This window comes from Acidovorax sp. FW305-C-20-28, assembly GCF_058783375.1.
In genome coordinates this window covers 108448-221493 of the sequence record NZ_JBYSYM010000003.1, presented here as the reverse complement: position 1 = coordinate 221493, position 113046 = coordinate 108448, and the positions used below count along the sequence as shown (strand labels likewise).

Sequence of the window (113046 nt, the reverse complement as noted above, 5' to 3'; positions counted from 1 at the left end):
CACACGGCCTCGCAACCCGCATCCAGCAAGGCCTGGGCCTGTTCTTTCACCTGGGCCAGGTCCACCGGCGTGTGCAGCGTGCCGTCGGCCAGCACGCGCTCGTCCACCTCCAGGCGCAGGTGGCGCGGCACGATGGGCTCGAAGCTGCCGCGCAGGCCCCAGGTCTGGGGCCGGTCGCGGCGGCGCATCTCCAGCACATCGCGGAAACCGCGCGTGGTGATGATGCCGGTGCGCGCCACCTTGCGCTCCAGCAGCGCATTGGTGCCCACCGTGGTGCCATGCATGATGGTGGCGATGGCCGCGGCCGAGTCCGCCACGCGCGCCACGCCGTTCATGAAGCCGCGCGCCTCTTCACCCCGTGTGGAAGGCACCTTGACGATGCGCGCACTGCCATCGGCCTCGTCCAGCACGAACAGATCGGTGAAGGTGCCGCCCACGTCCACCCCCACCACAAAGGAAGCCTTGCCGCTCATGCTGCGCCTTTCACTGCTGCTGCGCTGTTGCCTACCACCACATAACCCATCGCCTCGTCGCGCTCACGCGCTGCGGCTGACCGTGCTGCAGGCACACCGTAGCCCCCGCCACCGGGCGTCTCCAGCCGCACGCGCTCGCCCTTTTTCAGCTGGATGCCGATCATCTTGGAGCGCATGGGCGGGGTCTTCCACTCGCCCGCGTTCTGGTAGCTGAAGACGTTCAGGGCGCCCTCCCCGCCCCCGGCGATGCCCTGGGGCGCGGCCTTGCCGCGTTCGCCGAAGATGAAGACCTCAGCGTCCTGCTCCAACAGCTCGATCTCGTAGATGGCCCCGAGGCCGCCGCGGTGCTGGCCGTCGCCGCCCGAACCCGGGCGCAGCGCCCACTGTGTGAAGCGCACGGGGTAGGCCGCCTCCAGGATCTCCAGCGGCGGAATCGTCGCAGTGGAGATGGGCGCATTGCCGTGGCTCATGCCGTCGCCGTCCGAATGGCCGCCGTGGCCGCCGCCGAAGAAGCTGAACATCACCCAGCGCTGGCCCTTGCGTGCCGCATCGGTGCGGTGCCCGGCGATGGACAGCGCATTGATGGTGCCGTAGGCCTGGGCCATGGCGCGCTCGGGCGCGGCCAGGGCCGTGGCGCTGAAGATCACATCGATCATGCGCAGGATGGTCTCGGTGTAGCCGCCCACCGGCCGTGGCCGCGCGGCGCTGATCACCAGGCCGTCGGGCAGCACGAAGTCCACTGCGTCGAGCACGCCGGCATTGGCCGGCACATCCGGAAACAGGTGCTTAAGCGCCACATAGCAGGCCGCAATGGCCGTGGCGCGCGAGATGTTCACCGGCCCGGCGCACTGCGGGGAGCTGCGCGAGAAGTCGAGCGTGAGCCGGTCGCCCTGCACCGCCATGTCCAGGGCAATGGTCAGCGCCTCGTCCTTCACGCCGTCGTTGTCCAGCGTGTCGCTGAAGCTGTAGCGCCCATCGGGCAGCGCCGCGATGTGAGAGCGCATGAGCTTGACGGCCCGCGCGCGCAGCTCGCCCATGGCCTGCAGCACCACGGCGTCGCCGTACTGGTCGAGCAGGTCGTGCAGGCGCCGCTCGCCCAGGTCCAGGGCCGAGAGCTGGCCGTTGAGGTCGCCCCACAGGCTGTCGGGCAGGCGCGTATTGGCCTTGAGGATGGCCAGCACGTCCTCGTCCAGCGCGCCGCCGCGCACGATGCGCACCGGCGGTATCTGCACCGCCTCCTGCCAGCACTCGGTGGCGGCGGGGTTGTAGTTGCCGGGTACGTTGCCGCCCACGTCGTGCCAGTGCGCGGCCGAGGCGAGGAAGCAGTACAGCCGGCCACCGCGAAAGAACGGCCGCACCAGCTTGAAGTCGTTGGCGTGCGTGCCGCCCTCGTACGGGTCGTTGAACAGCCAGGTATCGCCCTCGGCCATGCCACCTCGCCCGCTGGCGGCCTGCATGGCCGCCCGCACCGCGAAGGCCATGGCCCCCACGAAGACCGGCAGGCCCGACTTGCCCTGCACCAGGGTGTCGCCGCTCTGCGCGTCGTACAGGCCGTGGCAGGCATCGTGCGCCTCGGCGATGATGGGGTTGAACGCACTGCGGTACAGCGTGGCGTCCATCTCATCGGCGATCTGCTCGAGCCGCCCGCGCAGCACCGCGAGGGTGACGGGGTCCATGCCGCTGGTGGTGCTTGCTGTCTTTTCAGCCATTCAAGGCCTCCTTGCCAAATCGGGTACGCAACTGGTTCATCAAGCCGCCTGCACGCACCATGTCCATGAGAAATGCGGGAATCGGATCGCACGCCAGGCGCGTGCTATCCGCAGTGACCACCGCCGGGGCTTGCCAGTCCAGGGCGATCTGCTCGCCCTCGCCCACCTGGCCCGCCCCGGGGCAGGTCAGCAGCAGCAGGCCCAGGTTGAAGGCGTTGCGAAAGTACAGGCCGCTGAACGAAGGTGCGACGACCGCGACGATGCCCAGGCGCACCAGCACCGCGGCGGCCTGCTCGCGCGAGGAGCCGATGCCGAAGTTGGGCCCGGCCACGATCACGTCGCCCTGGCGCACGCCGCCCACGAAGTCCGGGCGCACCGACTCCAGGCAGTGGCGTGCCAGCACCTTGATGCCGTGCTTCATCGCATGGCCGGGGGCTAGCACGTCGGTGTCGATGTCGGCGCCGAGCTTCCAGACCCTGTGCAAGGGCACGGCGCTCATGCCAGCACCTCGCGCGGGTCGGCAATCCGGCCCCTGAGGGCCGACGCGGCCACGGTGTAGGGCGAGGCCAGGTACACCTGGGCCGTGGCCGAGCCCATGCGCCCCTTGAAGTTGCGCGCCGTGCTGGAGATCACGGTGGTGCCGTCGCCCACCGTGTCGCCATAGCCGGCGCAGGCGCCGCAGGTGGTGGGGAACAGCTCGGCGCCCGCCTCCTGCAGCACCTGCAGCACGCCTTCATCGCGGGCGGCGGCCTGGTCCTGCTGGCTGGCGGGTGCCACCATCAGGCGCACGCCGCTGGCCACGCGCTGGCCGCGCAGCACGCTGGCGGCGGCGCGCAGGTCATCGAGCTTGGCGCCCGTGCAGGCGCCGATGTAGGCCACGTCGATGCGCGTGCCCGCATGCTGGTCCACAGCCCCGGTATTGGCCGGGCTGTGGGGCGCGGCCACCTGGGGCGCCAGGGTGTCGGCGTCGAATGCGTGGCGCGTGAGCGGCGCACCGGGGTCGGTCCTCCAGGCGTCCAGCCCCTGCAGGTCCGCCTCGGGCACGCCGTGGGCCGCCAGCCAGTCGCGCGTGGTCGCGTCGGGGGCGATCAGGCCGGCCTGCGCGCCCAGCTCGGCGCTCATGTTGGAGAGCGTCATGCGCTCCTGCATCGACAGGGCCTGCACGGCGGGGCCGGCGAACTCCACGGCCTGGTACTGGCCGCCGTTCATGCCGAAGCGGCCGATCATGTGCAGCATCATGTCCTTGGCGGTCACGCCGGCAGCCAATTGCCCGCCCCAGTGCATCTGCAGGGTCTGCGGCACGCGCAGCCAGATCTCGCCGGTGACCACCACGCCCAGCATCTCGGTGCTGCCGATGCCGAACATGTAGGCCCCGAAGGCCCCGCCCGTGGGCGAATGCGAATCGCCGCCCACGCAGAACATGCCGGGGCGGATGTGGCCGTGCTGCGGCACCACCACATGGCAGATGCCCTGGCCGTCGTAGACGTGGGGCAGCGCCTGCTCCTGTGCCCAGTCGCGCGCGATGCGCACGATGCGGCGCGACTCCTCGTCACGCTCGGGCAGGTAATGGTCCATGACCAGCACCACGCGCGACTTGTCCCACAGCTCGGCACCCAGCTCTTCGAGCATGGGCTTGAGCCGGCGCGGACCGGACGAGTCGTGGAACATGGCCAGGTCCACCTTGCAGTTGACGATGTCCCCCGGTGCCAGGCCGGTGCGCTCGCTTGCGCGGGCCACCAGCTTCTGGGCCAGGGTGCTGGGCTGGGGGGTCATTCGGGCTTGGCTCCGGCAAAGCGCACGACCTTGGCCCAGCGCGGGATCTCGGCCTGCACGAAACGCGCGAACTCCTCGGGGCTGTTGCCCACGGGCACGGCGCCCTCGGTCTCCAGGCGCTTTTTCACCTCGGGCGTGGCGATGGCGTGGCGCGCGGCGTCGCTGAGCTTCTTCGCCAGCTCGGGGTTCATCTGCCCGGGGCCGAACAGGCCGAACCAGGCGCTCGACTCGTAGCCGGGCAGCACCTCGGCAATGGCCGGCACATCGGGGAAGGCCGGCAGCCGCTTGGCACTGGTCACGCCCAGCGCCTTGAGCTTGCCCGCGCGGATCTGCGCCTGGGCATTGCCCACGGCCGCGAACATCAGCTCCACCTGCCCGGCCAGCACGTCCTGCAGGGCCGGGGCCGTGCCGCGGTAGGGGATGTTGACGATGTAGGCGCCCGACTGCATCTTGAAGGCATCGCCTGCCAGGTGCAGCGAAGAGCCCACGGCCCCGATGGCGAAGTTGAGCGTGCCCGGCTTCGCCTTGGCCAGCGCGATCAGCTCGCGCACGTCCTTGGCGGGCACCGCTGGGTTGGCCACCAGGATCGAGGGCGAGGTCGCCACACAGGTGAGCGGCGTGAAGTCCTTGATGGGATCGAACGGCAGCGAGGGATAAAGGCTGGCATTGATGGCGTGGCTCGTGAAGCTCATGAGCAGCGTGTTGCCGTCGGGCGCGGCCTTGGCCACCGCGTCGGCGGCGATGTTGCCGCCCGCGCCCGGGCGGTTTTCCACCACCACGGTGCGGCCGAGCTGGCGGCCCATCTCGTTCGCCAGGTTGCGTGCCAGCGTGTCGGTGGAGCCGCCTGCGGGCGCTCCCACGAGGATGCGGATGGGGGCATTCTGGGCCAGCGCATGGCCCATGGGCAGGGCCGCCGGCAAGGCCAGCAGCAGTTTTCGGCGTGCAATCGTCATGGTTCTTGTCTCCTTGTCAAAGGCCCAGGTAGGCCCGGCGCAGTTCGTCGCTGCGCAGCAGTTCGTCGGGCGCGCCGGCAAAGCGGATGCTCCCGTTTTCCATCACATAGGCGCGGTCGGCGATCTCCAGCGACTGGCCCACGTTCTGCTCCACCAGCAGCACCGCCAGGCCGGTTTCGCGCAGCTTGCGGATCAGGCCGAACATCTCCTCGACCAGCAGCGGCGACAGGCCCAGCGAGGGCTCGTCCAGGATCAAGAGGCGCGGCTCGGCCATCAGGCCGCGGCCGATGGCCAGCATCTGCTGCTCGCCGCCGCTCATGGTGCCGGCCAGCTGGCCGGTGCGCTCCTTGAGGCGCGGAAAGGTGGCGAACACCTTGTCGATGTTCTCGGCGCGGCGCTCCCGGGCCCGGGTGAAGCTGCCCAGGGAGAGGTTTTCGAGCACGCTGAGGTTGGGAAAGATCTTGCGACCCTCGGGCACCTGGATCAACCCGGCCTTGACGACCTCGGTGTAGTGCGCGTCGCTCAGGTCGGCGCCGCCGAAGGCGACCGTGCCGGCCCAGGCCTTGTAGATGCCGCAGACCACGTTGTTCAAGGTGGATTTGCCGGCGCCATTGCTTCCGAGAAGGGCCACGGTTTCGCCGGGGTGGACCGAGAGGTCGACACCGCGCAGCACCTCGACACGGCCGTAACCGCCACGCAGCCCGGTGATGCCGAGCAAGGGAGCCGTGTTCATGCTGCCTCCTTGGCGGCCGCGGCGCGCAGGCGTGCGGCCGTGCCATGGCCCAGGTAGGCCTCGATCACGCGTTCGTCGGAGGTCACGGCCGCGGGGCTGCCCTCGGCGATCAATTGACCCTGGGCCAGCACCCATACGTGCTCGGCCAGGTTCATCACGGCCTGCATCACGTGCTCGATCATCAGCACCGTCACGCCGCCCTGCGCAATGCCGCGCACCACGGGAATCATCTCGGCAATCTCCTGGGGGTTGAGGCCGGCCAGCACCTCGTCGAGCAGTAGCAGGCGCGGCCGGGTAGCCAATGCGCGCGCCAGCTCCAGCCGCTTGCGCCCGGCCACGGTGAGGTCCGACGCCGGCTTGTCCAGCTGCGCAGCCAGGCCCACGCGCCCCGCCACCTCGGTGGCCAGGGCCAGGGCGGCGGCGCGGCGCGGTTCGTGCAGGTGCGCCCCCACGGCAATGTTCTCGCGCACGGTCTGCGCCGCGAAGGGCTGCACGATCTGGAAGGTGCGCGCCATGCCCAGCCGGGCGTTGAGGTACGGGGCCTGGCCGGTGATGTCCTGCCCGGCCAGGCGCACGCTGCCCGTGTCGGGCCGCACGAAGCCGCTCATCAGCGCGAACAGCGTGGTCTTGCCGGCGCCGTTGGGGCCGATCAGCGCCGTCAGCGAGCCTTCGGGCACCGTGAGGCTGACGTTCTGCACGGCCTTGAGGCCGCCGAAGGACTTGCCCACGCCGGTGAGGGTCAAGAGTTCATTCGCCATGGCGGCCTCCCGATCGTTTCCACAGGTCCACCACGGACTGGCCCAGGCCCGCGATGCCGCGCGGCAGGAACATCACGATGAGCACCAGCACCGTGCCGTAGATCACCATGTTGATCCCGGGCAGCTGGCCGAACAGGTTGCGCGTGAGGTCGGCCAGCACATGCAGCACCAGCGCGCCGAGCACCGGACCCCAGACGGTGCCGATGCCGCCCACGATGGCTGCCACCAGGGCCTCCACCGAGGTCGCCGAACCATAGGCGATGCCCGGGTCGATGTACTGGAAGACCTGCACATAGAACGCCCCGGCCGCGCCCATGAAGCCACCCGAGAGCGCGATGGCGCCCAGCTTGACGCGAAACGGGTTGACGCCGACCGCGCGGGCCGCATCCTCGTTGTCGCGCACGGCCTGCAGCCAGGCGCCGAAGCGCGAATTGCGCAGCCACCAGCTGGCCAGCAGCGCCAGGGTGACCAGCGCCAGGACCAGGAAGACATAGCCCTTGCGCGAGCCGAACTGCATGTTGGCCAGCGATTCCTTGAGCGGCAGCATCAGCCCCACGCCCGCGCCGGTGAAGGGCACCGACAGCGCCAGGATGCGGAACACCTCGGCAAAGGCCAGCGTGACCAGCGCGAAGTACGAGCCCTTGAGCCCGTAGCGGAACGACAGCCCGCCCACGAACAGCCCCACGAGCGCGCTGCCCGCCACGGCCAGGGGCAGCGCCAGCCAGGGGTTGATACCGCCCTGCATCTGCGCGATGGCCTGGATGTAGGCCCCCGTGCCGAAGAACAGCGCATGGCCGAACGAGAACTGCCCGCCGAAGCCGCCCAGGATGTTCCAGGCCTGCGCCAGCAGCGCCGCGTACAGGGACATCATGACGAAGTTGAGCAGCACGCCCGAATCGGACGCCAGGGTGATGGCAGACACGGCCAGCACGAAGACTGCGATGGATGCGAGCTGCTTCATTGCCGGGCTCCGAACAGGCCCTGCGGGCGGAACAGCAGCACGGCGATGAAGATGGCGAAGATGCCGATCTGCCCCAGCGATTCGCCCAGGTACAGGCCGCCGAGCGATTCGACCACCCCGATCAGCAGCCCGCCCACGAGCGCGCCGGCAAAGCTGCCCATGCCGCCGAGCACGACGATGGTGAAGGCCACCAGCACGAAGCCGCTGCCCACCTGTGGGTTGACGTAGTAGGCCGGCAGCAGAAAGCACGCGGCCGCACCCAGGCAGGCCAGGCCAATGCCGAAGCTCATGGCGTACACATGGTCCACATGGATGCCCATGAGCTTGGCGCCGTGCTTTTCGCGCGCCACGGCGCGGATGGCGCGGCCCAGGTCGGTGCGCCCCACGATCCACAGCAGCAGGCCCGAGACCACCAGCGCCCCGGCAAAGGACACCAGCTTGGGCAGCGCGATCATGGCCGGGCCGATGGCCACGGTGGTGAGGGTGTAGGCCGTCTCGATGGTGCGCGTGTCGGACTTGAAGAACAGCAGCGCCAGGTTCTCCATCACGATGGAGATGCCCAGCGTGACGAGCAGGATGTTCTCGTCCTTGCCGTGGCTGGCGCGGTTGATGACCACGCGCTGCAGCCCATAGCCCAGGGCGAACATGCCGGGCACGAGGATGGGCAGCGCCAGGTAGGGATCGATCCCCCAGTGCTGCTTGAGCAGGTAGACGGCGTACAGCGCCAGCATCAGCGACGCGCCGTGCGCGAAGTTGATGATGTGCAGCACACCGTAGATCAGGGTGAGGCCCAGGGCGATCAGCGCGTAGACCGCGCCGGTCGTCAGGCCGTTGAGGACCGAGGGGAAGAGGATGCTGAGATCGAACATGGAAGTGGTGTGCCGGGCATGTCAGGCAAAGGCGCGGCCTGGCGCCAGGGCCTCTGGCGCCAAGTCAGCCGGTGCGCGCATGGCCGGAAGCTCGGTTGTCAGGCCTTCAGCGGGAAGAGTGGATCCGCCTCGCGGTAGTCGCGCGGGATGATGACCTTGATGTCGTTCTTGAGCACCTGGGTCATGAGCGGCTGGGCGCCCTGGTTCTGCCCGGCCACGAACTTCGTGGGGCCGTAGGGCATGATGTGGTCGGCAAAGCTGCTCTTCTCCAGCGCGTCGATCAGGGCGGCGCGGTCCACGGACTTGGCACGCTCCAGCGCATCGGCCAGCAGCCACATGCTGGTGTAGGTCATGAACAGCTCGTAGCTGAAGAACAGGCCCTTGGCTTCCACGCGCTTCTTGAGGTCCTGGGCGCGTTTGTCCTTGGGGTTGAACCAGTGGTTGCAGTCGATGATGCCGTTGGCCGCGTCCGGGAACTCCTTGACGAACTTGTAGCTCGACGCGGCACCGCCCAGCACCGAGTAGATGGCCTTGGGCGTGACTTTCTGCTGCTGCATGGTGCGCACCAGCAGCGCGTACTCGTTGTAGTAGTTGGCGGGGATCACGATGTCGGGGTTCACCGCCCTCATGCGCAGCACGATGTTGTTGAAATCGCGCGTGGGGTTGGCGTGCTTGACGACTTCCTTGACCTCGTAGCCGTAGCCCGGCAGCTCGCGCGACAGCAGTTGGGCCGTGCCCGAGCCGAACAGCGACTCCTCGTGGATCACCATCACCGTCTTGGCGGGCTTGCCGGCCGCGGTGTTGAGCACGTGCAGGTTGGCCATGGCGGTCTCGGTGCACTTCTTGTAGCCGGGGCCGAAGCGGAAGGTGTTCTTCAGGCCGCGTTCCACGATCTGGTCGGCCACGCCCACGTCCACGATGTGCGGCAGGTTGTACTTGGCGGCGGCCTGCGTGGTGGCCAGGCAGATGGCGGAGGCGAAGGCACCGACCACGGCGGACACGCCAGCCTCGTTCATCTTCTCGACCTCGGCCGCACCGGCCTGGGGCTGCGACTGCGCATCGCCCAGAAGGGCCTCGAGCTTGGCGCCGCCCAGGGACTTGATGCCGCCGGCCTTGTTGATGTCCTCGATGGCCAGCATCGCCCCCTCGCGGCACTGCTGGCCCGAATAGGCCAGCGCCCCCGTCACCGGGTGCAGCACCCCTACCTTGACCGCCTTGGCCTGCGCGCCACCCACCAGGGGGAAGGCCAGGGCCGACGCGGCGGCGGCCGACTGGGAGAGGAAATGGCGGCGATTGCTCATGGGCGTACTCCTTGGAGGGTGGGTCGGGGTGGTTGTTGTGTTCTTCAATGGAACTGGGCCGACAGCTCTTTGCTGACCCAGACCTTGGCATCGATGCTGCCCACGCGGGACAGCTGCATCTCGTATTCGTAGCGGTCTGGCCGGTACAGGCCGTGCAGCCATTGCACGGGACGTTCCTGGTCGTCGTAGATCAGGCGGCGCACGGCCAGCAGGGCCGAGCCCACCGCCACATCGAGGTGGCGCGCCACCACGGCATCGGCCAGCCTGGCGGAGATGGTCTGGTGGGCACGGCCCACCTTCACACCCGATTCCTCCAGCAGCACCAAGATGGGCTTGCGCGCCAGCTCGCGCCGGCCGAACTGGCGGGCGATGTCGGCCGGCACATAGGTGGTGATGTGCGAGAGCGGGCCTTCGCGCGTGCTGCGCACCCGCACCGCCTTCTGCACCGCGTCGCCCACGGCGATCTGCAGGGCACCGGCCACGGCCCGCGAGGCGGTCACCGTCTCCACGTCAAGCACCTTGACCGAGGTGCGCAGGCCCATGCTGACCAGGTTCTCGAGCAGGCCGGTGAGCTGGGCGCGGTTGCTGTGCGCGCTGCCTTCCTGGCCACCCTGCCCCGTGTCGGGCGCGATCAGGGGCCGGGTACCCCGGCCGGGCTCGCGCGAGATCAGGCCTTCGCCCTGCAGCAGCTCCAGCGCACGGCGCACCGTGACGCGGGCCACCGAGAACTGCCGCATCAGCGCCAGCTCGCCCGGCAGGCCGGCAGCGAAGTGGCCTTCCTGCAACTGCTCGCGCAGCACCAGGTAGATCTGGTGGTACTTGGGCAGCGGCAGCTTGGACGACATGGGTTCATCGTGGGCTATCCATAATGTCCTGTCAATGAGACATTTAAGCCTGTTTGGTCCTGTTTTAAGGACATTTGCGCCGGAGCGCAGCCAGGCCCATGGCGCTCCCATTTTTGGAGCACTGGCACGCACGTTCGTGGGGCCGCCACGGGACGCATGCACCGCCGTGGAGCAGCACGCGCGCGGACCCGGGGTTTACCCGCAGCCCCAGAAGGCATCGCGCTGGTGTCGCCCCAGGGCATCGATCAATTGACGCCGGCAGACACGCTTGCTATATTACTAACCAGTCAGTCATTAACTACAACGCCCCTTGACCACCGCCCCCGCCACCCCTTCTGCCGGAACCAAACGCGAACGCCGCAAGGAAGCGCGTCCCGGCGAGTTGCTGGAGGCGGCGCTCGACCTGTTCGTGGAAAAAGGCTTTGCCGCCACCCGGGTGGACGACGTAGCCGCGCGCGCCGGGGTGTCCAAGGGCACGCTGTTCCTCTACTTCCCGAGCAAGGAAGAGCTGTTCAAGGCCGTGGTGCGCCAGAACATCGCAGGCCGCTTCGAAGAGTGGAGCCATGAGCTCGCGGCCTTCGAGGGCACGACCAGCGAGCTGCTGCGCCACTGCTACCAGGTCTGGTGGGAGCGCATTGGCGCCACCAAGGCCTCGGGCATCACCAAGCTGATGTTCAGCGAATCCCAGAACTTCCCCGAGATCACCCTCTTCTACCAGCAAGAGGTGATACAGCCGGGCCAGGACCTGGTGCGCCGCATCCTGCGCCGCGGGGTGGAGCGCGGCGAGTTCCGCCCCGTGAACCTCGACTACGCCGTGCACATCGTGCTCGCACCCATGATCTTTCTCATGCTGTGGAAACACTCCATGGGCGCCTGCATGCCCGACGCGCTGGAGCTGGGCCCCGAGAAGTTCATCGATGCCCAGGTGGACAACGTGCTGTTCGGCCTGTGCGCCCGACCGGAATCAGGGCCCTTCGCTCCTGCCCCGGTCTCCCCTTCCCCCTCCTCTCCTGTCTGACCCATGAAACGCTGGATTCCCTGGCTGGCTGCGGCCGCCGTCGTCGTGCTGGTGGGCGGTGGCGCATGGCGCGCCATGGCCGCGCGCCAACAGCAGCAAAAGGCCCTGGCACAGGCCGCCAGCCAGCGCGCCGAGGCGCCCATGCAACTGGCGGCCGGCGAACTGGTGGGCGTGGTGCGCAAAAGCCTGGTGCTGGGCGTGCCGGTCTCGGGCTCGCTGCGCGCCACCGAATCGGCCATGGTCAAGGCGCGCGTGGCCGGTGAACTGCAAGGCCTGACGGTGCGCGAGGGCGACAGCGTGCGCGCCGGCCAGGTGCTGGCCCGCATCGACGCCACAGAATCCCAGGCCCGCCTGCGCCAGGCGCAGCAGCAGGCCGACGCCGCCCGTGCCCAGGTCGACATCAACCAGCGCACGGTGACCAACAACCAGGCGCTGGTGAACCAGGGCTTCATCTCGGCCACGGCGCTGGTCACCTCACAGGCCAGCCTGGAATCGGCCCAATCGACCTACCGCGCCGCGCTGGCGGCGGCCGATCTGGCCAAAAAGTCGCTCGAAGACACCGTGCTGCGCAGCCCCATCACCGGCCAGGTCTCGCAGCGCCTGGCCCAGCCCGGCGAGCGCATGCCCGTCGACGGCCGCGTGCTGGAGGTGGTCGACCTCTCGCGCCTGGAGCTCGAGGCCCTGCTGAGCCCGGCCGATTCGCTGGCCGTGCGCGTGGGCCAGAAGGCCCAGTTGCAGATCGAAGGCAGCGCCGAGCCCGTGGTGGCCACGGTGGCGCGCATCAACCCCAGTGCCCAGGCCGGCAGCCGCACGGTGCCGGTCTACCTGGCCATTGCCCAGAACCGCGGTGCCCCCGCGCTGCGCCAGGGCCTGTTCGTGCAGGGCCTGCTCGACACCGGCCGTGCCGAAGTGCTGACCGTGCCGCTCGATGCGGTGCGCACCGACAAGCCCGCGCCCTACATCCAGGCCGTGCGGGATGGCAAGGTGGCCTACCTGCCGGTCAAGACCGGCGCGCGCGCCGTGGTCGGTGGCCAGGCCCTGGTCGCCATCGAAGGTGCCGCCGAAGGCACGGTGGTCGTCTCCGGCCGCATGGGCCAGTTGCGCGAAGGCACGGCCGTCACCACGGCGGCAGCCGCCGCCCCCGCTTCGGCCCCTGCATCGCGCCCCGCGCCCTGACCCGCCATGTGGTTCACCAAGGTCAGTCTCAAGAACCCGGTGTTCGCCACCATGGTGATGCTCGCCATCGTGGTGCTGGGCCTCTTTTCGTACCAGCGTCTCAAGGTCGACCAGTTCCCCAACATCGATTTCCCGGTGGTGGTGGTCACGGTGGACTACCCCGGCGCCTCACCCGAGATCGTCGAGAGCGAGGTCACCAAGAAAATCGAGGAAGGCGTCAATTCGATTGCCGGCATCAACGCCCTGACCTCGCGCAGCTACGAGGGCATGGCCGTCGTCATCATCGAGTTCCAGCTGCACATCGATGGCCGCAAGGCCGCCGAGGACGTGCGCGAGAAGGTGGCCACCGTGCGCCCCTTGCTGCGCACCGAGGTCAAGGAGCCGCGCGTGCTGCGCTTCGACCCGGCCAGCCGCGCCGTGTGGTCGCTGGCCGTGCTGCCCGATGAGAAAGCCGCCAAGGACGGCGCTGCGGCGCGCAGCGCGGTCGAGCTGACCACCTGGGCCGAGCAGATCCTGAAGAAGCGCCTGGAGAACGTGCGCGGCGTGGGTGCCGTGAACCTGGTGGGCGCGACCAAGCGCGAGATCAACATCTACCTGAACCCGCAGGCGCTCGAAGCCTTCGGCGTCACGCCCGACCAGGTGGCCAGCGCCGTGCGCAACGAGAACCAGGACCTGCCCGTGGGCGCCATCCGCTCACTGGCGCAGGAGCGCGTGGTGCAGATCGATGCGCGCATGCAGCGGCCCGAGGATTTCGGCCGCATCATCGTGGCGCGCAAGAACGGCGCCCCGGTGCGCCTGGACCAGGTGGCCCGCGTCAACGACGGCGCCCAGGAGGTGGAAAGCCTAGCCCTGTACAACGGCCAGCGCACGCTGCTGCTGTCGGTGCAGAAGTCGCAGGGCGAAAACACCATCGAGGTGGTGGACGGCCTGAACGCCGCCGTGGTCGAGCTGCGCAACCAGCTGCCGCCCGGCGTGCGGCTGGAGACCATCGGCGACAGCGCCCGCCCGATCCGCGTGGCGGTGAACAACGTGCGCCAGACGCTGATCGAGGGCGCCATCCTCACGGTGCTCATCGTCTTCCTGTTCCTGAACTCCTGGCGCTCCACCGTGATCACGGGGCTGACCCTGCCGATCGCGCTGATCGGCACCTTCCTGTTCATGAACATGTTCGGCTTCACCATCAACATGATCACGCTGATGGCGCTGAGCCTGTGCGTGGGCCTGTTGATTGACGATGCCATCGTGGTGCGCGAGAACATCGTGCGCCACGTGCAGATGGGCAAGTCCGCCTACAACGCCGCCATGGACGGCACGCAGGAGATCGGCCTGGCCGTGCTGGCCACCACCCTGTCCATCGTGGCGGTGTTCATGCCCATCGGCTTCATGGGCGGCATCATCGGCAAGTTCTTCCACGAGTTCGGCATCACCATCGTCGCGGCGGTGATGATCTCGATGTTCGTGAGCTTCACCCTCGACCCCATGCTGTCGAGCATCTGGCACGACCCGAGCATCCACGGCCATGGCCAGAAGACCGAGCCCGTCACCTTCTACGACAAGACCATTGGCCGCGTCACGGGCTGGTTCGACCGCGCCACCGACGCCCTGGCCGAGGGCTACCAGCACATCCTGCGCTGGTCGCTGGTGCACAAGCTAACCACCATGGCGATCGCCGTGGGCATCTTCGTGCTGAGCATCGTCATGGTGCCGCTCCTGGGCACCGAGTTCGTGCCCAAGGCGGACTTTTCCGAGACCTCGATCAACTTCTACACGCCCGTGGGCTCCTCGCTCGAAGCCACCGAGGCCAAGGCGGCCCAGGTCGAGGCCATCCTGCACGAGATGCCCGAGGTGCGTTACACGCTGTCCACCATCAACACCGGCAATGCCCAGGGCAAGATCTACGCCAACATCTACGTGCGCCTGGTGGACCGCAAGGACCGCAGCCGCAGCGTGGACGCCATGTCCGACGTGCTGCGCGAGCGCCTGAAGACCGTGCCCGGCATCACCGTCACGCACGTGGGCCTGCTCGATGCCGTGGGCGGCCAGAAGCAGGTGGAGTTCTCGCTGCAGGGCCCGGACCTGCTGGAGCTGGAGCGCCTGACGCGCACCGTGACCGAGAAGATCCGCGGCATTCCCGGCCTGGTGGACCTGGATACCAGCGCCAAGCCCAACAAGCCGGTGATCGCCCTCGACATCAAGCGCGACGCGGCCTCAGACCTGGGCCTGTCGGTGGCGCAGATGGCCGCCTCGCTGCGCACCCTGGTGGCCGGCACCACGGTGGGCAACTGGCGCGCCCCCGATGACCAGACCTACGACGTGAACGTGCGCCTGGCGCCCGAGGCCCGCACCGCCCCGCAGGACCTGGAGCGCCTGCCCTTTGCCATGGCCTCGGCGGCCGATGGCAGCTCGCGCATCGTGCGCCTGAACCAGGTGGCCTCCGTGAAGGAGTCCACCGGCGCCAACCAGATCAACCGCCGCGACCTGACGCGCGAGGTGGCGGTCAACGCCAACGTGTCGCAGCGCTCGGCCGGCGAGGTGTCGGCAGACATCAAGAAGGCCCTGGACGAGGTGCATTTCCCGCCAGGCTACCGCTACCAGTTCGGCGGCTCCACCAAGAACATGGCCGAATCCTTCGGCTACGCCATCTCGGCGCTGGTGCTGGCCATCGTCTTCATCTACATGATCCTGGCCAGCCAGTTCAGGAGCTTTCTGCAGCCCCTGGCGCTCATGACCTCGCTGCCGCTCACGCTGATCGGCGTGGTGCTGGCGCTCATGATGTTCCGCTCCACCCTGTCGATGTTCTCCATCATCGGCGTGGTGATGCTGATGGGCCTGGTGACCAAGAACGCCATCTTGCTGGTGGACTTCGCCATCCGAGCCCGCGAGGAGCACACCGACGACGCCGGCAACACGGTGCCCGGCCTGCCGCGTGCCGATGCCCTGCTGCTGGCGGCCCGCGTGCGCCTGCGCCCCATCCTCATGACCACGCTGGCCATGATCTTCGGCATGGTGCCGCTGGCCTTCGCGCTGTCGGAGGGTTCCGAGCAGCGCGCCCCCATGGGCCAGGCCGTGATCGGGGGGGTCATCACCTCCTCGCTGCTCACCCTGGTGGTGGTGCCGGTGGTGTATTGCTACATGGACGATCTGGCGCGTTGGGCCCTGGCGCGCATGGGTCGCGGCCAGGTGGCGCCCAAGGCCTCTAAAATCGAGGGTTTGTCCTGACACCCGCCCCACGGAGAACTCCATGACCCTGCCCCTGAACACCTCGGCCAACCCCAACGATCCCATCGTCCAGGCCCGTTACAACATGATCGAGCAGCAGATCCGCCCCTGGAACGTGCTCGACGCCGACGTGCTCGACCTGCTGGCCGTGGCGCGCCGCGAGGAATTCGTGCCGCCCGCTTACAGCAGCCTGGCCTTCATGGACATCGAAGTGCCGTTGCTCGGCAATGCCGAAGAAGCCGTGCAGGCCGGCCACAGCATGCTGCAGCCCCGCGTGGAAGCCCGCGTGCTGCAGGACCTGGCCATCAAGCCGACCGACCGCGTGCTGGAGATCGGCGCCGGCTCCGGCTACATGGCCGCCCTGCTGGCCGCCCGTGCGCAGAGCGTGGTCTCGCTGGAAATCGTGCCCGAGCTGGCCGAGATGGCGCGCGAAAACCTGCTCAGCGCCGGCGTGCAGAACGCCGAAGTGCGCCTGGCCGATGGCTCGCAGGGTGCCAGCGACGGCCCCTTCGACGTGATCGTGCTCAGCGGCTCCGTGGCCGAAGTACCCACCGCCCTGCTCTCGCAGCTGCGCGATGGCGGCCGTCTGGGCGCCATCGTGGGCAGCGAGCCCGTGATGCGCTTCACCCTGGTGCGTCGCAGCGGCGACCGTTTCGAAACCACTTCGCCCTGGGACACCACCGCGCCACGCCTGGTGAACTTCCCCGAACCTTCCCGCTTCACGTTCTGACCCGCCTTTTTCTGGAGTTTTTTGCATGATCGAGCACATCCGCCCCGCCCAACTCGCCGCCTGGTTCGCCACCGCCCCCGATGGCAGCCGGCCCGTGGTGCTGGATGTGCGCGAGCCCTGGGAACTGCAGACGGCCAGCGTGCGCGCTGACGGGTTCGAGCTGGTGGCCATCCCCATGGGGCAGCTCACCGGCCGCCTGGCCGAACTCGATGCCGCCCGCGACGCGGGCACGCCCATCGCCTGCCTGTGCCACCACGGCGCCCGCAGCCTGCGCGTGGCGGCGTTCCTGGAGCAGCAAGGGTTCGAGCGCCTGGCCAACATCAGCGGTGGCATCGACGCCTGGTCGCACGAGAACGACCCGGCCGTCCCCCGCTATTGAAGCCCGCACCGCCTCCTTCGTCCCCTCCGACATGCAGATCTTCCTGAAAGGCATCCATGACCTCGTTCCGGCTACTTCCCCTGTCATTGGCGCTGGGCGCTGCCTTGTGCGCCCCCGCACAGGCCCAGAGCCTGATGGAGCTGTTGGAGTCCGCGCGCACCTATGACACGGCCTGGCAGTCGGCCCGGCTGCAGCTCGATGCATCCGCCCGCCGTGCCGACCAGGCCCGCGCCGGCCTGTTGCCCAGCGCCGGTCTGTCGGCCGGCGTCTCGCGCGCCAACACCGATGTGAGCCGCCCGCCCATCGAGCGCACCGCCACCACCCAGACCCTGGGCGTGAACGCCTCGCAGCCCCTGTACCGCCCGGCCAACCGCATCAACCTGGAACAGGCCCAGCGCGGCGTGGACGTGGCCCAGGCCCAGCTCGACGCAGCCAGCCAGGACCTGCTGGTGCGTGTGAGCCAGGCCTACTTCGACGTGCTGGCCGCCCAGGACACGCTGACCTTCGTGCAGGCGCAGAAGGCCGCCGTGTCGGAACAGCTGGCTTCGGCCAAGCGCAATTTCGAGGTCGGCACCTCCACCGTGACCGATTCGCGCGAAGCCCAGGCACGCTACGACCTGGTGATCGCCCAGGAGATCGCGGCCGAGAACGACCTGCGCGTGAAAAAGCTCGCGCTCGACCAGCTCGTGGGCGTGACGGGCTCCCAGCCCAAGCCCCTGGCCCTGCCGCTGCAGCTGCCACCGGTGCAACCCGACAATGTGATCACCTGGGTGGACACGGCCCGTGAGCAGCAGCCCGGCGTGCGCCAGGCACAGATCGCCCTGGACATCGCGCGCCTGGAGACGAAAAAGGCCGAAACCGGCCACCTGCCCACATTGGACCTGCAGGCCGGCTACAACATCCAGCGCAACCCCACGGGCACCATCACCGCGCCGGGCATCAACAGCCGCACCAACAATGCCAGCCTGGGCTTGGCGCTGAACCTGCCGCTGTTCGCCGGCTTCTCGGTGCAGAACCGCGTCAAGGAGACCCTGGTCCTGGAAGAAAAGGCCAGCGCCGACCTGGAGACCACGCGCCGCAACGTGGCGCAGGCCACGCGCACGGCCTTCTTCGGCGTGCAGTCGGGCCAGGGCCAGGTGCAGGCCCTGCAGGCCGCCGAGGCATCGAGCCAGAGCGCCCTGGATGCCAACAAGCTGGGCTACCAGGTGGGCGTGCGCATCAACATCGACGTGCTCAATGCCCAGAGCCAGCTGTTCCAGACCAAGCGCGACCTGGCCCAGGCACGCTACAACGTGCTCCTGGGCACACTCAAGCTGCGCCAGGCCGCCGGCACGCTGACCCTCGAAGACGTGCGCGCCATCAACGCACTGCTCACCCCCTGAGCAAGCGGGGGGCTTCCCCCAGCCGGGCCAGGGCCTTTCGGGTGGCCTTGACCGAGGCCCCGCGCCGGGCCGCCAGCCAGCCCACGCCGAACCAGGCCCTGGGGTCCCTGGCGGCCAGGTCGCGGTACAGCGCGCTGGCCACCTGCTCGTCGTGGAGCCGGCCCAGGGCCGACAAGGCCGGCTGCAGGCTCTGCAGGAATGCGCTGCCCTCCCCTTCGAGGGCCGGCGCCACGAACTCCGCCAGAAAGCGCAGCCGCTTCAGGCGCTTGCGCACCCGGTGCTGCGCCTCGCCCGGCAAGGACTCGAAACGGCGCGCATCCCGATGGATCTTCTTGCGCAGCGCGCCCAGCCGCTGCTGCAGGTAGCGGCGCGTGCCGGCCGCGCCCAGCGCGTCGTCCTCCGCCAACGGCCCTCTGGCCTGGGCAGTGAAGCCCATCAGGGCGATGAGGACCGACTGGAAATCGGGGCCACTGACGATGTGCAGCGGCGATGGCCCCATGGCGGCGGCAGGCTGCGTCTCGGCCGGGGGCGCGCCAGCGTCCCGCAGTTCCGCGCCTATCGCTTGCAGCGCCTGCTCCTGGTCGCGCAGCCGGCCCAGGCTGCGGAAAGCCGCGACCAGTGGCGCTTCCCAGGCCGGGTCGAAGCGCCCCGGCGCCAGCGCGTCGAGTTCGCGCAAGGCCGTGCGCAAGCGGCGGATGCCGATGCGCAGCTGGTGCACATGCTCCGGGCCTGCCGAGCCCTCGACGATCTCGCTGGCATTGGCCAGCACCTGCGCCAGGCAATTGGACAGCACCGCGCGCTGCAGCTGCGGTCCCTTGAGAAACTGCTTGCGCGTGCCACTGGCCACCATGGGCCGCGCCTTGGCCGCCGGCCGGGCCCATTGGGCGGCCATGAGCCGCTCGCCGCGCTCGGCCTTGGACACCGTGTTCAGCACCAGGCCATGCTGCGCCGCCCACTGGGTAGCGACCTCGACGAGGCCGGCCACCGGCCCCTCCTTGAGCTCCAGTTCCAGCTCGCACACGGGCGTCTGCTTTTCCTGCGGCGTGCCGCCATGGGCGACGATGCGTCCGAAGTCGAAGGCCAGCTCGACAACGCCGCCACGGAAGGCCAGGTCGCGCAGGGTGCGGTCGATCTCGGTGCGGTAGGTCTCCAGCAGCGGGCCTTGCGCGCTGTCCAGCGCCGCACGCAGGCGCTCGCCGGCCTTGCTGCCCGCATGCAGGGCCGGGCGTGCCAGCGCCGACGGGGTGTCGATGGTGACGTTGTGCTCCTCGCGGTCCAGCGGGCCGTCGCCCAGGGCCTTGACGGTCTGCACCCACTGCCCGCCCTCGTTGCGCAGGCGCAGCGCGATGCCGCGCGATGACAGGGCCTTGTCGGCGGTATCGAAGTAGCGCGCCTCCAGGCGGATCGCGCTGGACGCGCCGCGGCGGGCCGCTGCCTTCACGGCGGCCAGGCGCTTGGGCGGGATGGTGAACTTGAACTCGACTTCCATGGTGTCTTCTCGGGGGACGGGGCGTGCCAGGGAACTGCCTGTCATCAAACCGCCATTTTTGAAACCTAAGCTGCTGGCCCCAGGCGTGGCCACGCCGCATGGGCTCCATGCCACAAGGCGCAGGAGCCGCGTTGGCAGCATTGTCTCCCGGCCGCCCCAGAAGAAATCCAGTTTCCCACCCCACCGAAAGAGTTTCATGGCCAAAGACTTCGCCACGATGGAAGACAGCAACCGCTCGGGCAACCCGAGCATCCACGAGGTGTCGGCATTGCGCCGCCGCACCCTGCTCGGCGGTGGGCTGGCCTCGGCCGTCGGCGGCCTGCTGGCGCCATTGGCCGCCGTGTCCCTGCCCGGCTGCGCCAGCGGCACCGGTATCGCCAGCGGCCCGCTGCTGGGCTTCAAGAGCGTGCCCATCGGCACGGCCGACCGCATCGTCGTGCCCGAGGGCTATGTGGCCCAGGTCATCGCGCCCTGGGGCGACCCCGTGGGCCTCTCGGGCGAGAACCCGGCCTTCAAGGAAGACGGCAGCAACACCGCCGCCGAGCAGGAGGCGCAGTTCGGCATGCACCACGACGGCATCCACTTCTATGCCCAGGAAGGCAGCCGCCAGGGCCTGCTGGTCATGAACCACGAGTACACCGACGACGGCCTGCTGCATGCCGACGGCATGAAGACCTGGACGGCCGAGAAGGTGTGCAAGTCCCAGGCTGCGCACGGGGTCTCGGTGGTCGAGGTGGCGCAAAAGGCCGATGGCCAGTGGGAGGTGGTGCGCCCCTCTCCCTGGGCCCGGCGCATCACCGCCCGTACGCCCATGGCCTTCGGCGGCCCGGCCGCAGGGCATGCCCTGCTGCGCACCACCGCCGACCCGGCCGGCATGCGCCCGCTGGGCACCCTGAACAACTGCGGCAGCGGCATCACGCCCTGGGGCACCTACCTGACCTGCGAAGAGAACTTCATCAACTACTTCAAGGGCCCGGACATGCCCAACGCCCACGAAACCCGCTGGGGCCTGCGCAAGGGCGAACCGGCCGGCTACCGCTGGAGCGAGCACGACGAGCGCTTCGACGCCAGCAAACACCCCAACGAGCCCAACCGCTTCGGCTGGATCGTGGAGATCGACCCCTTCAACTTCAGCTCCACCCCCGTCAAGCGCACGGCCCTGGGCCGCGCCGCGCACGAAGGGGCCACTGTGGCCGTCACCAAGGACGGCCGCGCCGTGGTCTATTCGGGCGAAGATTCGCGCTTCGAGTACATCTACAAGTTCGTGAGCCGCGACAAGATCCGCCCGGGTGGTGCGCGCGAGAACGCCGAGCTGCTGGACCACGGCACGCTGTACGTCGCCCGGTTCAACGCCGACGGCAGCGGCCAATGGCTGCCCCTCACGCATGGCCAGGGCCCGCTCACGCCGGCCAACGGTTTCGCCGACGCCGGCGAGGTGATGGTCAAGACGCGCCAGGCCAGCGACCTGCTGGGCGCCACCAAGATGGACCGCCCCGAATGGATTGCCGTGGGCAAGGACGGCGCCGTCTACTGCACGCTGACCAACAACAGCAACCGCGGCAGCAGCGGCCAGCCCGGCGTGGATGCCGCCAACCCGCGCGCCAACAACAGCATGGGCAACATCATCCGCTGGAAGGAAACCGGCGACTTCGATGGCGCGCGCTTCCAGTGGGACCATTTCATCCTCGCGGGCGACCCGGCCAACGAACGTGCGGACGCCAAGGGCAGCGTCAAGGGCGACATGTTCGCCTGCCCCGACGGCCTGTGGGTTGACGGCCGCGGCGTGCTCTGGGTGCAGACCGACATGTCGACCTCGGCCATGGGCAAGGGCGATCTGGCGCGCATGGGCAACAACGCCATGCTCGCAGCCGACCCGCGCACCGGGGAAATCCGCCGCTTCCTGGTCGGTCCTTCGGGCTGCGAGATCACCGGTGCCACCATGGCGCCCGATGGCAAAACCCTGTTCATCAACATCCAGCACCCCGGCGAGAGCCCGAGCGAACGCAGCGACCCTGCCGAGCCGCGCAAGTTCTCCAACTGGCCCGACCACCGCGCCGCCGGCCGCCCCCGCTCGGCCACGGTGGTGATCCGCAAGGCAGACGGGGGTGTGGTGGGGACCTGAGGCCCGGGGGCGGTGGGTCGCCCCCCGTTCGGCCCTGCCGTCAGAAGCTGGCGCGCAGCCCGACCGTCACCAATCCGCCCTTGGCGGCCCGCGAGAGCTTGCCGAAATGGTCGTAGTCGGCGGTGATGGCCAGGTTGCGCGAAAGCCCGTACTCCACGCCGCCGCCCAGCATCAGCCCGCGCTCGCGCCCGATGGGGTTGGCACTGGCCGACAGGACGTTGTGGCCAGACACCCGCCCCTGGGCGATGCCGGCCCGGGCATTGATCGCAATGGCATCGGTGATCGGAATGCGCCCGGTGGCTGCGGCATAGAACACGCGGCCCTTGCCCTGCTGCTCGACCTCGGCCCCGCCCTGGCGCACCCGCTCGCTGAACTGGCCCAGCTGCGCATAGCCGGCTTCGATCCCGAAGTGCTCGGAGAAGCGCAGGCCGCCGTAGAGCTTGAGGCCGGTGCCGGAAGTGTCCTTGCTGGCCACCGGGGCGCCGGGATCGGCGAGCCGGTAGCGCGAGACGCCTGCCGCGCCGCCGACGTACAGGCCCGTATGGGGCGCCGGTTCGGCCGCCTGGGCGCTGCCGGTCATGGCTGTGCACAGTGCCAGGGGCACGAGCAGCGACGCGATCGATGATTTCTGCATGTCAGGTTTCCTGTGGTGGTTCCGTTGAAAAAAGTGGCTGGCAACCCCCTGCCGCGCAGGGCAGGCTGCGGCTCCAGCACCCCTGCAGTGTTCTTCGCGCACCTGAACGCGGGCTTGGCTTGGCTGAAGACAAGCTGAAGGGCCGGGCTGTCTGCTCGCAGATACTTGCCTTTTTTGGAAGGCGACACGCCACGAGGGAAGGCCGATGAGACTGCTGCTGGTGGAAGACGATCTGGACCTGGGCAACGGCATACGCATCGCCCTGGCCGACCAGGGCCTGGACGTGGTGTGGGTGCGGCGCCTGGACGATGCCCGGCGCGAACTGGCCAGTGGCCTGTTCGACATGGCCATCCTGGACCTGGGCCTGCCCGATGGCGACGGGCTGGAGCTGCTGCAGGCCCAGCGCCGCAACCGCCAGCGCCTGCCCGTGCTGATCCTGAGCGCGCGCGACAGCCTGAACGACCGGCTGCAGGGCCTGGACCATGGGGCGGACGACTACCTCGTCAAGCCGTTTGCGCTGGCCGAGCTGCTGTCGCGCGTGCGCGCCCTGGCGCGGCGCAGCTACGGGCTGGACGACGAGACCCTGCGCCTGCGTGGCCTGGCCCTGCACGAGCCGACCCGCCGCGCCAGTGTGGAAGGCCGGCCGGTAGAACTGTCGCGCTGCGAGTTCGACCTGCTGGCCTTGCTGCTCAAGCGCGCGGACCGCGTGGTGACGCGCCGCCTGCTGGAAGAGCAGGTGCTGCCGGGCGGGCCGGACAATGGCAGCAACGCGCTGGAGGTGCATGTCTCCAACCTGCGCCGCAAGATCGGGCCGGGCTTCATCCGCACGGTGCGCGGCATTGGCTACGTGGTGGATGCCCGGCCGCTGCCCGATGCCGCGGGGGGTGCCTGATGCGCCGCGCGCTGGCACGGCTGCGGCGCTGGCTGCAGCCTTCACTCGGCCGCCGGCTGCTGCTGGCGCAGATGGCGGTGATGCTCGTGCTGTGGACGACGCTCGTCGGCGCCCTGCTGCTGGCCGCTCATGGCGACAACGACCTGCTGAACAGCGACCCGGTCTTCGACCTGGCCTTGTCGATCACCGACAAGCTGGCCGATGACCCTGCCCGCCAGGCCGAGGCGCTTCGGGACTTCGACAAGGCCCTGCGCACCGAGTACGGCGACGGCGAAGAAGACGGCAGTTTCGCACCGGTGCTGTTTGTCTGGCACAAGGGTGAGCCCCTCTACCGCTCCCCGCCCAACGTGCAACTGGTGCGCAACCGGCAGATCAACACGGTGGAGGACGTGCAGGTCGATGGCAAGACCTGGCGCATGCGCACCCGCCGCTCGGCGACAGCGGACACCGAGGTGGCGATCGCCATACCGGACCTGCCGCGCCTGCTCATCACCTTCAACTCGCGCGGCTACTACATCCTGCCGCTGCTGGTGAGCCTGCCCTTCCTGGCGTTTCCGGCCTGGTGGTCGGTGCGGCTGGCCCTGCGGCCCTGGCGGCGCGTGAGCGAGGAGATCGCCACGCGCGGACCCGGCGATCTGGCCCCCCTGCAGTTCCAGCCGCGCCATGCCGAGCTCAGGCCCTTTGTGCGCAGCATCAACACACTGCTCTCCCGGGTGCGCAACAGCGCCGAACGCGAACGCGTGCTGATCGCCGACGCGGCCCACGAACTGCGCACGCCGTTGGCCGCCATGCGCGTCAACGTGGAGGCGCTGCACCAGCAGTCCACCGACCCGCGCCAGCGCGAACTCATGGACAGCCTGTTGCGCAGCAATGAACGCGCGACACGCATGGTGGCGCAGCTGCTGCAGCTCATGCGCAGCGACGCCACGGCCGACGCCGGCATGCCCTCTTCCGTGCGCCTGGACACGCTGGTGCAGGACCGCCTGGCGGAGTTCGACGGTCTGGCGGCCGCCGCCGGGGTGGAGTTGGAGCTTGTGGCCACGGGGCCGGTCACGGTGTCCGGCGACCGCGAAGGCCTGGTGTCCCTGGTCGACAACCTGGTGGACAACGCCATCAAGTACAGCCCGCGGGGCGGTACCGTGCATGCAGCGCTCGAGCGCACTGGTACCGAGGTGCTGCTCAGCGTCTCCGACCAGGGCCCCGGCATTGCGGTGCAGTGGCGCGAGCGCGTGTTCGACCGGTTCTTCCGCGTGCCCGACCAGGTGCAAAGCGGCAGCGGCCTGGGCCTGGCCATCGTGCAGAACGTGGCGGCCCGCCATGGCGGCCGTGCCAGCCTGCACGAGGGCACCGGCGGCGGGCTCCTGGTGCGGGTGGCCCTGCCCCTGGCACAAGGCCAGGGTGGCGACTGATTCACCCGGCGCCGGCGCTGCCCCCCTCACTCCGCAATCACGCTGCGCGAGACACCGGGCTGGGCATCGATCTGCACGCGGGTGAAGGGCAGATCGACCCATTCGCGCCGGGCAAAGCGCTCGTTCTGGTCGGCGGACCAGGCGGAAGCCGGGTTGGAGGATTGCGAGTAGGCCAGGATCGCCCGGGCGCGCGGCCCTTCGGCCGTGAACCCCACCGCCTGCAGGTAGCTCGTGCCCAGCAAGGCTTCGCGCTGGCCATTGCCCGTGGTATCGAGGCTCCCCACCACGTTGTAGATACCCAGCTCCTCCACCCCTCCCGGCACGGGGATGCGGCACCCGCCCCGCGTCACGCCCTGGATGTCGCCCCAGCGCTGGCCCGGCGCCCAGCCGCGCGCGGCCACGTTGCGCACGGCCGCCTCCATCGCCGCGCGGACCTGCTCGGCCACCGCGGGCTGCTCCACGCGCAGGCCGCGTGGGGTGTTCACCGGATCGGTGGTATCGAAGGGCACACGCCAGACGTCGGGCGCCTGCCCCAGGAACGACAGCGCGAAGTCTTCCAGATAGCCATAGCCGATGCCGGCATCGAGGCCGGCGGTCCGGTTCCAGGCGGCAAGCGCCGAGCAGGCCTGGCGCAGCTCGGCCGAGGGGGCGCCCATGCGGCTGCCCCCGGGGCACAGCGAGAGCATGTCGTCCAGCACCAGCTCGGCCAGGTAGGAGCGGTTGTCGAGCACCATGGCCTGCACCTGGTCCTGGGACACGCGCCGGGTAGGCAGGCCGTTGCGCGGCTGCAGCGCGGCCTGCAGCCAGGCCAGGCCCTGGCGGGTGCGCAGGCCTTGCGGTGCATCCGCCACGCTGAGCAGCGGTGAAAAGCCCGTGAGTGGCACGGCGGGGTTGGTCAGCCAGGCACTGTCGTTGGCGTTGTGCACATAGTCGCGCCGCTCCAGCACGGGCAGGCTGCGGCCGGCGAAGATGCCGGACTGCGGCGCCGCGGGGTCGCTCGCCCAATGGCAGCGGGCCGTGTCGCCACGCAGCAGCGCAGCCGGCAGCGCGGCCAGGGCGTCCTCGGCGAAGGCCGCTCGGCAGTCCTGCAGCAATTGCACAGAGACATTCGGCGTCGGCGTGGCGCTCATGAACAGGGCGCGCCCCGCGGCATCCACCGCCAGCGTGTTGTTCCATGGATTGCCCACGATGCGCAGCACCGCCTCCTTCATCTCGGCAAGCGATCCGGCCTGGTTCATGGCCAGCCACTGTTCTGCCAGGCGGTGGTTGTCGGTGTTGGCATCGCGCACCACATAGGCGTGGCGGCTGTCCCAGGGCAGTTGCGGGTGGGCCAGGACCGTGCCGAAGTCGGTGGCGTAGTAGGTGTGCTCATGCACCGCGATGCGCCCGTCGGGCTGCAGCACCTCCACCCGCAGGGCCTTGCGCTCCATGGGCTTGCTGCGGCCATCCACCACGTAGCGGGTGGGGTCGGCCGGGTCCAGCTGCAGTTGGTGGAAAGTGATGCGCGCTGCCGTGTTGGTGGTGTGCGTCCAGGCGAAATCGCGGGTGAAGCCGATTCCCACCATCGGCAGGCCGGGCAGGCTTGCGCCCATCACGTCCATGCGGCCGGGAATGCTCAGGTGCAGCTGGTACATGCGCAGCACGCCATTCCAGGGCAGATGGGGGTTGCCCAGCAGCAGGCCGCGCCCGTTGTCGGTGGCATCGCTGCCCAGCGCCATGGCATTGCTGCCCGTGACGGGCTTGCGCAGCAGGGACTGCAGGGATGAAACCTGCCCGGAGGCCTGCGCGGCCTGGCTGCCGCGTCCGGGCGGCGCGGCCTGGGCGAGGAAGGGCGCCATGTCGGCGATGCCGTTCATGGCCCCATAGTCGCGCATCAGGCGCACCAGGTCGGTGTCGTCCACGGCGCGCACCCAGGCCTGACCCTTGCAGTCCGCCGGCAGGCCTGCGGCCCCGGTTTCGCGCAGGTAGCGGTTGTAGCCCGCGGCAAAGCCCTTGAACAGCGCCTTCACCGGTGCGCTGTAGGCGCCCCAGGCTGCCCGCAACTGGGCCTCGTCGTTGTGGTAGCGGTAGAACAGGTCGGAGGTGAGGTTGGTGGCCAGCGTGCCCTGCCCCGCCTCGGGGGCGTCCCCGGCGCCAAAGTAGCGCGAACGCTCGCCCCGCACGGTGACGAAGTGCTCCGCCAGCAGGCAGAAATTGTCCTGGGCGTAGGCATAGCCCACACCGTAGCCGATGCCTTTCTCGTCCTCGGCCTCGATGTGGGGAATGCCATGGGCGGTGCGGCGGATCTCGGCCTTGTAGCCGCCGCCGGCACTGCCGCCCTCCGGCCCACCGCCGCCGCACGCAGCCAGTGCCGCAGCGGTGCCGATGCCAAGGCCCAGCCACCAGACCCGGCGGCGCCCAGGGGTGCCGGCCTGCGCCGAGGGCCGGGAATGCAAATTCTGAAGATTCATGTCGTACCTGGTTGGAGTCGACCGCAGCCCTTTGCTGCGATCTCCCGGCACGATAGGAAGCCAGGCTTCGCGCAAGGTGAAGCCAGGCTGAAGAAATGCTGAAGGCCCCCGTCCGACGCCGGATCAGCCCGGTGGCGGGTAGCGCTTGAGAAAGCGCCGCTCATCCGGCCCATAGCCCTGCGCCGCGTAGAAGGCATGGGCCGCAGGCCGGTGGTCACCGCTCGTGACCTCAGCGCGCACGCAGCCCTGCCCGATGAAAAAGCGGTCCGCCGCGGCCACCAGCGCTTCGCCCACCCCGTTACCGCGGTGGGCCGCATCCACCACCAGCGAGGTGATTCGGCCGATCCGGCCTTCGGCGTGGAAAAGCTCGAACACATGCAGGCTGATCACCCCGGCGACAACACCGTGCACCTCGGCCAGCAGCACCCGGTCGAAGGCGTGGGTGGCCAGGATGCCCAGCTTGCGGGCGATCAGCGCCTCACCGGCCTCGTAGCCCAATTGCCCCATCAAGCCGGCAATGGCGGGGGCGTCGGCCAGCACCGCCGTACGGGTGGACGGCGGCGCCCGCTCAGACATCGGAATCTTCGAAGCGTCCCACCGTGCGCCGGCGCACCAACTGCAGCAGTTCACGCACGGTGGCACGGGCGGCGCCCCGGTGCTGGCGCGCAAAGCGGGTCGCGCGCTCGCTGGCGGCCGCCTGCTGCGTCGGGTCGCGCACCAGCTGCACGGCCTGCGCGACTCCGGCCGTGAGGTCGGGCACGCGCTGCGCCGCACCGGCGGCGCAGGCCAGTTCGGCGGCCTCGGCAAAATTGAAGGTGTGCGGGCCCAGCACCACGGGGCAGCCGCAGGCCGCCGCCTCGATGAGGTTCTGCCCGCCCAGCGGCGCGAAGCTGCCACCCAGCAGCGCCACATCGGCCATGCCGTAGTACAGGGCCATCTCGCCCAGCGAGTCGCCCAGCCACACATCGGCCGGCTCGGGCAGCAGGCTCCAGGTGCTGCGGCGCGACACCGTGAGGCCGGCAGCCTCGAGCATCTGCTGCACCGCGTCGAAGCGCTGCGGATGCCGCGGCACGACCAGCCACTGCACGGGCTGCGCCGCGTCGGCGCGCGAGGTGCTCCAGGCGCGGATCGCGTCCAGCCACAGCGCCTCTTCGCCTTCGCGGCTGCTGGCCAGCATGGCCACGGGGCGCAGGGCCTGCACGCGCCAGGCACGCCCGAGCTCGAGCTGGGCCACGTCGGGCACCACGTCGAACTTGAGGTTGCCGAACACGCCGTGCACCTGCGCGCCGATGGCGTGCAGGCGATCGGCATCGTCCTCGGTCTGGGCGTACACAGCCGTCAGTGCCGCATAGGCCGGGCGCGCCAGCGGCGACACCCGCCGCGCCTTGCGCAGCGAGTGTTCGTTGAAACGGGCATTGGCCAGCACCAGCGGCACACCACGCCGGCGGCAGGCGGCCACCAGGTTGGGCCAGACTTCGGTCTCCATCAGGATGCCGATGGCCGGGCGGAACTGGCGCAGAAAGCGCAGCACGGCGCCCTGCGTGTCCCAGGGCAGCCAGACCTGCACATCGCCCGCCTGCAGCAGCTTTTCCCCTTCGGCCCGGCCCGTGGCCGTGCCATGCGTGAGCAGCAGGCGCATGCCGGGCAGTTGCGCGCGCAGCTCGGCCAGCAGGATGGCGGCAGCGCGGGTCTCGCCCAGCGACACCGCATGGATCCAGACGAACTGGCCCAGCGGATCGGTGCTGCTGTGCAGTACCAGGCTGTCGATGGGCTGGGGGTAGCGGCCAAATCGCTCGCCCACCGCCACGGCATAGCCGGGCTCGGCGGCGGCGCGGCGGCGCAGCTTGCGGCGCAGCAACGGCTGGGCCGCCCAGGTCACCATGGAATACAGCGCGCGCGCGGTGGTCATGCGGGCTGCCTCATGGCGTGGCGATCTCGATCACACGGCCTTGCCATGCGCCGCCCTCGCGGGACGCCACGACCAGGCAGGCCCCCACGCCGGGGGCTGCAACCACCCGCTCGCCGCCAGGCGCCCAGAAGGCGCTGCGGCCCGCACAGGCATACCCGCCCGTGGGGGCGCCATGGTTGGCCATCAGCACGGCCAACCCGAGGTCTGCGGCATAGCCCTGCAGCTGGCTGGAGTCCTTGGCGTAGCCGCCTTCGGAAATCACCGAGCCGCAGGCATACAGCAAGGCACCGCCGTCGAGGGCCGCCCGGGCGTGCTCCGGGTGCGTGGTGTCGGCGCACACGGCCAGCGCCGTCGGCTGGCCCGCGAGCGGGCGCACGTGGAAGTCTTCGCTGCCGGCACTGGCGAACTGCTCCTCGCCGGGGTGCAGGTAGCGCTTGCGGTACAGGGCTGCGCTGCCATCGGCCTCGAACACCCAGGCGCCAATGGCGGGCTTGCCACCCGGTGTGACCGGGGCCGCGGGGGCGCCCACCACCAGCGCCATGCCGGTGCTGCGTGCGGCTTCGCGCAGGGGCGCGAGCAAGGGATCGTCGGCACCAAGCACCAGGTCCGCGACCAGCGCGGGCTCATAACCCGTGAGCGAGAGCTCGGGAAACACCAGCAACTGCACACCGTGCCGGGCAGCTTCGTGCACCATGGACAGGTGCGACTGCACATTGGCCTGCACCTGGCCAGGCACGGAAATCGATTGCGCCGCGGCGATGCGCAGCAAGGGAGACAGGGGAGTAGTCAAGGAAAGCGCGTTCGAAAAAGGAGGGGGACAGGCCCCGGACTCAGTGGGCGGCCGCGCCCAACTGCGCATCGGGCTTGACCTTGTGCAGCAGCGCCAGCATGGCGGCCTCGATGCGCGCAAGTGCCTCCTCGGTATGCCCCTCGAAGCGCAGCACCAGCACGGGGGTGGTGTTGCTCGCGCGGATCAGGCCGAAACCGTCTGGCCAGTCCACGCGCAGCCCGTCGATGGTGTTGACCTGGGCCGGCGCGCTGAAACTGCCGGCCGCCAGGCCTTGCAGCTCGGCCGTGAGGCGGTGCGGCTCGCCCTCGGCACAGGCCACATTGAGCTCGGGCGTCGAAAAGCTGGTGGGCAGCGCGTTGAGCACGGCGCTCGGGTCGGCGTGGCGGCTCAGGATTTCGAGCAGGCGGCAGCCGGCGTAAGTGCCGTCGTCGAAGCCGTACCAGCGCTCCTTGAAGAAGATGTGGCCGCTCATCTCGCCGCCCAGGGGCGAATCGAGCTCCTTCATGCGCGCCTTGATGAGCGAGTGGCCGGTCTTGAACATCACCGGCACACCGCCTGCAGCGGCAATGGCCGGTGCCAGGCGCTGGGTGCACTTCACGTCGAACAGAATGTTGCCGCCAGGCACGCGCGTGAGCACGTCCTGGGCGAACAGCATCATTTGCCGGTCGGGGAAGATGTTGGTGCCATCGCGCGTGACGATGCCCAGGCGGTCACCATCGCCGTCGAAGGCCAGGCCCAGCTCGGCATCGCTGCCCTGCAACGCGGCGATCAGGTCACGCAGGTTCTCGGGCTTGCTCGGGTCGGGATGGTGGTTGGGGAAATTGCCGTCCACCTCGGAAAACAGCTCGATCACCTCGCAGCCCAGGGCGCGGAAGATGGCGGGCGCTGTGGCACCGGCAATGCCGTTGCCGCAGTCGACCACGATCTTGAGCGGGCGCGTCAGCTTCACGTCACCCACGATCCGGTCGCGGTAGGCGGGCAGCACATCCACATGGCGCACGCTGCCACCGGCGGCGAGCTGCCAGCTTTCCTGCTCCATGGTGCGGCGCAGGGACTGGATCTCCTCGCCATAGATGGCACGGCCATTCAGGACCATCTTGAAGCCGTTGTAGTCGCGCGGGTTGTGGCTGCCGGTGACCTGGATGCCGCTGGTGCACAGGGTGCTGGCCGCAAAATACAGCAGGGGCGTGGTGACCATGCCCACGTCGATCACCTCGATGCCGGCTTCCACCAGCCCCTGGATCAGCGCGGCCGACATCGCCGGGCCGGACAGGCGGCCATCGCGGCCCACGGCGACCGTGGTCTGGCCTTCGGCACGGGCGGCAGAACCAAAGGCGCGGCCCAGGCCCAGGGCGACCTCTTCGTTCAGGGTGGTCGGCACGATGCCGCGGATGTCATAGGCTTTGAAAATGGCGGGCGTGGGTTGCACGTGGGGGGCCTTTGCAGTGAGCGTTGGAACAGAGCGCTGGATTGTAGGGGGCGCCCCCTGCAGCTCCAGGCAAGGATCGTAACCACGTTGGCAGGGGCATATGTCCGAAAACGGCCAGCCTGGATACAGGCGCGACCTATCATTCCCCCCATGTCCAGCCCCCTGCCCTCCCCCGGCCAGCCCACCATCACCACCGATACGGTGGCGGATGACGAAGGCCGCTACCTGGCCCTGCAGACCCGCGATGCCCGCTTCGATGGGCGCTTTTTCACGGGGGTGACCTCCACCGGCATCTACTGCAGGCCCGTGTGCTCGGTGCGCACGCCGCGGCGCGAGAACTGCCGCTTCTTCGCCATGGCGGCCCAGGCCGAGAGTGCGGGTTTTCGCCCCTGCCTGCGCTGCCGGCCCGAGATGGCCCCCCAGTCCCTGGCCTGGTCGACGCAGGACGCCTCGGACATCCTGGTGCGCGAGGCGGTGCGCCTGCTCGATGCGCCCGAGGGCTGGGCCCGCAACCCCGGCAACGATGGCCAGGGCGCCACCGTGGCCCGCCTGGCCGAGCGCCTGGGCGTGAGCGACCGGCACCTGCGCCGCATCTTCGAGGCGGCCCTGGGCGTCTCGCCACTGCAGTACCTGCAGACCCGACGCCTGCTCACGGCCAAGCAGTTGCTGACCGATACACCGCTGCCCATCACCCAGGTGGCGCTGTCCAGCGGCTTCGGCAGCGTACGCCGCTTCAATGCGGCCTTTGCCGAGCACTACGGTCTGAACCCCAGCCAGCTGCGCAAAAGCGGCAGTGCCCAAGGCGCCCCCCGCACGGGCACGCTGCGCCTGGCCTACCGCCCGCCGCTGGATGTACCGGCGCTGCTGGCCTTCTTCGAACGGCGCCGTTTTCTGGGGGTGGAATGGGTGCAGCAGGAAGGCGACGGCGCCCCCGCCCTGCGGCGCACGGTGCGCCTGTCCCCCGCCGTGACAGGGGCAACGGAGGTGACCGGCTGGCTCAGCGCGCGCTTCGACACCACCCGCCACCAGGTGCTGCTGCAGACCAGCGACAGCCTGTACCCGGTGCTGCCCGTGGTGATCGCCCGGGTGCGCGCCATGCTCGACCTGGACGCAGACCCCGGCGCCATCAATGCCGTGCTGCACCAGCGCTTTCCCGAAGGCGATGGCCTGCGCGTGCCTGGCGCCTTCGACGGCTTCGAGCTGGCCGTGCGTGCCGTGCTGGGCCAGCAGATCACCGTGGCCGCCGCCCGCACCCTGGGCCAGCGCCTGGTGGAGCGCCTGGGCGAGCCCATCGAGACGCCCTGGCCCGAACTGACCCGCCTTTTCCCCCCGCCCGCCGTGCTGGCCCGGGCCGAGGGCGACACCCTGGGCCAGATGGGCATCGTGCGCCAGCGGCAAGCCGCTATCGTGGCCCTGGCACAGGCGGTGGACAGCGGTGCCCTGGCCCTGCATGCGGGTGCCGACGTGGCCAGCACCACAGAGGCCCTGTGCGCCCTGCCCGGCATCGGCGACTGGACGGCGCAGTACATCGCCATGCGCGTGCTGCGCTGGCCCGACGCCTTCCCGGCTGGCGACGTGGCGCTGCACAAGGCCCTGGGCGTGCAGGGCCAGAAGCACCCGGCCCGCGCCGCCACCGAGGCCTCCGCCGCCTGGCGTCCCTGGCGCAGCTATGCCGTCTTGCGCGCCTGGGCGGAACTGCCCTTACCCGCAACGGCAGCCCGGCAGGCATCCCCCGCCTGACATGGCCACGGCCTATCTGCGCCTACAGCACCTGCATATATAGAGAGACCCCCGCTTCCATGCAATTCCATCCCGCCACGGTGCAAGCGCGCGCCGACTCCCCGCTGGGCGCCGTGCGCCTGGCGGCTTCTCCCCAGGGCTTGGTCGGCCTGTGGTTCGATGGCCAGCGGCACCAGCCCACGCCCCTGCTCGACGGCCCCGGTGCCTGGCCCGAGGTGAGCGGCCATGCCCTGATGCAGGAGGCCGCGGGCCAGTTGCAGCAGTTCCTGCGCAGCGAACGCCGCGCGTTCGAGCTGCCGCTGGACCTGTCGGGCGGCACCAGCTTCCAGCAGGAGGTCTGGCGCGCACTGCTGGCCATTGGCTGCGGCGCCACCTCCACCTATGGCGACCTGAGCCGGGCGCTGGGCCGCCCGCGCGCGGTGCGCGCCGTGGGCGCGGCCGTGGGACGCAACCCGATCAGCGTGGTCGTGCCCTGCCACCGTGTGCTGGGCGCCGACGGCAGCCTCACCGGCTATGCCGGCGGCCTGGAGCGCAAGGGCGCCTTGCTGGCCATCGAGGGCGCGCGCCCGCGCACGCTGGACCTGCTGGCAGCATGAGCGATTCCGCCACCCGCCCTGTCTCCGCCTGGATCGGCGAATTCGTCCTGCTGGCCTCGCTCTGGGGCGCCTCTTTCCTGTTCATGCGCATGGGCGCCTCGGAATTCGGGCCGCTGCCCACGGCCGGGCTGCGGGTGGCCGTGGCAACCGTGTTCCTCTGGCCCATCCTGCTGCGCCAGGGCCACTGGCCGGCGCTGCGCCAGCACTGGCGCCCCATCATGCTGGCCGGCATCATCAATTCGGCGATTCCGTTCGCGCTGTTTTCCTGGGCCGTGCTGCACATCGCCACAGGCCTGAGCTCCATCCTCAACGCCACCGTGCCCCTGTTTGGCGCGCTGATCGCCTGGGTGTGGCTGGGCGACCGCATCGGACGCCTGCGCTGGCTGGGCTTGGCGCTGGGATTCCTGGGGGTGGCCTTGCTGGCCTGGCGGGCCCCGGCCGGCACGGGCTTCAAGACCGACCAGGCCCACTGGGCCATCGGCGCCTGTCTGCTGGCATCGGCGTTCTATGGCCTGGCGGCCAGCTTCGCGCGCACCCATCTGGCGGGCATCCCGCCGCTGGCCACCGCCACGGGCAGCCAGTTGGGCGCCGCCCTCGGGCTGGCGCTGCCCACCCTCTGGCTGTGGCCGGCGCTGATGCCCGGCCTGCGCGCCTGGGCTGCCATCGTGGCCATGGCCGTGCTGTGCACGGGCATCGCCTACATCCTGTACTTTCGCCTCATCGCCCACGCGGGCCCGAGCCGGGCACTGGCCGTGACCTTTCTCACCCCGGTGTTCGCGGTGCTCTACGGCGCTTTGTTCCTGCAGGAGCGCATCACCCTGTGGATGCTGGGCTGCGCCGCGGTCATCGTCACCGGCACGCTGTTGTCAACCGGGCTTGTCAGGACGCGTGCACCGGCCTGGGGGGCTGCAGAACGGCCCTAAACTCGGCGCATGGTTCCCGCGCCGGTTTTTCATCTGCTTACATGCTTTACCGCAGGGCCCTGGCTGAACGCCTCGGCGCAGGGGGCCGACCACGGGCACCATGGCGCATAACACCCTGCTCGCCGGCAGCCTGTTGCTGCTGCTGACCGTCCTGGGCCTGGCCCTGCTGCCGCCCCGGGAGGTGCTGGCACCCTCCCGGCGCACCGAGTGGCTGGCCGGCCTGGCGGGGGGCCTGGTGTCGGCCGCCATGCTGGCCGTGCTCAACCTCCAGCCCAGCGGCACCGGCCTGGTGGCCTACCCCACGGCCACCGCCTTCGTGGCCCTGTGCTTCGGTGTGCGCGCCACCGCCCTGTGCGCCGGCCTGGCCTTTCTGGTGGCCACCTGGATCCAGGGCTCGCCCTCGCCCGCCGGGGCACTGGTACTGGTCGGTGCCTGGGCCTGCGGGGCCCTGTGGCGGCAGGTGGCACTCTACCGGGGCCAACGCAGCTGGCCGGAAATGCTGGGCCTGGCGCTGAGCCTGCCGGTGGTCAGCGGCCTGCTGCTCACGGCAGCGGGCGCGCAGGCGGAGACCCCCCTCGTCGCCAGTTGGTGGGAAAACCTGCCCTGGCAGCATGGCACCGGCATCCTGGTGCTGGGAAGCTGCCGCCTGCTGCTGATCAGCAAGGCCCGGTCGATGGATGCCGAGGAGTCGACCCACCGGGCCCTGGGTCAGCGCGAGCAGCAACTGCGCATGGCGCTCGACTCCCTGAACGGCGGGCGCTGGGAATGGGATGTGGACACGCGCCAGTTCCGCTGCGAAGGCAGCTTCTATGCGCAGTTCGGCCTGGGCGACGAGGCGCTCCAGTCACCGGACCTGTGGCAGCGCTGGTACGACCTGCGCCACCCGGTGGACCGGGAGCGCAATGCCGCCAAGCTCGCCCGCGCCATGGATGGGCTCGAAGACACCTACGAGGCCGAGTTCCGCGTGCGCGATACCACCGGCCGCTGGCGCTGGTTGATGTCGCGCGGCATGGTGTCCTTGCGCGACGCCGCGGGCAAGCCCCTGCGCCTGATCGGCATGGACGTGGACATCTCCGCCCACCGCGAGGCCCAGCAGGCGCTGCGCGACTCCGAGGCCAAGTACACCTCGTTCTACCAGACACTGCCCGACCCGGCGGGCATCAGCCGCGTCTCGGACGGCCGCTACGTCGATGTGAACCCGGCGTTCTGCGAGATGTTCGGTCTGCCCCACGACCAGGTCGTGGGCCGCACCTCGACCGAGCTCAGGATCTGGGCCAGCGACGGGGAGCGCAGGCGCCTGCTGGACGCCTACCAGCGCCACGGCAAGGTGGACCGCCTACCCCTGGTGGCCCAGCGGCGTGGCGTGCGCATCCCGGGACTGATGTCGGCACGGTCCGTGCTTGTGGATGGCGAAAACTGTTTTGTCTTCGTTTTCCACGACATGTCCGAGGCCCAACGCACCAGCGACGAGTTGCGCGCCCTCAACAGCCTGCTGCAGCAGGCGGGCCGGCTGGCGCGCCTGGGCGCCTGGGAAGACGTGCGCGGCAAGGGCCTGGTCTACTGGTCGGACGTGTGCTTCGACATCCACGGCATGCCGCCCGGCTCGCCCCTGCCGACCGATTACATCGACCGCATGGTGGCGCCCGCCTACCGCGAGACGCTGCGCAACCATTTCCGCTCCAGCATCCTCGATCGGGCCGAATGGAGCCTGGAGCTGGAGGTGATCCACGCCGATGGCCACCTGCTGTGGGTGCGCGCCCGGGGCGAGCCCGTCATCGAGAACGGCCGTGTGACGCGCGTGCGCGGGGTCATGCAGGACATCGACGCGGCCAGGCGCGCCACCGAGCGCCTGCGCCAGTCCGAAGAGCGCTTCTCGCGCATCTTCCAGCTCATGCCGTTCCCCATGGGGCTGTCGCGCCGCAGCGATGGCCAGTACCTGGACGTGAACCCGGCCTGGGAAACCCTGCTGGGCATACCACGCAGCGAGGCCGTGGGCCGCACCGCCGTGCAACTGGGCATCTTCACCCCCGAGGAGCGCCAGCAGCTGATACAGGCCTTCGAGCGCGGGGACCCCCAGACCAGCCACGAGGTGACGCTCAAGGCCCGCTCGGGCAGCCGGCTGACCGTGCTGCAGTCCATGCGCCCCATCGATTTCGATGGCGAGCCCTGCTGGCTGTTCTCGGTGCACGACATCACCGACCGCAAGCGCCAGGAAGAGCAGGTCCGAGAGCGCGAGGAGTTGCTGTCGCTGACCATCTCCGCTGCCTCGCTGGGCCTGTGGGACTGGGACCTGGAGCGCGGCACCATCACCGGCGACAGCCGCTGGGCAGCCATGCAGGGCAAGAACCCCGGCCCGATCGCCCAGACCTCGATGCAGTGGACCAGCGCGGTGGCGGCGGACGATATCGACCGCATCACGGCCGAAGTGGCGCGCCATGCGGCACGGCCGGCCACGCCGTTCGACGCGACCTGGAAGGTGCCCGCCCCGCACGAGGGCACGCGCTGGGTGCGCAACCTGGGCAAGATCGTGAGCTTTGGTGCAGGCGGCCAGCCCCAGCGCATGCTGGGCGTGGCGCTCGATGTGACGCCCCAGCGCGAGCAGGAGGTGCTGCTGCAGAAGCTGGCCCACTTCGACGCCCTGACCGGCCTGCCCAACCGCGTGCTGCTGGCGCGCCGGCTGCAGGAGTGCCTGGACCAGGCGCGCGAGCGCGGCACCCAGCTAGGCGTCGGCTACCTAGACCTCGATGGCTTCAAGCCCGTGAACGACCGCCTGGGCCATGGCGCCGGTGACCGCCTGCTGGTGATGGTGGCGGGCCGCCTGACACGCGCCCTGCGCCCCGGCGACAGCGTGGCCCGCCTGGGCGGCGACGAGTTCGTGATGCTGCTGCCCGACCTGGCCGACACCGCCGAATGCGAACGCATGCTCTCGCGGGTGATGGAGAACATCTCCGCCCCCTACGCGCTCGATACCGAGCGCGTGGTCGTCACCGCCAGCATCGGCTACACGGTGTTCCCGCTGGACGAGGCCGATGCCGACACCCTGCTGCGCCATGCCGACCAGGCCATGTACGCAGCCAAGCAGGCCGGGCGCAACCGCTTCCACCAGTTCGATGCCGCGCAGGAGCGGGCCCTGGTGGCCCAGCGCGAGCAGGGCAAGCACCTGCAGGAGGCCATCGCGGGCGCCCAGTTCATCCTGCACCTGCAGCCCAAAGTGGACATGCGCAGCGGCGCGGTCGTGGGCGCCGAGGCCCTGTCCCGCTGGCAGCACCCCGAGCGTGGCCTGCTGCCGCCCGGCGCCTTCCTGCCACTGCTGGAGGGCACCGAACTCGAGATCGGTTTTGGCCAGTGGGTGGTCGGGGCGGCGCTGGACCTGCTCAGGCAGCTCAACGGCCATGGCCTGGCCCTGCCCCTGAGCATCAACATCTCAGCCCTGCACCTGCAGCACCCCGGCTTTGCCGACTGGATGGCCCGGATGCTGGCCGAGCGCCCCGACATCGATGCGCGCCAGGTCGAGATCGAGATCACCGAAAGCGCCGCGCTCTACGACATCAGTGCGGTGGCGGCCACGCTGACCCGGCTGCGCGAACTCGGCGTGAGCGTGTCGCTCGACGACTTCGGCACCGGCTATTCGTCGCTGACCTACCTGCGCCGCCTGCCCATGGACACGCTCAAGATCGATCAGAGCTTCGTGCACGGCATGATGGGCGACCCGGGTGACCTGGCCATCGTGCAGGGCGTGATCGGCCTGGCACGCTCCTTCGGCTACCGCGTGATCGCCGAGGGCGTGGAAACCATCGAGCAGGGCCAGATGCTGCAACAGCTGGGCTGCGCCCAGGCCCAGGGCTACTGCATTGCCCGGCCCATGGCGCTCGCGCAGTTCGTGGAGTGGGCTGCCCAGTGGCAGACGCCAGCGGGCTGGCAGCGTTCGCGGCCACACTGAGCACCGCCGCCGCACGCGGTGGCACACTGCAGCCCTTTGCGCTGCGATCCCATGCCCCTGGAAACCACCCTGCACTACACGCCCGATCTGGTGCGCCATGCCGTCCTCTGCTTCTGGCGCCGTTCGGTGGGGCTGCGCACGGTGCTCGTGACCGGGGCCATGCTGCTGTGGCTGGGCGTGCTGCTCGCGCAGGGCGACCGCTCCTGGCAGGTCGGCGTGGTCGGCACGGCCGTGGCCATCAGCGTGCTGGTGGGCATGATGGTCTATGCCGTGCACTACCGCAACGCCATGGCCAAGCTGCGCGACATGGGCGGCACGGCCCGGGCCGCGCTGCGCACGAAGGAGGAACACTTCACGCTCACTTCGCAGGCAGGCCAGGCCACCCTGCCCTGGCGCAGCGTGAAGGAGGTCTGGCAGTTCGAGCGCGTCTGGCTGCTGCTGTTCTCTCCCGCGCAGTTCAGCACCCTGCCCGTGGCCGACCTTCCGCCCGAGATGCAGGACTTCATCGAGACCCACGTGCGCGCTGCCAGCGGCAAGGTCCGCCGGCTCTGAAGCGGGCGACCCGCGCTATCCCACCAGTTCCCGCACCTGCTGCAGCGCAGCCGGGTCTTCCATGGTGGTCAGGTCGCCCGGGTCGCGCCGCTCGGCCACGGCCTGCAGGGCGCGGCGCAGCAGCTTGCCGCTGCGCGTCTTGGGCAGCACGGTGACGAAGTGCACGCGCGAGGGCCGGGCCACGGCGCCCAGCTGCTGGTCCACCCGCTGCATGACCTCGCCCTCGAGCTTGAGGCGTGCAGCCGGCTCGCCCAGCCCGCTGGCATCGCGCGCCACGGCGAAGGCCATGGCCACCTGGCCCTTGAGCGCATCGGCCACGCCCACCACGGCCACCTCGGCGATGTTGGGGTGCGAGGCGATGCTCTCCTCGATCTCGCGCGTGCCCAGGCGGTGGCCGGCCACGTTGATCACGTCGTCCGTGCGGCCCAGGATGAAGTGGTAGCCGTCGGCATCGCGGATGCCCCAGTCGAAGGTGCTGTAGATGAGCTTGCCCGGGATGCTCTTCCAGTAGGTGTTCACAAAACGCGCATCGTCGCGCCACACGGTCTGCATGCAGCCGGGCGGCAGCGGCCCTTCGATGGCGACCACGCCCTTCTGGTTCGCACCGGTCAGTTCCTCGCCCGTGGATTCATCGATCAGCTTCACGGCATAGCCGTACATGGCCTTGCCGGGGCTGCCGAAGCGCGTGGTCTGCGGCTCCACGCCATTGGCCAGCGTGAGGATGGGCCAGCCAGTCTCGGTCTGCCAGTAGTTGTCGATGATGGGCACCTGCAGCGCATCGCTGATCCACTGCGCCGTCGGCTCGTCCAGCGGCTCGCCAGCCAGCCACAGGGCCTTGAGGCTGCTCACGTCGTACTTGCGCAGCCAGCTTGCGTCCTGCTTCTTGAGCACGCGCACGGCCGTGGGGGCCGAGAACATGTGCGTCACCCGGTATTTCTCGACGATGCTCCACCACACGCCCGCATCGGGGCGGATGGGCAGGCCCTCGTACAGGATGGTCGTCATGCCCGCGATCAGCGGGCCATAGACGATGTAGCTGTGCCCCACCACCCAGCCGATGTCGCTGGTGGCGAAGTAGGTGTCGCCCGGCTTCGCATCGAAGATGTGCTGCATGCTGGCCGCCAGCGCCACGGCGTAGCCACCGGTGTCGCGCTGCACGCCCTTGGGCTTGCCAGTGGTGCCGCTGGTATACAGGGTGTAGCTGGGGTGGGTGGCGTCCACCCATTCGCAGGGCACGCTGGCATCGAGGTGCTGGGCGCGCAGGGCGGCCCAGTCGTGGTCGCGCCCCGGGTGCAGCTGCATGGGCGCCATGCCCCGGTTGACCATGAGCACCGCGGCTGGCTTGTGGCGCGACTGGGCAATGGCCTCGTCGAGCAGCGGCTTGTAGGGCACGACCTTGCCGCCGCGCGATCCCGCGTCGGCGCTGACGACGGCCACGGGTTCGGCATCCTCGATGCGCGAAGCCAGCGAGCCCGAGGCAAAGCCGCCGAACACCACCGAATGCAGGGCCCCGATGCGCGTGCAGGCCAGCATGGCGAACGCCGCCTCGGCCACCATGGGCATGTAGATCAGCACGCGGTCGCCCTTCTTCACGCCCAGGGCCAGCAGCACAGCCGCCATGCGCTGCACTTCGGCATGCAGCTCGGCAAAGCTGTAGCTGCGCTCGCTGTCCGTCTCGGTGGAGATGGCCACCAGGGCCGGCTGGTCGGCACGCTCGGCCAGGTGCCGGTCCACCGCGTTGTGGCACAGGTTGGTGGTGCCGCCCGCATACCAGCGGGCGAACGGGGGGTTGCTGTAATCGCAGATCTGGGCGGGCGGCGTCTGCCAGTCGATGAGCCGGGCCTGCTCGGCCCAGAAGGCCTCAGGCTGGTCGATGGATTGGCGGTAGAAATCTGCGTAGCGTGTTGTCATGGTTTGTCTCCAGCATCTCGTCTGCGCCCCCTCGGGAGGCGCATTTCTGAATTCATAATTATTCATGACGGGCTTGCGGGAAGCTGACGCGCATACCGATGCTCAGGGCACCTGGCCTTCCAGGCGCTCTCGCACCCGCTTGCTCGGGTCCTGCAGCAGCAGGCGCAACAGATCGGACCGCAGGGGATCGGCCAAGTCCTCGACCTCGCAGGCCACCCGGAACCGCACCGTGGCGCTGCGATGGGCCGCGAGCTCGGTCCACAACTGCTGCGTGGCCGGATACCCTGCACCCAATTTGCGCAGCCAACTGGCGGCCGACTCCCAGGTGCCCGACTTGCCCTCGACCAGGGCCGTGCGCAAGCAGGCCAGCACCGCTTCTTCGGAGCCCTGCCCTTCGAGCAGGTCATGGACCGCATCGATCACAGCCACCAGCACGGCGGCTTTTTCCGGGGATCCGACGAAACGCACCGCATGCGCGACCTCATGGGCGCGGCCAAAGGTGAACACGGTGCGCGCCTGTGCCAGCCGCTTATTTGATCAGCGCCAGCACATCCTTGAAATCGGGGTGCTCACAGCTGCCCAGCCATTCGAAGGCCACCATTTCCGTCGTGACCAGTTCGGCCCCCGCGCCGGCCAGGCGGTCGAAGGCGGCGTCGCGGTTGCGGTCGGTGCGCGAGCCGCAGGCGTCGGTCACGACCCAGACCTCGAACTCGTCTTCGATCAGGTCCAACGCGGTCTGCAGCAGGCAGACATGGGCCTCGCAGCCGGCGATCACGATGGTGCCGCGCTCGGGCGCCTGCTGGGCGGGTTTCTGCAGGTGCTTGGGCAGGCTGCGCGCATTGCCGCCCTGCTGGGGCTTGGCAGGGGGTCGCAACCATTCGCCCAGGCCTTCTTCGGCCGCGCTGAAATGCATCTTGGCCAGGGTGCGCTGGCACAGGGCGCGCAGGGCCGCATCGTTGGGGCCCAGGCGCGAAGGGTTCTGCTCCGTGCCCCAGACCGGCACCTCCAGCAGCTGCGCAATCTGGGCCAGGCGGCGCGCATTGGCCAGCACGGCAGCGCCGTCGGCAATGGCGGGCATCAGGCGTTCCTGGTAGTCCACCAGGACGAGTTGGGATTCGGAGGCGTCGAGCAGCATGGGCGGTACGGGAATTCAATGGGAATGCCCGATTGTCGCAGCCCTGCTGCCCGGCAGTAGCTTCAGCTCGCCGGTGCCAGCCGCAGCAGCCGCCCCTGGGGGCTGTCGGTGACCAGGTAAAGAAAGCCGTCGGGGCCCTGGCGCACGTCGCGGATGCGCTCGTTGTTGTTCGGCAGCAGCTTTTCTTCACGCTGCACCTTGCCGTTCGCTACCTCCAGCCGGTGCAGCTTGCCGAACTTGAGCGAGCCCACGAACAGGCTGCCGCGCCAGGCGGCGCCGTAGCGGTCGCTGGTCAGAAAGGCCATGCCCGAGGGCGCGATGGAGGGCACCCAGTAGTGCAGCGGCTGCTCCATGCCGGCCTTGGCCGTGCCCTCGCCCACCTTGCCGCCGCCGTAGTTCTCGCCATAGGTAATCACCGGCCAGCCGTAATTGCGGCCCGGCTGGGGCAGGTTGATCTCGTCGCCACCCTGCGGGCCGTGCTCGTGCATCCACAGCTTGCCGTCGGGAGCGAGCGTCGCACCCTGGGCATTGCGATGGCCGTAGCTCCAGATCTCTGGCAAGGCGCCGGCGCGCTCGCGGAACGGATTGTCGGCCGGTACCGCGCCATCGGCCGTGATGCGCACGATCTTGCCATGGTGGTTGTCGAGCTTTTGCGCATCGTCCTTGCGGTGGTAGCGCTCGCCCAGCGCCAGGAACAGGTTGCCGTCAGGGGCCTGCACGATGCGACAGCCGAAGTGCAGGTTGCTCGCCACCTTGGGCTTCTGGCTGAAGATGACCTTCACATCCTGCAGCGAACGGTTGTCGGGAGCCAGGGTGGCGCGTGCCAAGGCCGTGCTGTTGTCCGAAGTGCCGGCCGCGCCGGGCTCCGAGTAGCAAAAGAAGATGCGCCGGTTCCTGGCAAAGTCGGCGTCGGTCACCACGTCCAGCAGGCCGCCCTGCCCTCCGGCAGCAATGCTGGGCAGACCGGCCAGAGCGGGCCCCAGTTGGCCATCGGCTTCGACCACCCGCATGCGGCCGGGCCGCTCGGTGACCAGGAAGCGGCCTTCGGGCAGGAAGGCCACGGCCCAGGGATTCACCAGGCCGGTGGCCACTGACGCCAAGGTGACAGCAGGTGCCGCGGGCGCAGCGGCCTGCGCATGGGCAGCCCCCATGCCCCCACCCGCTATGGAAAAAAGAGCAAGAAACCCCACGGCACGCGCAGAAACGCGGCTTTTCGATGTCAGATACATGTCAGCCTTGGTGGACCTGGGTTCCATGCAACCCACTGGTATAAGGGAGCGGCACAGGCAAGTCCAGCCCCCTCATGGAGGCATACGTGACTTCCCTCACAAAACAGGCAATTTAGCGTGGTACCCTTCGCCCCCATGTCCAAATGGTTTTGCACCCTCCTCCTGGCTTGCGCTGTCAGCGCACAGGCTGCACCATCCACCGAAAAGGCGGATGACATGGAAAAAATCCTGATGGACAAGGGCCTCTTGTCCCAGCTCAGGGACATGCAGCACACCGTGGCCGACAAGGCCCACACGGTGGCGGACAAGGCGTCCGACCTCGTGGGCAATGCCATGGGATTCCTCGGCGTCCGCTACAAGCGCGGCGGCAACAGTGCCGAAACCGGGTTCGACTGCAGCGGTTTCGTCCGTGCGATCTACGAGCAGACGGTCGGGCTGTTGCTGCCCCGCCGGGCCGACCAGCAGGCCGCCACCACCACGGTGATCGACAAGAAGGAACTCCAGCCGGGTGACTTGGTGTTCTTCAACACCATGCGCCGGGCGTTCAGCCACGTGGGCATTTATGTGGGTGACGGCAAATTCATTCACTCTCCTCGCAGTGGATCGGAAGTCCGGGTGGAAGACATGCGCCAGACCTACTGGCAGCGCCGCTTCGATGGCGCCCGCCGCGTCACGCCCGCAGCCACGGCCGTCGAGACAAGCACCACCGCCGCCAAGTAAGCCGCACCACCGGCGACAGGCACCACCAAGCGCGCCCTGGGCGCGCTTTGCTTTGCACACTCATGGCTTGACCACGTAGGTGCTTTCGGTGCTGCGGATGGGCCCGCCCGTCACATTCACGGGCCGGGCACTCGGGTTGCGCAGGAACTCCTTGGCGGCCGCCATGTCGGCCTGGTAGCGGGCCCGGGCCTGGGCTTCGCAGGAGCGGCGCTCGGCACCCGCCAAGGCACGGCATTCCTCCAGCGCGACCTTCATGCCGCCGCCGGCCTCACGGATCGCCGTGTTGTAACGCTGCTGTGGCGTCATGTCGGCCACGGCGCCGCGCTGCAGCGAGGCCTCGTCACCCTGGGCAAATGCCATCGATGGCGACGCCGCCAGCACTCCGGCAACGAGTGCGAGGGCCGCCACGAAGGATGTGGGCCCCTTGGAAGGGATCAAGGGTGGGCGCATGCTGTGCTCCTTCGAACTGCTTTTGGGCATGTCACTGACTCTAGCCACTGCGCGGGCCGGCCGTGATCAGCGGCACGCGCACACCCTTGTGCGGCGCGTCCTACATGGCCGGGGACAATGTCAACAACTGCGAGCGGTGGATCCAATGCATGCTGTCCGACAGACGGAGGTCCAGCACCCGGCTACAGTCGGGCCATTCCTTCTTTCACCTTTCACACAAAGCGACAAAAACCATGTTCTCACTGATAGGAACGCTGCTGATCGGACTGGTCGTGGGCTTCATCGCGCGCGCCATCAAACCCGGAAACGACTCCATGGGCTGGATCATGACCGCCCTGCTGGGCGTGGCGGGATCGTTCCTGGCCAGTTATGTGGGCGTGGCCATGGGGTGGTACCAGCAGGGCGATGCGGCGGGCTGGATCGCCTCCATCCTGGGCTCCATCGTGCTGCTGTTCATCTACGGGCTGATCAAGAAAAATTGAGCACCGGCCGGTTGCGTTGACGCCATGTGGCCCCAGATCACGTCAAACCCGACCTTGAGGATGTGACCGATGCCCACTGCCCGACAAATGGCTGCCGATGACCCTGCCATGGCTGCTGCCGTTCAGCGCAGCCGGCGCCTGCTGCACCGCCGCGCCCTGGTGGCCGCCGCCGCCAGCACCGTGCCCGTGCCGGGCCTGGACTGGGCCGTGGACGCGGCCCTCCTGTCGCGCCTGTTGCCACAGATCAGCTCGGAGTTCGGCCTGTCGGCGCAGCAACTCGACCAGCTCGACCCCGAGAAACGCGAAAAGGTGCAAAAGGCCGTGGCGCTGGTCGGCTCGGTACTGATCGGCAAGCTCATCACCCAGGAACTGGTGCTGCGCGCCGCCCGCACCGTGGGCGTGCGCCTGACCACCAAGCAACTGGCCAAGTACGTGCCCATCGCCGGGCAGGCGGTGTCTGCCGCCATCGGCTACGCCACGCTGCGCTACCTGGGCGAGCAGCACATGCGCGACTGCATCCGCGTGGTGCAGGAGGCGCAGCTGCAGCTGCCCGCCCCTGCCACCAAGGGCTGATCCATTCAATCCGTTGAACAGACAAAGCTGGCAGCGTCCTCCACGCTGCCCGATCCCTTGTACTTGGCGAACTTCGGGTAGGCGCACAGCGGCCGGGTGCGGTTCGGGTAGTCCGCCTGCGTGGGCAGCGCCTTCGCAGCAATGGTGTCGGGCGCAATGCCCTTTTCCACCCAGTCGACCATGGTCTGGATTGAGTCGAAGCTGTCCGTGGCCGGGCCGCCCGAGCAGTGGTTCATGCCGGGCACCAGGAAGGTGCGTGCAAAGCCCTGCGTCGTGGCCATGCCGCCATTGTTGGCCGCGAGCCGCTCGTAGTAGTCCACCGTGTCCTTGGCCGAGAAGATCGGGTCCGACATGCCGTGGATGAACAGCAGCTTGCCGCCGCGCTGGCGGTAGGCCGTGAGCTTGTCGTCCGCATAGGTGTCATAGATTGCCGAGTAAGCCGCCATGCGTGCCGGGTCGGTGTCGAAATTGAAGGCCAGCGGGTTGAACGTGAGGTCCGGCGGCGTGAAGAACTCGTTGATGAGCGCATCCACCATCAGCGTGATGTAGCGTGCATCGGGCGTGGCCGTGGTCGAGCTGCCCAGCGTCCAGGCGCGCCAGCCCGGCGCGGCCAGGCCCGGATCCCAGGGCTGGCCGGCGTAGAGCGCCTGCCCGGCCGAATTGCGCGGGCCGGAAAAGACCTTGCTCAGGGCGCCCACCTGGGCGGCAGACAGGCAATCCGCTCCCTTCGCTCCGCTGCACTGCAAAACCGCAGGGTTGAACTGGCAGGCCTTGGTGTTGTTGACCATGCCGTCCACCACCCCATCGGCCGCATCGCACGAGGACTTCACCGCATTGGCGACCAGGTTCAGGTCGGCATTGCTGAAGGCCTGCGAGAGAATGCGGTTGCCCGCGGCGTCCTGCGGTGCGATGGCGTTGAAGGCAATGGTGTTCCACATCGCGGCCACCGTGGCGCCGCTCGACACGCGCATGGCCGGCGCCCCGGCCGTGATGGCGTCGAAGTAATCTGGAAAGCGCTGCGAGAACACCATGCCCTGGCGCCCGCCGCCCGAGCAGCCCGAGAAGTACGAGCGGTCGGGCTTGCGGCCATAGTGCGTGGCGATCAGCGACTTGGAGGCCACGGCCGTCTTGTCGTAGGAGTTGTAGGCATGGTCGGTGCGTGCCTGCGGGTCGGCGCCGAAGCTCGCCGTGGTGCCACTGTGCCCCGCATCCGTGGAGACCACGGCAAAGCCCTGGCCCAGCGGCGAGGGGGTCCCGCCCGAGATGCTGGAGCTGAGCGAGGTGTCGCGCAGGATGCCGTCGTTGCCGCCGCCGCCGATGAACAGGAAGCGGCCGTTCCAGTTGTCCGGCAGGCTCAGCTGGAAGCCGATGGCGTAGTTCTTGCCATCCACCCCGACGCGCGGGTTGATGCTGCCCGTGACCACGCAGTGGCCCGGCAGGAAGGTGCCCGTGGCCGCGCCGCCCGGGCGTTTGGTGTCGGGGGGCACATAGCTGGTCGCAAGCTGGGTGGCCGCCAGCTTGGCGCTGGCCACCAGGTTGGTACATGCTGCCGCATAGGCGCCGTTGGCCGGCGGCCAGACAGGCCCATCGTTGCTGCCGCCGCAGGCGGCCAGGGCGATGGGCAGCAGCACGGCGGCGGGCAGCGCTGCGCGGCGCACGGCACGCGTGCGCAAGGGGATGGATGGCATGGTTTGTCTCCTGGGGTGTTGTGGTGGTTCTGGGTAGGGCCCTGCCCGGCTCAATCGGCCTTGAAACCCGTGGCGGCGACGGCCTTGCCCCAGGTCACCGTATCGGCAGCGATGACCTTGGCGAACTCCTGCGACCCGGTGCCTGTCACGCGAAAACCGGCCTCTTCCATCTTGGCCTTGCCCTCGGGCGACTGCACGGCCCTGACGATGTCGGCACTCAGCTTGGCCACGATCTCGGGCGGGGTCTTGGCGGGCGCCACGATGCCGAACCAGGACGAGAACTCCAGGTTGGCGTAGCCCTGCTCCTTGATGGTGGGCACCTCGGGCAGCGCATTGGTGCGCGTGGCGCCGGTGCTGCCCAGGGCCGCCAGCTTGCCAGCCTTCACATTGGGGGCGGCCAGGCCCACGCTGGCGAACACGCCCTGCACGTCGCCGCTGAACAGGCCGCCCAGCGCATCGGTGGTGTTCTTGTAGTGCACGGGCTCGGGCTTGAGCTGCACCGCGTCACCGAACATGAAGGCGCCGAAATGCCCCGGTGTTCCCGCGCCAAAGGTGGCCAGGAACAGGCCCTTTTGCTGCTTGGTCCACTCCACGAAGTCCTTGACGTTGCGCGCCGGCACCTTCTGCGGGTTGACCAGCAGCACGAAGTCGGAGGTGACCACCTGGCTCACCGCCACGAAGTCCTTTTGCGGCGAATACGGCAGCTTGCTGTAGCTGCTCGGTGCAATGCTCAGCTGGCCGGTCTCGCCCAGCATCAGCGTGTAGCCATCGGGCTGGGCGCGCGCCGCCTCGGTGGCGGCGATCAAGCCGCCCGCGCCGGGTTTGTTGTCCACGATCACGCCCTGGTTGCCCCAGGCCTCGGAGAGCTTTTGCGCCAGTAGCCGCGCCACGATGTCCGGCCCGGTACCGGCCGGAAAGCCCACGATGATGCGCACGGGCTTGTTCGGGTAGCCGGTGGCGGCATTCTGGGCCTGGGCGCCGGCCCAGGGCGCCAGGCCCGCCACGACGGCGGCGGCCAGCAATGCGCGCCGCACGGGGGTGATGGAAGTCTTTTTCGTCATGCTTGTCTCCAGGGGTTCTTGTGAGGAAAGTCGGGAAAGGGGAAAAAATCTCAGGCCAGCTCGAAGAAGCGCATGGCCACGGCATCGGGGTAGCGCGCGCCGGAGCCCACGAACATGCGCTCGGCGATCCAGGCCAGTGCGGGCGAAGCGGTCTCGAAGCTCGGGCTGCAGCGGAAATAGATCTGCCCCGGGTCCACCGGCTCGCCGCGCACCAAGCGCGCGATCAGCTCGGGCGGGCCCGAGCGCACGGCCCGGTTCTGCACGTAGATGAAATCGCCGCCATCGGTCTCGAGCACATAGCGGGCATCGAGCTCGGAAAGCCGCTCGTTCACGATGAGCTGGAAGTCGGCACCGCCAGGCAGCACCCGGGCCGTCCAGCCCTCGCCCGTGGCCGTGCCGCCGGTGATGGGGATGAGGCGCCGCAGGCCATGGGCGGTATGGCCCACTTCCTGGGGCACGCCCACCTGCACGCGCAGGTCGGCAAAGAATTTCAGGCGGGGTTCGGGCAGGGACGACAGCTCGGGCATGGGGGTTCTTCACGGAAAAATTAGTTATGAACCTAGCGTAAATCCGGTTGTGCCCGGGGCCTGTCATCCCTGAGGATGACAGCGCGATGACACGGATCTTTTCCACCCTCACCCCAAGCCCATGAGGCAATGGCTTCCCTCTTCTCCCCCTGCAGCGCAAGGCCACGGTAGCCTGGCCGTGGCGGGCATGGTGCAGCGCCTGGGCGAGCCGGGCTTTGCCGGCGGACTGCTCGAAGAACTGGCCCCCGTGCTGCCCGCAGCCTCGTGGTCGGTGTACCGCACGGGCCAGCGCTGCAAGCCCACCCTGTTCATGTCGGCCAGCCGGGGCGTGCCCGACACCACGCAGGACTGCTGGTGGGCCTACCTGTCAGGGCCGTACCGCCAGGACCGCACCTGGGGCCGTGCGTTTGAAGACGCGCCCGCCGAGCCGCTGACCCGCCTGTGCCACGTGGCGGCCAGCGAGGTCGAGGGCGAGCACCGCGCCCGCGTGTACGAGGCGCACGGCGTGGCCGAGCGCGTCTCGGTGGTCGACTATGAAAGCGACGGCTCGGTCTTCGCCGTCAATTTCTACCGCCACCAGCACCAGGCAGCGTTCCGCGACAGCCAGATCAGCGACTTCGAGGCCCTGGCCCCGGTGCTGCTGGCCCTGGCGCGCAAGCACATTGCGCTGGCGCGTCCGGCGGCCCTGCCCCTCGTGCAGGAGCATGCGGGTGTGGACGAGGTGCTGCCTGCCCTGGCCACCCTGCCCCAGGGGGTGCCGGCCTTGCGCGAGCGCCTGCTGCGCCTGCAACCCGACCTCACGGACCGCGAACTCGACGTCTGCGCCCGCGTGCTGCAGGGCATGACGCACGAGGGCATCGCGGCCGACCTGGGCCTGGGCGTGCCCACGGTCAAGACTTACCGCAACCGCGCCTTCGCGCGCATGGGCATCCACTTTCGCAACGAGCTGTTCGCGAAGGTACTGGGCCGCTGACTACCCCGGTGTGAACGGCGGCGGCCGGCGCCGTATGGTCTGCGCCTTGACCACCGCGGTGCTGGTCTCGGCCTTGTCGGCGATGCGGTCGAGCACGCTGTCGAGCTGCTCGATGGAGCGCACATAGACCCGCGCGATGAAGCAATCGTCGCCCGTCACCTTGTCGCACTCGCAAAACTCTGGGGTGTCGCGTACCAGTTGCTCCACGGCGGCCAGTTGCCCCGGCAGCGGCTTGATGCGCACGATGGCCTGCAGCTGGTAGCCCAGGGCCCTGGGCTCGATGTCGAGCGTGAAGGCGCGGATCACGCCACGCTCTTCCAGCCGGCGCAGCCGCTCCGACACGCTGGGCGCCGAGAGGCCCACGCGCTCGGCCAGCAGCTTGAGCGAGGTGCGGGCGTCCGCATGCAGCACGGCAAGAATGGATTGATCAATCGCGTCCATGGAAAATTTCTCCAAATTCAATCCGCACCTTGAATTATGAGGAGCATCTGCAAATTTGCCTTGCTTCAGCCATTCTCCCGGCAGGGATGTTTTTCTACACTTGCGGCATCGGACTGCAAGGCTTGGATGGCAATGGACAAGAAGACACAAGGCACGCTCGAAATGGGCGGCGCGATGGCGATATCGGGCACGATCGGCTGGTTCGTCGTGCAATCGGGCCTGCCGGCCCTGGACGTGGTGTTCTGGCGCTGCGCCTTCGGCGCGGTCACGCTGGCCCTGGTGTGCGCGGCGACGGGCATCCTGCGCGGTGTGCTCACCTGGCGCCAGGCGGGCTGGGCGGCACTCGGTGGCGTGGCCATCGTGACCAACTGGCTGCTGCTGTTCGGCGCCTATTCGCATGCCTCGATCTCGATCGCCACGGCGGTCTACAACACCCAGCCCTTCATGCTGGTGGCCTTCGGCGCCCTGCTCTTTGGCGAGCGCATCACCCTGCCCAAGATCGGCTGGCTGGCCCTGGCCTTTGGCGGCATGCTGCTCATCGTGCAGGCGCGGCCCGGAGCCAGCTTTGCCGGCAGCAACTATGCGCTGGGCATCGCCATGGCGCTGGGCGCGGCCTTCTTCTGGGCCGTGGCCTCGGTCATCGCCAAGCGACTCACGGGCACGCCGCCGCACCTGATCGCGCTGGTGCAGGTTTGCGTGGGCGTGCTCATGCTGGCGCCATTCGCCCACTTCGGCGAGCTGCCCCGCGACGCCCGTACCTGGACACTGCTGGTCACCGTGGGCGTGGTGCACACCGGCATCATGTACATCCTGCTCTATGGCGCGGTGCAGAAGCTGCCCACCTACCTGCAGGGCGCCCTGTCCTTCATCTACCCGGTGGTGGCCATTGCCGTGGACTTCGTCGCCTTCGGCCACCGGCTGCAGCCCGCGCAGTGGCTGGGCGCCGCCGCCATCCTGCTGGCCGCGGCCGCGATGAACCTGCAGGGCAGCCGGCCGCGCACGGCGGCGGCGCCTGCGGCGCAGGGCGTGAAGTAGGCCCATGGGATAAGCACAAAATATCAAAACCGGCGTTCGGCGGTCGGCACCATCGGCAGCTCCATTCAACCCAAGGAGCACCTTCATGGACCACACACTGCAAACCACCTGGGAGACCTACGTCGCCTCATGGAAGGCACCCACCGCCGCGGAGAAGCAGGCCCTCTTTGTCGCCAGTCTGGATCCACACTGCACCTACACCGACCCGCTGGGCGTGGCCTCGGGCTGGGAGGCACTGGCACAGACCATGCAGGGCTTTCACCAGCAGCTGCCCGGCGCCTACTTCGCGACCGAGCGCTTTGCGAGCCACCACCAGCACTGCATGGCGCAGTGGAAGATGGTGGGCGCCGATGGCGCGGTGCTGGGCGAGGGCGTAAGCTTTGGCCAGTTCAACGGCCAAGGCAAGCTGCTCACGATGACCGGCTTCTACGACACCCCCTGAATCTGGTGCAGCGTTTCACGCTATCTGGCACATAAAAAGTCGTCTTTTCGGCCCTGGTCGCGTTGCAAATCCTCGCGATACTCCCGGTATCGCTGTGGTTTGCGCCTTACCAGGACCAAAAATCCGTTCTTTTTATTTGTGCCATCAAGCATGAAACACTGCACCGGCAGCCCAGCATGTTCTACCTGCACCGCATCCAGCGCGGCATCGACTTCATCGAAGCGCATCTCGAGACCGACATCGCCCTGTCGGACGTGGCGCAGGCGGCCGGGCTGAGCCAGTGGCACTTCCAGCGCATCTTCAAGGCCCTGACCAACGAGACCTTGAAGACCTACATCCGCTCGCGGCGCTTCGCCAAGGCGCTGGACCAGCTGCTCCATACGCGCCTGGGTATCCTGGACATTGCCCTCGCGGCCGGCTACGACACGCAGGAGAGCTTCACGCGCGCCTTCAAGGCCTGCTTCGAGCTCACGCCCAACCAGTACCGCAAGTTCGGCAGGCGCAGCCTCTTCGTCAAGAAGGTCCAGTTCGATGAAGACTACCTGCGCCAGCTCGACCGCAACCTGTCGCTCACTCCGGACATCCGCGAGCGCCCACCGCTGCAACTGGTGGGCCTGGCCACCCATTTCTATGGGGCAGATTCGGACAAGGACAACCTGGGCCAGAAGCTGCCCCCGCTGTGGGCGAGCTTCATGCCCCGGCTTGGGGAGATTGCGCACCGGGTGCCCGGGGTCTGCTACGGTGTGGTGAGCCAGACCGCGAGCGACTCCGACCTGCTGCTCTACCACGCCGCCATCGAGGTCTCGCACGCGGGCGCCTTGCCCGAAGGCATGGTGCACCTCGAAGTGCCCGCGGCCCGCTACGCCACGTTCGAACACCGGGGCGCGCCGGAGAACGTGAACCACACCGTCAACTACATCTACGCCAACTGGCTGGCGGGGTCCGGGCAGCGCCACAGCGGCGGTGCCGACCTGGAAATCTACGGCCCCGGCTACCAGGGTGGCTCGGACGCGTCCGTCATGCACTACGCCGTTCCTGTGCTTGGGTAATTGAGTTGGATAGTACGGGCACAATCACCGCCCAGTGACACGCCCCGGCGAACCCTTTTCCTCCCCCGCAGAACCGAACCCGCCGCGCTCCGACCGCCAGGCGGTGATCGCCGCCTGGGTGGCCGCCCTGCGCCGCCAGGCCGGTGCCGATGCACTCAAGGCCCTGCCCCCGCTGACCGACGCCGAGGCGGCGCGCGTGATGGGACTGATGCGTGGCGATGGCGACGCCGCCCAGGCCCCCTCCCCTGCACGGCCCGCCCTGCCCCCCGGCATCGCCGCGGGGCATTTCCAGCCCCGCATCACCCTCATGACCCTGGGCCGGGGTGATGGGATGCTGGGCCTCAAGCCCCAGGGCAAGATGGGACCGCGCGGCGACAGCGTGACCCTGGTGCAGATCGACTGGACCTACCGCCTCGAAGACGCGCCCCAGGCCGCCATCGCCTGGCAAGCACCGGCGCCCACGTCCATCCTCAACTCGCGCCCGGCGCCGCTCGTGGACCTGTACGACACCGGCGGCCCCGTGGTGCGCATGCAGCGCGACCTGGCGGCCGAGTCCGACGCCATGGACCGGGTCTGGGAGCTGGGCCTGCAGCCCCTGGACGCGCGCACCCTGCAGTGGCGCAACCGCGATGCCGGCGCCAGCCTGGGCCCGGTGTGGACACTGGCGCAAGAGGCCTTCTTCGGCGACTTCTGGGCCGAACAGGTGCCGCAGCTTGCGGCCCAGGGCTGGAGCGTGGTGGTGCGGCCCGGCTTTGCGCACGAGAGCGTGCCCGTGCAGCGCTGGAAGCTCATCATCGCCCCCGACACCGGCGAGGTGCTGGGCAAGGAGCTGGCCGGGCCGGTCGGTCCACGCGAGCGCCCGGTGCAGAAGTTGCAGCTGCCCGCCCGCGAGGGCGCCTGGCTGCTGAGCCTGGGCATCGAGATCGACGGCGAGACGCTGGACCTGGCCCCCATGCTGGCCGACCTGCTCAGGCGCGATGCGCGCTGGCTCATCGCGCGGCGCATGGCGCGCATCGACGACCTGGAAATCATCTCGCTGCGCGCCCCCGGCGGGCGGCGCATCGATGCGCCCGCCGGCCCGCTCAAGGCCATCGTGGGCGCCATGGTGGACCTGATCACCGACCCCGAGCGCAACCAGCGCAAGGACGGCGATCCGCTGCGCCTGGGCGCCTGGGAGCTGCGCCGGCTCGAAGCCCTGCGCGCCGGCCTGGTGCAGGCCCACCGCGTGGACGCCTCCAACGACTGGCAGCTGCAGGGCGATATCGGCCTGTCGCAGCTGGCCAAGCGCCTCAAGGCCATCGGCACGCCCGAGCCGGTGCCCGCGCCACAGGGCCTGCAAGTGCAGTTGCGCCCCTACCAACTGGAGGGCCTGGCCTGGCTGCAGTACCTGCGCGCGCAAGGGCTGGGCGGCATCCTGGCCGACGACATGGGCCTGGGCAAGACCGCGCAGGCACTGGCCCATATCCTGGTAGAAAAGGAGGCCGGGCGCCTCACGCGCCCCGCCCTGGTGGTGCTGCCCACCTCGCTGCTGTTCAACTGGCAGGCCGAGGCGCGGCGCATGGCGCCCGGCCTGCGCGTGCTGGCGCTGCACGGGCCGGAGCGGGCCAAGGCATTTGCCGAAATGGGCGACCACGACCTGGTGCTGACCACCTACCCGCTGCTCTGGCGCGATGTGGAGGCGCTGGCCGTACAGGCGTTCCATCTGCTCATCCTGGACGAGGCCCAGATGGTCAAGAACGCTGGCAGCCGCAGTGCCCGCGCCCTGCGCCGCCTGCAGGCCCCGCACCTGCTGTGCCTGACCGGCACCCCGCTGGAAAACCACCTGGGCGAGCTCTGGGCGCAGTTCGACTTTCTGATGCCCGGCTTTCTGGGCGACGTGCGCAGCTTCAACGCGCGCTGGCGCAAGCCCATCGAGGAAAACGGCGAGACCCTGCGCGCGCAGTTGCTGTCGCAGCGCGTGCGCCCCTTCATCCTGCGCCGGCGCAAGCAGGACGTGGCCACCGAACTACCCCCGCGCACCGAGGTCATCCAGCACGTGCAGCTGCAGGGCAAGCAGCGCGAACTGTACGAGGCCGTGCGCACCACGGTGGACAAGCAGGTGCGCCGCGTGCTGGAGCGCGAGAGCTTCGACGGCGCGCAGATCACCATCCTCTACGCCCTGCTCAAGCTGCGCCAGGTGTGCTGCGACCCGCGCCTGGTCAAGGGCAGCAAGGTGGCGGCCAGCATGGAGCGCGCCAAGCTGGAACTGCTGGCCGACATGCTGCCCGCCCTGGTGGCAGAAGGCCGGCGTGTGCTGGTGTTCTCGCAGTTCACCGAGATGCTGGAGCTGGTGGCCGAGCAGTTGCAGGCGCTGGAGCTGCCCTTCCTCGCCCTCACCGGCCAGACGCCACCGGGCCGGCGCGGCGACCTAGTCAAGCAGTTCCAGGCGCAGGACGAGGCCAGCCCGCCCATCCTGCTGGTGAGCCTCAAGGCCGGCGGCGTGGGCCTGAACCTCACGGCTGCCGACACCGTGGTCCATGTGGACCCCTGGTGGAACCCGGCTGTGGAGGAACAGGCCACGGCCCGCGCCCACCGCATCGGGCAGGACCAACCGGTCTTCGTCTACAAGCTGGTGGTGGAGGGCAGCATCGAGGAGCGCATGCTGGAGCTGCAGGCGCGCAAGGCCGCACTGGCCCAGGGCGTGCTGGGGCACGACGAGGAAGGCGCGGTGAAGTTCAGCGAGGCCGACCTGCAGGCCCTGCTGGCCCCGCTGTCGGAACCGCAGAACAACCCGCTGGCGATACCAGGCGAGGACGCCAGGCGCTGGGGCGGCACAGGCCTGCGCAGGCCCCGGCCTTTTGTCCCTGACCCCTGAGCACCAGGGCGATCACCAAAGGCGCAGAATTCAAAAGCAAGCTTCGGGGTGCGTGCAAGGCGGTCCATTTTTACAGTGAGGCCATCTCCACTCACTTTGCGAGGCCTACCATGCATTCCACCGCAAGCGCTGACCGCACCATGCCGCAAACCCGCCCCTTCAAGGCATCCAGGGCCGCCCAGGCCGCAGCCACCCAGGCCGACCCGCGCTGGGCGGCGGTGCAGGCACGCGATGCCGCGGCCGACGGCCGCTTCTACTATTCGGTGCAGACCACCGGTGTCTACTGCCGCCCCAGTTGCGCCGCCCGGCCGGCGCTGCCCGAGAACGTGCGCTTCCACGACAGCACCGCCGATGCCGAGCGCGCCGGCTTTCGCCCCTGCAAGCGCTGCAAGCCCGGCCAGGCCTCGCCCGTGGCGCACCATGCAGCCCTGGTCACCGCGGCCTGCCGCATCATCGAGGCGGCCGACACCCCGCCCACGCTGGACGAACTGGCCGCCCGCGTGGGCCTGAGCGCCCACCACTTCCACCGCATCTTCAAGCAGGCCACGGGCCTCACACCCAAGGCCTATGGTGCGGCCCAGCGCGCACAACGCGTGCGCAGCGAACTGGCCGCGCCCCAGGCCGGCAGCGTGACCGATGCGATCTTCAACGCCGGCTACAACGCCACCAGCCGCTTCTACGAAGAGGCCGATGGTGTGCTGGGCATGACGCCTACGCGCTACCAGGCAGGCGGCAGGCAGGTCACCATCCGCTTTGCCATTGCGCAGTGCTCGCTGGGCGCCCTCCTGGTGGCGCAGAGCGGACGCGGTGTGTGCGCCATCTTGCTGGGCGACGATGCCCAGGTGCTGGCGCAGGACCTGCAGGACCGTTTTCCCCACGCGCAGTTGGTGGGCGACGACCGCAGCTTCGACGCACTGGTGGCACGGGTCGTGGCCTTTGTCGAGGCACCGGGCCTAGGCCTCGACCTGCCGCTCGACGTGCAGGGCACGGCCTTCCAGCAGCGCGTATGGCAGGCTCTGCAGGCGATTCCCGCAGGCGAGACGGCCAGCTACGCCGAGATCGCCGAGCGCATCGGCGCGCCCAGCGCTGCGCGCGCCGTGGCCCGGGCCTGCGCCGCCAATGCGCTGGCCGTGGCCATCCCTTGCCACCGCGTGGTGCGCAACGATGGCGCGCTCTCGGGCTACCGCTGGGGCGTGGAACGCAAGCAAGCCCTGCTGGACCGTGAACACCGCCAAGCCAAGGGCCAGCCCGCATGAACGCCCGCCTGCCTGAACACGCTACGGACTGGGCCGCACGCGCGGGCGCCATCGACTGGGCGGCCACCACGGAAGGCCTGAACGCCGAGGGCGCGGCCATTCTGCCGGCACTGCTCAGCGCTGAGGAATGCCAGGCCCTCGCAGGCCTGTACCCGGACGGCAGCCGCTTTCGCAGCCGCGTGGTGATGGCGCGCCACGGCTTCGGCCAGGGCGAATACCAGTATTTCAGCTACCCGCTGCCGCCCCTGGTGGCCAGGCTGCGCGAGGCGCTGTACCCACACCTCTACCCGCTGGCCAACCGCTGGAACCAGGTGATGGGTATCGCCGTGCAGTACCCGGCTGCACATGCCGACTTCATTGCGCGCTGCCATGCGGCCGGCCAGTTGCGGCCCACGCCGCTCTTGCTGCAGTACCAGGCGGGCGACTACAACTGCCTGCACCAGGACCTGTATGGCGAGCATGTGTTCCCGCTACAGGTGGCCATACTGCTGTCGGAGCCGGGGCGCGACTTCACGGGCGGCGAGTTCGTGCTGACCGAGCAGCGCCCGCGCATGCAGTCACGGGCCGAAGTGGTGCCACTGCGCCAGGGCGATGCGGTGGTGTTCGCCGTGCACCACCGCCCCGTGAACGGCACGCGCGGCCCCTACCGCGTGAACATGCGCCATGGCGTGAGCCGGCTGCGCTCGGGCGTGCGGCACACCGCGGGCATCATCTTCCACGACGCGACATGACCTTCAACCTGTTCAGTGACGACGAAGAAACCGCACTGCTCCAGCAGCAGGCCGGCACCCGGGAGGCCCTGGCACCCGGGGCGGTGCTGCTGCGCGGCTATGCGCTGGAGGGGGCCCCCGCCCTGCTCCAGGCAGTGGACAGCATCGCCGCCCACGCCCCCTTCCGCCACCTGGAGACGCCGGGCGGCCAGCGCATGTCGGTGGCCATGACCAACAGCGGCCCGCTGGGCTGGATCTCCGACCGCAGCGGCTACCGCTACGGCCGGGCCGACCCGCTCAGCGGCCGCCCCTGGCCTCCGCTGCCGGCCGTGTTCGCCACCCTGGCGCGCACTGCGGCCGAGGCGGCGGGCTTTGCCGGCTTTGCGCCCGATGCCTGCCTCATCAACCGCTATGCGCCCGGCGCCCGCCTCTCGCTGCACCAGGACAAGGACGAGCGCAGCCACGACCACCCCATCGTGTCCGTTTCGCTGGGCATCCCCGCCGTGTTCCTGTTCGGCGGTGGTGCGCGCGCAGACAAGGCGCAGCGCGTTCCGCTGGTGCATGGCGACGTGGTGGTCTGGGGTGGCCCGGCGCGGCTGCGCTACCACGGCGTGATGCCACTGGCCCAGGCGGAACACCCGCTGACGGGTGCTTGCCGCATCAACCTCACCTTCCGCAAGGCCGGATAACTCAACCGGGCAGAGAGCCCTTGGTATAGCCCGTCTGCCGGCACAGGGACGACAGCAACTGCTGCGCCGCCGCCCTGCCGCGCAGGCTGTCGGCCACGGTGATGGCCTTGCCGCTGGTCAGTGCGGCCTGCAGGCGGTAGTAGGTCTCCTTGTGGCCGCCCGTGGTGGTGGAGTAGCTTTCCTTGAGCTCCAGGCGCGCCACTTCGCTGGCCGTGGCGGTGCTCTGCCAGCGCACCAGGCCCAGCAGGCGCCGCTCGGAGTGGATGCCCTGGCGGTCCAGGTGCACAGTGAGGCTGTTGCACAGGCCATAGAGGGCCCCCAGCACCACCAGCCAACCGATGCCGCCGAAGATCAGCGTGAACGGCAGCGGCGCCGCGTTGGTCCACATCAGCACGCCCCCACCAGCAAAGATGGCGCCGAACACGAGCAGCGCCAGCATGGTCTTCCAGCGTCGCCCGTAGGGAAAATACAGGCGCACCCCACCGGGCACCTGCTCCACGTCGGACACGTCTGCGGCATCACCGGCCTGGGCCACCTCGCCCAGCTGCGGGTGCTGCGCTGCATCGTGGCGCAGCCAGACGGACTTCTGGTTGGTGATGTAGACCGGCACGTCGAAGCTGCGTTCAAAGCCCGGCGCCAGGTTGTCGCCCGAGCTGCCCGGTACGCTGGTGACCTGCAGCTCCCAGCGGTGGTATTTGCTGCCCGGGTCTTCCGAGGCGGGCAGGTGCGCCGGCACGTCAAAGCGCATGGCCAGCCGCACGCCCTCGCCCTGCGCCTCCACCTGGGCCAGGCCGCGCACCTGCCACAGCGTGCGGCTTTCATAGCTGGTCTTGCCGCCCGAGCGGGTGCGTGTGTGCTCCACGCATTGCAGGGTGGCCAGAAAGCGCAGTCCCGAGCTGTAGGCCACGGGCACCGCCAGCGTGGCCCCGAAATGCCCGCCGATGGAGCCCGGAAACGGGTCCAGCTCCAGCCGTGCATCGCCATAGCGCCGTGCATGGAAGGCGCTGCGTGCGGCCCAGGCCAGCAGCACCAGGCCGACCAGCGGGACCAGCACCAGGATGCCTGCCGCCAGGTGGTCGCCACGGGCCAACGCGCGCGGCACCACGGAGAAGGCCATGGGCAGCGCCACCAGGTTCCACAGAACCGCCAGGGCGCAGAGCACCCAGACCCCGATGTGCCGCTGCGCCCGGATGCGGTTGTCCTTCCAGGCTGCGCGCGACTCCCAGGGGCGTGCCTCCCAGGCCGGCCCCGCCGTGGGCGCGCCCGGGGTGCGCGCGAACCGAAAGCGCAGCGCGAACACGATGATGCCGATCCCGGCCCCGCCAAACACCAGCGAGAACACCAGCTTGAAGGCCAGCATGCCAGGCCGAAGGCTGCGGTCCAGCACGGCCTCGGTCGGATCGCTGGGGTTCACCCAGGCCTCCACCGGGGTGCCGCTGCGCTGCGCGGCTTCAAGCCGGGCTCCCAGCTCCTGCTGGAATTCACCCACATTGTCGGCACCCGAGCCGATGGCCACGCGGCGCCCGGTGTACTCCTGCCCCGCCACGCGGTAGCGGTACTCGGCCTTGACGCTGTAGGTGGTGGATTTGCTGCCCCGGCTGGCAACCGTCTCGGCCGAGACCAGCGTGGCCTGCACGGGCTGCCAGCCCTGCATGGTGGTCCAGTCGTACAACGTGGGCAGCACGCTCAGCAGCAGCAGGCCCAGGCCCACAGCCGCAAACGGCATGCCGAACAGCACCAGCACCCAGGGGCCGGGGCCATTGCTCTTCTTGCTCTTGGATTCTTCAGCCATGGCGTGCAGCGCTGCGCCCCTCGCGGGCGGCAGCGCGTTTCCCCCTCACATGTTTTGCGGTCGAACAGTCTCTTTGCCAGAATGGTGCCATGACATCCCCCTCCAGCGCCACCCCCCGCCACTGGCTCATGAAGTCCGAGCCCGAGGAATGCTCCATCGACGACGCCCTGGCCGCGCCCGGTGCCACCGTGCCCTGGACCGGCGTGCGCAACTACCAGGCGCGCAACTTCATGCGCGACGGCATGCAGGTCGGTGACGGCGTGCTGTTCTACCACTCCAGTTGCGCCGAGCCCGGCATCGTCGGCATTGCGCGCGTGGCCTCGGGCACGCGTGCCGACCCCACGCAGTTCGACCCCGCCTCGCCCTACCACGACCCCAAGTCGCCGCCGGACGCGCCGCGCTGGCTGCTGCTCGATGTGCAGGCGCTGCGCAAGACGCGCCTCCTGGGCCTGCCCGAGCTGCGCCAGCACCCCGAACTGGCCGATCTGCGCGTGCTGCAAAAAGGCAGCCGCTTGTCCATCACGCCGGTGGACCAGCCCCACTGGGAGCGCATCATGGCGCTGCTGGACACCAAGGCCTGAGCCGCCCTCAACGGCCTTTTGGCACCGGTGCCTCCCCGGCGCCCTGCCACTGCTTGCGCGTGGTGCGCAGCCGAAAACGCTGGCGCCAGGCGCCTGGCGTCACGCCGCACAGGCGCACGAAGACCTTGCGGAAACTGCCCGTGTCGCTGTAGCCGCACTGCTGGGCCACGTCCTCCACCGTGAGGTAGGTGGTCTGCAGCAGCGCCTGGGCCTGGGCCACGCGCAGGCCGTGCAGGTAGTCCTGCGGCGTCTGGCCGTGCTCCTGCGCAAACCAGCGCAGCAGTGTGCGCGGGCTGGTCGACGCGGCACGCGCCGTGGCCTGCAGGCTGTAGGGCTCGCTGCGGTGCGCCTGCAGCCAGCGCCGCGCCTGCTCCAGCGCGCCTGAGACCAGCGGGCTGCCGGTGGGCGTCTCCATGCCGGCGGGGGCGGTCAGCTGGCGCTGCGGGTCAAAGCGCAGCACCGGCGAGGCGGCCTGCGCCAACTCGGCCAGGGGCGTGCACGACAGCAGGTCCAGCATGGCGGCAATGGTCTCCTGCAGCGAAGCCGTGGTCCACACGGCGCCATCGCGCTGCCAGCCCTGGTGGCGTTGCCAGTTGGCCCCGATGGCGGCGTCCTGCCCCGTGTCGCCGGCCTGCATGAAGATGGACGGAGCGAACACCCAGGGCACGGCCACCTTGCGCCCTGCCAGCAAGCCGCAGTCGGCCAGCAGGCCCGAGCCGTTGAACAGCGCCGCAACCAGCCCGCCCCCCGCCACGTGGGAGCGCAGCAGGGGCCCGAAATGCGCGCAGTAGTGGCTGCTGAGCTCGCGCAGCAGTGGCCCCGTGGGCACCAGCCAGCCTGGCACCACCACCACATGCAAGGGGCCCTCCTGCACCCCGGTGGCTGCGATGGGCGGCGGGTGCCGGGCCAGTTCCTGCGGCAGGCCCAGCCAGTACCAGCGCAGGGGCGGCGGCGCCTCGGCCGCTCGCATGGCGGCCAGCATGTTCATGGCACGCAGGATGTCCACCACGGCAGCCGTCGTGCTGGTGATGCTGTCCGGGCCCCAGAGGATGCCCACATTCACACAGGCAGAGGCAGTGGCGGAAGGTGTCGGCATGCTGGCCATCTTGCCACTATTCGTGTCCATATCGCCGCCGTGTCGAAATGTTACCGGGCCGTAGCATGGCCCTGCGATCCCAACGCCAGAGGCCCGCAGGCCCAGAACAACACCACAGCACCCGGAGACACCGACCATGACACCGACACGACGCCGCACCGCGGCCTTTCGCACCACGGCCGCCGCCAGCGCCATCCTCGCCCTGCTGCTGGGCGGCTGCGCCAGCCCGCCAGGCACCAGCGACCGCAGCGTGACCATCGAGCGCACCACCTACGGCATCCCCCACATCACCGCGCAGGACCCCGAGTCGCTGGCCTATGGCGTGGCCTATGCCTATGCGCAGGACAATGTCTGCATGACGGCCGACCAGCTGGTCACGGCGCGCGGGCAGCGCGCCGCCACCTTCGGCGGCAAGACCATCGGCCTGCTGGGCCGCCGCTACCTGCCCAACGAGCAGATCGACCTGTTCATGGCCGCCCACATGGACGATGCCCTGCTGGCGCGCAGCTGGGCGGCCACCAGCACCGAGGCGCAGTCCATGGCACGCGGCTATGTGGCGGGCTACAACCGCTTTCTGGCCGACCACGCCGGGCGCCTGCCCAAGGCCTGCAACGGCCAGCCCTGGGTGCAGCCCATAACGCTGCCCGAATACCGGCGCATGGCCGAGGTGGTGGCCGTGCAGGCCGGCATCGCTGCGCTGGCCGATGGCATGCTGGACGCGCAGCCCCCGGCGCCCAAGGCGGCACAGGCGGTCGCCCCTGCCGTGGACCTTGCCGATGCCGCCCAGGCGCTGCGCGAGCTGGGCCTGCTCGATTCGCCGCTGGGCTCCAACGCCTGGGCTTTCGGCAAGGAGACCACGGCCAATGGCAGCGGCATGCTGCTGGGCAACCCGCACTTCCCCTGGAGCGGGCCCAACCGCTTCTACGAGATGCACCTGACCATCCCGGGCCGCATGGACGTGATGGGCGTGGGCATAGGCACCTACCCCATGGTCTCGATCGGGTTCAACAAGGACGTGGCCTGGTCGCACACCGTCTCCACCGGCAAGCGCTTCACGCTCTACGAGCTGGCCCTGGTGCCCGGTGAGCCGACCAGCTACCTGGTGGACGGCAAGCCCGAGAAAATGCTGGCGCGCCAGGTGAAGGCCCAGGTGCGCAACCCCGATGGCACGCTGCAGACCCGTGAGCAGACGGTGTGGACCAGCCGTTGGGGCCCCCTGGTGGTGGTGCCGCGCGCGGGCCTCACCTGGACCGGCAAGACCGCCTACGCCCTGCGCGACGCCAACACCGGCAACACCCGCATGATGGACGCGGCCCTGGCCTTTGCCCGGGCCAGCAAGGTGGACGACCTGCACCGGGCCCATGCCTCGCTGGGCCTGCCCTGGGTGAACACACTGGCGGCCGACCGCCAGGGCCGCGCGATGTATGCCGACGTGAGCGTGGTGCCCGACCTCGATGCCGCCGACCTGGAGCGCTGCGCCCCCAGCAAACCAGCCGCGGCCCTGCGCGGCAGCGCCGGCCTGGTGGTACTGGACGGCGCGCGCAGCGACTGCGCCTGGCGCCGCGACAGCGCCTCGCCCGTGCCCGGTCTGATCCCCATGGCCCGCATGCCGGCGGCCTTTCGCAACGACTGGGTGCACAACAGCAACGACAGCTTCTACTACACCCACCCTGCCCAGCCATTCGGCGCCATATCACCCCTGGTGGGCGATGCCAGCCTGACCCGGCCGCGCACCCGCGCCGGCCTGGCCGAGATCCCCGAGATGCTGGGCCGGGGCAAGGTGACGCTGCAGGCCATGCAGCAGCAGCTGTTCCAGAACCGCAACTTCATGGCCTCGGTCACCGTGCCGGACCTGCTGGGCGCCTGCGCCCACGCGCCCAGCGCCGCATCGCGCGACGCCTGCACAGCCCTGCGCGGCTGGAACCTGCGCAATGACCTCGATGCGCGCGGCGCCCACCTGTTCCGCGAGTTCTGGCGCAATGCGCGCAGCATCCCCGGCGTGTTCCGCGTGCCCTTCGACCCTGCGCAGCCCGTGGCCACCCCGGCCGGGCTGAAGATGGACGATGCCGCCGTGGCCGCCAAGGTCTGGGAGGCGCTGGACAAGGCGGTCGCCACCATCCGCAGCAGCGGCTTTGCCCTCGATGCCCCGCTGGGCAGCGTGCAGCGCCCAGCCATCACCGAGGAAGCCATAGCCCTGCATGGCGGCGAAGAGTTCGAGGGCGTGCTCAACAACCTGGGCCGCCAGGAGCCCGCGCCCATCACCGCCGCTGGCCTGCGCATCGACTACGGCACGAGCTATGTGCAGACCGTGACCTTCGACGCGCGCGGCCCGGTGGCCCAGGCCATCCTGACCTATGGCCAGTCGACCAACCCCGAGTCGCCCCACGCGAACGACCAGATGCGCCTGTTCTCGCGCAAGGAATGGCACACCCTGCCCTTCCACCGCGCGGATGTGGTGCGCGAGCGCATAGGCGAACCGCTGCGCCTGGTAAGGCCCTGACGGCTGCCCGGCTCCTCATTGCGCTTCATCCCACTGGGTCTGAAATTGGCGCGGCCAAGGCCAGTGCCCCCCGTGCAAGGGCCGCCCCGCCGCGCAGGCGGCCTTCGCTTGCGTGCACCGGGGGCGTCCCCCTCCCAGATTGCGAAGCAATAGGAGAGAGGGGCTGAGGGCCGCGGCTCCAAGCCTGCCTGCGCAGGCTTGGACGTGCCCGAAGAGCCACCGCCTCTGGCGGTGGCACCGAGGCGCGAAGCGACTCAGGGGGTGTTCACGCTAGCCAAGGCCACGTGCTGCAGCAGCATGATGGTCTTGCCGTCCTGGATGCGGCCCGAGGCGATGGCGGCCAGGGCGTCGGCCAGGGGCATCTCGATGACCTCGATGTCCTCGCCCTCTTCCACCACGCCACCGCCCGCGCGCACGCGGTCGCCGGGCGCGTACTCGGCGATGAAGAAGTGCAGCTTCTCGGTCACCGAGCCCGGGCTCATGTAGGCCTCGAACAGCTTGCGCGGCGCGCGGATGCGGTAGCCGGTCTCCTCCTCGGCCTCGCGGCGGATGCAGGCCTCGGGTTCATCGCCATCGAGCAGGCCGGCGCAGGCCTCGATCAATTGCCCATCGGGTGAGCCATTGAGAAAAGCCGGCAGGCGGAACTGGCGCGTCAGCACCACGGTGCGGCGCACGGGGTCCCACAGCAGCAGCGCGGCGCCGTTGCCACGGTCATAGGCCTCGCGGCTCAGCGGCTGCCACCGGCCATCGCGGCGGCGCAGCTCGAAGTGGATCTTGCGCAGGGTGTACCAGCTGTCCGACAGCAGCTCGGCGCCCAGCAGCCGGACATTCTCGGCATCGCCCGGCAAGGGTGCGGCTTCGGGGCGCCTCATGGCGCTACCGCCTCTGGGGCCACGGAGCGCGCGGGCAATGCATCGATGTGGTGGTAGACGGGCAGGCCCAGGGCCTGCGCACGGGCCACGTCCCTGTCGGCCCCGCGCGATGCGCCGGGCAGGCGCAGCACCGCATCGCAGCGCGACAGCAGCCGCTCGGCCACCGGGTACTGGTAGGCATGGAACACGGCATCCCCCTGCGCGCGTCCGCCTGCCGCCTCGATGATGGGCAGTGCCAGCCACTCGCCCAGCATCGGCAGGTGCCCGCGCTGGTAGATGGGCAGCGCGGCGGCTTCCAGCCGGGCGCGGTTGGCAGCAATGCGCCCGGGGTCGCCATCGGTGCCGGAAAGGTAGGGGCCGGCAATGAGTACCAGCAGGGGGCGGTCAGGCGCCATGGTGTCGTGCATGGGGTTCTCCACAGTTCAATCGTGCAGTATCATGCATTTTCATTTAATTTCATGCAATCAGATAAGCCATGCTCACAAGCCAGCGCAAACAGCTCATCCTCCAGCGCCTGGCGCGCGATGGCCAGATCGTGGCCAAGGCGCTGAGCGACGAATGGGGCGTCTCCGAAGACACGGTGCGGCGCGACCTGCGCGAGCTGGCGGCCGAAGGCCAGCTGCAGCGCGTGCACGGCGGCGCCCTGCCCGCTTCGGCCGCCGTGGGTGACCTGCGGCTGCGCCAGGAGCTCGCGCCCGACGAAAAACGCCTGCTGGGACAGGCCGGCGCCGCCCTGGTCCGGCCCGGCCAGGTCGTCATCCTCGATGGCGGCACCACCTCGCTGCAGGTGGTGCAGCACCTGCCGCTCCACCTGCATGCCACGGTCGTGACCCACAGTCCGGTGGTGGCCGCAGCGCTGGCTGGCCATGTGCACATCGAGGTACTGGGCCTGGGCGGGCGCCTGTACCGGCATTCCATGGTCCATGTGGGCGCCAGCGTGGTCGAAGCCGCCGGGCGGCTGCGTGCCGACCTCTTCCTGATGGGCGTCACCGGTGTGCATGCCGAGGCGGGCCTGACCACCGGCGATTTCGAGGAGGCCGCCGTCAAGCGCGCCCTGCACCAGCGCGCGGCCGAGACCGTGGTGCTGGCGTCCAGCGACAAGCTCGGCGCAGCCTCGCCCTTCACCGTGGCGGCTCTGGGCGACATCGCCACGCTGGTCGTTCCGGCCACGGCGCCCGGCCGCATCCAGCAGGAGTTGCGTGCAGCGGGCGTGGACCTTGTCCTCGCCAGCTGACCCGTCATCCGCCTTGCGCTCCGTGCACAATGCCGGCATGGGACTTCTGGCCACTGCCTGGCGGCTGCAATGGATGCTGGTCTGCCTGCTGGCGGCGGCCATGGGCATGGCCACGGCGCAGGCCAGGGCGCAGCCGCAGCCACCACCGGTCGTGCATTTCACGTCGGCGCTGGAACTGGAGTTGCCGGGCGCGCCATCCCCTCTGGCGGAGCACGCCGACTGGCAGGCCCTGGGCACGGATTGGCGCGAGGTGGCCCTGCCCTTCGTCTTTGCGCGCCAGGTCATTGCGGTCGGCGGGGCCCCCAAGGTCTCGACCCGTTGGTTCCGCGTGCAGGTGCCGGACATTGCGCCGCCCGGCGGCACGGCCCACTTCTACCTCAAGCGCTGGCAGACCGCGGGCCAGATTGCCGTGTACGCGGACGGCCGGCTGATCCACCGCTCGCTGGGCAGCCCGAGCTGGAACCTGTTCCGCCACCCGGGCCTGCTGCTGCCGCTCAACCAGACACCGCTGGCGGCCCCGCCGCACGAGATCCTGATCCGCATGGACAGCCTGCAGGGCGCGGGCGGCGGGCTCTCGTCGTTCTATGTGGGCGACACCGGGGCCCTGCTGTCGCACTACACCACGCGCGAATGGCTGGAGTTCCAACTGCCCTTCATGAGCAGCTCGGCCTTTCTGGCCGTGGCGCTGTTCTGCTTTGGCGTGTGGCTGTGGCGCCCCCAGGACCGCCTGTACCTGCTGCTCGCCGGCTTCTCGCTGCTGCAGGTGGTGCGGCGCTGGCATTTCCACTCCGGCCTGGAACGGCTGCCGGTGAGCGACGCCTGGTTCGGCTGGATCACGCTGAACGCGCTGGCCTGGCAGATCGTGATCCTGCACGCCTTCCTGCAATTGCTGCATGGGCGCAGCATGCCCCGGCTCACGCACTCGCTGCTGGCATTGACGGCGGCGTTCACCGTGCTCACGCTGCCGCTCGGCTTGCCGCTGCCCGCGCTCGTGCTGCTGCGCCCGGGCCTGCAGATACTGCAGATCGCGCTGGCCATCGCCGTAGTGGCCGCAGGCCTGTGGCATTCCTGGCGCAGCCACTCGAAGGACGGCCTGCTGCTGAGCTGCAGCGTCGCCACCGCCGTGGGCCTGGGCACCTACGACTGGTTCAAGTCCCAGCAGCTGCTGGACCTGGAATGGTTCTACCTCACGCCCTATGCGGCCGTCCTGTACCTGGCCGTCTTCATGTTCATCATGCTGCGCCGCTATGTGCGGGCCATCACCGAGGTGAAGCGGCTCAACGCCGGCCTGGCCGAGCAGCTCGCGGTGCGCGAGGCCGAGCTGGAGCGCAGCTACCAGGCGCTCAGGGAGGCAGAGCATGCGCAGACGCTGAGCCGGGAACGCCAGCGCCTGATGCAGGACATGCACGATGGCCTGGGCTCCTCGCTCACCAATGCCATGCGCTCGGTCCAGGGCGGCATGCTGACGGACGAGCAGATGGCCCAGGTGCTCGCCGACTGCATGGACGACCTGAAGCTGGCCATCGACTCGATGGAGCCGGTGGACGCCGACCTGCTGCTGCTGCTGGCCACGCTGCGCTTTCGCATGGGGCCGCGCATCGAGAGCGCCGGCATCGCCCTGCGCTGGGAGGTGCAGGACGTGCCCGTGCTGCAATGGCTGGATCCGTCCAGTGCGCTGCACATATTGCGCATCGTGCAGGAAGCCGTGGCCAACGTGCTGCGCCACACCCAGGCCACCGAGATCCGCTTTCACACCCGCCAGGTGGGGGATGGCATCGAGGTGGCCATCGAAGACAACGGCCAGGGTTTCGACGTGGAGCAGGCGCACGCGGAGCCGGCCGGCAGGGGCTTGCGCAACCAGCAGCGCCGCGCCCAGGCGATTGGCGGCACGGTGGCATGGGCCTCAGGGCCGGCGGGCACGCGCTTCACGCTGTGGCTGCCGATCCGGCCGGCGAAAACCCCTGCGCGCGATCATCCCTGAGCGCTGCCGCTGCGCCGCAGGTGCTGAACCAGGGCCGCCGCAAAGCCCGACGGCTCGATGCCCTTGCGCACGCAGATCTGCAGGTCGCGCTGGGCCCAGGGCTCGTCCATCGCCACCACCACCGGGGGATCCCCCAGGCCCGCGAGCTTGACCGCGCTGCGCGGCACCAGGCCGATGCCCACGCCAGCCCCCACCATGCGGCACACGGCCTCGAAGCTGCGCACCTGGATGCGCACGTCCAGGTGCCGGCCCAGCGCGGCCGCCGCGTTCATGGTGAAGGTGTGGATGGCAGAGCCCGCGTGCAGCATCACGAAGGCATGGTCCAGCACCTCGGCAAAGCCCACTTTCACACGGCCCGCCAGGGCATGGCCACGCGGCACGATCAGCACCAGCCGGTCCTGCCGGTACGGCGCCAGCTCTACACCCGCGCCGCTGCCGCTGTCGGCCAGCACCCCCACCTCGATCTCGCCACTGGCCACGGCCACCACGATCTCGGCGCTGGTGCGCTCCTCCAACGTCACGCTGACCTGGGGGTGCTGCTTCAAGAAGCCGGCCAGGTCGTCGGGCAGAAAGGTGTGCGTGGCATGGGTGTTGGCCCACAGGCTCACATGGCCGCGGATGCCCGTGGCAAAGGGCGAGAGGTTGGCGTGCATCTGCTCCAGGCTGGCCAGCACCTGGCGCGCATTGCGCAGCAAGGCCTCGCCCGCGCGCGTGAGCTGCACGCCGCGGGTCTGGCGCTCGAACAGCGAGGTGTTGAGCGCATCCTCCAGACGCCGCAGCCGGTGGCTGGCCGAGGATGGTGCGAGGCAGGCCCGCGCGGCACCCCGGGTGAGGTTGCGCTCCTCGGCAATGGCGACAAACAGGCGCAGGTCGGTCAGGTCGTAGTTCATGGGGCGGTACACCAGCGTTCGTCATGGACGAACACACGCTTGCGGGAATAGCAATTGTGCCCTGCAACATCCCAAGGCACCATAATCACACTGATTCCTTGGCTCCATCGCATGCATGCATACCGTTCGCGGTGAGCGCATGCAAAACCTCTCCCACGCTTCCCCATGTCCTCCTGGAAACACTGGCCCGCCGAACGCATCGGCCTGGCCCTGGCCGTCCTGGCCGCCCTGGGCTTCTCGTTCAAGGCCATTTTCGTGAAACTGGCCTACGCCGTGCCCCAGGCCACGCCGGTCGACTCGGTCACCCTGCTGGCACTGCGCATGGCGTTCTCGCTGCCCGTGTTCGCCTGGGTCGGCTGGCGCGCCAGCCGCGGCCTGGCACCGCTGTCCCGGCGCGACTGGCTGCTGGTGACCGCCCTGGGCCTGCTGGGCTACTACGGCGCCAGCATCCTCGACTTCATCGGCCTGCAGTACATCAGCGCCAGCCTGGAGCGGCTGATCCTGTTCATGTACCCCACGCTCACCATCGTGATCGGCGTGCTCTTCATGGGCAAGCGCGCTTCAAAGCGCGAGATCGGCTCGCTGTTGCTGTCCTACGCGGGCATCGGCCTGGCCTTTGCGCACGACCTGCATGTGGCGGGCGACGCCCGGGCCGTGCTCATCGGCGCGGGTTTCGTCTTCGGCTCGGCCGTGTCGTATGCCTTCTACCAGGCGGGCAGCGAATCGGCCATCCGCGCCCTGGGCGCGGCACGCTTCACGGCGCTGGCCATGCTGGTGTCCACCGTGGCCACGCTGGCGCACTTTGTGGCGACCCAGCCCGTTGCCGCCCTGGTGCAGCCCGCGCCCGTGTACCTGCATGCCCTGGGCATGGCGGTCTTCTCCACGGTGCTGCCGGTGTTCATGACCTCGGCCGCCATCCGCCGCATCGGGGCGGCCCGCACGGCGCTGATCGGCAACCTGGGGCCCATGCTGACCATCTTCTTCGGCTGCTGGCTGCTCAACGAGCCGCTGTCGTGGTGGCAGATGGCGGGTGCAGGGCTGGTGCTGGCCGGGGTGCTGCTGATCAGCAAGCGCAGCAAGCCCACGACCGTGCCCATGGCAGACCTGCCGCAAGGATTGGCGGCCAGCAAGGCTGGCTGAGGGGCCGCGGTTAGAACCTGTTTACGATCTCGCAGGGGATCGCGTTGGAGCGCAATCGGGATGAGTGGATGCTTCGGATGCGCCGCATGGGCTGGTGCCCATGCAAGCAGCCGGGGCGTCCAATCGCCCGATTTCGCTCCAACCCTTCGGGCAGTGGCCTTGGCGGGCGGTCTGCGGCGTTGCGGCGCTTGTTGATAGCCGGGCTATCAACTGCGCACCGCGCCTTGCATACCACCCGCCAAAGCCGCTGCGTGACCCCTGGGAGATCGTAAACAGGTTCTTATGCCATGTCGTCGTCGGGGCTGCGCCGCCCGCGCTGGCGGTCCGCGCCCACATCGAGCACGATGGAGCTGTTCACCACTTCCGCATGGCGTGTGAGCACCGACAGGATCTGGTCCAGCGCCTTCACCTGCCCCGCATCGAGCACCGACACCACCCCCTGGTTGATGCTGGCGATCTGCGGGAACAGCTCCTGGTGCAGCGCCACGCCTTCGCGCGTGGCGGCCACGAGCGCGAAACGGCGGTCGCCATCCTGCACTTCGCGGCGCACCAGCCGCTTCTTGGCCAGCGCCGCAATGACGCGCGAGGCGCGCGCCAGATCCAGGTGCGCCAGCTCGCTCAGGCGCGAAGGCGATACCGGGCCGCCATCGACCACCAGGCACAGCAGCCGGAACTCACGCCGCGTCACGCCATAGCGCCCTTCGCACAGGCGCACCACCGGCGCGCCGGCCAGTGCGTACAGCCGCTGCAGCCGGTAGTTCACGAAATCGTCCGGACCACGGGGATTGCGCAACATTCGGAATGTCTCCTCGTTTCTTCATTAGATGAACCATTGGCGCAGGCCTAAGAATTCTTTGCAAAGAGTTCCCTATGCCACTGGAGACAACCTGTGCTTTTGTTCGTTCGTGCGTTGATCTTATATGCGGCTGTGCAGGCAGCAGCCGCCCATGCCGAGATCGTCATCGCCCAGGTTTCGCCCACCAAGGGGCCACTGGCCGTCACGGCCGTGGGCAACCACGAGGGGGCCATGGCGTATTTCAACGCCGTGAACGCCAAGGGCGGTGTGAACGGACAGAAGATCCGCTTCGTGCACGAGGACGACCAGTACAAGCCCGAAGACACCGTGCGCCTGGTCGAGACCATCGCAGCGCGGGACAAGCCGCTGGCCTTCATCAACCTGTTCGGCTCGGCCAATGTGCTGGCCTTGCAGTCGAGCAAGGTGCTGGAGCGCGTGAAGATCCCGGCAGTCGGCGCGACACCGGGCGCCGAAGCCATGCGCAACCCCGGCAGCCCCTGGATCTACCATGTGAGCGCGGGTGACCGTGCACAGATCCGCCACATCCTGCAGCACCTGTCCACGCTGGGCATCCGCAAGGTGTCGGTGGCCCACCAGGACAACCCCATGGGCAAGAGCGGTCTGGGCCACTTCAACGAAGCGGCCGCAGAACTCAAGCTCGACGTGGTCGGCCGGGTGCCGGCGCCACCCGTCGGCGAGGCGCTCGCCGACACGGCCAAGGCCCTGCAGGCGACGGGCGCGCAGGCCTACGTGATGGTGCTGGTGCGCAACAGCGGTGCCGCACTGGTACGCGACGTGCGCGCGGCGGCCGACCGCACGCCCATCTACGGCATGTCCTACGTGCCGGCCGAGGCCATCATGGAAAAGACGCCGCTCGAATCGGCCATCGGCGTGGGTGTGGCCCAGGTGCTGCCCAACGCCTCGGCCGACAAGACCCGGCTGACGCGGGACTTCCGGGCGGCCATGCGCGCCCACTTCCCGAAATCCGAGCCATCCAACCCGCACCTCACCGGCTACGTGGCCGCCCAGGTGGCGTTGGAGGCGATCCACCGCGCCGGCGCGTCCCCCACGCCCGAAAAGGTCACGGCCGCACTGCGCCAGTTGCGCATGGACCTGGGTGGCCTGCCGCTGGATTTCACCAATGGCCAGAATATCGGCACGCAGTGGGTGGACATCGGTGTGGTGAACCGCCGCGGCCAGCTGATGTACTGAGTATCGACAAGGAGCAAGTTTTCATGGGCATTTCCACCAAGACGATCCGCAGCGCCGGTGCCATCGGCCTCCTCGCACTGGCCACCCTGTCACCTTGCGCCGCACTGGCCCAGGCCTGGCCCGCCGGCCCCGTGCGCCTCTTTGTGGGCTCGCCGCCCGGCGCCCCTTCGGACATCACGGCACGGCTGTTCGCCGACCAGTTGGGCAAACTGGTCAAGCAGCCCGTGGTCGTGGACAACCGCCCCGGCGCCGGCAACAACCTGGCCGCCATGGCGGCGGCCAAGGCCGAACCCGACGGCGCCACGCTGGTGCTGAGCCCGGACACCGTGCTCACGGTCAACCCGCACATCTACAAGAACCGCGATTTCGATCCCAAGACCGACCTGGTGAACGTCTCCATCATCGGCAGCTTCTCGCAGATGCTGGTGTGCCACCCTTCGGTGGGCGTGAAGACGGTGGGCGAGCTGGTGGCCAAGAGCAAGACCGAGCGCATCATGTACGGCTCCGGCGGGCCGGGTGTGCCCGGCCACCTGGCAACCGAGATGTTCCTGGATGCGGCCAAGACGCGCATGGAGCACATTCCCTACCGCGGCCCCGCACCCGCCACGCAGGCGGTGCTGGCCGGCGAGGTGCAGTGCGGCTTTCTGGCCACGCCCACCGTGCTGCCGCATGTGCGGGCCGGCAAGCTCACCGCGTTGGCCGTCTCTTCGGCCACACCATCGCCGCTGGCGCCCGAGGTGCCCACGCTGGCCCAGGCCCTGCAGCAGCCCGGCCTGGACGTGAGCTTCCGCCTGGTGCTGCAGGCGCCCAAGGCCACGCCACCCGCCGTGATCGCGGAACTGGCGAAACGTGCGCAGGAGGTGATGAAGCTGCCGGACGTGCGTGCCAAGCTGCAGAACAGCGACGTGACGGCCCTGGGCACCACCAGCGCGCAGGCGCAGGCCACGCTGAACCAAGAAATGGTGCGCTGGGAGCCGGTGGTGAAGCGGCTGGGGTTGACGGCGGATTGAGAAGCGGGGGGGCAGCACGTGCCCCCCACTATTTCTGACTTCGGCACAATGGCCCGTAGCACCCGCAGTCCGCCTTCGCAAAGCGGTTGCGCCCCGGATTGCAAATCCGATTAGAAGAATGAGGCCCCGGCCTACATGGTGGCTGCGGCGCCGCGCCTATGATGGGTGACCCGATCCCGCCCAGGCACCGCATGCGCAACCTGCTCGACTTCAGCCCTGGTCCACCCTGATAGGCCTGCTGGTGACCACCCTAGTCATGATGGGCACGCGCCTGGTCTTAATGCAGACCATCCAGAGACGGCGCGAGCGCAAACCCGGCAGATCAACGAACGCCTCAAGACCTTGATCGCCGCCTACAAGACCCTGGGTGGCTCGTTCACCGGCCAGTTGCAGGTGCACCCCACGCACCTGCGTGACCTGCGGCGCCAGCAGGTGCACGACAGCGCCGTGCAGATGGCCATCGCCGGCGGGGCGCTGGAGGCCGGAGCGCCCTCCTCGGCCCTGACCAGCACCGAACGACAGCGCCGCATGCGCGACGCGGTGGAAGCCGCCCTGTCCGACGTGATCCTGCTCGGCACCGAGGAGCAGGTGGAACTGGCCGCCAGGGCCGCACAGGACATGGTGGCCGGGCGCGGCATGGAGACGGCGCAACTGGTGGTGTCGCTGCGGCACTTCATCCGCTCGGCGCTGGACCTGGAGTCCATCCCGGTCTCGGTCGCCATCCCGAACCAGGGCCCGCTGCGGCCGGCCGGCAGCAGTGGCGGCGGTGCAGCCGGCAAGCGTGCGGGAGCGGCTGGCAATGCCGAGGCCGGCAGCGGGCGCGGTGGAGGTGGCGCAGCAAGCCCTGGCGGCGCCGGCATGGCCGTGGGCGCGGGGCTGGTTTCCTACGGCGCAGACGCCAAGGCATCCGACGGCACGGGCCGCTGACTGATAGGAAAAGTCAGACGCCCTACCCTGCCCTCAAGCGCCATCGTCACCCCCACCGGCAACCCCTTGTCAAACTCATCCGGGCGCAGATCAACCAATTCGATCCCGTTACCGAGTCCAGCCAGAGGGCAGGCACGGACCGCACCACCTGCATCTAGAGTAGTCGTCAGGCCGACCCCGTCAAATGTTTGCGGATGCAGCCAGATAGCTTCCGAGCCAAAATTGCCAAAATATTGGTGAGCGCCCGAAAAATTGGTCGACGAATTATTGAACAGCACCCTTACCGCCAACACCATCAATAGATGAAATAATACTACCCAAAGTCACAATAGAAGCTTCGAGCTCAACAATAATTCTATCAAGCTGAAGGAGCACATTCCTTTTCGCAACATTCAACTCCTTCATTAATTGCGGAAATTTAGATATAGTATTTCTCATCCCCTGCGTTACCGCCAAAACTCTATTCATTGAAAAAACCATGAGCAAGAGATCTTGCTTAAGCGAGGCAACTTTATTTACATCCGAATTAGCCCCACGCTGAAAGGCCATAGCTTTACTTAGCGCATCCATCGATTTAACTCTAGAACTTGATAGCACAGCAACGGGATCAACAATAGCACTCACGAATCCTTCCATATCATCTGCAGCTCGTTTCGTCCCACGGCGCATATCATGAATCGATTTTTTATCAACCATTTCCAATTCATCGGCACGCAACGAAAGCTGATCGTTAAGCTCCTTAACTGCATCCCCAATAGCGGAAATTGATGAATTTACCTCATTTTGCCGCACCTTAAACAAATCAATATAATCAAAATAACCGTAATCTGCCTCACCATCTTCGACGCTCAATTCAGTCTCCGTTGGAGGTGATTTAATATTTTGCAGGGGCGCATTTTTTTCAGGCGCTGAAAACTTAATGGCCAGCGATGATAGATGAGCCCTCAGCGATGATTCAAACCCTGCTTGATCTTTAAAAACAGAATATACACCACCAATTTCACCAAGCGACCTTCTAAAATCATTAACCCCTTGGACCTGCTCAGTATTCAATTCAAAGGGGGATATTCCCGCATCCTTAAAATAAACCATAATCTCCAAAGGAGTTCCTCCGCTCCGCATCTTGGCATAAGCTCTATCAAACTCCTCCACGCTACCCGATTTAGCTCGTGGTGTAGGAGTTCCCAGCCTTCCCCAGAATATCCCTATAAAAACATCATAGTCATCGCCAATCTGAGCATTAATCACAGCCTGAGGATCAGTGGAAAATGATGGCCGAACGTTGCGCTCCCACCGAACCAAATCAAATGCCATTCCAAGAGTTGATCCCCATATTCCATTAAGCTCCAGAATAACACTTTCCAGCAAATCCCTTTCCGCAGAAACATCAGAGGGGGACGCGACAAAAATTTTAAACGTTTTTATATTTTTTGGCATAATTCAAAAGCTAGTTGAATAGTGAGTTTTCCAGTTCGCAAAAATCAGTAGGGACCAAGTAGCGGCGGTCGCCCGACCAGGCTTTGCAGGATGCCTTCGAACAGTGCATTGCCATCGTTGCCGCTGACGGGCTTCCACTGCACATGCTGGGTCACGCGCTGGCGGTGGCGCAGGGTTTCGACCCAGACATCGCGCAGCGGCGTTCTGCAGTGCAGGGCCAGCACCAAAAGGGCCATCTGTTCCTGCAGGCAGAACGCGCCGTGCACGCCGCTCTCGCCGTCCTTGAGAATGCGGTTCAAGTGGTCGACCGACAGCAGCAGCCGGCCCAAGGCCGCCATGTCCTTGGGCGCGTCCTGCCAGAGGATGGCGCGCTCGGCGGCCCAGAAGGCCAGGGCCCGGGCGTATTCATCGAGGTCTTGCGCGCTGCGCAGCTCGTTCTGGCCCAGCCGGGGGTTGCGGTGCCAGGGGATCTGCTGGAAGTCGCTGAGCGTGCGCTCGTGGTCCGGGATGAAGGACTTGATGCGGCTGCGCAGCTCGCGCCCGCCGACCTCGTCCAGGCGCGCCAGCCAGGCCTCGCGCACGCTGGGCAGCCACCAGCCCACGGAGCAGTGGATGTACTGCCGGTCCTGCTCAGGCTGCACGTGCAGGGAAAAGGCCTGCACCGTGGGCCCGTAGCTGCGCTGCACGAAGCGTGCACGCGAATTCACCGGGTGCGGGTGGACCTCGAAGCCCAGGGGCGCGAGCCGCTCCATCAGCGCACCGCACAGCGTGTCGAGACTGTGCGGCACCCGGGCCGGGGCAAAGCTGCCGGGCGTGGCCTGCACCTTGGGAGGGTCGGCACGCAGGGCCCGTTCGGCAAAGGGCTCGACCGTGCCGTTGGCATAGATCACCTGGCGGTCCAGCCGGTACAGCGCCCCGCTCTGCGGCTCGAACAACTGCAAGCCTGCATCGGCCGCCACATGGCCCAGGGTGGAGAGCACGGTGGCATCGAGCACCTGCGCATCGACGCCCAGGTTCAACGGCCACTGGTCCAGCGGCCCGAAGGGCAGGCCCTCGGTCCAGACCAGGGGCTGGGGCACGCCGTTGGCATCTGCGGCCAGCGGGTAGTAGCACTGCACCTCGCGCACAAACTGGTCGAGCATGGCCACGACCCGGGGCGTGGCCGCCAGGCTGCGCTTGCACGCAGCCTGGGCGGTGGGCACGTCGGTGGCCGTGATGCGGTCGAAGATCTGGACGATGAAGCTCATGGAGAAGCGGCAGGCGCCCGAAAATGTAACGGGATCCGCGGATTGTGCGCAATGCCGCGCCGCGCGGCTACCGGAAAACCTCGTGGGCCCGTGCTTCGATGCCCTCGCACAACGGCTTGTAGAAGGCCGGGTTGTAACCGGGGATCCCGATGTCCTGGTGGATCAGGGCGTAGTAGCGGGTCTCCAGCGCGGCCCAGTGGTCTTCGGTGCCCGTGAAGATGGCCGAGGCGTGCTCGATGCCGTTGCTGGCGGCCTGCAGGCGGGGGGCGGCCGCGTCGTCCGCCATCGTCAGCGCCTCCAGGATGGCCACCCGCTCCTCCCGGTCCTTGGGGATGCGCTGGCCGGGGAAGACGGCATAGGCCTCACGCAGGATGTCGGCGTATTGCGGCAGGCCCAGCAGTTCGAAGCCTGCGAGCGCCTCATGCGCGAGCTCGCCGTAGCTGTTGTAGAAGAACTGCGAGAAGCCGCCGTTGCAGATCTGCCCGTCGGCATTGGCGATGGCCCACAGGGCCATCTGCGCAGGGGTCATGCGCATCGACCACTGCAGGGCCGCTTCGGGATCGTCCCATTGCCAGACTTCGCCGATGCGGCTGACTGCGTACTCGAAGTAGTCGTACCAGTCGAAGGAGGGAAAGGAGGTCTCCGCGGCGAACGCCGCCAGGGGGCCTGGATGGCGGGGCCTGAGGCTCAGGATGTCGCCCCCCTCGGACAGCGGCTTTCCGTCGGGCGCCGCCAGCCGCCAGCCACCCGTGGTCAGCCGCATGAATTCCTGGCCATCGGCGTACGCCTGGGCTTCGAAGTCGTTGTCGCAAGCCTGTGCGTCCAGCGGCTTCCAGATGGCGCCGGAGTCGGTGGCAGCGCCCGCTTGCAGTTCGTCGGTGCGGACCATGGAGCCGTCGACAACCATGCGCACATGGGTGCGGCGCTGGGCCTTGCCCTTCGTGTCCTTGATGAAATGCTGTTCGTGGGCCATGGGTTCAGAAGGGGATGCAAGGTGTGGATGCGATGCCAGACCCAAGCCTCCCCGCATTTTCAGGCGATACTTTTTCTGGCAGTGCAGCCTTGCCTCCGGATGCGTCCAGCCCACCCACGCGAGAACCCATGTCTGAATCCTTCCAATTGAAAATCAAGTTCGGCAGCGTCGACAAGCCCGCGCTGGAATGCATCGGGCGATTGGTCGCTGCCCTGGACGAAGAGGATTATGGTGCGGTGGAGCAGATCGCCACAGCCGCCCTGGACGGCCGAGACGGCAAGCAGGACGATGCCCGGGGCCGGGCGCTGGTGGCACCACTGCTGCTGCCGTGCTCGGAGTACGGCCCCGCCGAGGTACCGGTGGTGCAGGCGCTGTGCGGCGCACTGGAAGACGCCTGCGCCAGCATCTACCGCACGGGCACGGGAAAATCGGGCATCCAGCTGAACGGTACGGACAACGGAACGGCCGATGCCGCCGCCTACCTGCTGGCGTGGCTGCAGGCCCTGCCCGTGGAGGTGGCAAGCGCCCAGGGCAAGGGGTTCACCTGGATGGCCCGGTGGGAGCCGGACGGGCAGGGTCTGCTGCATGTGGCGGCCTACGAGCCGCTGGAGGAAGGCCAGAGGATCGACCCCAAGGCCGATGAGAAGCTGCGGCGCAAGGCCGAGCGGGAGAACAAGGCCTTTCTCCAGAGCCCGTTGCGCAGCCTGGTGCAGGCCCTGCCCGCTGGCGACCCCATCGCGCTGGTCCGGTCTGTGGGGCGCGACGCCTGGCTGGGTCACGGTTTCGCCGACCTGATGGACCGCATCGCCACCGAGCCCGACTGCAGTGCCCTGAACTACCGGATCGGCCTGCAGGGCCAGCCGCTGAACGCACGCACCCCCAAGGATGAGCTGGCCATCAACACCTGGAACCAGACCAATGGCAAGCAGGTCCTGGAGCTGGACCTGTATGCCCTGTTGCCGGTCGACACCATGAACAGCCACTTCTTGCAGCAGTTACCGCGCGAGGCAAACATCCTGCCCCATATGTTCCGATGGCACAGCGGTGGGGTGCAGGTGTTCGCCAAGCTGTACAAGGACCAGTTCCGGCTGCAGCTGGAGCGCATCACCGCCTGAGAACACAGTGCAGGCGGCCCAGGAAAAAAGCCCGGGCCGTTGCCGGACCGGGCTTTCGTTTGCGGTTCAGAACGGCGCAGGACGCCGTCCCTTCCTGGCTACATCACTTCTTCTGCGGCGGCACATCCGTGCAGCTGCCGTGCGCAATCTCCGCCGCCATGCCGATGCTCTCGCCCAGCGTGGGGTGGGGGTGGATGGTCTTGCCGATGTCCACCGCGTCCGCGCCCATCTCGATGGCCAACGCGATCTCGCCGATCATGTCACCGGCATGCGTGCCGACGATGCCGCCGCCCAGGATCTTGCCGTGGCCATGGGCCTCAGGGCTGTCATCGAACAGCAGCTTGGTGTAGCCCTCGTCGCGGCCGTTGGCGATGGCACGGCCCGAGGCCGTCCAGGGGAACAGGCCCTTCTTGACCTTGATGCCCTGGGCCTTGGCCTGGTCTTCGGTCAGGCCCACCCAGGCCACTTCGGGGTCGGTATAGGCCACCGAGGGGATCACGCGGGCGTTGAAGGCGCTGCTTGCCAGTTCCTTGTTGCCCTGGATCTCGCCGGCGATGACTTCCGCGGCCACATGCGCTTCGTGCACGGCCTTGTGCGCCAGCATGGGCTGGCCCACGATGTCGCCGATGGCGAAGATGTGCGGCACATTGGTGCGCATCTGGATGTCGACGTTGATGAAGCCGCGGTCCGTGACGGCCACGCCGGCCTTCTCGGCGGCGATCTTCTTGCCGTTGGGGGTGCGGCCTACGGCCTGCAGCACCAGGTCGTAGACCTGCGGCGCGGGGGCGGTGCCGCCCTCCTCCGCCGACGCAAACGTCACCTCGATGCCTTCGGGCGTGGCCTTGGCCCCCACCGTCTTGGTCTTGAGCATGATGTTGTCGAAGCGCTTGGCGTTCATCTTCTGCCAGACCTTGACGAGGTCGCGGTCGGCGCCCTGCATCAGTCCGTCCATCATTTCCACCACGTCCAGGCGGGCGCCCAGGGTGCTGTAGACCGTGCCCATTTCCAGGCCGATGATGCCGCCGCCCAGGATGAGCATGCGCTTGGGCACCTGCTTCAATTCCAGTGCGCCGGTAGAGTCCACCACGCGTGGATCGTCGGGCATGAAGGGCAGGCGCACGGCCTGGCTGCCGGCGGCGATGATGGCGTTCTTGAAGGCGATGACCTTCTTGCCGCCCGTCTTCTCCTGGCCGGTGGCGCCGCCGGTTTCTTCCACCTCGAGGTGGTGGGCGCCGACGAACTGGCCCACGCCGCGCACGGTGGTGACCTTGCGCATCTTGGCCATGGCGGCCAGGCCGCCGGTGAGCTTGCCGATGACCTTTTCCTTGTGGCCGCGCAGCTTGTCGATGTCCAGCGTGGGCGCACCGAAGCTCACGCCCAGGTCGGCCATGTGGCTGACTTCGTCCATGACGGCAGCCACATGCAGCAGCGCCTTGGAGGGGATGCAGCCCACGTTCAGGCACACGCCGCCCAGGGTGGCGTAGCGTTCGACCAGCACGACCTTGAGGCCCAGGTCGGCCGCGCGGAAGGCGGCGCTGTAGCCGCCGGGGCCGGCGCCGAGGACCAGCACGTCGCATTCGATATCGGCAGAGCCGCCGAAACTCGACGCTTGGGGCGCGGGAGCAGCGGGGGTTGCAGCAGCAGCGGCAGGAACTGCCGCTGCTGGTGCGGGGGCAGCAGCCGGTGCGGGTGCTGCCGCGCCAGCATCCGCCGCTTCCAGCGTCAGCACCACGGCGCCTTGGGCGACCTTGTCGCCAATCTTGACCTTGAGTTCCTTGACCACGCCCGCGTGGCTCGAAGGAATTTCCATGGAGGCCTTGTCGGACTCCACGGTGATCAGACTCTGCTCGGCCTTGATGGTGTCGCCGGGCTTGACCAGCACTTCGATGACGCCGACTTCGTCGAAGTCGCCGATGTCGGGGACCTTGATGTCAATGGTTGCCATTGCAGGGTCTCCTCGTTACAGCAGGATGCGGCGGTAGTCCGCCAGCAGTTGGCCCAGGTAGGCATTGAAGCGCGCGGCCGAGGCACCGTCGATGACGCGGTGGTCGTACGACAGCGACAGCGGCAGCACCAGGCGCGGCACGAATTGCTTGCCGTCCCACACCGGCTTCATCTGGCCCTTGGACAGGCCCAGGATGGCCACTTCGGGCGCATTGATGATAGGCGTGAAGTGCGTGCCGCCGATGCCGCCGAGCGAGCTGATCGACATGCAGCCACCCTGCATGTCGGCCGCGCCGAGCTTGCCGTCGCGCGCCTTCTTGGCGAGTTCACCCATTTCATTGCTGATCTGGATGATGCCCTTCTTGTCGGCATCCTTGAGCACGGGCACCACAAGGCCGTTGGGCGTGTCGGCCGCAAAGCCGATGTGGTAGTACTGCTTGTAGACCAGGGTATCGCCGTCCAGACTGGTGTTGAACTCTGGGAACTTCTTGAGAGCGGCCACCACGGCCTTGATCACGAAGGCCAGCATGGTGACCTTGACGCCGCTCTTCTCGTTCTCCTTGTTGGTGGAGACGCGGAAGGCTTCCAGGTCGGTGATGTCGGCCTCGTCGTTGTTGGTGACGTGGGGGATCATCACCCAGTTGCGGTGCAGGTTGGCGCCGCTGATCTTCTTGATGCGCGACAGGTCCTTGCGCTCCACCGTGCCGAACTTGGTGAAGTCGACCTTGGGCCAGGGCAGCAGGTCCAGGCCCACGCCGGAACCACCGCCGCCGCCCGCAGGTGCCTTCGCCGCCTGGGCCTTGGTCTGGGTGGCGCCGCTCATCACCTGCTTGGTGAAGGCCTGCACGTCGTCCTGGCTGATGCGGCCCTTGGGGCCGGTGCCCTTGACCTCTTCGAGCGGCACGCCGAGTTCGCGGGCGAACTTGCGCACCGAGGGAGAAGCGTGGGGCAGGCCTGCCGTGGGGGTGCCAGGCTGGTGGGCGGGTACGGAGGCAGCTGCAGGTGCAGGCGCCGCTGCAGCTTGTGCAGGAGCGGGGGCTGCTGCAGCCTGGGCGGCCACAGGCGCCGGTGCTGCGGCAGCGGGTGCAGCCGCGCCGGCCGCGCCTTCGAGGATGGCCACCAGGTCACCGATGTTCACGGTGTCACCGATCTTGACCTTGAGCTCCTTGACCACGCCGGCGGCGGGCGACGGGATCTCCATCGAGGCCTTGTCGGACTCGACGGTGAACAGCGATTGCTCGACCTTGATGGTGTCACCCACCTTGACCAGCATTTCGATGACGGCCACGTCCTTGAAGTCGCCGATGTCGGGCACGCGCACTTCCACAGGTCCGGCTGCAGCGGCAGGGGCGGCGGCTGCAGGGGCAGGCGCGGGGGCTGCGGCCTGGGGGGCCGCTGCGGCGGGTGCAGGAGCCGCGGCAGCCGGAGCTGCAGCAGGGGCACCCGCGTCGGCGGCTTCCACCACCACGATGACGGAGCCCTGCTTGACCTTATCGCCCACGGCGACCTTGAGTTCCTTGACCACGCCTGCGTGGCTCGACGGGATTTCCATCGAGGCCTTGTCCGACTCCACCGTGATCAGCGACTGCTCAGCCTTGACCGTGTCGCCCGGCTTGACGAGCAGCTCGATCACGCCGACTTCGTCGAAGTCGCCGATGTCCGGGACCTGAATGTTGACCAATGCCATTGTTGTCTCCGGTTCTTTTAAGCGTAGAGCGGGTTGACCTTGTCGGCCTGGATGTTGTACTTGGCGATGGCTTCGGCCACCTTGGCCGCGGGCACCTTGCCTTCTTCGGACAGCGCCTTCAGGGCCGCCACGACGATGTAGTGGCGGTTGATCTCGAAGTGCTCACGCAGCTTGCTGCGGAAGTCGCTGCGGCCGAAGCCGTCGGTACCGAGCACCTTGTAGATGCGGCCTGCGGGGATGAACGAGCGGATCTGGTCGGCGTAGTTCTTCATGTAGTCGGTGGAGGCAACCACGGGGCCCGTGGTCTTGCCCAGTTGCTCGGCCACGAAGGAGACGCGGGGCGTTTCGGTCGGGTGCAGCAGGTTCCAGCGCTCCACGTCCTGGCCGTCGCGGGCCAGTTCGTTGAAGCTCGGGCAGCTCCAGATGCTGGCGGCCACGCCCCAGTCCTTTTCGAGCAGTTCCTGGGCGAAGAAGGATTCGCGCAGGATGGTGCCGCTGCCCAGCAGTTGCACGGTGGGTGCGTCGGCAGCCAGGGCAGGCGCCTGCTTGCAGATGTACATGCCCTTCAAGATCTGCTCTTCCGTGCCGGGCTGCAGGCCGGGCATGGCGTAGTTCTCGTTGAGCAGGGTCAGGTAGTAGAAGACGTTTTCCTGGCGCTCGACCATGCGCTTCAAGCCATGGTGCATGATCACGCCGACTTCGTGCGCGAAGGTCGGGTCATAGCTCACGCAGTTGGGGATGGTGCCGGCCAGGATGTGGCTGTGGCCGTCTTCGTGCTGCAGGCCTTCGCCGTTGAGCGTGGTGCGGCCCGAGGTGCCGCCCAGGAGGAAGCCGCGGGCCTGCATGTCGCCAGCGGCCCAGGCCAGGTCGCCGATGCGCTGGAAGCCGAACATCGAGTAGTACACGTAGAACGGGATCATGATCCGGTTGTTCGTGCTGTAGCTGGTGGCGGCAGCGATCCAGCTGGCCATGCCGCCGGCTTCGTTGATGCCTTCCTGCAGGATCTGGCCGGCCTTGTCTTCCTTGTAGTACATCACCTGGTCGCGGTCGACCGGGGTGTACAGCTGGCCCTTGGGGTTGTAGATGCCGATCTGGCGGAACAGGCCTTCCATGCCGAAGGTGCGGGCTTCGTCCACCAGGATGGGCACGACGCGCGGGCCCAGGGCCTGGTCGCGCAGCAGCTGCGTGAGGAAGCGCACGTAGGCCTGGGTAGTGGAGATCTCGCGGCCTTCGGCCGTGGGCTCCAGCACCGCCTTGAAGGTCTCCAGCGCGGGCACGGTGAAGCTCTCTTCGGCCTTGGGCAGGCGCTTGGGCAGGTAACCGCCCAGGGCCTTGCGGCGCTCGTGCAGGTACTGCATTTCGGGCGTGTCGTCGGCCGGCTTGTAGTACGGGATCTCGGCCAGCTGGCTGTCCGGGATCGGGATGTTGAAGCGGTCGCGGATGTACTTGATGTCCTCGTCCGACAGCTTCTTGGTCTGGTGCACGGTGTTCTTGCCTTCACCGGCCTTGCCCATGCCGTAGCCCTTGACGGTTTTGACCAGCAGCACGGTGGGCTGGTTCTTGTGCTCGTTGGCGGCGTGGAAGGCGGCGTACACCTTGGCGGGCTCGTGGCCGCCGCGGCGCAGCTCGAAGATCTCTTCGTCGGTCATGTGCTCGACGAGCTTGAGCGTCTCGGGGTAGCGGCCGAAGAAGTTCTTGCGCACGAAGGCACCATCGTTGGCCTTCATGGCCTGGTAGTCGCCGTCCAGCGTCTCCATCATCAGCTGCTTGAGCTTGCCGGTCTTGTCGCGCGCCAGCAGCGTGTCCCAGCCATTGCCCCACAAGAGCTTGATGACGTTCCAACCGCTGCCGCGGAACTCGCTCTCGAGCTCCTGCACGATCTTGCCGTTGCCGCGCACCGGGCCATCCAGGCGCTGCAGGTTGCAGTTGATCACGAAGACCAGGTTGTCGAGGTTCTCGCGCGCGGCCAGGCCGATGGCGCCCAGCGATTCGGGTTCGTCCATCTCACCGTCGCCACAGAACACCCAGACCTTGCGGTTTTCGGTGTTGGCAATGCCGCGGGCGTGCAGGTACTTGAGGAAGCGTGCCTGGTAGATGGCCATCAGCGGGCCCAGGCCCATGGACACCGTGGGGAACTGCCAGAACTCGGGCATGAGCTTGGGGTGGGGGTAGCTCGAGAGGCCCTTGCCATCCACTTCCTGGCGGAAGCTGTCGAGCTGCTCTTCGTTCAGGCGGCCTTCGAGGTAGGCGCGCGCGTAGATGCCGGGCGAGCTGTGGCCCTGGATGTACAGCAGGTCACCGCCGTGGTTTTCGCTGGCGGCATGCCAGAAGTGGTTGAAGCCGGCGCCGAACATGCTGGCCACCGAGGCGAAGGAGCCGATGTGGCCGCCCAGATCGCCGCCATCAGCGGGGTTCAGGCGGTTGGCACGCACCACCATGGCCATGGCGTTCCAGCGCATGTAGGCGCGCAGGCGCTTTTCAATGGCGATGTTGCCGGGGCAATGGGCTTCCTGCGTCGGCTCGATGGTGTTCACATAGCCGGTATTGGCCGAGAACGGCATGTCGATGCTGCTCTGGCGCGCATGTTCGAGGAGTTGTTCGAGCAGGTAGTGGGCGCGCTCCGGGCCCTCCTTGTCGATCACGGCGGACAGCGCGTCCATCCATTCGCGGGTTTCCTGCTGATCGGCGTCGGTACCGAGGCCAAAACCGGCCTGTGGGTCGGGCTGAGCTGACATGCTTTTGTCTCCTGTAGATGTGGCAGCAATTTAGATGACTGTCCCTAGTTTCTCACAACTTTTCGCCAATTTCAAATGGTGCCTATTCATATCGCATTATGAGAATTTGCTGCAAACGCACAAGAACGAGCGTTCGCAAAAGGCGTTGGGTGGCCCGGCCACCCTTGCAGGGGATCGTGGACAGCTTTCCCCCGGCTGTCCGTAACCAGGTGTGCGCCTCCTCTACACTTGGGGGCTCCATGCAAGCCACCGATCCCGCGCCCTCCTCCACGGTCTCGCCCATCGCGGCCCCCGCACGCTGGTGGCGCAAGTGGTGGCGCAGCCTCTCGCCCACCCGGCAGGACCGGTTTGCCGCACTCGCGCCCCTGGCGGCGGTGCTGATGTTCCTGGCCGCCATCGTGGCGGCCTTCTGGTACCTGCGCGCCGAAGAGGCCGAGCGCGAGCAGGAAGCCCTGCGCCGCGATGTGGAATACGCCCAGCAGCGCGTGCGCCTGCGCCTGCTGGAGCGCCAGGAGCAGCTCATGCGCATTGCGCGCGACCTGTCCAACCAGGAGCTGGAGCGCTCGGAGTTCGTGAGCCGGGCCGAGACGCTGATCAGCCAGTACCCGGAACTGCAGGCCATCACCTGGATCGACGAGCGCCGCCGCATCCGCGCCAGCCATGCCGCGCCGACCCTGGCCAGCAGCGAACTGCGCATTGCCGGCGAGGTGCTCAAGGCCGGTGACACGGCCGACACCTATGGTCTGGCGCGTGACCTGCAGCAGCCCGTCTACGCCCAGCCGCCCGCCTCCCAGGGGGATGTGACGCACCTGCTGCAGCTGCAGGTGCCACTGAACAACCAGGGCAAGTTCAGCGGCGTGGTGTTGGGCGAGTACTCCATCGACAGCCTGCTGCGCTACGGCACGCCGACCGAGGTGCTGGCGCGCTATGCCGTGACCATGCTCGACGGCAAGAGCCAGGTGCTGGCCGGCACCCCTTTGGGCCCGCGCAACCCGGCCACGCAGTTCCTGCCCTGGAGCCCGCGCGCCAACGAGTACGAAGTGCCCGTTTCGCCAGTAGGCAACGGCCTGGTGCTGCGCGCCCAGGCCTACCGCACCTCGCTGGGCGTGGTGGGCAGCGGCCTGTTCTGGCTGGTGGGCACCCTCTCGGCCATGACGGCCTGGATGCTGATCGCCACCTGGCGCCACACGCGCCGGCGCATGCAGGCCCAGCAGGCCCTGGTGGCCGAGACCAATTTCCGCCGCGCAATGGAGAACTCCATCCTCACCGGCATGCGCGCCCTGGACATGGAGGGCCGCATCACCTACGTGAACGCCGCCTTCTGCCAGATGACGGGCTGGAGCGAGGCCGAGCTGGTGGGCCTGAAGGCGCCGTTTCCCTACTGGCCCGACTCGGACCACGAGGCCCTGCACGCCAAGCTGCGCGACGAGCTCAGCGGCAAGACCATCGTCGGCGGCTTCCAGGTGCGCGTGCGGCGCAAGAGTGGCACGCTGTTCGATGCGCGGCTGTACGTGTCTCCGCTGATCGACGCCCACGGCCACCAGACGGGCTGGATGACGTCGATGACCGACATCACCGAGCCCAACCGGGTGCGCGAGCAGCTGTCGGCCTCGCACGAGCGCTTCACCATCGTGCTCGAATCGCTCGATGCTTCGGTGTCCGTGGCGCCACTGGGCAGCGAGGAGCTGCTGTTTGCCAACAAGCTGTACCGCCAGTGGTTCGGCTCGCAGACCGGCGGCCACCTGCAGCTGGTGGCCCAGGCCGGCGTGGTGCCCGTGGCCAACAGCACCAGCTCGGGCGTGGACGACGAGGACGGCCTGATGGGCCTGCCCACCGATACGCTGACCAGCGCCCGCACCGAGAACGCCGAAATCTTTTTGCCCGACCTGGGCAAGTGGCTGGAAGTGCGCTCGCGCTATCTGAACTGGGTGGACGGCCGCCTGGCGCAGATGGTGATCGCCACCGACATCACGCCGCGCCGCCAGGCCGAGGAACAGGCCTCGCGCCAGGCCGAGCGCGCCCAGTCGGTCAGCCGCCTGATCACCATGGGCGAAATGGCGTCCAGCGTGGCGCACGAGCTGAACCAGCCGCTCACCGCCATCAACAACTACTGCAGCGGCATGGTCTCGCGCATCCAGAGCGGGCAGTTGACGGAGGAAGCCCTGCTCACGGCCCTGCAGAAGACGGCCCACCAGGCCCAACGCGCGGGGCAGATCATTCAACGCATCCGCTCCTTCGTGAAGAAGAGCGAGCCCAACCGGGCCCTGGCCGATGTGCACTCCATGGTGACCGAAGCGGTGGAACTGGCCGATATCGAGCTGCGCCGCCACCATGTGCGCCTGACCCTCTATATCGCCGCGCGCCTGCCGCCCGTGATGGCCGACACCATCCTGATCGAGCAGGTGCTGGTGAACCTGATGAAGAATGGCGCCGAGGCCATCCAGCAGGCCAACCGCCCCACGGCCGGGCGCAGCGTGGAGCTGCGCGTGGTCCCCAAGACCATCGACGACCGGGGCGTGGTCGAGTTCTCGGTGCTGGACACAGGCAAGGGACTGGCGCCCGAGGTGCTGGAGCGGCTGTTCGAAGCCTTCTTCTCCACCAAGCAGGAAGGCATGGGAATGGGCCTCAATCTGTGCCGCAGCATCGTCGAGTCGCACCAGGGCCGGATGCATGCAGAGAACATCTACAATGGTTCCGAGGTCACCGGCTGCAGGTTCTCCTTCTGGTTGCCGCTTGCCAAGCCTGCCGATGACACTACAAATTCTGTAGCAAACGCACACACTCCAAGGACAATTGCATGAGCTTGATTCCGAAAAAAGGCACCGTATACGTCGTGGACGATGACGAAGCGGTCCGAGACTCCCTGCAGTGGCTACTGGAAGGCAAGGACTACCGGGTGCGCTGCTTTGATTCGGCCGAGACCTTTTTGTCGCGCTACGACCCCCGCGAGGTGGCCTGCCTGATCGTGGACATCCGCATGGGCGGCATGACCGGCCTGGAGCTGCAGGACCGTCTGATCGAGCGCAAGTCCCCGCTGCCCATCGTGTTCATCACCGGCCACGGCGACGTGCCCATGGCCGTGAACACCATGAAGAAGGGCGCGCTCGACTTCATCCAGAAGCCTTTTGACGAGGAAGAGCTGGTCGGCCTGGTCGAGCGCATGCTGGACCATGCCCGCGAGGCGTTTGCCGGCTACCAGCAGGCCGCCAGCCGCGATGCCCTGCTCTCCAAGCTCACCAGCCGCGAGGCGCAGGTGCTCGAGCGCATCGTTGCCGGCCGCCTGAACAAGCAGATCGCCGACGACCTCGGGATCAGCATCAAGACGGTGGAGGCGCACCGCGCCAACATCATGGAAAAGCTCAACGCCAACACCGTGGCCGATCTGCTGAAGATCGCCTTGGGCCAGAATGCCCCCAAGGGCTGAGCCCACACACCGCCAAGTTCCCCACCAGGGCGCCACCCGGCGCCCTTTTCGATCCGAATTCCAGCCATGACAGCCCAACTCATCGACGGCAACGCCCTCTCCCGCCAACTGCGCAGCGAGGTCGCCCAGCGCGCCGCCGCCCTCACCGCCCGCGGCCACCAGCCTGGCCTGGCCGTGATACTGGTCGGTGAAGATCCAGCCTCGGCCGTCTATGTGCGCAACAAGATCAAGGCCTGCGAGGACAGCGGCGTGCGCTCGGTCTTCGAGAAGTACGAGGCCACGCTGAGCGAGGCCGAGCTGCTGGCCCGCATCGAAGCGCTGAACGCTGATCCAACTGTGCACGGCATCCTGGTGCAGATGCCCCTGCCCAAACACATCGACCCGCACAAGGTGATCGAGGCGATCTCCACGGCCAAGGACGTGGACGGCTACTCGGTGCTGTCCGCCGGCGAGCTGATGGCCGGGCTCGAGGGCTTTCGCCCCTGCACCCCCTACGGCAGCATGAAGCTGATCGAATCCACCGGCCAGTCGCTCAAGGGCAAGCATGCCGTGGTGATCGGGCGCAGCAACACCGTGGGCAAGCCCATGGCCCTGTTGCTGCTGCAGGCCAACGCCACCGTGACCGTGACGCACAGCGGCACGCCCGACCTGGGCTACCACACGCGCCAGGCCGACGTGGTGGTGGCGGCCGTTGGCCGCGCCAACACGCTCACGGCCGATATGGTCAAACCCGGTGCCATCGTGATCGACGTGGGCATCAACCGCAACGCCGAAGGCAAGCTGTGCGGCGACGTGGACTTCGAGAAGGTCAAGGAAGTGGCCGGCTGGATCACCCCCGTCCCTGGCGGGGTCGGCCCGATGACGATTACCATGCTGCTGGTGAACACGATCGAGGCCGCCGAACGCACGGCAGCCCGGTAAAAGATTCTTGAACCTACGCCCCGAGGCGCCATCTACACCGCATGAGCAACGCCCTTCTCGAATTTTCCGGCCTTCCCCAGTTTGACCGCATCACCCCCGAGGACGTCGCCCCTGCGGTCGATGTTCTGCTCGAGCGTGCCAACGCGGCGCTGGAGGCGGTCACCGCCTCCGATTTCCCCGCCCGCTGGGATGCCATTGCCAAGGTGCTGGATGTGGCCACCGAACAGCTGGGCACGGCCTGGGGTGCGGTGAGCCACCTCAATAGCGTGGCCGACACGCCCGAGTTGCGCGCCGCCTACAACGCCGCCCTGCCCCGCGTCACCGAGTTCTGGACCCGCCTGGGCGCCGACGAACGCCTGTACGCCAAGTACAAGGCCATCGATCCGGCCACGCTGACCAGCGAGCAGCGCCAGGCGCACAAGAACGCCGTGCGCAACTTCGTGCTCAGCGGCGCGGAATTGACCGGTACGGCGAAGGACCGCTTTGCCGAAATCCAGGAGCGCCAGGCCGAGCTGAGCCAGAAGTTCAGCGAGAACGCGCTCGACGCGACGGACGCCTTTGCCTACTACGCCACCGATGCCGAGGTGGGGGGCGTTCCCTCCGATGTGCTGCAGGCCGCCCGCGACGCCGCACAGGCCGAAGGCAAGGACGGCTACAAGCTCACGCTCAAGATGCCGTGCTACCTGCCGGTGATGCAGTTCGCCGACCAAAGCGCGCTGCGCGAGAAGATCTACCGCGCCTATGTGACCCGGGCCTCCGACCAGGCCGAGGGCGAGGCCCGCAAGTACGACAACACGGCCCTGATCAGCGAGATCCTGGCCCTGCGCAAGGAAGAAGCACAGCTGCTGGGCTATGCCAACTTCGGCGAAGTCTCGGTGGTGGCCAAGATGGCCGACTCGCCCGCCGAGGTGGTCACCTTTCTGCGCGACCTGGCGCACCGCGCCCGGCCCTATGCCGAGAAGGACGTGGCCGACCTGCGTGCCTTTGCCGCAAGCAGCCTGGGCCTTGCCGACCCGCAATCCTGGGACTGGCCCTATGTGGCCGAGAAGCTCAAGGAAGCGCGCTACGCCTTCAGCGAGCAGGAGGTCAAGCAGTACTTCACGGCCCCCAAGGTGCTGGCGGGCCTGTTCAAGATCATCGAGACGCTGTTCGAAGTGGCCATCCGCCGCGACAGCGCGCCCGTATGGAACCCCGCCGTGGAGTTCTATCGCATCGAGCGCGGCAATACCCTGGTGGGCCAGTTCTACCTGGACCAGCCGGCCCGCACCGGCAAGCGCGGTGGTGCCTGGATGGACGATGTGCGCACGCGCTGGCTGCGCCCCGATACGGGCGTGCTGCAGACCCCGGTGGCGCACTTGGTGTGCAACTTCGCCAGCGGTGTGGACGGCAAGCCGCCGCTGCTCACGCACGACGATGTGATCACCCTGTTCCACGAATTCGGCCATGGCCTGCACCACATGCTGACCCAGGTGAACGAGCGCGACGTCTCGGGCATCGGCGGCGTGGAGTGGGACGCAGTGGAACTGCCCAGCCAGTTCATGGAGAACTTCTGCTGGGAGTGGGATGTGCTCAAGCACATGACGGCCCATGTGGACACGGGCGAGCCCCTGCCGCGCGCGCTCTTCGACAAGATGATCGCGGCCAAGAACTTCCAGAGCGGCATGCAGACCCTGCGCCAGATCGAGTTCTCGCTGTTCGACATGCTGCTGCACACCGAGCACGACCCCGCCCGGGACATCATGCCCCTGCTGGCCCAGGTGCGCGCCGAGGTGGCGGTGCTGCAGCCGCCGGCCTTCAGCCGCACGGCGCATACCTTCAGCCACATCTTCGCGGGCGGTTATGCTGCGGGCTATTACAGCTACAAATGGGCCGAGGTGCTGAGCGCCGACGCCTATGCGGCGTTTGAAGAAACGGTAGGCAGCGATGGCCAGCCCAGCGCCGAAACCGGCCGCCGCTACCGCGAAGCCATTCTGGAAGCGGGTGGCAGCCGCCCGGCGATGGAGTCGTTCAAGGCCTTCCGGGGCCGCGAACCGCGCCTGGACGCCTTGATGCGCCACCAGGGCATGGCCGAGCCCGCCGCGGCCTGAGTTTCCCCCACAACCAACGGATCCCGAGGAGAAAGACAATGCGCAAGAACCTGCTGTCCCTGCCGATGCTGGCCCCGGTGCTGGTCCTTCTTGCTGCCAGCGCAGGGACCCAGGCCCAGACGGTGTACCGCATCGTCGGGCCCGATGGCAAGGTCACCTTCTCGGACCGTGCCCCCGACAATGCGAGCAAGGCCACGGCCACCACCACGACCAATCCGGCGACGGGCGCAGTGGGAAGCACGACCGGACTGCCGCTGGAGCTGTCGCGCATTGCACAGCGCTTTCCCGTGACGCTGTACACCGGCAGCGACTGCGCCCCCTGCTTGAGCGCACGCAGCCTGCTGGTGAACCGGGGCATTCCCTTCACCGAGCGCACCGTGACCACCAACGAGGATCTTGATGCGCTGCGCAAGCTCAGCGGCGACACCTCGCTGCCTTACGGCACCATCGGCACACAGCGCATGGTTGGTTTCCAGGACACGGAATGGACGCAATACCTCGATGCAGCCGGGTACCCCAAGGTGTCGCAGTTGACGGCCAGCTACCGGCGCCCGCCTGCTACGCCATTGGTGGCAGTCGCTCCGGCGGCTACGCCTGCGGCGGCTTCAGCCTCGGATGCAGCTGCAGCGACAGCTTCGCCACGTACGCGCCCGGCCCCTTCCACCGAAGGCCCTTCGCCCACCAACCCGACAGGCATCCGGTTTTAAGCCGCCCTGCCAATGCTTTCAAGACAATGGGCCGCAACTGCGGCCCATTGTCTTTTTTGTGCCGCCGCCCAAGGGGCGGGGCCGCACGAAATCAATAGCTCAGCGTCTTCACGCCCTGCGCCGTGCCCAGCAGGCACACCGAGGCCTTCTGGTGCGCGAACACGCCCACCGTGACCACGCCGGGCCACTGGTTGACGTCGGATTCGAAAGCCAGCGGGTCGGTGATGGACAGGCCCGTAACATCGAGGATGTGCTGGCCGTTGTCGGTGACCAGGGGCTGGCCGTCTTTCTGGCGGATCGTCGCCTTGCCGCCCAGGGCAGCAAAGCGGCGCGCGATGTGGGCTGCCGCCATGGGGATCACTTCCACGGGCAGCGGGAACTTGCCCAGCGCGGGCACGAGCTTGGATTCGTCGGCGATGCAGACGAAACGGCCGGCCAGCGCAGCCACGATCTTCTCGCGCGTGAGCGCCGCACCGCCGCCCTTGACCATGTGGCCCTGGCCGTCGATCTCGTCGGCGCCGTCGATGTAGACCGACAGCGATTCGACTTCGTTGGCGTCGAACACGGGAATGCCCAGGGCCTTCAGACGCTCGGTGCTGGCCACCGAGCTCGATACGGCGCCCTTGATGTCGCCCTTCATGCTGGCCAGGGCGTCGATGAACTTGTTGACGGTGGAGCCGGTGCCCACGCCCACGATCTCGCCAGGCACCACGTATTGCAGGGCAGCCTGGCCTACGAGGGCCTTGAGTTCGTCTTGGGTCAGGGGGGTAGAGGTCGTCATGAGGGAAAATCAGCGGTTATTGCGCAATTATCCCCTGTCATCCCTCCATGTCCCTGATCCCCTACGCCCTCACCCGCCCTTTCCTCTTCGGCATGGATGCCGAAGCCGCGCATGAACTCACCATGGACATGCTGGCCCGCGGGCAGCGCACACCGCTGCAATGGGCCTGGTGCAACACGCGGGTGGACGACCCCATCGAGCTGGCGGGCCTCCACTTTCCCAACCGCGTGGGCATGGCCGCCGGCCTGGACAAGAACGCGCGTGTCATCGATGCGCTTGGCGCCATGGGCTTTGGCTTCGTGGAGGTGGGCACCGTCACGCCCAAGGGGCAGCCGGGCAACCCCAAGCCGCGCATGTTCCGCCTGCCCGAGAAGCGCGCCCTGATCAACCGCCTGGGCTTCAACAACGAAGGGCTGGACGCGTTCTTGCGCAATGTGCAGCAGTCGCGCTTTCGCGACCAGCCGCAGGGCCGCGGCCCGCGCATGCTGCTGGGCCTGAACATCGGCAAGAACGCCACCACGCCCATCGAGAACGCCACCAGCGACTACCTGACCTGCCTGGACGGCGTGTACCCGCACGCCGACTACGTGACGGTGAACATCAGCTCGCCCAACACCCAGAACCTGCGCGCCCTGCAAAGCGACGAGGCGCTGGACGGCCTGCTGGGTGCGATCGCCGAACGCCGCGAAGTGCTGGCAACGCAGGCTGGCAAGCGCACGCCCATTTTCGTGAAGATCGCGCCCGACCTGAGCGAGGAGCAGGTCTCGGTGATCGCCGCGACGCTGCAGCGCCACGGCATGGACGGCGTGATCGCCACCAACACCACCATCTCCCGCGATGCCGTCAAAGGCCTGCGCCATGCCGAGGAGACCGGTGGCCTGAGTGGTGCACCGGTGCTCGAAGCCAGCAACCAGGTGATCCGCCAGTTGCGCGCCGCGCTGGGCAGCCAGTTCCCCATCATCGGCGTGGGCGGTGTGATGAGCGCCGACGATGCGGTGAGCAAGGTACGCGCAGGTGCAGACGTGGTGCAGATCTACACCGGGCTGATCTACGAGGGCCCGGCGCTTGTAACCCGGGCAGCGCAGGCCATCAAGGCCATGCGCTGAAGGCATGTTCAGGGGCAGGCTGCGAGCGTGATGTTGATTCCACCAACTGGTAAAAAAATCGCGATGACACAGCACGGACGCCAAGACCATGGCATAGTCGGATCGATACTAAATGTGTCTTCCGATGGCGATCCCATCCAATCCGACGTGCCTGTGTCGCCCTGCGACGCCACGGCGATGCCCTGTACCTCCAACCCATGAACGTTCTTGTCATTGACGACCACTCGCTGTTTCGAGAGGGACTGCGCCTGTTGCTCGCCGAGCTTGGCTTCGGCATAGACACCCAGATCGCGGGCAGCTGCGAAGAAGGGCTCGAAAAGCTGCGGGCGCGGCCCGCAGATGTCGTGTTGCTCGACTGGCATATGGAAGGCCTCTCCGGCGCCGACGCCATGGTGGCCATCCGTGAACTGGTGCCCCAGGCGCGCCAGATCGTGCTGTCGGGCGAGAAGAGCGCAGCGCTGGTGCGCACCGCGATCGACAACGGTGCGGTCGGCTTCATCGCCAAGGACTCCGAGCCCGAGACCCTTTTGCTCGCCCTCAACACCATTGCCTCGGGTGGTATCTACCTGCCAGCTACCCTGCTCTCCGGCCCTGGGCGGACAACACCCCCCGGAGAGAGCCACCTGCCCAGCGAACTCACCCACGCCTTCCCCGAGCTGACCCAGCGCCAGGGCGATGTGCTCGCCGCCATCCTGCGCGGCCTGCCCAACAAGGTGATTGCGCGCGAACTCAACATCAGCGACCAGACGGTGAAATCCCACCTGAGCGTCATCTTTCGCCAGCTCAACGTGCAAAGCCGCACCGAGGCGGTCTACGTCTGCGCACGGCAAGGCGTGCGCATCGCATGAGATAAATCACCATCCGAGGGGCGCCTCGCGCCGCCCCGCGTGCACGCAGACGGTCCGTTTCGCGCGACAGGGGTGGTGCGCAGCACACCAGTCTCACGAAAGGCCGATGGTTCCTGGCTTGTCCACCACGGGCCTCAAAGCAGGAGCAGACCGCTCGGCCGCCGGCTCGCCTATTTCTGCCAACCAGTTGATCAGCAGCGAGGGCAATACCGGCTTTTGCCACATCGCAATATTGCCCAGGCGCGCAACCTCGTGGATGTCGATACCCGGGTCTCCAGTGATGATGGCCACGGGCAACCCGGGCCAACGGGAACGCAGGCGCCGCGCCACGTCCAGGCCCGTGGCATCGCCAGAAAGTCGGTAATCGGCGACCAGCGCATGCGGAGGGGTGGTTGCCGATTCGATCGCGGAATCCGGGGGCATGCCCTCCCACTGCATGACCTTGCCGCCCCATGACTCGAGGGCCTGGGAGGTCGCCATGCGGACCAGGGCATGGTCCTCGACGAGCCAGACATCCACCGCCTTGTGCAACACCGGCTGGGCCGGTGCCGGCAGGGCGCCAACGCCCGTGCTCTCGAAGATCGGCGCCTGGGGCAAGGTGAGCGTGAAGGTGGTCCCCTGGCCTGGGTTCGAGCGCATGCCCATTTCCAGGCCGAGCAGGGTCGCCAGGCGGCGCACGATGGCCAGGCCCAGGCCACTGCCCTGCCCCGGGTCGCGCGAAGGATTGCCGACCTGAAAATACTCTTCGAAGACCCGGGCCTGCGCTTCATGGGCGATGCCGATGCCGGTATCGCGCACCTCCAGCGCCACCACGCTTTCCCGTGCGTGCACGGAGACCACGACACCGCCTTCGTTGGTGTATTTGACTGCGTTGTCCACCAGGTTGCGCACAATGCGCTCGAGCAAAAACGCATCGCTCAGCACCCACGCCTCGGCATCGCCCTCGGTTTCTATGGAAACCCCTTTGGCAGCGCAGCGCGGCTGGAACTCGCCGGCCAGGTCGCGCACCATGCCCGCGATGTTCAGGGCCTGCATCTGCGGCACGATGGAGCCGGTCTCCAGCTTGGAGAGGTCGAGCAGCCCCGAGAACAGCTTGTCCAGCGAGCCCGCCGCGTCGCGGATATGGGCGATCAGCTGCGCGGTCTGCGGCGTTTCGTGGCGGTGCAGCAGCGACGAGAAGACCAGCAGGGCGTGCAGGGGCTGGCGCAGGTCATGGCTGGCCGCAGCCAGAAAGCGCGACTTGGCGGCATTCGCCTCTTCGGCCACCTGCTTCTCCTCCCCCAGCCGGCGCAACAGGTCCGCGTTCTCGAAGCGGATCTGCAGCGAATCGCGGAAGGCCTGCGCCGTCTGCCGCGACGAGACCGCTACCACCAGCCCCACGCCGAACAGGGCCAGGGCCAGCGGCAGGCCATTGGTGCCCCCCTGCGTCAACCAGAACACGGCCGCAAAGGCCAGGTTGATCCACGCCCCGGCGATGAAGGTTGCCGGGTGCGTCGACGCATTCACCAGCGCCCCGCCCAGGTAGATGAGCTGCAGCACGGTGGCAAAGGTCGCAATGCCCCCGCTGGTGCCGTAGCCGATCCACCAGACCGTCGTGCCCATCAGCGCCTGGTTGGCCACCGTGATCCACCAGTGGTCGGTCTGCTGCCGGGCCAGCGCCGCCGCATCCGCCGTATCGAGCACGGCCAGTGCGCGCGCGCTGAGCAGCCCATTGATCTGGGCCATGAGCACCACGGGAATCATCCAGGCCAGCACACGCCAGACCGGGGTGGAAAAGCCGAAGCAAATCGCCGCCACGATGGCCGCCACCACCACCATGGTGCGCGCGCTGACCGACTGCTGCGCCCGCAGCCGCAGCGACTCGCGCGCCATCGCTACATCCAATGGGTGATTGGCATCGACAGGAAAGGGCGGTAGAAAATGCATGTAAACAATTGTTACTCAAAACAAAGCCCTACGGAAAGGCCCCATGGCGACCCATTCTCGCTGGTCAGAGCCCATCGAAGCGATGTTGCAGCTCAATGCCTCCCCCTGCTGCGATGTCCTTATTGTGGGCTCAGGCTATGGCGGGAGTTTCGCAGCCCGTGAACTGGCTGCGCCCGGCGTGGAAACCTGGGTCGTCGAACGCGGCCGGGAATACGCGCTCGGCGAGTTTCCCGAGGACATCGGCCACCTGCCGGGCCATTTGCGCATGCAGCGTGGCGCAAGCGGAAAGGCCCTGGGGAACGCGCAGGCGCTGCTCAACGTCCAGAACTTCGAGCAGGTGGCGGTGCTCACCGGCTGCGGCCTGGGGGGCGGCTCCCTCGTCAATGCGGGCGTGGCCTTCAAACCTGCGGCAAGCACCTTCGGCCATAAGCCGTGGCCCGGTGTCTACCGGCCCGGCGGCGCACGCCACGGGGCCTTGTTGCAGGCCCTGGACGAAGTCGTCTGCGCCCTGGAGGCCGCGCCCCTGGAACGCGCGGCCGAACTGCCCAAGTTCCAGGCCCTGTCCCGCCTGGGCGGCGCGCTGCAGGCCGGCAAGGCCCAGCCGGTCGACCTGACCATCTCGGGCACGAAGAGGACCAATGCGCACGGAGTGGAGATGGAGGCCTGCGTGCGCTGCGGCAACTGCTTCACCGGCTGCAACGTCGGCGCCAAGGGCTCGCTGGCCACCAACCTCATCCCGGCGGCCCACCGCCGCGGCGCGCGCTTCTTCGTCGGCGGCCATGCCCTGCGGGTAGAGCCCCTTGCAACGTCCGCACGCAGCGCGAACGGGCGCAGCCTGCGCTGGCGCGTGCACTTCGAGTGCTCCACGGGCAGCCGCAACACGGCCCCCGTCGAATTCACCATCGATGCGCACACCGTCATCGTCAGCGCGGGCAGCCTGGGCAGCACCGAACTGCTGCTGCGCTCGGTTCAGGTACCGCACTCCGAGCGGCTCGGCGCGGCCTTTTCCACCAACGGCGACGTGGTGGCGATGGGCTGGCGCCAGCGCCAGGCCGTCAATGCGGTCTCAGCCCCCGAAGCCGACGGCACCGAGCCCAGCCGCGATGTAGGGCCGACGATCTCGGCCACGCTGCGCGTGCCGCTCACGGTGGAGGGGGTGCAGCAGGAAATCCTGCTCCAGGACGGCGCCATCCCCTCCGCGCTGGCCCAGGCCACGAGCACCCTGGGCCACACGCTGGCCACCTTGCACCGCTATGTGCAGGACACGGATGCACGGTTCCCCGGCACCGACGACCCTCTGGCCCTGCCACGGGATGCGGCGCGGCACGCGCAATTGCTGCTGGCCATGGGCCAGGACGCGTCGAACGGGAAAATCCTGCTGCGCGCCCCCACCGGCAACGGCCCGGCGGACCCCCATGGGCTCGAACTGGACGTGCGCTGGCCTGCCGACGACAAGACCGCCACCGCAGGGCATGCCGCGTACTACCAGGCGGTGCACAGCGCCCTGGGCCGGGCCCATGCGGCCGGTGGCTTCGACGGTGGCGACTACCTGCCCAACCCCCTGTGGCGCCCGGCACCTGACGGTTTCTCCGACATCATCGCGGGCAGCCAGTTGGAGAAATCGGTCACCGTGCACCCTTTGGGTGGCTGCGCCATGGGCGACAACGGCACGCAGGGCGCGGTCGACTGGCGCGGCGCGGTGTTCAAGGGTGCAGGGAGCGAGGTGCATGCGGGCCTGCATGTGCTGGACGGTGCCATCGTTCCGCGCGCGCTGGGCGTCAATCCCTTTGTCACGATTTCCGCCCTGTCCCTGCTCGCCGCGCGGGACATCGCGGGCGAACTGGCGCAGCCGGACCAGGCCCCGGCCGGGCCGCCGGCAGCGGCCCCGGCCGCCCGGCCGCAGCCGCGCGTGGAGGTCGCAACGCGGCCCGACGCCAACGGAAAGCTCCGCCTTCGCATCCATGAGCACCTGCTGGGCGGTACCGAGCAGGGCCACCTGCCCGGCTGGGCGCGGAAGCTGCTGAGCCGGCACGACCCCGCGCTGCCCCCCGGGGCCGCCATGCAGCCGCGCGCATTCATCGCGGCCGTCGAGGTGGAGGTGGACCTGCAGCAGTGGCTGGCCGAGCCTTCGACCCGGTGGGATGCCTCCCTCTCGATCTATGCCAACCCCCTTCCCGGTTGGCCGTCCATCCACTCCGAGGCCTTGAAGGGCGAGCCCCTGCTGCGCGGGGCGGGGCAGGTATCGCTGCTGGCCTTCGAGCGCGCCAGCGCTCCACGCAGGGCCTGGCGCTGGCTGCTCGCCTTCGGAGCCTTCCGGGAACGCAGGCCGGGCAACCTCTTGCGGTACCTGGGGCCCGGCTGGTTCAAGAAGCTGGGCGCCCTCGCGCGCGCAGGCTGGCTGCATACCAACCACCGCACACTCGACTACCACTTCACGCTGCTTGCGCAGGGCCAGGCCGCAGACCAGGCCCTGGAGGTCGTCGCCCGCGGCAGCAAGCTGCTGGCCTACCGCCCAGGCGCGCGCACGCTGTGGGAAGCGCTCACGCTGCTGGACTTCGAACTGCGCACCAAAGACGAGGGCGCGCCCTGGAAGCTCGGGCTGCGCGTCGATCTGGCCGACCTGGTGAGCCGGCTGCGCCTGCAGATCCGCGAATCGTCCAGCACGCCGGCCTCCATGGTCGGGCTGGCGGCATTCGCCTCCCTGTGGCTGCGCGCACTGATGCAGACGCACTTCTGGTCACTGCGGGGCCTGGATTACGGGCAGTACACGCCACCGGTGCTGCCGCCGCATCCCCCCTTGAAGACCGCCGGGGGGGTCATCGTCCGGCCACAGGAGGAGGTGCTCAAGGCGGCACGCCGCAGCGGAGCGCAGCAGCAGATCGGGCTGCAGCTCACGGTCTACCGCCATCCCGAAGGCGGGCGGCATGTGCTCTTCATCCATGGGCTGGCCCATGGCAGCGGCGTGTACGCGACGGACACCGTGGACACCAGCATGGCCGGCCACTTCCTGCGCGCAGGCTACACCGTCTGGCTGCTGGACAACCGCATGTCCAACCGCCTGCGCTACGCGCGCGGTGCGCACACCATGGACGACATTGCGCACACCGATATTCCCGCCGCCATCGACCGCGTGCACGCACAGACGGGAGGCCAGGCCATCGATGTCTTTGCGCACTGCGTGGGCGCAGGGGCCTTCGCGATGTCGGCACTGCAGGCGCGCTTTGACACCACCAAGGTGCGTGCGGCCATCATCCATGCCGTGCACCCGTGGGTAGTGCCGTCCGTGTCCAACCGCTTCTCGGGCGCCCTGGCCGCGCTCTATCGCAACCTGCTGACCGGCAGGGAACGCATCAGCCCCCTGCTCCCGGCCCACCCCGACGCGGCCGATGAACTGCTGGACCGGTTCGCGGCGACCCTGGCCTGGACCGAGAAGGAACGTATCCTGCACGAGGCGCACCGCGAATCGCCCGGCGCGGGCTGTGCCATCTGCAACCGGATGACCGCGTTCTACGGGCGCGAATGGGTGCACGCCAACCTGGACCCGCGCACGCACGAAAGGCTGGGAGAACTCGTGGGTGTGGCTGGCGTCGAGGTGTTTCGCCAGCTGTACTTCATCGTGCTGCGCGAGCGGCTGACCAACCGCGATGGCGAGAACACCTACCTGCTGCAAGACAACTTCCGCCAGAACTGGCACTTTCCCACGCTGTTCGTGCACGGTCTGGACAACCAGGTGTTCGATCCGCGCGGCGCAGCGCGCAGCTGGAACCGGCTGCGCCGGATCTTCGCAGGCCAGCCGCAGGAACACGTGGTGCGCACCTTCCTGCGCAAAGGCTATGGGCACATGGATTTCCTGTTCGGCAAGCATGCCCACCGGGACATCTATCCCCACCTGACCCGCTTCCTTGAGCAACCGGCCGCGTTTGAGGACATCACCGATGGCTGCCATATCGATCCCGAACGGCCGTGCCCGGACGGCCAGTCCAGCGACACCGACCTGGCCGATCGCGATTTCACCACGCCCATCCGGCCGCTCACCGGCCCCATGCTGCAGATCGAACATGGGCCCGAGGGGCAGCGCCGGCTGGTGATCTGGGTGGAGCAGTACCTCGACACCACCAGCACACCGATGCCGCCCGAGGTCCGGATCGGCGGTGCCGTGTACCCCGCAGCCTGGATCACGAAACTTCCCGGCGTGTTCGCATCCGAGCCCTCACCGGCCAGGCCGCCCACCGGCCAGGGCTACTACTGGACCTGCGTGCTGGAGGAAAGTGCGAGCCTGCGGTTTGCCAGCCTGCTGCCTATCAGCCTGGTGCTGCGCAGTCTGCCCCAGGGGTCCGGCGTGGCCGGGGATGCGCATCCCGTGGCTGAATCGCAACCCATCGCTCTCGACCTGGCCGCGCGGCCCTGGTGGCAGCGCTGGACTGTGGAGGGCCAGGCGCACACCAGCACCAGCTTCCTCGCCAGCTCCTGCCGCTGGCCGGGCCTGGCCTTCGAGCGCGGGGCGATCGATGCCCTGGCCGGCGACATGGCGCAGCACATCGACCATGCCAGCGCGCCCGTGCAGGCACTGTTGCTGCTGGGCGACCAGATCTATGCCGATGCCACCGCCAATATCGCCGAAACCACCGAACCCGACGAGCGCGGTGCCCAGCGCTACCGGGAGAGCTGGGGCAGCCCCGCCACGCGGCAGCTGTTCGCACGCCTTCCCGTCTGGCTGGTGGTGGATGACCATGAGTTCGACGACAACCTCGACGGGGCGGACCGTGCCACGGCAGACTCCGTGCGTGGACAGCGTTTCCTGAGCGGCTTCCTGGCTGCAACGGCCTACCAGTCACGCTTTCACCGCCCGAAGCTGCCCCGGCTGTCCGAGGACCCGCAGGGATACAGGGTGGAGCGCGGCCTGTGGCATTGCTTCGAGGTGGGCGGCATTCCCGCGTTCGCGGCCGATACGCGCACCGAACGCACCTCCCGCACCCTGGGCACCTGGAGGGATGCGCCCATCATGCGCGAAGAGCAGATGCTCGCCATCGAAGCCTGGCTGTTGGCCCACCCCAAAGGGCCCAAGCTGCTGTGCAGCGGCAGCGTGTTCGCCCTGCCGGAGAACCGCTTCGTCGCCCAACCGGCGACCTGCATCGCAGCCGACAACTGGCTCGGCTATCCGGCCAGCTGGCGCCGGCTGGTGAAGTTTATCGTCGACAAGGGCATCGAGGGCCTCATCTTCGTGGCGGGCGACTACCACCTGAGCGCCCTGGTCGAGATCGAACTGAGTAGCCAGGGAAAATCCGTGAAGGCACTCAACCTCGTGTGTTCGGCGTGGAATGCCAGCCTGCCGTTTGCCAACGCCCAGCCGTCTGATTTCAGCTTCGACCAGCCGGTGCGCGCGCCGGGCAGCGATGCCGATGCCGCCATGATGTGCACCGCGCGCTTCGCATCGGACGCCCAGCGGCAGTTCTCCAAGGTCACGGTGACCCGCGATGCAGGGAGCCGCGGCACGGCAGCGGTCGCCATGGACGTCTATGGGCCAGGCAATGTTCTGGCCAAGGAACTGCGGGCGCAACTGGCGCTGGGAGGTTGACCTCGATCAGCCCGCCGGCCCGCTGCGACGTGCATGCGGGCGGCGGCCCCTCGTCAGCCCCTTCGCGCGAGAAACGGGCCCAGGCGGGTGATGAGCGGCATCGCCAGCCCCACCCAGCGGACCAGGCGGCGCGGCCCGGCCACCACGGCGGCACCGGCCAGGGCGGCCACTGCGACCGGGTGCTGTTTGGCAAAAGCTGCTGCGCGCAAGGCAAACGGTTCATCCGGCGAAGCCTGCTGGGCGGACTGCGCCAGGGCCAGCGCCTGGGCCCGGGCCTTGCGCCGCGCGCGAATGCGCTCGCGCTGCAGGGCAATGCGGTCCAGCACGCGTTGCTGCTCGGGCGTGGGTTCGGGAACAAAGGCTTGTTTGTCGGCAGGCATCACAGCCGCTCCTTGATGTCGCGCCAATCCTGGGCCAGTTCCTGGCGGGTCAGGGCAAAACCGTTGCCGGCCCGCTTGGCCACGGACACGAGGCGGGCCAGCGCCGCACCCCAGCCCAGCAGCCATGCACCGGCCACCAGCCAGCCCACGAGCACGCGGTGCTCGGTGTCCCAGAAGTGCACCAGCAACGCCATGGACAGCATGATGAGCGCCACCACCGTGAGCCCGCCGACCAGGATGGTCAGCACCAGCAGTTGCTGCAGGCGCTGTTTCTGGTCCTGCCATTCCAGGCGCACCAGGTCCATCCGGTCTTCGGCGGCAATGGCCCCTTCAATGATGTTCGCGCGCCAACGCGCCACCAGCGCATCCAGGCCCAGAAGAGCGAACCAGTTCATCAGTGTCCTTGGGTGTTAGATAGTCAAGGCAGGCCGCGCTGCCAGGGTTGCGGGCACCACGGTGCCAGCAGAGCAAAGCCCTGCCGCACCGCAAGTGCGCAAGAAGGCGCCCCCGTGGGCCGCCGTCGCTTCAGCGGCGGGCCAGCAGAAAGCCCACCAGAGCGCCCACGGCCAGCGCCGCACCGGCCACGCGCCAGGGTTCGTCATGGGCGTAGCGGTCGGCAGCCAGGGCCGCATCCTTGGCCTGGCGGGCGGCATCCTGGGCGGCGCGCACGGCAGCTTCGCGCGCATTGTGCAGGCCGTCGTCGAGCTTCTGGCGCAAGAGCTTGATGTCGGGCACGGAGTCGAGGTCCTTGCTGGCCAGCAGGCCGCGCAGGTCGGACACGAGTTTTTCCAGATCGGCCTGGGTCGTGGAAACGGAGTCGGAAATACTCATACAGCAAACCTTTCTGATTAGAAATTGAAGAAATCACACCCCATGGGTTGCCGCAGGCTCCCCCTCATGCAGCGCTCGCTGTCATCTTAGCGGACACATCGCCAAAAACCATGTAGGACTTGGACGCAATGGCCTACGCATTACAGGGTGTTGACAGGCATCATGGCAACAAGGTGGCCACGTGCGCAGCGATGGCCAGTGAACTCGTGAGGCCCGGTGACTCGATGCCGAACAGGTTCACCAGGCCCGGCACGCCATGCGCTGCCGGCCCCTGGACCACAAAGTCGGCCGCGGCCTCGCCCGGTGCCGTGATCTTGGGGCGCATGCCGGCATAGCCTGGCAGCAGCGCGCCGTCCGCCAGGCCCGGCCAGTACTTGCGCACCTCGGCATAGAAGGCATCGCCACGGGCGGGGTCCACCTGCAGGTCGGCAGGGTCGTCCACCCATTGCACATCGGGGCCGAAGCGGGCCTGGCCGCCCAGGTCCAGCGTGAGGTGCACGCCCAGGCCCGCCGCCTCGGGGGCCGGGTAGATCAGGCGGCTGAACGGCGCACGCCCGGCCAGGGTGAAGTAATTGCCCTTGGCGTAGTACGGCGTGGGCACATCGCGCGGGTTCAGCCCTTCGAAGCGGCGCGCCAGATCGGGCGCGGCCAGGCCGGCAGCATTGACCACGCTGCGTGCCAGCAACTGCGTGCCATCGGCGGCCTGCAGGTGGATGCCCTCGGCTGTGCAGTGCGCCTGCGCCAATGGCGAGTTGAGCGCCACCAGCCCGCCCGCATGCTCCAGATCGCCCTGCAGCGCCAGCATCAGCGCATGGCTGTCGATGATGCCGGTGCTGGGCGAATGCAGCGCGGCTACGCACTGCAGCGCGGGCTCCAATGCTTGCGCTGCAGCCGCATCCAGCCACTGCAGGTCGGTGACGCCGTTGGCCCGGGCACGCGCCTCGATTCCCTGTAGCGCCGGAATCTGGTCGGCCGCCGTGGCCACGATGAGCTTGCCGCAGCGCCGGTGGGGCACGCCGCGCTCGGCGCAGTAGGCATAGAGCATCTCGCGCCCCTGCACGCACAGCCGGGCCTTGAGCGAGCCCGCCGGGTAGTACAGCCCGGCATGGATGACCTCGCTGTTGCGCGCGCTGGTGCCGGTGCCGATGGCATCGGCTGCCTCCAGCACCATGACCTCGCGGCCCTGCAGGGCCAGCGCGCGGGCCACGGCCAGGCCCACCACGCCGGCACCGACCACCACGCAGTCGACGGCGTCGCTCACCGCGCTGCCGCCTGCTCGAAGCCGTCAAGCACATTCACGGCGTTGTGGCCCAGCTCGGCTGCCGCATAGCCGCCTTCGAGCACGAACACCGTGGGCAGGCCCAGGGCGGCCAGGCGTTCGCCCAGGCGCGTGAAGTCCGTCGTCTTGAGGGCGAATTTGGAGATCGGGTCGTCCTCGAAGGCATCGAGCCCGAGCGAGACCACCAGCGTGTCCGCCTGGTACTGGGCGATGCGCACGCAGGCCTGCTCCAGCGCGGCAAACCACTGCTCGGCGCTGGTGCCTGCGGGCAGGGGCAGGTTCAGGTTGAAGCCCGCCCCCTGCTCTGCTCCGGTTTCGTCGGCATGGCCCAGGTAGAACGGGTACTCGGTGCGCGGATCACCATGCATGCTGATGAACAGCACGTCGTCGCGGTCGTAGAAGATGCTCTGCGTGCCATTGCCGTGGTGGTAGTCCACATCCAGCAGCGCCACACGGATGGACCCGTGGTTGCGCAGCCACTGTGCGGCCACGGCGGCGTTGTTGAGGAAGCAGTAGCCGCCCATGAAATCCGGACCCGCATGGTGGCCCGGCGGGCGCGTGCAGCAGAACGCGGCGCGCGCGCCCTGGGCCACACGCGCCGCCGCGCTGGCCGCAGCGTCGGCCCCGGCCTTGGCGGCCTCCCAGGTGCCTTCGGCCATGGGGGTTCCGTTGTCCATGGAGTACAGGCCGAGCTTGGCGACGAAATTATCGGGCTCCACATCGCTGCGCAGGCTGCGCACCGGCCACACCGAGGGAAAGGGCTGCACCGAAGCGTTGACCGCATCCAGCGCCAGCCATTGCTGCCAGGCGCTCTGCAAAAAGGCCAGGTAGCGCGGCGCGTGGATCTGGGCCAACACGGGGCTGCTGTCCACATCGGGCGCCAAGAGGCCGTGGCCGCGTTCGCGCAAGGCGTCCTCGACGTACTGGGCACGCACCGGCTTCTCGAAGCAGGGGACGCGCTCGCCGCGGTAGAACTCGTGGACCGGCGCATGCCGGTGGTGCAGGGGGTTGTGGAAGGAGATCATGCGGACGCGGCTGGGGATGGATTTCACGCCGGCGTCCTCCATGCACTCCCGGGACACCAGCAGGGCTCACCACTTTAGCGCGTCCCGCACCGCCTGAAACCCAATCCATGCACCAGAGCGCAGCAGGGTTCTAGCCGCCAATGGCCTGGACGTCCCCTGCGCAAGGGGAGCCAGACACCCCCTTTTCCTCTGAGCGCAGGGCATGACGCCACCCTGCCCGCACGCTCCCGCACACCTGGCACAGCGCTTGCATCTCATCTTGTATCCAAGATTGAATTCTTCAAAATGGTGCAAGCAACAAGCTCTTTGGTGGCCGAACTTTCCCCCGCAGCGGCAGGCGCGCCGGTGCTGGCCGAGCAGGCCTGGATACTGCGCTGCGAGCCGCCCCTTGCCGGCGCGCCCGGCGGCCCGCTCAATGGCCTCACTTTTGCGGTCAAGGACAACATCGATGTGGCGGGTTACCCGACCTCGGCCGCCTGCCCCGCTTTCGCCTACACCGCCACGGCCCATGCGGCCGTGGTGCAGCGCCTGCTCGATGCGGGCGCCACCCTGGTGGGCAAGACCAACCTGGACCAGTTCGCCTGCGGGCTCAACGGCACGCGCTCTCCGCATGGCGCCGTGCCCAATGCGCTGGATGCCGCCTATGTGTCGGGCGGCTCCAGCTCGGGCTCGGCCTATGTGGTGGCAACGGAGCAGGTGGATTTCGCGCTGGGCACCGACACCGCCGGTTCGGGTCGCGTACCGGCCGGGCTGAACAACATCGTCGGCATCAAGCCGACCAAGGGCCTGGTCAGCGCACGCGGTGTGGTGCCGGCAGCGCAGAGCGCGGACTGTGTCTCCATCTTCGCGCGCACCGTGGACCTGGCGGCCCGCGTGCTGCAGGTGGCCCAGGGCTATGACGCACAGGACCCCTATGGCCGGCAGATCCCCCTGGCCCGCGAGCCGCTGCCCGTGGGCTTTCGCTTCGGCGTTCCCGACGTGCTGGAGTTCTTTGGCGATGCGGCGGCCGAGACTGCTTTCGCCGAAGCCGTGGCCCGGCTACAGGCCCTGGGCGGCACGCCGGTATCCATCCACTACGCACCGCTGGCCCAGGCCGCCGCCCTGCTCTACGAAAGCGCCCTGGTGGCCGAGCGCTATGCCGCCGTGCGCGGCTTCTTCGATGCGCATGCCGACCAGGTGGTGGAGCCGGTGCGCAGCATCCTGGCCAGCGGGCGCGGCTACAGCGCGGCCGACCTGTGCGATGCCCAGACCCGCCTGCGCGCGCTGGGCCAGCAGGTCGCGCCCATGTGGCAGGGAGCCGAGGCCATCGACGTGCTGCTGGTGCCCACGGCCCCCACGCACTACACCATTGCCGCCATGCAGGCCGACCCGGTGGTGCTCAACCGCAACCTGGGGGCCTACACCAATTTCGTCAACCTGCTGGACTATGCTGCCATTGCGGTGCCCAGCAGCCTGCGCGCCGATGGCCTGCCCTTCGGCATCACCCTGATCGGCCCCTGCGGCAGCGACCTGCAGCTGGCCGAGCTGGGCCAGCGCTACCACCACGCCATTGGCCTGCCCCAGGCCGCCGGCAGCATGCCCCTGCCCGCCCCCCAGCCCATCGCCGGGCTGCAGGCGCCTGCCACGGTCAGGGTCGCTGTGGTCGGCGCGCACCTGAGCGGCATGCCCCTCAACGGCCAGCTCACCGAGCGCGGCGCCACGCTGGAGCGCGCCACCGAGACCGCCCCCGACTACCAGCTCTACGCCCTGCCCGGCACCGTGCCGCCCAAGCCCGGCCTGCTGCGCGTGGCACCCGGCCAGGGCACGCGCATCGCCGTCGAGGTCTGGCGCATGCCGGCCGCGCACTACGGCAGCTTCGTCGCGCTGATCCCCCAGCCGCTGGGCATAGGCACCCTGTCCCTGGCCGACGGCAGCAGCGTACAGGGCTTCATCTGCGAGCCGCTGGCCCTGGCCGGTGCGCGCGACATCAGCCACTTTGGCGGCTGGCGGGCGTACATCGCGTCGCTCAAGGCCGGCAACTGATCCACCCATTCCCCCACCTCCAACCCTGCTGCAGGAGCCTTCCATGACATCCCACAGTTCCCCTCTTTCCAACGGCACCTCGCGCCGCCGCGTCCTGCAGGCCTCGGCCGCCACCCTGGGTGCGCTGGCCGCGCCTGCGCTGGTGCGCGCCCAGGCGGGTCCCAAGGTCCGCATCGGCTTCTGGCCCGTGGCGGCAGGCCTGCCCTTCTTCGCAGCGGTGGAAAAGGGCTACTTCAAGGAGGCCGGGCTGGACGTGGAGCCGCTCAAGTTCGCGGGCGCCCAGCAGGTGATGGAGGCCATGCTCTCGGGCCGCTCCGACGGCAGCTCCAACGGCACGGGCTCGGCCAACCTGGCCATCGGCGAAATCGCCCAGCCCGGGCTGTTCAAGATCTTCGCGACCAACCCGAGCAACGCCAAGTTCGTGCTCGACCAGTTCATCACCGGCAAGGACAGCGCCATCAAGACCATGGCCGACCTCAAGGGCAAGAAGGTCGCCTCCGGCCCCGGCATCCAGAACATGACCTTGTGCAAGACCATGCTGGAGCGCGCCGGCGCCAGCGGCGTCACGGTGACCGAGCTGCCTATCGGCCAGCACATCGCCGCCATCGTCGCCGGCCAGGTGGACGCCTGCTACACGCTGGAGCCCACGGGCACCATCGGCCGCATGAACGGCACCACGCGGGTGATCGAGTCGGGCGTGGTGGCCAGGTACATCCTGGGCGACGCCATGGCCCCCTGGCACGGTGGCGCAGCCAGCCTGACCAGCGAGTTCATCAAGAAGAACCCCGAGGCGGCCAAGAAGTTCATCGCCGCCTATGCCCGCGGCATCGAGCTGGTGCGCACCAAGCCCGAAGAGGCCCGCCAGTTCATGAAGGGCTATACCGCCATCGAAGGCCCGCTCACGGCCGAGGTGCCGTTGGCCTCCTACATGCTCTACAACGAGTTCAAGCCCAGCGACCTGGCGCACTTCCAGAAGTTCTACGACCTGTTCACCGAGAAGGGTATCTTCGAGAAGAAGGTCGTGGTCGACAGCCTGATCTACAAGGCCTGAGGGGCAGGACGCGCCATGGCCGACACCACGACCACCACCGCCGGCGCCTGGTCGCCGCCCGCGGGCAAGGCGGCTTCCGCCGCGCCCAAAAAACCCGCCTGGGACAAATTCCTGCCCTTTGCCGGGCCGCTGGCCCTGTTCATCGTCTGGGACCTGGTGGTGCGCCTGGGCTTCATCAAGCCCATCTTGCTGCCGCCGCCCGGCACCACCGTGCTCACCCTGGTCACCGGGCTGGCCGGCGGCCCGCTGCTGCTGGATTTTGCCGTGACCGTCTGGCGCACGGTGCAGGCCTTTCTGATCGCGGCGGTGGTCGGCGTACCCCTGGGCGTGCTGCTGGGCAGCAATGAGCGCGCCTACCGCAGCGTGGAGTTTTTGATCGACTTCTTCCGCTCCACGCCCTCCTCGGCGCTGATCCCGCTGTTCCTGCTGATCTTCGGCGTGTCGGACGTGAACAAGGTCGCCATCGCCGCGTTCGGCGCCTTCCTCATCGTCATCTTCAACAGCGCCTACGGCGTCATCAATGCCCGCAAGCAGCGCGTGATGGCCGCGCGCGTCATGGGCGCCTCGCGCTGGCAGATCTTCAAGGACGTGCTGGTCTGGGAGAGCCTGCAGCCCACCTTCGTCGGCCTGCGCTCGGCGGTGTCGATGGCGCTGGTCATCGTTATCGTGGCCGAGATGTTCATCGGCTCGGACAACGGCCTGGGCCACCGCATCATCGACGCGCAGCAGGTCCTCAACGTCAAGAGCATGTACGCCGCCATCCTGGCTGCGGGCGCGCTGGGGTATGCCCTGAACATTTTGTTCCTCGTCGCCGAACGCAAGATCGTGCACTGGAGCGGCCGATGAACACCGTCGTCAACGGCGCCGTGTACGCCGACGTGCCCCGCCGCGCCTTCACACCCGGCCCGGCCGGCACGCACATCACCATCCGCGGGCTGACCAAGTACTTCGCAGGCTGGCCGTTGTACGAGGACTTCGACCTCGACATCCCCAAGCACAAGATCGTCTCGGTCTTCGGCCCCAACGGCTGTGGCAAGAGCACGCTGATCAACATGATCGCGGGCCTGGTGCCCATCGACAGCGGCGAGATCCTGTTCGACGGCAAGAGCCTGAAGGACACCAAGATCGGCTACGTCTTCCAGAACTACCGCGAAGCGATGTTCCCGTGGATGCGCACCATCGACAACATCGCCTACCCGCTCCAGCTCGAAGGCAAGAGCAAGGCCGAGGTGGACCGCCGCATGGCCGAGCTGGTGGCCTCGTTCGACGTGAAGTTCGACCTGAACCGCTACCCCTACGAGCTGTCGGGCGGGCAGCAGCAGACCGCCTCCATCATGCGCGCTCTGGCGCCCAACCCCGAGGTGCTGTTCCTCGACGAGCCCTTCTCGGCGCTCGACTTCGAGATGACGCTGTTCATCCGTGAGAAGCTGCAGGAGGTGTTCATGCAGACCGGCACCACCATGCTGCTGGTCTCGCACGACCTGGAGGAAGCCGTCTACCTGGCCGACGAGGTGCTGCTGCTCACCAAGCGCCGGACCAAGGTGGCCGAGATCCTGCGCTACGAGGACGCGCGCCCGCGCACCCTGGCCACGCTGAGCGAACCCAGCTTCGTGGCGATGAAGAAGCTCAGCCTGGAGATCTTCCAGCGCGAGGTGCGCCGATGAACGCCGCCGAGCTCGAACGCTACCTGGATGCGGCCTCGGCCGCCGTCGGCCTGCCCATCGCGGCCGAGCACCGCGCTGCCGTGCTGGGCTACCTGGCGCTGGCCAGCGGCTTTACCGACACCGTCAACGCCGTGCCCCTGGCCGCCACGGACGAACCCGCCATGGCCTTTGTGCCCGTGGTGCCGCTGGAGGGCAGCGCATGACGGCCCCCTGGTGGCAGCAGGATGCGGCCGGCACGGCCCAGGCCGTGGCGGCACGCGACGTGACGGCCACGGCGCTGGTGACGCACTGCCTGGCGCGCATCGCGCAGACCGACGCCCGCGTGAACGCCTTTACCGAAGTGCTGGGCACTCGCGCCCTGGCACGCGCCGCACGCATCGATGCCGGCCTGGCCGATGGCACACAGGCCGCCCTGCCCCTGCTGGGCGTGCCCTTTGCCGTGAAGAACCTGTTCGACGTGGAAGGCATCGCCACCCTGGCGGGCTCGAAGATCGAGCGGGGCGCGGCACCGGCCACAGCCGATGGCCTGCTGGTGCAACGGCTGGAGGCCGCGGGTGCCATCCTGGTCGGGGCACTCAACATGGACGAGTACGCCTACGGCTTCACCACCGAGAACAGCCATGAGGGTGCCTGCCACAACCCGCACGACCTGGCGCGCATCGCAGGGGGCTCGTCGGGCGGCTCGGGCGCGGCCGTGGCGGCGGGCCAGGTGCCCATCACCCTGGGCTCGGACACCAATGGCTCCATCCGTGTGCCGGCCTCGCTGTGCGGGGTGTTCGGGCTCAAGCCCACCTTCGGGCGCCTGCCACGCACGGGCAGCTTTCCCTTCATCTCCAGCCTGGACCACCTGGGGCCCATGGCGCGCAGCGTGCGCGACCTGGCGCTGGCCTACGATGCCCTGCAGGGGCCTGAGGCACCCGGCGCGCACACCGATGCCGGCTGTGCGCAGCGGCCCGTGGAGCCGGTTTTCCAAACGCTGGGGCAAGGCACGACGGGCCTGCGCATCGGCGTGCTCGGCGGCTACTTTGCCGACAACGCCCTGCCCGAGGCACGCGCCGCCGTGGACCGGGTGGCGCAGGCACTGGGCGCCGAGGCCGAGGCGGTGGAACTGCCGCTGGTGGAGGCCGGCCGCGCCGCGGCCTTCCTCATCACCAATGCCGAAGCCGGTGCCCTGCACCTCGACAACCTGCGCAAGCGCGCGGCAGATTTCGAGCCGCTGTCGCGCGACCGCTTCCTGGCGGGCGCACTGATCCCCGCCGCCTGGGTGGCACGCGCCCAGCGCGTGCGCGGCCGCTATGCCCGCGCTGCCGCTGTCGTGCTGGCGCGCTACGACCTGCTGCTGGCCCCCGCCACGCCCTGCGCGGCCACGCCCATCGGCACCGAGCGCTTCGACCTCAACGGGCGCGACCTGCCGCTGCGCCCCAACATGGGCCTGCTGACCCAGCCGATCTCGTGCATCGGCCTGCCCGTGTGCTCCGTGCCCGTGTGGGGCGCCCACCCGACCTTGCCCATCGGCGTGCAGCTCATCGCCGCGCCCTGGCGCGAAGACCTGGCGCTGCGCGCCGCCGCCGTGCTGGAGGCTGCAGGCATCTGCCAGGCACCGGTCGCCTCCCTCTGAAAGCCCGCACCATGCCCCACCCCATCAACCAGCCCGAAGTGCTTGCCGAAGTGCAGGCCGTGTTCGCCCGCTACGAAGACGCGCTGGTGAACAACAAGGTCGATGTGCTCGACGAGCTGTTCTGGGACAGCCCCCACACCCTGCGCTACGGCGCCACCGAGAACCTGTACGGCTACGCGCAGATCAAGGCGTTTCGCGCCGCGCGCCCGTCCCAGGGCCTGCAGCGGCGCCTGCTGCGCACCGAAATCACCAC

At 68.4% G+C, this 113046-nt stretch carries 94 protein-coding genes and 1 pseudogene (2 of these 95 cut by a window edge); 49 read left to right on the top strand and 46 right to left on the bottom strand.

Features of this window, described 5'->3' with window-relative positions; genetic code table 11:
- The 11 genes from AC3WOH_RS06095 to AC3WOH_RS06045 form a co-directional block, all read right to left on the bottom strand.
- Positions 1-473: the start of a hydantoinase/oxoprolinase family protein gene (locus tag AC3WOH_RS06095; RefSeq protein ID WP_492228482.1), read on the bottom strand. It extends 1570 nt beyond the left edge of the window; the window shows 473 of its 2043 coding nt (coding positions 1-473); the start codon lies at positions 471-473; its stop codon lies beyond the left edge, outside the window.
- Positions 470-2182, bottom strand: a complete 1713-nt coding sequence (locus AC3WOH_RS06090) for a hydantoinase B/oxoprolinase family protein (protein WP_492228481.1) — start codon at positions 2180-2182, stop codon at positions 470-472. The genes AC3WOH_RS06095 and AC3WOH_RS06090 overlap by 4 nt, the downstream gene beginning before the upstream one ends.
- Positions 2175-2681: a LeuD/DmdB family oxidoreductase small subunit gene (locus tag AC3WOH_RS06085; protein WP_492228480.1), complete on the bottom strand. Its 507-nt coding sequence runs from the start codon at positions 2679-2681 to the stop codon at positions 2175-2177. The genes AC3WOH_RS06090 and AC3WOH_RS06085 overlap by 8 nt, the downstream gene beginning before the upstream one ends.
- On the bottom strand, positions 2678-3955 hold the full coding sequence (locus tag AC3WOH_RS06080) for a 3-isopropylmalate dehydratase large subunit (protein WP_492228479.1): 1278 nt from the start codon (positions 3953-3955) through the stop codon (positions 2678-2680). Before AC3WOH_RS06080 ends, AC3WOH_RS06085 begins: the two co-directional genes overlap by 4 nt.
- Positions 3952-4908 (bottom strand): tripartite tricarboxylate transporter substrate binding protein, encoded by a 957-nt coding sequence (locus AC3WOH_RS06075; RefSeq protein WP_492228478.1) that lies wholly within the window; start codon positions 4906-4908, stop codon positions 3952-3954. Before AC3WOH_RS06075 ends, AC3WOH_RS06080 begins: the two co-directional genes overlap by 4 nt.
- Before the next feature lie 16 nt (positions 4909-4924).
- Positions 4925-5641: an ABC transporter ATP-binding protein gene (locus tag AC3WOH_RS06070; protein WP_492228477.1), complete on the bottom strand. Its 717-nt coding sequence runs from the start codon at positions 5639-5641 to the stop codon at positions 4925-4927.
- Positions 5638-6399, bottom strand: a complete 762-nt coding sequence (locus AC3WOH_RS06065; protein ID WP_492228476.1) for an ABC transporter ATP-binding protein — start codon at positions 6397-6399, stop codon at positions 5638-5640. The genes AC3WOH_RS06070 and AC3WOH_RS06065 overlap by 4 nt, the downstream gene beginning before the upstream one ends.
- The gene (locus AC3WOH_RS06060) at positions 6389-7360 is read right to left on the bottom strand and encodes a branched-chain amino acid ABC transporter permease (RefSeq protein WP_492228475.1); all 972 of its coding nucleotides are present in this window, start codon (positions 7358-7360) and stop codon (positions 6389-6391) included. Before AC3WOH_RS06060 ends, AC3WOH_RS06065 begins: the two co-directional genes overlap by 11 nt.
- Entirely contained in the window at positions 7357-8229 is an 873-nt protein-coding gene (locus AC3WOH_RS06055; protein ID WP_184855939.1) for a branched-chain amino acid ABC transporter permease, read from the bottom strand. The genes AC3WOH_RS06060 and AC3WOH_RS06055 overlap by 4 nt, the downstream gene beginning before the upstream one ends.
- Before the next feature lie 98 nt (positions 8230-8327).
- Entirely contained in the window at positions 8328-9530 is a 1203-nt protein-coding gene (locus tag AC3WOH_RS06050; RefSeq protein ID WP_492228474.1) for an ABC transporter substrate-binding protein, read from the bottom strand.
- Positions 9531-9574: 44 nt separating this feature from the next.
- Positions 9575-10375 (bottom strand): GntR family transcriptional regulator, encoded by an 801-nt coding sequence (locus tag AC3WOH_RS06045; RefSeq protein ID WP_492228473.1) that lies wholly within the window; start codon positions 10373-10375, stop codon positions 9575-9577.
- Positions 10376-10685: 310 nt separating this feature from the next.
- Here AC3WOH_RS06045 and AC3WOH_RS06040 point away from each other — a divergent pair, with 310 nt between their 5' ends.
- The 6 genes from AC3WOH_RS06040 to AC3WOH_RS06015 are packed head-to-tail and all read left to right on the top strand — an operon-like array spanning position 10686 to position 18279.
- On the top strand, positions 10686-11393 hold the full coding sequence (locus AC3WOH_RS06040) for a TetR/AcrR family transcriptional regulator (RefSeq protein WP_492228472.1): 708 nt from the start codon (positions 10686-10688) through the stop codon (positions 11391-11393).
- Positions 11394-11396: 3 nt separating this feature from the next.
- Positions 11397-12569, top strand: coding sequence for an efflux RND transporter periplasmic adaptor subunit (locus AC3WOH_RS06035; RefSeq protein ID WP_492228471.1), 1173 nt, complete (start codon positions 11397-11399; stop codon positions 12567-12569).
- A 6-nt stretch (positions 12570-12575) separates the two neighbouring features.
- On the top strand, positions 12576-15788 hold the full coding sequence (locus tag AC3WOH_RS06030; RefSeq protein WP_492228470.1) for an efflux RND transporter permease subunit: 3213 nt from the start codon (positions 12576-12578) through the stop codon (positions 15786-15788).
- A gap of 22 nt (positions 15789-15810) precedes the next feature.
- Positions 15811-16518 carry a protein-L-isoaspartate O-methyltransferase family protein gene (locus AC3WOH_RS06025; RefSeq protein WP_492228468.1) on the top strand — a complete coding sequence of 236 codons (708 nt, stop codon included), beginning with the start codon at positions 15811-15813 and terminating at the stop codon, positions 16516-16518.
- Between the two features lie 25 nt (positions 16519-16543).
- Complete coding sequence (locus AC3WOH_RS06020) at positions 16544-16897, top strand: rhodanese-like domain-containing protein (RefSeq protein WP_007850151.1); 354 nt, start codon at positions 16544-16546, stop codon at positions 16895-16897.
- Between the two features lie 56 nt (positions 16898-16953).
- A complete protein-coding gene (locus AC3WOH_RS06015; RefSeq protein WP_492228467.1) occupies positions 16954-18279 on the top strand; it encodes a TolC family outer membrane protein in 1326 nt (441 codons plus the stop codon).
- On the opposite strand, the gene AC3WOH_RS06010 is transcribed toward AC3WOH_RS06015, so the two are convergent.
- Positions 18269-19768: a CYTH and CHAD domain-containing protein gene (locus AC3WOH_RS06010; RefSeq protein ID WP_492228466.1), complete on the bottom strand. Its 1500-nt coding sequence runs from the start codon at positions 19766-19768 to the stop codon at positions 18269-18271. The genes AC3WOH_RS06015 and AC3WOH_RS06010 overlap by 11 nt on opposite strands.
- A 196-nt stretch (positions 19769-19964) precedes the next feature.
- Here AC3WOH_RS06010 and AC3WOH_RS06005 point away from each other — a divergent pair, with 196 nt between their 5' ends.
- Complete coding sequence (locus AC3WOH_RS06005; RefSeq protein ID WP_492228465.1) at positions 19965-21890, top strand: PhoX family protein; 1926 nt, start codon at positions 19965-19967, stop codon at positions 21888-21890.
- A gap of 40 nt (positions 21891-21930) precedes the next feature.
- On the opposite strand, the gene AC3WOH_RS06000 is transcribed toward AC3WOH_RS06005, so the two are convergent.
- Entirely contained in the window at positions 21931-22524 is a 594-nt protein-coding gene (locus AC3WOH_RS06000) for an outer membrane beta-barrel protein (RefSeq protein ID WP_492228464.1), read from the bottom strand.
- Positions 22525-22729: 205 nt separating this feature from the next.
- Between AC3WOH_RS06000 and AC3WOH_RS05995 the strand changes: the two genes are divergently transcribed.
- Positions 22730-23416 carry a response regulator gene (locus tag AC3WOH_RS05995; protein ID WP_492228463.1) on the top strand — a complete coding sequence of 229 codons (687 nt, stop codon included), beginning with the start codon at positions 22730-22732 and terminating at the stop codon, positions 23414-23416.
- Positions 23416-24825: a sensor histidine kinase gene (locus AC3WOH_RS05990; RefSeq protein ID WP_492228462.1), complete on the top strand. Its 1410-nt coding sequence runs from the start codon at positions 23416-23418 to the stop codon at positions 24823-24825. The genes AC3WOH_RS05995 and AC3WOH_RS05990 overlap by 1 nt, the downstream gene beginning before the upstream one ends.
- A 26-nt stretch (positions 24826-24851) precedes the next feature.
- Here the strand turns inward: AC3WOH_RS05990 and AC3WOH_RS05985 are convergent, their stop codons facing one another.
- From AC3WOH_RS05985 to AC3WOH_RS05965, 5 genes are all read right to left on the bottom strand, one after another.
- The gene (locus AC3WOH_RS05985; protein WP_492228461.1) at positions 24852-27275 is read right to left on the bottom strand and encodes a penicillin acylase family protein; all 2424 of its coding nucleotides are present in this window, start codon (positions 27273-27275) and stop codon (positions 24852-24854) included.
- Between the two features lie 123 nt (positions 27276-27398).
- Positions 27399-27851, bottom strand: a complete 453-nt coding sequence (locus tag AC3WOH_RS05980) for a GNAT family N-acetyltransferase (protein WP_492228460.1) — start codon at positions 27849-27851, stop codon at positions 27399-27401.
- Entirely contained in the window at positions 27844-29184 is a 1341-nt protein-coding gene (locus AC3WOH_RS05975; RefSeq protein ID WP_492228459.1) for a 3-deoxy-D-manno-octulosonic acid transferase, read from the bottom strand. The genes AC3WOH_RS05980 and AC3WOH_RS05975 overlap by 8 nt, the downstream gene beginning before the upstream one ends.
- A gap of 10 nt (positions 29185-29194) precedes the next feature.
- Positions 29195-29953, bottom strand: coding sequence for a carbon-nitrogen hydrolase family protein (locus AC3WOH_RS05970; RefSeq protein WP_492228458.1), 759 nt, complete (start codon positions 29951-29953; stop codon positions 29195-29197).
- Positions 29954-30014: 61 nt separating this feature from the next.
- Positions 30015-31403, bottom strand: coding sequence for a phosphomannomutase/phosphoglucomutase (locus AC3WOH_RS05965; RefSeq protein ID WP_492228457.1), 1389 nt, complete (start codon positions 31401-31403; stop codon positions 30015-30017).
- Between the two features lie 150 nt (positions 31404-31553).
- Between AC3WOH_RS05965 and AC3WOH_RS05960 the strand changes: the two genes are divergently transcribed.
- From AC3WOH_RS05960 to AC3WOH_RS05940, 5 genes are all read left to right on the top strand, one after another.
- Complete coding sequence (locus AC3WOH_RS05960) at positions 31554-33143, top strand: DNA-3-methyladenine glycosylase 2 family protein (RefSeq protein WP_492228456.1); 1590 nt, start codon at positions 31554-31556, stop codon at positions 33141-33143.
- 59 nt (positions 33144-33202) lie between these two features.
- Positions 33203-33739: a methylated-DNA--[protein]-cysteine S-methyltransferase gene (locus AC3WOH_RS05955; RefSeq protein ID WP_492228455.1), complete on the top strand. Its 537-nt coding sequence runs from the start codon at positions 33203-33205 to the stop codon at positions 33737-33739.
- Positions 33736-34662 (top strand): DMT family transporter, encoded by a 927-nt coding sequence (locus AC3WOH_RS05950; RefSeq protein WP_492228454.1) that lies wholly within the window; start codon positions 33736-33738, stop codon positions 34660-34662. Before AC3WOH_RS05955 ends, AC3WOH_RS05950 begins: the two co-directional genes overlap by 4 nt.
- Positions 34663-34762: 100 nt before the next feature.
- The gene (locus AC3WOH_RS05945; RefSeq protein ID WP_492228453.1) at positions 34763-38602 is read left to right on the top strand and encodes a sensor domain-containing protein; all 3840 of its coding nucleotides are present in this window, start codon (positions 34763-34765) and stop codon (positions 38600-38602) included.
- A 51-nt stretch (positions 38603-38653) separates the two neighbouring features.
- Positions 38654-39154 carry a YcxB family protein gene (locus tag AC3WOH_RS05940; protein WP_492228452.1) on the top strand — a complete coding sequence of 167 codons (501 nt, stop codon included), beginning with the start codon at positions 38654-38656 and terminating at the stop codon, positions 39152-39154.
- Between the two features lie 15 nt (positions 39155-39169).
- Here AC3WOH_RS05940 and AC3WOH_RS05935 read toward each other — a convergent pair whose 3' ends face one another.
- The 4 genes from AC3WOH_RS05935 to AC3WOH_RS05920 form a co-directional block, all read right to left on the bottom strand.
- A complete protein-coding gene (locus AC3WOH_RS05935; protein WP_492228451.1) occupies positions 39170-41065 on the bottom strand; it encodes a propionate--CoA ligase in 1896 nt (631 codons plus the stop codon).
- Positions 41066-41167: 102 nt separating this feature from the next.
- A complete protein-coding gene (locus tag AC3WOH_RS05930; RefSeq protein WP_492228450.1) occupies positions 41168-41572 on the bottom strand; it encodes a hypothetical protein in 405 nt (134 codons plus the stop codon).
- A 22-nt stretch (positions 41573-41594) separates the two neighbouring features.
- Positions 41595-42200 carry an isochorismatase family protein gene (locus AC3WOH_RS05925; protein WP_492228449.1) on the bottom strand — a complete coding sequence of 202 codons (606 nt, stop codon included), beginning with the start codon at positions 42198-42200 and terminating at the stop codon, positions 41595-41597.
- Between the two features lie 62 nt (positions 42201-42262).
- Positions 42263-43351, bottom strand: coding sequence for a PQQ-dependent sugar dehydrogenase (locus AC3WOH_RS05920; RefSeq protein WP_492228448.1), 1089 nt, complete (start codon positions 43349-43351; stop codon positions 42263-42265).
- 213 nt (positions 43352-43564) lie between these two features.
- On the opposite strand from AC3WOH_RS05920, the gene AC3WOH_RS05915 reads away from it, so the two are divergent.
- Positions 43565-44149, top strand: a complete 585-nt coding sequence (locus tag AC3WOH_RS05915; protein ID WP_492228555.1) for a C40 family peptidase — start codon at positions 43565-43567, stop codon at positions 44147-44149.
- A gap of 60 nt (positions 44150-44209) precedes the next feature.
- Here AC3WOH_RS05915 and AC3WOH_RS05910 read toward each other — a convergent pair whose 3' ends face one another.
- On the bottom strand, positions 44210-44599 hold the full coding sequence (locus AC3WOH_RS05910) for a hypothetical protein (RefSeq protein WP_492228447.1): 390 nt from the start codon (positions 44597-44599) through the stop codon (positions 44210-44212).
- Between the two features lie 233 nt (positions 44600-44832).
- Here AC3WOH_RS05910 and AC3WOH_RS05905 point away from each other — a divergent pair, with 233 nt between their 5' ends.
- Positions 44833-45081 (top strand): GlsB/YeaQ/YmgE family stress response membrane protein, encoded by a 249-nt coding sequence (locus tag AC3WOH_RS05905; RefSeq protein WP_184855914.1) that lies wholly within the window; start codon positions 44833-44835, stop codon positions 45079-45081.
- Between the two features lie 69 nt (positions 45082-45150).
- Positions 45151-45654 (top strand): hypothetical protein, encoded by a 504-nt coding sequence (locus AC3WOH_RS05900; RefSeq protein ID WP_184855913.1) that lies wholly within the window; start codon positions 45151-45153, stop codon positions 45652-45654.
- Between the two features lie 5 nt (positions 45655-45659).
- Here AC3WOH_RS05900 and AC3WOH_RS05895 read toward each other — a convergent pair whose 3' ends face one another.
- From AC3WOH_RS05895 to AC3WOH_RS05885, 3 genes are read right to left on the bottom strand one after another with little or no spacing between them, the layout of a single operon-like run.
- Positions 45660-47342: a tannase/feruloyl esterase family alpha/beta hydrolase gene (locus tag AC3WOH_RS05895; RefSeq protein WP_492228445.1), complete on the bottom strand. Its 1683-nt coding sequence runs from the start codon at positions 47340-47342 to the stop codon at positions 45660-45662.
- A gap of 50 nt (positions 47343-47392) precedes the next feature.
- Positions 47393-48403: a Bug family tripartite tricarboxylate transporter substrate binding protein gene (locus AC3WOH_RS05890; protein ID WP_492228444.1), complete on the bottom strand. Its 1011-nt coding sequence runs from the start codon at positions 48401-48403 to the stop codon at positions 47393-47395.
- Positions 48404-48453: 50 nt separating this feature from the next.
- Positions 48454-48930 (bottom strand): DUF3237 domain-containing protein, encoded by a 477-nt coding sequence (locus AC3WOH_RS05885; protein ID WP_492228443.1) that lies wholly within the window; start codon positions 48928-48930, stop codon positions 48454-48456.
- Between the two features lie 121 nt (positions 48931-49051).
- On the opposite strand from AC3WOH_RS05885, the gene AC3WOH_RS05880 reads away from it, so the two are divergent.
- The gene (locus AC3WOH_RS05880) at positions 49052-49903 is read left to right on the top strand and encodes a helix-turn-helix transcriptional regulator (protein WP_492228442.1); all 852 of its coding nucleotides are present in this window, start codon (positions 49052-49054) and stop codon (positions 49901-49903) included.
- Here the strand turns inward: AC3WOH_RS05880 and AC3WOH_RS05875 are convergent, their stop codons facing one another.
- Positions 49904-50344 carry an Lrp/AsnC family transcriptional regulator gene (locus AC3WOH_RS05875; RefSeq protein WP_492228441.1) on the bottom strand — a complete coding sequence of 147 codons (441 nt, stop codon included), beginning with the start codon at positions 50342-50344 and terminating at the stop codon, positions 49904-49906. It lies immediately after the preceding gene.
- Positions 50345-50476: 132 nt separating this feature from the next.
- Between AC3WOH_RS05875 and AC3WOH_RS05870 the strand changes: the two genes are divergently transcribed.
- The 7 genes from AC3WOH_RS05870 to alkB all read left to right on the top strand — a co-directional run bounded on the left by AC3WOH_RS05870 (position 50477) and on the right by alkB (position 58379).
- Positions 50477-51379 carry a DMT family transporter gene (locus tag AC3WOH_RS05870; RefSeq protein WP_492228440.1) on the top strand — a complete coding sequence of 301 codons (903 nt, stop codon included), beginning with the start codon at positions 50477-50479 and terminating at the stop codon, positions 51377-51379.
- Between the two features lie 85 nt (positions 51380-51464).
- On the top strand, positions 51465-51821 hold the full coding sequence (locus tag AC3WOH_RS05865) for a nuclear transport factor 2 family protein (RefSeq protein ID WP_492228439.1): 357 nt from the start codon (positions 51465-51467) through the stop codon (positions 51819-51821).
- 176 nt (positions 51822-51997) lie between these two features.
- On the top strand, positions 51998-52870 hold the full coding sequence (locus AC3WOH_RS05860) for a helix-turn-helix domain-containing protein (RefSeq protein WP_492228438.1): 873 nt from the start codon (positions 51998-52000) through the stop codon (positions 52868-52870).
- Between the two features lie 34 nt (positions 52871-52904).
- Positions 52905-55724: a DEAD/DEAH box helicase gene (locus AC3WOH_RS05855; protein ID WP_492228437.1), complete on the top strand. Its 2820-nt coding sequence runs from the start codon at positions 52905-52907 to the stop codon at positions 55722-55724.
- 140 nt (positions 55725-55864) lie between these two features.
- Positions 55865-56980: a bifunctional DNA-binding transcriptional regulator/O6-methylguanine-DNA methyltransferase Ada gene (ada, locus tag AC3WOH_RS05850; protein WP_492228554.1), complete on the top strand. Its 1116-nt coding sequence runs from the start codon at positions 55865-55867 to the stop codon at positions 56978-56980.
- On the top strand, positions 56977-57711 hold the full coding sequence (locus AC3WOH_RS05845) for a 2OG-Fe(II) oxygenase (RefSeq protein WP_492228436.1): 735 nt from the start codon (positions 56977-56979) through the stop codon (positions 57709-57711). Before ada ends, AC3WOH_RS05845 begins: the two co-directional genes overlap by 4 nt.
- Complete coding sequence (alkB, locus tag AC3WOH_RS05840) at positions 57708-58379, top strand: DNA oxidative demethylase AlkB (protein WP_492228435.1); 672 nt, start codon at positions 57708-57710, stop codon at positions 58377-58379. Before AC3WOH_RS05845 ends, alkB begins: the two co-directional genes overlap by 4 nt.
- Position 58380: 1 nt before the next feature.
- Here alkB and AC3WOH_RS05835 read toward each other — a convergent pair whose 3' ends face one another.
- The gene (locus AC3WOH_RS05835; protein WP_492228434.1) at positions 58381-60171 is read right to left on the bottom strand and encodes a DUF3592 domain-containing protein; all 1791 of its coding nucleotides are present in this window, start codon (positions 60169-60171) and stop codon (positions 58381-58383) included.
- A gap of 89 nt (positions 60172-60260) precedes the next feature.
- Here AC3WOH_RS05835 and AC3WOH_RS05830 point away from each other — a divergent pair, with 89 nt between their 5' ends.
- Positions 60261-60752, top strand: a complete 492-nt coding sequence (locus AC3WOH_RS05830; RefSeq protein WP_492228433.1) for an EVE domain-containing protein — start codon at positions 60261-60263, stop codon at positions 60750-60752.
- 7 nt (positions 60753-60759) lie between these two features.
- Here the strand turns inward: AC3WOH_RS05830 and AC3WOH_RS05825 are convergent, their stop codons facing one another.
- Positions 60760-61848 carry a GlxA family transcriptional regulator gene (locus tag AC3WOH_RS05825; protein WP_492228432.1) on the bottom strand — a complete coding sequence of 363 codons (1089 nt, stop codon included), beginning with the start codon at positions 61846-61848 and terminating at the stop codon, positions 60760-60762.
- A gap of 136 nt (positions 61849-61984) precedes the next feature.
- On the opposite strand from AC3WOH_RS05825, the gene AC3WOH_RS05820 reads away from it, so the two are divergent.
- Positions 61985-64348 carry an acylase gene (locus AC3WOH_RS05820; protein WP_492228431.1) on the top strand — a complete coding sequence of 788 codons (2364 nt, stop codon included), beginning with the start codon at positions 61985-61987 and terminating at the stop codon, positions 64346-64348.
- Between the two features lie 254 nt (positions 64349-64602).
- Here the strand turns inward: AC3WOH_RS05820 and AC3WOH_RS05815 are convergent, their stop codons facing one another.
- Both AC3WOH_RS05815 and AC3WOH_RS05810 read right to left on the bottom strand, forming a co-directional pair.
- Positions 64603-65220 (bottom strand): NUDIX domain-containing protein, encoded by a 618-nt coding sequence (locus AC3WOH_RS05815; RefSeq protein WP_492228430.1) that lies wholly within the window; start codon positions 65218-65220, stop codon positions 64603-64605.
- Positions 65217-65627 carry a DUF4406 domain-containing protein gene (locus AC3WOH_RS05810; RefSeq protein ID WP_492228429.1) on the bottom strand — a complete coding sequence of 137 codons (411 nt, stop codon included), beginning with the start codon at positions 65625-65627 and terminating at the stop codon, positions 65217-65219. Before AC3WOH_RS05810 ends, AC3WOH_RS05815 begins: the two co-directional genes overlap by 4 nt.
- A gap of 68 nt (positions 65628-65695) precedes the next feature.
- On the opposite strand from AC3WOH_RS05810, the gene AC3WOH_RS05805 reads away from it, so the two are divergent.
- Together AC3WOH_RS05805 and AC3WOH_RS05800 are read left to right on the top strand one after the other, a co-directional pair.
- The gene (locus tag AC3WOH_RS05805; RefSeq protein WP_492228428.1) at positions 65696-66454 is read left to right on the top strand and encodes a DeoR/GlpR family DNA-binding transcription regulator; all 759 of its coding nucleotides are present in this window, start codon (positions 65696-65698) and stop codon (positions 66452-66454) included.
- A 37-nt stretch (positions 66455-66491) separates the two neighbouring features.
- A complete protein-coding gene (locus tag AC3WOH_RS05800) occupies positions 66492-68435 on the top strand; it encodes a sensor histidine kinase (RefSeq protein WP_492228427.1) in 1944 nt (647 codons plus the stop codon).
- Here AC3WOH_RS05800 and AC3WOH_RS05795 read toward each other — a convergent pair.
- Positions 68426-69325, bottom strand: coding sequence for a LysR substrate-binding domain-containing protein (locus AC3WOH_RS05795; protein ID WP_492228426.1), 900 nt, complete (start codon positions 69323-69325; stop codon positions 68426-68428). The two genes, AC3WOH_RS05800 and AC3WOH_RS05795, sit on opposite strands and share 10 nt — an antisense overlap.
- A gap of 165 nt (positions 69326-69490) precedes the next feature.
- Here AC3WOH_RS05795 and AC3WOH_RS05790 point away from each other — a divergent pair, with 165 nt between their 5' ends.
- Positions 69491-70465, top strand: coding sequence for a DMT family transporter (locus tag AC3WOH_RS05790; RefSeq protein WP_492228425.1), 975 nt, complete (start codon positions 69491-69493; stop codon positions 70463-70465).
- A 280-nt stretch (positions 70466-70745) separates the two neighbouring features.
- Here AC3WOH_RS05790 and AC3WOH_RS05785 read toward each other — a convergent pair whose 3' ends face one another.
- Positions 70746-71261, bottom strand: coding sequence for a MarR family winged helix-turn-helix transcriptional regulator (locus AC3WOH_RS05785; RefSeq protein ID WP_492228424.1), 516 nt, complete (start codon positions 71259-71261; stop codon positions 70746-70748).
- Positions 71262-71393: 132 nt separating this feature from the next.
- Here AC3WOH_RS05785 and AC3WOH_RS05780 point away from each other — a divergent pair, with 132 nt between their 5' ends.
- From AC3WOH_RS05780 to AC3WOH_RS05770, 3 genes and pseudogenes are all read left to right on the top strand, one after another.
- On the top strand, positions 71394-72473 hold the full coding sequence (locus AC3WOH_RS05780) for an ABC transporter substrate-binding protein (RefSeq protein ID WP_492228423.1): 1080 nt from the start codon (positions 71394-71396) through the stop codon (positions 72471-72473).
- 23 nt (positions 72474-72496) lie between these two features.
- A complete protein-coding gene (locus tag AC3WOH_RS05775) occupies positions 72497-73483 on the top strand; it encodes a Bug family tripartite tricarboxylate transporter substrate binding protein (RefSeq protein ID WP_492228421.1) in 987 nt (328 codons plus the stop codon).
- 191 nt (positions 73484-73674) lie between these two features.
- Positions 73675-74410 (top strand): annotated as a pseudogene (locus AC3WOH_RS05770) (hypothetical protein).
- 264 nt (positions 74411-74674) lie between these two features.
- On the opposite strand, the gene AC3WOH_RS05765 reads toward AC3WOH_RS05770, so the two are convergent.
- The 3 genes from AC3WOH_RS05765 to AC3WOH_RS05755 all read right to left on the bottom strand — a co-directional run bounded on the left by AC3WOH_RS05765 (position 74675) and on the right by AC3WOH_RS05755 (position 78067).
- The gene (locus AC3WOH_RS05765) at positions 74675-75847 is read right to left on the bottom strand and encodes a hypothetical protein (RefSeq protein WP_492228420.1); all 1173 of its coding nucleotides are present in this window, start codon (positions 75845-75847) and stop codon (positions 74675-74677) included.
- Positions 75848-75891: 44 nt separating this feature from the next.
- The gene (locus tag AC3WOH_RS05760) at positions 75892-77094 is read right to left on the bottom strand and encodes a hypothetical protein (protein ID WP_492228419.1); all 1203 of its coding nucleotides are present in this window, start codon (positions 77092-77094) and stop codon (positions 75892-75894) included.
- Between the two features lie 67 nt (positions 77095-77161).
- Positions 77162-78067: a DMP19 family protein gene (locus AC3WOH_RS05755; protein ID WP_492228418.1), complete on the bottom strand. Its 906-nt coding sequence runs from the start codon at positions 78065-78067 to the stop codon at positions 77162-77164.
- A 128-nt stretch (positions 78068-78195) separates the two neighbouring features.
- Here AC3WOH_RS05755 and AC3WOH_RS05750 point away from each other — a divergent pair, with 128 nt between their 5' ends.
- Positions 78196-79182 (top strand): hypothetical protein, encoded by a 987-nt coding sequence (locus AC3WOH_RS05750; RefSeq protein WP_492228417.1) that lies wholly within the window; start codon positions 78196-78198, stop codon positions 79180-79182.
- 103 nt (positions 79183-79285) lie between these two features.
- Here AC3WOH_RS05750 and lpdA read toward each other — a convergent pair whose 3' ends face one another.
- The 3 genes from lpdA to aceE are packed head-to-tail and all read right to left on the bottom strand — an operon-like array spanning position 79286 to position 85548.
- Complete coding sequence (lpdA, locus tag AC3WOH_RS05745; RefSeq protein WP_492228416.1) at positions 79286-81127, bottom strand: dihydrolipoyl dehydrogenase; 1842 nt, start codon at positions 81125-81127, stop codon at positions 79286-79288.
- Positions 81128-81142: 15 nt separating this feature from the next.
- Positions 81143-82813: a dihydrolipoyllysine-residue acetyltransferase gene (aceF, locus tag AC3WOH_RS05740; RefSeq protein ID WP_492228415.1), complete on the bottom strand. Its 1671-nt coding sequence runs from the start codon at positions 82811-82813 to the stop codon at positions 81143-81145.
- A 17-nt stretch (positions 82814-82830) separates the two neighbouring features.
- Positions 82831-85548 carry a pyruvate dehydrogenase (acetyl-transferring), homodimeric type gene (aceE, locus tag AC3WOH_RS05735; RefSeq protein WP_492228414.1) on the bottom strand — a complete coding sequence of 906 codons (2718 nt, stop codon included), beginning with the start codon at positions 85546-85548 and terminating at the stop codon, positions 82831-82833.
- A gap of 239 nt (positions 85549-85787) precedes the next feature.
- On the opposite strand from aceE, the gene AC3WOH_RS05730 reads away from it, so the two are divergent.
- From AC3WOH_RS05730 to AC3WOH_RS05710, 5 genes are all read left to right on the top strand, one after another.
- Positions 85788-88349: a PAS domain-containing sensor histidine kinase gene (locus AC3WOH_RS05730; RefSeq protein WP_492228413.1), complete on the top strand. Its 2562-nt coding sequence runs from the start codon at positions 85788-85790 to the stop codon at positions 88347-88349.
- Positions 88346-88972: a response regulator transcription factor gene (locus AC3WOH_RS05725; protein WP_007848524.1), complete on the top strand. Its 627-nt coding sequence runs from the start codon at positions 88346-88348 to the stop codon at positions 88970-88972. Before AC3WOH_RS05730 ends, AC3WOH_RS05725 begins: the two co-directional genes overlap by 4 nt.
- A 66-nt stretch (positions 88973-89038) precedes the next feature.
- Entirely contained in the window at positions 89039-89893 is an 855-nt protein-coding gene (folD, locus tag AC3WOH_RS05720; RefSeq protein WP_492228412.1) for a bifunctional methylenetetrahydrofolate dehydrogenase/methenyltetrahydrofolate cyclohydrolase FolD, read from the top strand.
- 41 nt (positions 89894-89934) lie between these two features.
- Positions 89935-91980, top strand: coding sequence for a M3 family metallopeptidase (locus AC3WOH_RS05715; protein ID WP_492228411.1), 2046 nt, complete (start codon positions 89935-89937; stop codon positions 91978-91980).
- 38 nt (positions 91981-92018) lie between these two features.
- The gene (locus tag AC3WOH_RS05710) at positions 92019-92687 is read left to right on the top strand and encodes a glutaredoxin domain-containing protein (RefSeq protein WP_492228410.1); all 669 of its coding nucleotides are present in this window, start codon (positions 92019-92021) and stop codon (positions 92685-92687) included.
- Between the two features lie 91 nt (positions 92688-92778).
- On the opposite strand, the gene rpiA is transcribed toward AC3WOH_RS05710, so the two are convergent.
- Positions 92779-93468 (bottom strand): ribose-5-phosphate isomerase RpiA, encoded by a 690-nt coding sequence (rpiA, locus tag AC3WOH_RS05705; RefSeq protein ID WP_184855878.1) that lies wholly within the window; start codon positions 93466-93468, stop codon positions 92779-92781.
- A gap of 47 nt (positions 93469-93515) precedes the next feature.
- Here rpiA and AC3WOH_RS05700 point away from each other — a divergent pair, with 47 nt between their 5' ends.
- Together AC3WOH_RS05700 and AC3WOH_RS05695 are read left to right on the top strand one after the other, a co-directional pair.
- A complete protein-coding gene (locus AC3WOH_RS05700) occupies positions 93516-94574 on the top strand; it encodes a quinone-dependent dihydroorotate dehydrogenase (protein WP_492228409.1) in 1059 nt (352 codons plus the stop codon).
- A gap of 197 nt (positions 94575-94771) precedes the next feature.
- Positions 94772-95422 carry a response regulator gene (locus AC3WOH_RS05695; protein ID WP_492228408.1) on the top strand — a complete coding sequence of 217 codons (651 nt, stop codon included), beginning with the start codon at positions 94772-94774 and terminating at the stop codon, positions 95420-95422.
- 93 nt (positions 95423-95515) lie between these two features.
- Here the strand turns inward: AC3WOH_RS05695 and AC3WOH_RS05690 are convergent, their stop codons facing one another.
- Positions 95516-97294 (bottom strand): ATP-binding response regulator, encoded by a 1779-nt coding sequence (locus AC3WOH_RS05690; RefSeq protein WP_492228407.1) that lies wholly within the window; start codon positions 97292-97294, stop codon positions 95516-95518.
- 97 nt (positions 97295-97391) lie between these two features.
- Between AC3WOH_RS05690 and AC3WOH_RS05685 the strand changes: the two genes are divergently transcribed.
- Positions 97392-102923, top strand: a complete 5532-nt coding sequence (locus tag AC3WOH_RS05685) for an alkaline phosphatase D family protein (protein ID WP_492228406.1) — start codon at positions 97392-97394, stop codon at positions 102921-102923.
- Between the two features lie 53 nt (positions 102924-102976).
- Here AC3WOH_RS05685 and AC3WOH_RS05680 read toward each other — a convergent pair whose 3' ends face one another.
- The 5 genes from AC3WOH_RS05680 to AC3WOH_RS05660 all read right to left on the bottom strand — a co-directional run bounded on the left by AC3WOH_RS05680 (position 102977) and on the right by AC3WOH_RS05660 (position 106438).
- The gene (locus AC3WOH_RS05680) at positions 102977-103303 is read right to left on the bottom strand and encodes a hypothetical protein (protein WP_492228405.1); all 327 of its coding nucleotides are present in this window, start codon (positions 103301-103303) and stop codon (positions 102977-102979) included.
- Positions 103303-103698, bottom strand: a complete 396-nt coding sequence (locus AC3WOH_RS05675) for a phage holin family protein (protein WP_492228404.1) — start codon at positions 103696-103698, stop codon at positions 103303-103305. The genes AC3WOH_RS05680 and AC3WOH_RS05675 overlap by 1 nt, the downstream gene beginning before the upstream one ends.
- 130 nt (positions 103699-103828) lie before the next feature.
- On the bottom strand, positions 103829-104134 hold the full coding sequence (locus tag AC3WOH_RS05670; protein ID WP_492228403.1) for a DUF883 family protein: 306 nt from the start codon (positions 104132-104134) through the stop codon (positions 103829-103831).
- A 160-nt stretch (positions 104135-104294) separates the two neighbouring features.
- On the bottom strand, positions 104295-105395 hold the full coding sequence (locus AC3WOH_RS05665) for an NAD(P)/FAD-dependent oxidoreductase (RefSeq protein ID WP_492228402.1): 1101 nt from the start codon (positions 105393-105395) through the stop codon (positions 104295-104297).
- Positions 105392-106438: a histone deacetylase family protein gene (locus tag AC3WOH_RS05660; protein ID WP_492228553.1), complete on the bottom strand. Its 1047-nt coding sequence runs from the start codon at positions 106436-106438 to the stop codon at positions 105392-105394. The genes AC3WOH_RS05665 and AC3WOH_RS05660 overlap by 4 nt, the downstream gene beginning before the upstream one ends.
- 285 nt (positions 106439-106723) lie before the next feature.
- Between AC3WOH_RS05660 and atzF the strand changes: the two genes are divergently transcribed.
- The 7 genes in view from atzF to hpxZ are tightly spaced (at most 43 nt apart) and all read left to right on the top strand, a layout consistent with a single transcriptional unit that may run on beyond the window.
- The gene (atzF, locus tag AC3WOH_RS05655) at positions 106724-108460 is read left to right on the top strand and encodes an allophanate hydrolase (RefSeq protein ID WP_492228401.1); all 1737 of its coding nucleotides are present in this window, start codon (positions 106724-106726) and stop codon (positions 108458-108460) included.
- 43 nt (positions 108461-108503) lie between these two features.
- Positions 108504-109511 (top strand): ABC transporter substrate-binding protein, encoded by a 1008-nt coding sequence (locus AC3WOH_RS05650; protein ID WP_492228400.1) that lies wholly within the window; start codon positions 108504-108506, stop codon positions 109509-109511.
- 15 nt (positions 109512-109526) lie between these two features.
- Positions 109527-110357 (top strand): ABC transporter permease, encoded by an 831-nt coding sequence (locus tag AC3WOH_RS05645; RefSeq protein ID WP_145696566.1) that lies wholly within the window; start codon positions 109527-109529, stop codon positions 110355-110357.
- A complete protein-coding gene (locus AC3WOH_RS05640) occupies positions 110354-111175 on the top strand; it encodes an ABC transporter ATP-binding protein (RefSeq protein ID WP_492228399.1) in 822 nt (273 codons plus the stop codon). Before AC3WOH_RS05645 ends, AC3WOH_RS05640 begins: the two co-directional genes overlap by 4 nt.
- Positions 111172-111378 (top strand): DUF4089 domain-containing protein, encoded by a 207-nt coding sequence (locus AC3WOH_RS05635; RefSeq protein ID WP_492228397.1) that lies wholly within the window; start codon positions 111172-111174, stop codon positions 111376-111378. The genes AC3WOH_RS05640 and AC3WOH_RS05635 overlap by 4 nt, the downstream gene beginning before the upstream one ends.
- Positions 111375-112793, top strand: a complete 1419-nt coding sequence (locus tag AC3WOH_RS05630; RefSeq protein WP_492228396.1) for an AtzE family amidohydrolase — start codon at positions 111375-111377, stop codon at positions 112791-112793. The genes AC3WOH_RS05635 and AC3WOH_RS05630 overlap by 4 nt, the downstream gene beginning before the upstream one ends.
- An 11-nt stretch (positions 112794-112804) precedes the next feature.
- Positions 112805-113046: the 5' portion of an oxalurate catabolism protein HpxZ gene (gene hpxZ, locus AC3WOH_RS05625; protein WP_492228395.1), read on the top strand. 139 nt of this gene lie beyond the right edge of the window; the window shows 242 of its 381 coding nt (coding positions 1-242); its start codon is at positions 112805-112807; the stop codon falls past the right edge of the window.

What these genes read in the sequence shown, in the direction of transcription:
- AC3WOH_RS06090 (WP_492228481.1), bottom strand. Translation starts at nt 2,182, where the DNA reads ATGGCTGAAAAGACAGCAAGCACCACCAGCGGCATGGACCCCGTCACC.
- AC3WOH_RS06085 (WP_492228480.1), bottom strand. Translation starts at nt 2,681, where the DNA reads ATGAGCGCCGTGCCCTTGCACAGGGTCTGGAAGCTCGGCGCCGACATC.
- AC3WOH_RS06080 (WP_492228479.1), bottom strand. Translation starts at nt 3,955, where the DNA reads ATGACCCCCCAGCCCAGCACCCTGGCCCAGAAGCTGGTGGCCCGCGCA.
- AC3WOH_RS06075 (WP_492228478.1), bottom strand. Translation starts at nt 4,908, where the DNA reads ATGACGATTGCACGCCGAAAACTGCTGCTGGCCTTGCCGGCGGCCCTG.
- AC3WOH_RS06070 (WP_492228477.1), bottom strand. Translation starts at nt 5,641, where the DNA reads ATGAACACGGCTCCCTTGCTCGGCATCACCGGGCTGCGTGGCGGTTAC.
- AC3WOH_RS06065 (WP_492228476.1), bottom strand. Translation starts at nt 6,399, where the DNA reads ATGGCGAATGAACTCTTGACCCTCACCGGCGTGGGCAAGTCCTTCGGC.
- AC3WOH_RS06060 (WP_492228475.1), bottom strand. Translation starts at nt 7,360, where the DNA reads ATGAAGCAGCTCGCATCCATCGCAGTCTTCGTGCTGGCCGTGTCTGCC.
- AC3WOH_RS06055 (WP_184855939.1), bottom strand. Translation starts at nt 8,229, where the DNA reads ATGTTCGATCTCAGCATCCTCTTCCCCTCGGTCCTCAACGGCCTGACG.
- AC3WOH_RS06050 (WP_492228474.1), bottom strand. Translation starts at nt 9,530, where the DNA reads ATGAGCAATCGCCGCCATTTCCTCTCCCAGTCGGCCGCCGCCGCGTCG.
- AC3WOH_RS06045 (WP_492228473.1), bottom strand. Translation starts at nt 10,375, where the DNA reads ATGTCGTCCAAGCTGCCGCTGCCCAAGTACCACCAGATCTACCTGGTG.
- AC3WOH_RS06035 (WP_492228471.1), top strand. Translation starts at nt 11,397, where the DNA reads ATGAAACGCTGGATTCCCTGGCTGGCTGCGGCCGCCGTCGTCGTGCTG.
- AC3WOH_RS06030 (WP_492228470.1), top strand. Translation starts at nt 12,576, where the DNA reads ATGTGGTTCACCAAGGTCAGTCTCAAGAACCCGGTGTTCGCCACCATG.
- AC3WOH_RS06025 (WP_492228468.1), top strand. Translation starts at nt 15,811, where the DNA reads ATGACCCTGCCCCTGAACACCTCGGCCAACCCCAACGATCCCATCGTC.
- AC3WOH_RS06020 (WP_007850151.1), top strand. Translation starts at nt 16,544, where the DNA reads ATGATCGAGCACATCCGCCCCGCCCAACTCGCCGCCTGGTTCGCCACC.
- AC3WOH_RS06015 (WP_492228467.1), top strand. Translation starts at nt 16,954, where the DNA reads ATGACCTCGTTCCGGCTACTTCCCCTGTCATTGGCGCTGGGCGCTGCC.
- AC3WOH_RS06010 (WP_492228466.1), bottom strand. Translation starts at nt 19,768, where the DNA reads ATGGAAGTCGAGTTCAAGTTCACCATCCCGCCCAAGCGCCTGGCCGCC.
- AC3WOH_RS06005 (WP_492228465.1), top strand. Translation starts at nt 19,965, where the DNA reads ATGGCCAAAGACTTCGCCACGATGGAAGACAGCAACCGCTCGGGCAAC.
- AC3WOH_RS06000 (WP_492228464.1), bottom strand. Translation starts at nt 22,524, where the DNA reads ATGCAGAAATCATCGATCGCGTCGCTGCTCGTGCCCCTGGCACTGTGC.
- AC3WOH_RS05995 (WP_492228463.1), top strand. Translation starts at nt 22,730, where the DNA reads ATGAGACTGCTGCTGGTGGAAGACGATCTGGACCTGGGCAACGGCATA.
- AC3WOH_RS05990 (WP_492228462.1), top strand. Translation starts at nt 23,416, where the DNA reads ATGCGCCGCGCGCTGGCACGGCTGCGGCGCTGGCTGCAGCCTTCACTC.
- AC3WOH_RS05985 (WP_492228461.1), bottom strand. Translation starts at nt 27,275, where the DNA reads ATGAATCTTCAGAATTTGCATTCCCGGCCCTCGGCGCAGGCCGGCACC.
- AC3WOH_RS05980 (WP_492228460.1), bottom strand. Translation starts at nt 27,851, where the DNA reads ATGTCTGAGCGGGCGCCGCCGTCCACCCGTACGGCGGTGCTGGCCGAC.
- AC3WOH_RS05975 (WP_492228459.1), bottom strand. Translation starts at nt 29,184, where the DNA reads ATGACCACCGCGCGCGCGCTGTATTCCATGGTGACCTGGGCGGCCCAG.
- AC3WOH_RS05960 (WP_492228456.1), top strand. Translation starts at nt 31,554, where the DNA reads ATGTCCAGCCCCCTGCCCTCCCCCGGCCAGCCCACCATCACCACCGAT.
- AC3WOH_RS05955 (WP_492228455.1), top strand. Translation starts at nt 33,203, where the DNA reads ATGCAATTCCATCCCGCCACGGTGCAAGCGCGCGCCGACTCCCCGCTG.
- AC3WOH_RS05950 (WP_492228454.1), top strand. Translation starts at nt 33,736, where the DNA reads ATGAGCGATTCCGCCACCCGCCCTGTCTCCGCCTGGATCGGCGAATTC.
- AC3WOH_RS05945 (WP_492228453.1), top strand. Translation starts at nt 34,763, where the DNA reads ATGGCGCATAACACCCTGCTCGCCGGCAGCCTGTTGCTGCTGCTGACC.
- AC3WOH_RS05940 (WP_492228452.1), top strand. Translation starts at nt 38,654, where the DNA reads ATGCCCCTGGAAACCACCCTGCACTACACGCCCGATCTGGTGCGCCAT.
- AC3WOH_RS05935 (WP_492228451.1), bottom strand. Translation starts at nt 41,065, where the DNA reads ATGACAACACGCTACGCAGATTTCTACCGCCAATCCATCGACCAGCCT.
- AC3WOH_RS05925 (WP_492228449.1), bottom strand. Translation starts at nt 42,200, where the DNA reads ATGCTGCTCGACGCCTCCGAATCCCAACTCGTCCTGGTGGACTACCAG.
- AC3WOH_RS05920 (WP_492228448.1), bottom strand. Translation starts at nt 43,351, where the DNA reads ATGGGGGCTGCCCATGCGCAGGCCGCTGCGCCCGCGGCACCTGCTGTC.
- AC3WOH_RS05915 (WP_492228555.1), top strand. Translation starts at nt 43,565, where the DNA reads ATGTCCAAATGGTTTTGCACCCTCCTCCTGGCTTGCGCTGTCAGCGCA.
- AC3WOH_RS05910 (WP_492228447.1), bottom strand. Translation starts at nt 44,599, where the DNA reads ATGCGCCCACCCTTGATCCCTTCCAAGGGGCCCACATCCTTCGTGGCG.
- AC3WOH_RS05905 (WP_184855914.1), top strand. Translation starts at nt 44,833, where the DNA reads ATGTTCTCACTGATAGGAACGCTGCTGATCGGACTGGTCGTGGGCTTC.
- AC3WOH_RS05900 (WP_184855913.1), top strand. Translation starts at nt 45,151, where the DNA reads ATGCCCACTGCCCGACAAATGGCTGCCGATGACCCTGCCATGGCTGCT.
- AC3WOH_RS05895 (WP_492228445.1), bottom strand. Translation starts at nt 47,342, where the DNA reads ATGCCATCCATCCCCTTGCGCACGCGTGCCGTGCGCCGCGCAGCGCTG.
- AC3WOH_RS05890 (WP_492228444.1), bottom strand. Translation starts at nt 48,403, where the DNA reads ATGACGAAAAAGACTTCCATCACCCCCGTGCGGCGCGCATTGCTGGCC.
- AC3WOH_RS05885 (WP_492228443.1), bottom strand. Translation starts at nt 48,930, where the DNA reads ATGCCCGAGCTGTCGTCCCTGCCCGAACCCCGCCTGAAATTCTTTGCC.
- AC3WOH_RS05880 (WP_492228442.1), top strand. Translation starts at nt 49,052, where the DNA reads ATGAGGCAATGGCTTCCCTCTTCTCCCCCTGCAGCGCAAGGCCACGGT.
- AC3WOH_RS05875 (WP_492228441.1), bottom strand. Translation starts at nt 50,344, where the DNA reads ATGGACGCGATTGATCAATCCATTCTTGCCGTGCTGCATGCGGACGCC.
- AC3WOH_RS05870 (WP_492228440.1), top strand. Translation starts at nt 50,477, where the DNA reads ATGGACAAGAAGACACAAGGCACGCTCGAAATGGGCGGCGCGATGGCG.
- AC3WOH_RS05865 (WP_492228439.1), top strand. Translation starts at nt 51,465, where the DNA reads ATGGACCACACACTGCAAACCACCTGGGAGACCTACGTCGCCTCATGG.
- AC3WOH_RS05860 (WP_492228438.1), top strand. Translation starts at nt 51,998, where the DNA reads ATGTTCTACCTGCACCGCATCCAGCGCGGCATCGACTTCATCGAAGCG.
- ada (WP_492228554.1), top strand. Translation starts at nt 55,865, where the DNA reads ATGCCGCAAACCCGCCCCTTCAAGGCATCCAGGGCCGCCCAGGCCGCA.
- AC3WOH_RS05845 (WP_492228436.1), top strand. Translation starts at nt 56,977, where the DNA reads ATGAACGCCCGCCTGCCTGAACACGCTACGGACTGGGCCGCACGCGCG.
- alkB (WP_492228435.1), top strand. Translation starts at nt 57,708, where the DNA reads ATGACCTTCAACCTGTTCAGTGACGACGAAGAAACCGCACTGCTCCAG.
- AC3WOH_RS05835 (WP_492228434.1), bottom strand. Translation starts at nt 60,171, where the DNA reads ATGGCTGAAGAATCCAAGAGCAAGAAGAGCAATGGCCCCGGCCCCTGG.
- AC3WOH_RS05830 (WP_492228433.1), top strand. Translation starts at nt 60,261, where the DNA reads ATGACATCCCCCTCCAGCGCCACCCCCCGCCACTGGCTCATGAAGTCC.
- AC3WOH_RS05825 (WP_492228432.1), bottom strand. Translation starts at nt 61,848, where the DNA reads ATGCCGACACCTTCCGCCACTGCCTCTGCCTGTGTGAATGTGGGCATC.
- AC3WOH_RS05820 (WP_492228431.1), top strand. Translation starts at nt 61,985, where the DNA reads ATGACACCGACACGACGCCGCACCGCGGCCTTTCGCACCACGGCCGCC.
- AC3WOH_RS05815 (WP_492228430.1), bottom strand. Translation starts at nt 65,220, where the DNA reads ATGAGGCGCCCCGAAGCCGCACCCTTGCCGGGCGATGCCGAGAATGTC.
- AC3WOH_RS05810 (WP_492228429.1), bottom strand. Translation starts at nt 65,627, where the DNA reads ATGCACGACACCATGGCGCCTGACCGCCCCCTGCTGGTACTCATTGCC.
- AC3WOH_RS05805 (WP_492228428.1), top strand. Translation starts at nt 65,696, where the DNA reads ATGCTCACAAGCCAGCGCAAACAGCTCATCCTCCAGCGCCTGGCGCGC.
- AC3WOH_RS05800 (WP_492228427.1), top strand. Translation starts at nt 66,492, where the DNA reads ATGGGACTTCTGGCCACTGCCTGGCGGCTGCAATGGATGCTGGTCTGC.
- AC3WOH_RS05795 (WP_492228426.1), bottom strand. Translation starts at nt 69,325, where the DNA reads ATGAACTACGACCTGACCGACCTGCGCCTGTTTGTCGCCATTGCCGAG.
- AC3WOH_RS05790 (WP_492228425.1), top strand. Translation starts at nt 69,491, where the DNA reads ATGTCCTCCTGGAAACACTGGCCCGCCGAACGCATCGGCCTGGCCCTG.
- AC3WOH_RS05785 (WP_492228424.1), bottom strand. Translation starts at nt 71,261, where the DNA reads ATGTTGCGCAATCCCCGTGGTCCGGACGATTTCGTGAACTACCGGCTG.
- AC3WOH_RS05775 (WP_492228421.1), top strand. Translation starts at nt 72,497, where the DNA reads ATGGGCATTTCCACCAAGACGATCCGCAGCGCCGGTGCCATCGGCCTC.
- AC3WOH_RS05765 (WP_492228420.1), bottom strand. Translation starts at nt 75,847, where the DNA reads ATGCCAAAAAATATAAAAACGTTTAAAATTTTTGTCGCGTCCCCCTCT.
- AC3WOH_RS05760 (WP_492228419.1), bottom strand. Translation starts at nt 77,094, where the DNA reads ATGAGCTTCATCGTCCAGATCTTCGACCGCATCACGGCCACCGACGTG.
- AC3WOH_RS05755 (WP_492228418.1), bottom strand. Translation starts at nt 78,067, where the DNA reads ATGGCCCACGAACAGCATTTCATCAAGGACACGAAGGGCAAGGCCCAG.
- AC3WOH_RS05750 (WP_492228417.1), top strand. Translation starts at nt 78,196, where the DNA reads ATGTCTGAATCCTTCCAATTGAAAATCAAGTTCGGCAGCGTCGACAAG.
- lpdA (WP_492228416.1), bottom strand. Translation starts at nt 81,127, where the DNA reads ATGGCAACCATTGACATCAAGGTCCCCGACATCGGCGACTTCGACGAA.
- aceF (WP_492228415.1), bottom strand. Translation starts at nt 82,813, where the DNA reads ATGGCATTGGTCAACATTCAGGTCCCGGACATCGGCGACTTCGACGAA.
- aceE (WP_492228414.1), bottom strand. Translation starts at nt 85,548, where the DNA reads ATGTCAGCTCAGCCCGACCCACAGGCCGGTTTTGGCCTCGGTACCGAC.
- AC3WOH_RS05730 (WP_492228413.1), top strand. Translation starts at nt 85,788, where the DNA reads ATGCAAGCCACCGATCCCGCGCCCTCCTCCACGGTCTCGCCCATCGCG.
- AC3WOH_RS05725 (WP_007848524.1), top strand. Translation starts at nt 88,346, where the DNA reads ATGAGCTTGATTCCGAAAAAAGGCACCGTATACGTCGTGGACGATGAC.
- folD (WP_492228412.1), top strand. Translation starts at nt 89,039, where the DNA reads ATGACAGCCCAACTCATCGACGGCAACGCCCTCTCCCGCCAACTGCGC.
- AC3WOH_RS05715 (WP_492228411.1), top strand. Translation starts at nt 89,935, where the DNA reads ATGAGCAACGCCCTTCTCGAATTTTCCGGCCTTCCCCAGTTTGACCGC.
- AC3WOH_RS05710 (WP_492228410.1), top strand. Translation starts at nt 92,019, where the DNA reads ATGCGCAAGAACCTGCTGTCCCTGCCGATGCTGGCCCCGGTGCTGGTC.
- rpiA (WP_184855878.1), bottom strand. Translation starts at nt 93,468, where the DNA reads ATGACGACCTCTACCCCCCTGACCCAAGACGAACTCAAGGCCCTCGTA.
- AC3WOH_RS05700 (WP_492228409.1), top strand. Translation starts at nt 93,516, where the DNA reads ATGTCCCTGATCCCCTACGCCCTCACCCGCCCTTTCCTCTTCGGCATG.
- AC3WOH_RS05695 (WP_492228408.1), top strand. Translation starts at nt 94,772, where the DNA reads ATGAACGTTCTTGTCATTGACGACCACTCGCTGTTTCGAGAGGGACTG.
- AC3WOH_RS05690 (WP_492228407.1), bottom strand. Translation starts at nt 97,294, where the DNA reads ATGGCGCGCGAGTCGCTGCGGCTGCGGGCGCAGCAGTCGGTCAGCGCG.
- AC3WOH_RS05685 (WP_492228406.1), top strand. Translation starts at nt 97,392, where the DNA reads ATGGCGACCCATTCTCGCTGGTCAGAGCCCATCGAAGCGATGTTGCAG.
- AC3WOH_RS05680 (WP_492228405.1), bottom strand. Translation starts at nt 103,303, where the DNA reads ATGCCTGCCGACAAACAAGCCTTTGTTCCCGAACCCACGCCCGAGCAG.
- AC3WOH_RS05675 (WP_492228404.1), bottom strand. Translation starts at nt 103,698, where the DNA reads ATGAACTGGTTCGCTCTTCTGGGCCTGGATGCGCTGGTGGCGCGTTGG.
- AC3WOH_RS05670 (WP_492228403.1), bottom strand. Translation starts at nt 104,134, where the DNA reads ATGAGTATTTCCGACTCCGTTTCCACGACCCAGGCCGATCTGGAAAAA.
- AC3WOH_RS05660 (WP_492228553.1), bottom strand. Translation starts at nt 106,438, where the DNA reads ATGATCTCCTTCCACAACCCCCTGCACCACCGGCATGCGCCGGTCCAC.
- atzF (WP_492228401.1), top strand. Translation starts at nt 106,724, where the DNA reads ATGGTGCAAGCAACAAGCTCTTTGGTGGCCGAACTTTCCCCCGCAGCG.
- AC3WOH_RS05650 (WP_492228400.1), top strand. Translation starts at nt 108,504, where the DNA reads ATGACATCCCACAGTTCCCCTCTTTCCAACGGCACCTCGCGCCGCCGC.
- AC3WOH_RS05645 (WP_145696566.1), top strand. Translation starts at nt 109,527, where the DNA reads ATGGCCGACACCACGACCACCACCGCCGGCGCCTGGTCGCCGCCCGCG.
- AC3WOH_RS05640 (WP_492228399.1), top strand. Translation starts at nt 110,354, where the DNA reads ATGAACACCGTCGTCAACGGCGCCGTGTACGCCGACGTGCCCCGCCGC.
- AC3WOH_RS05635 (WP_492228397.1), top strand. Translation starts at nt 111,172, where the DNA reads ATGAACGCCGCCGAGCTCGAACGCTACCTGGATGCGGCCTCGGCCGCC.
- AC3WOH_RS05630 (WP_492228396.1), top strand. Translation starts at nt 111,375, where the DNA reads ATGACGGCCCCCTGGTGGCAGCAGGATGCGGCCGGCACGGCCCAGGCC.